Source organism: Achromobacter sp. HZ01, assembly GCF_003267925.1.
Lineage (GTDB): Bacteria > Pseudomonadota > Gammaproteobacteria > Burkholderiales > Burkholderiaceae_B > Achromobacter > Achromobacter pulmonis_A.
The window spans coordinates 330,977-438,605 of sequence record NZ_LWKV01000002.1 but is presented as its reverse complement, the minus strand read 5'-3'; the positions used below and the strand labels follow the sequence as shown (position 1 = coordinate 438,605).

The window sequence follows — 107,629 nt, the reverse complement described above, 5'->3', positions numbered from 1 at the left end:
ACCAGCCGTTGCGCGCCGGGCCACGTCAGGCGCAGGCGGCGGTGGACAGGATGCTGGAGGTGGTGCCCTGGTATAACGGCCTGCCGCCGGCCGAGCGCCAGGAGATCCGCGCCGCGCTGCGCGTGGTGTCGCTAAGGAAGGGCGAATACCTGTTTCGCGCGGGTTCGCGCTCGCCGGGCTGGTACGGCGTGGTGGACGGCCTGGTGAAGTGGTCGTCCAGCGGCGCGCAGGGAAAGACGCTGTCGCTGGCTGGCTTCAGCACCGGAAGCTGGTTCGGCGAGGCCACCATGATCCGCGGCGCGCGCTTCGAGTACGAAGTGATGGCCTTGCGGCCGAGCCGCGTGGTGGTGCTGCCGCGCGACCTGTGCGAACGGCTGTGGAAGCAGAACATCGCGTTCACCCAGGCGCTGATGCTGCATCTGGCGCAGCGCGTGGACTGGCTGATGGCCAGCTATTGCGGCAATGTGCTGCTGGACGTGGACACGATGGTGGCGCGCGCGGTGGCGGCGCAGCTCGCGGCGGAATCGCACTCGGACACCGGCGGGCGCCTGAAGATCTCGCAGGAAGAAATCGCCAGCCTGTGCGGCGTGTCGCGCCAGCGCTGCAACGCCGCCCTGACGCGCCTGGCGCGCGCCGGCGTGCTGCAGACGCGTTACGGCGGGCTGACCATCCTGGACCGCGACGCGCTGCATCATTACGCGCAGATCGGACGCGGAGACGGGCCGGAAAATCTGCCGTAACCTGTTCACATGACCGATTCAGATGCTACGCGGGCGGTTTCGCCGTCCAATCGCTACGACAAGATGGAGTGGGCGGGCGCCTTCGGCGACCTGGGCACCCTGATTCCGTTCATCGCGGCCTATATCGGTGTGCTGGGCATGGACCCGTTCGGCATTCTGTTCGCCTTCGGGGTGTCGATGCTGGCTTGCGGCCTGTATTACCGCACGCCCATTCCGGTGCAGCCCATGAAGGCCATCGGCGCCGCGGCCTCGATCCAGGCGGTGCAGACGGCGGTGGTCACGCCGGGCGCGGTGCAGGTGGCCGCGCTGGTGACCGGGCTGGTGTGGCTGGCGCTGGCGCTCAGCGGCGTCATGCGCCACGTGGCGCGCTGGGTGCCGGCCACGGTGGTCTACGCGATCCTGCTGGGGCTGGGCGTGGGCTTCATGCTGCAGGGCGTGAAGATGATGCACGGCGACCTGCTGGTGGCCCTGGCCGCGGGGGCGATGACGCTGGCGCTGCTGCGCAGCCGGCGCATGCCCGCCATGTTCTGTCTGCTGCTGTTCGGCGCGGTGCTGGGGCTGTGGCGCCAGCCCGAGCTGCTGGACCGCCTGCTGGCGACGCCGCCGGCCCTGCGCCTGCCGCAATGGACGCTGTCGGAGGTGGGCTGGGATCAGGTGTTCGTGGCCATCGTGCTGCTGGTCCTGCCGCAGATTCCGCTGACGCTGGGCAACGCCATCCTGGCCATCAGCCACGAGAACAACCGGCTTTTTCCCGAACGCCCGGTGTCCGAGGGCACGATGGCTTTTTCCACGGGGCTGATGAACCTGTTTTCCGGCCTGAGCGGCGGCGTGCCGATGTGCCACGGCGCCGGTGGCATGGCCGGCCACGTCGCGTTCGGCGCGCGCACCGGCGGCTCGGTGGTGATACTGGGCGGGCTGCTGCTGACGCTGGCGCTGTTTTTCAGCGGCGCGGTGGCGACGCTGTTCGAGCTGTTTCCGCCGGCGGTGCTGGGGGTGCTGCTGTTCATCACCGGCCTGCAGCTGGCGGTGGGCAACGGCGCGCTGCCCGAGGCGCGCGAGGAACGCGCCGTGGTGCTGGCCGGCGCCGCCGTCTGCATCTGGAACGTGGCCGCCGGCTTTGTGCTGGGCTGTGCGCTGCACTACGCGGTGCGGCGCGGCTGGCTGCGCCTGTAGACGGACGCCAGCCGCTATACTGGCGCCATGACCGCAAGGCCGCTCGCTCAGCGGCCGGAACTCGTGAGTACGATGATAAATAAAAGCCAAATCACTGGGTTGATCCTGGCCGGCGGACGAGGCAGCCGCATGGGAGGCGTGGACAAGGGCTTGCAGAATTTCCAGGGCATCCCCCTGGCCATGCACGCCTTGCTGCGCCTGGGGCCGCAGGTCGGCGAGATCATGATCAACGCGAACCGCAACCTGGCGGCCTACGAATCGCTGGGCGCGCCGGTATGGCCCGACGCCAGCGCCGATTTCGCCGGGCCGCTGGCGGGCTTCGCCGCCGGGCTGGAGCGCTGCGAAACCGAATACCTGGTCACCGTGCCCTGCGATTCGCCGCTGTTTCCGCCGGACATGGTGGAGCGGCTGGCGGCCGGGCTCGAGCACGCCGGGGCCGACATCGCCATGGTGGCCACGCGCGAGGGCGGAGCGGTCCGCGCGCAGCCGGTGTTCTGCCTGCTCAAGACCTCGCTGCTGGGCAGCCTGCTGGCGTTTCTCGATAGCGGCCAGCGCAAGATCGACGTCTGGACCGCCAGCCATGTCTGTGTCGAGGTGCTGTTCGAGGACGCGCATGCGTTCGCCGGCGCCAACACCCTAACCGAACTGCAGCAGCTTCAATCATGAGCACCGATCGTCCCGCGACCCTCGCGGCCATCGCTTCCTGTGTCGATGGCTATGACCCGAACGCCCTGCCCATCGGGCAGGCGCGCGAATTCATCGACCGGCTGGTGCCGCGCCTGAGCGCCACCGAGGTGCTGCCGCTGCGCGCCGCGCTGGGCCGCACGCTGGCCGCCGACATCATCTCCGACATCGACGTGCCGGCGCACGACAACTCCGCCATGGACGGCTACGCGCTGCGCGGCGCCGACCTGCGCGCCGACGGCGACACCGTGCTGCGCATCGCCGGCAGCGGACGCGCGGGCGAGAATTTCACGGGCCAGGCCGGGCCGGGCGAATGCGTGCGCATCATGACCGGCGCGGTGATGCCCGCCGGGCTGGACACCGTGGTGCCGCAGGAATTCGTGCAGGTGCAAGACGGCGCCATCGCCGTGCCCGCGGGCATGCTGCGCGCCGGCGACAACCGCCGCCTGGCCGGCGAGGACCTGGCGCGCGGCGAGCCGGCGCTGGCGGCAGGGCGCATATTGCGGCCCGCCGACATCGGCATGCTGGCCTCGCTGGGCCGCGGCGAGGTGGCCGTGCGCCGCCGCGTGCGCGTGGCGTTCTTTTCCACGGGCAGCGAACTGCGCTCCGTCGGCCAGCCGCTGGACGAAGGCTGCGTCTACGACAGCAACCGCTACACGCTGTGGTGCATGCTGCAGCGCCTGGGCGTGGAAGTGCTGGACATGGGCGTGGTGCGCGACGACGAGGCCTCGCTCGAAGCCGCCTTCGCCGCCGCGGCCGCCAACGCGGACGTGGTCATCACGTCCGGCGGCGTGAGCGTGGGCGAGGCCGACTACACCAAGAAAGTCATGGCGCGCCTGGGCGACGTGCTGTTCTGGCGCATCGCCATGCGGCCGGGGCGGCCGCTGGCCATCGGCCGCATCGGGCAGGCGATCCTGTTCGGCCTGCCGGGCAATCCGGTGGCCGTGATGGTCACTTTCTACGCCCTGGTGCGCGACGCGATCCTGGCCATGGGCGGGGCCGCGCCGCAGGCCCTGCCGCTGCTGCGCTGCGTGACGCCCAAGGCCATCCGCAAAAAGCCCGGCCGCACCGAATACCAGCGCGCCATCGTCACGCGCGCCGAGGACGGCGGCTGGCAGGCGCACATCACCGGTTCGCAGGGCTCGGGCATTCTGCGCAGCATGAGCCAGGCCAACGGTCTGCTGGTGCTGGGGCACGAGCAGGGCGACATCGCCGCGGGCGCCTACGTGGACGTGCTGCCTTTCGACGGCTTGATCTGAGGCGCCGCATGACCCGAGTGATAGGTTTCGCCGGATGGAGCGGCGCGGGCAAGACCCAGCTGCTCACGCGCCTGATTCCCGTGCTGAAGGCGCGCGGCCTGAGTGTGTCCACGCTCAAGCATGCCCATCACGCCTTCGATATCGACCACCCGGGCAAGGACTCCTACCAGCATCGCGAGGCGGGCGCCTGCGAGGTGCTGGTGGCGTCTTCGACGCGCTGGGCGCTGATGCACGAATTGCGCGGAGCGCCCGAGCCGGGGCTGGGCGAGCTTCTGGGCCATATGCGCGCGGTGGACCTGGTGCTGGTCGAGGGCTTCAAGCGCAGCCCGCACCTGAAGATCGAAGTGCACCGGGCCGCCAACGCCAAGCCCTGGCTGTATCCGGACGACCCCAGCATCGGCGCCATCGCCAGCGATGCGCCGCCGCCTGCCGAAACCGGCTTGCCCTGGGTCGGCCTGGACGACTACGAAGCCGTGGCCGACCTGGTCCAGGCGCATGCCTGGCCCCTGGAAAAGGTGCTGGCGGCCACCGCCGGCGCCTATTGATTTGCGTTGGGGAAGAACAGCTGCTGGCCGTTGATCTTGTAGCTGGCGATGGTGTCCTGGCCGGCCTTGGAGGTGACCCAGTCGGCGAACTTCTGGGCTGCCGCCGCCTTCACGTGCGCATGTCTGGCCGGGTTCACCACCATCACGCCGTACTGGTTGAAGAGCCGTTTGTCGCCCTCGACCAGCACCTTGAGGTCGCCGGGGTTCTTGAAGCTGAGCCAGGTGCCGCGGTCGGACAGCACATAGGCGTTCATCGACGAGGCCATGTTCAGGGCCGGGCCCATGCCGCAGCCGCATTCCTTGTAGCCGCCGCCCTTGTCGTCCAGGCCGGCCTGTTTCCAGTAGCGCAGCTCGGCCGCGTGCGTGCCGCTCTTGTCGCCGCGTGAGATAAAGGGCGCGTTGGCGGCCGCCAGCTTGCCGAGCGCGGCGACGATGTCCTTGCCCCTGGCGCCCGCCGGGTCCGGCGCGGGGCCGATCAGCACGAAGTCGTTGTACATCACCGGATAGCGCTTGGCCGCGTAGCCGTCGGCCACGAATTTCTCTTCGGCCGCCTGGTCGTGCACGAACACCACGTCGGCGTCGCCGCGGCGCGCGGTGTCCAGGGCCTGGCCGGTGCCTTGCGCCACCACCTTGACGTCGATGCCGCTGGCCGCCTTGAACGCCGGCAGCAGCTGCCCGAACAGGCCCGACTGTTCGGTCGAGGTGGTCGAGGCCATGGTGATGGTCTCGGCCCGCACGGGAAGCACGGCGAGCGCGGCCGCCAGGCCGGTGAGGGCGACGCCGCGGCGCAAGGGAGTAAGCGGATTCATAGGATGCGTTCTCCTTTGAGGAACAGGCTTGCGGTTTCGGGCAGGGGGCCGTTGAAGAAATCGTGCACGGGTAGGTCGACGAGCACCCGGCCGTGGTCCAGGTAGATGACGCGGTCGGCCAGGCGCTGCACCTGGCCCAGGTTGTGGCTGGCGAAGATCATGGTGGCTGCTTTTCCGGTAGCCGATTCGCCGGCGCTGAACCGCTGCATCAGGTTCTCGACCTCGCGCTTGGAGTGCGGGTCCAGGCTGGCGGTGGGTTCGTCCAGCAGCAGGGCTTCGGGGGCTTGCGCCCAGGCGCGCGCCAGCGCCAGGCGCTGTTTCTGCCCGCCGGACAGGCTGCGCGCGTTGCGCTCGGCCAGCTCGCTCATCTCGACCTGGCGCAGCGCCTGGGCGGCGCGCTCGCGCGCCTGGCCCCAGCGCGTGCCGCGCAGCCACAGCCCGAGCGCGACGTTGTTCAGGGCCGAGGCGCGCAGCATGTAGGGGTGCTGGAACAGCATGGCCTGGCGCGTCGTGGGCAGGCAGCGCGCGCTTCCGGCGCTGGGGCGGGCCAGGCCGTGCAGCACGCGCAGCAGCGTGCTCTTGCCGCTGCCGTTGGCTCCAACCAGCGCCACGCGTTCGCCGGCGGCGATGCTCAGGCGCACGCCGCGCAGGGCCTGCACGGCGCCGTAGCGCAGGTCCACGCCGTCCAGTTCGAACAGCGCGTTCATAGCGCCTCGCGCGCCAGCGCGGCGGCGACGCCGGCGTCGCGCTGCTCGTGCCAGCGCCGCGCCATGGCGCCCAGGACGTTGAGCGCGAGCACCACGGCCAGCAGCACCAGGCCCAGCGCCATCGCCATCGGCAGGTCGCCCTTGCTGGTTTCCAGCGCGATGGCGGTGGTCATGACGCGGGTATAGCCGTCGATATTGCCGCCCACCACCATGACCGCGCCGACCTCGGAGATCGCGCGCCCGAAGGCCGCGATCACGATGGTGACCAGGGCGAAGCGTTCGTCCCACAGCAGCAGCAGGCCGCGCAGCAGCGGCGGCGCGCCCAGCGAACGCAGCTGTTCGCCGTGGTCGGCTTCGGCGTCGCCCACGGTCTGGCGCACCAGCGCGGTGACGAAGGGCAGCACGAGTATGGTCTGGGCCAGCACCATGGCCTTGAAGGAAAACAGCCAGCCCAGGAAACCCAGCGGGCCGGAGTGCGACAGCAGCAGGTAGACGATCAGGCCGACCACCACCGAGGGCAGGGCCAGCGAGGTGTTGAGCAGGGTCAGCACGGCCGGCTTGGCGCGGAAGTTCACCACGCTCAGCCACGCGCCGGCGGCCATGCCCAGCGTACAGGCAAGGATACAGGCCGTCACGCTGACGGCGAGCGAGCGCCCGACGATGGCCAGCAGCGTAGCGTCGAGCGAAACGATGAGCCGCAGCGCAGTCTGCACGCTCTCCGTAAGAGTATTCATGCGTGTTGTCCCTGTCTCCCCGGACGAGGGTATCGCATGCCCAGGCGGCGAGCCATATGAAGGGAATTGCATAGCGCCGCACGCGGCTTTGCGCTACGCTTTCCTGCAACCCGTTCCCGGGTTTTCGAGGCAGTTTTAAGGCATACTACGCCGCCGTGCACAGCATAGAACTCACCTATCTGCTGGGCGCCCAAGGCGCGCAACCAGCCCAGATCCGCAACGCCCTCATGGACCTGTTGTTCGCGGTGCGCGAGCACGGGTCGATCTCGGCCGCGGCCAAGGCCCTGGGCCTGTCGTACCGTCATGTCTGGGGCGAACTGAAGCGCTGGGAGCAGACGCTGGGCCGCACCCTCATCGTCTGGGACAAGGGCCAGCCCGCGCGCCTGAACGAATTCGGCGAAAAGCTGCTGTGGGCCGAGCGCCAGGCGCAGGCCAGGCTGGCGCCGCAGATCAGCGCGCTGCGCGCCGAGCTGGAGCGCACCTTCGCGGTGGCTTTCGACAACGCCGCCCACGTGGTGCCGCTGTACGCCAGCCACGACGACGCGCTGGCGGCGCTGCAGGAATACGCGGTCGCCTCGGCCAAGCTGCACCTGGACGTGCGCTACGCCGGCAGCCTGGACGCGATCAGCGCGCTCAACGAAGGGCGCTGCGTGATGGCCGGCTTCCATGCCCGGCAGCAGCCGCCGCCCGGCTCGCGCAGCGAGCGGGCCTACAAGCCGCTGCTGCGGCCGGGGCTGCACAAGATCATCGGTTTCGCCCAGCGCGACCAGGGCCTGATCGTGGCGCGCGGCAATCCGCGCCGGCTGCACGGCGTCGCGGACCTGGCGCAGCCGGGCCTGCGCTACGTGAACCGGGCGCTGGGCACGGGCACCCGGGTGCTGTTCGACGAGCTGCTCGAAGAGGCCGGAATAGACCCCCGCGCCGTCGACGGCTACCAGCGCACCGAGCCTTCGCACAAGGCGGTGGCGCATGCGGTGGCCTCGGGCAGCGCCGACGCCGGCCTGGGCATCGCCTCGGCTGCCGTGCGCGAACGGCTGGATTTCGTGCCGCTGGTGCGGGAGAACTATTTCCTGGTGTGCCTGAAGTCCACGCTGGAGCAGCCGTCCACGCTGGCCTTGATGGCAATCCTGCGCAGCGCGCAGTGGCAGGCGCTGCTGGCGGGAATGCCGGGGTATACGCCTACGGATAGCGGGCAGGTGTTGTCGCTGCGGCGGAGCCTGCCTTGGTGGGATTTCGGGGGGAAGCCGAAGCGGCGGTGATTTGGTGGGGGGGTGTGATGGGTTTCGCGCGCTCGGCGGTTGATTTCCTATGTCGAGTATCTCGCGCTGCACCCATCCTACGAGTCGATGGCCGTAGGATGGGTGCAGCGCGAGATCTCTTGTGCAAGAACCCGAATCTCGAGCGCGCGAAACCCATCACACAACGCCGACCCGCTCCCCCGCCAATTCCGGCTGCAACCGCAGCCGCTCCGGCGCCGTATAGCAGATGAAGCGCTTGTTGATCGCCCGTCCGATCGCGCACAGCCCCAGCTGCTGGGCGATTTCATAACCCATCTGGGTGATGCCGCTGCGCGAGACCACGATGGGCACGCCCATCTGCGCGGACTTCATCACCATTTCGCTCGTCAGCCGCCCGGTGGTGTAGAACACCTTGTCGGCGCCGTCCTGGCCCTGCGCGCCCTGCAGCCACATCCAGCCGGCGATGGTGTCGATGGCGTTGTGGCGGCCGACGTCCTCGACGAACATCAGCATGTCGGCGCCGCGAAACAGCGCGCAGCCATGCACCGAGCCGGCCGATTTGTAGGTGGTCTCCTGCAGCCGGATGGCGTTGAGCAGGCCGTAGAGCTCGTCCTGGCCCAGGCGCGCCTCGGGCGCCAGGCGGATGCTGTCGATCTCTTCCATCAGGTCGCCGAACACGCTGCCCTGGCCGCAGCCGGTGGTGACCACGCGCTTTTTGGTGCGGGCCTCGATGTCGGCGATGCCGTTGCGGGTTTCGACGGCGGCCGCGTTGACCTCCCAGTCCACGGTCACGCTGACGACTTCGTCCAGCCCGCGCACCAGGCGCTGGTTGCGCAGGTAGCCCAGCACCAGCAGCTCGGGCAGGGCGCCCAGCGTCATCAGGGTGACGATTTCGCGGCGGTCCACGTAGACGGTCAGCGGCCGTTCGGCCGGGATCGACAGCGCCTCGCGCCGGCCGTGTTCGTCTATCACCCACACCTCGCGGGTCAGCGGGGCGCGGGCGGCGGTCATGCGGGGCAACGGCGCGGTCATCGGTACGGAATCAAGGCTTGGGCTTGCTGTCGGCGGCGGGCGTGGCGGTGCTGGGCGGCTGGGTGGCCGTGCCGGCGGGCGAATGCGCGCCGGAGGTCTCGCGCGGTTTTTCCTCGGGGCGCACGTAGGCGAAAGGCCCCGGGTCCTGGCAGCCGGCGGTGGCCACGGGCGGACGCGGAGTCTTGCCGGCGGCCTTGGCCTGCGCGTAATACGCGGCGGCCACACGGTCCTGCGCCTGGCAAAGCCGGTAGGCGTCCATCTTGGCCGACCAGGCGGCCTTGGCCGCGGTCTCGTCGGCGCGGGCCTTGGCCTCGGCGCTGGGCGGAGGCAGCTTGGCGTAGGCCGCCGGCACGGCGGCCAGCGCGATCAGTATTGCGGCGAGCTTTTTCATGCGGGCTCCTGGTGGCGGGCCGTCAGACGCCGGCCGGGCGGGTGGGGCGCGTCTTAGCGCCTTTGTCCGGCGTGCGCTGCGCGGGGATCTTGCCGGCCTCGATGTCGTCGTACCAGAGCTGATGGTGCTCGCGCGCCCAGGTTTCGTCGACGTAGCCGGTCTTCATGGCCTTGAACGCGCCCTGCATGCCTATGGTGCCGAGGTAGATATGGCCCATGATCATGCAGGTCATGAGGACGACGGACACCGCATGGACCATGTGGGCGATCTGCATGTTGCCGCGCGAATAGTCCAGGTCGGGCACCACCTTGTCCAGGAACAGGCCCGACACCACCGCGATCAGACCCAGGAACAGCATGCCGCCCCAGAACATGATCTTCTCGCCGGCGTTGAAGCGGTGCGAAGGCACGTGCGTGGCGCGCAGCAGGCCGCCGCCCTTCTTGAGCCAGATCAGGTCGTAGCGGCGCGGGATGTTGTCCTTGATGAAGGTCAGCAGCACCACCACCAGCGACACCGCGAACACCGGCCCGACGAAGTTGTGGACGGTCTTCAGCACCCAGGTCATCCAGCCGTACAGCGCGCTGCCCATGATGGGCAGCAGGAAGAACTTGCCGAAGGCCATCACGATGCCGGACAGCGCCAGTATCACGAAGGCGGTGGCGTTGACCCAGTGCGCGGCGCGCTCGAAATACGTGAAGCGTTCGATGCGCCGGCCGGTGGGGGCCTCGTGCACCTTGATGCTGCCCTTGGCCAGGTAGAACAGCACGATGGCGACCAGCATGATGAGCAGCAGGCCGCCGCCGTACGGAATGATCCAGTTGTTGCGCACCTGGCGCCAGGCCTCGCCGGCGGTGGTGTAGTCCGAACCGGGGTACTGCACGAAGCGCTGGATCAGCACGCCGGCCTCGGGCGCCTGGCTGCGCGGCAGGCTGGAATAGCCGGGTTCGCCGGAATTGACCTGGCGCCACATCGGCGCGTTGTTGCCCGGCTGCACCTTGGCGCGTTCGGCGTTGGTCTGCTCGGCATAGCCCGGCAACTCGTTGGCGTCGGGCTTGACCTCGAAGATGTTGGCGCTCTGGATGTTGCCCAGGCCGCCGCCGGCGGGCGCCGCATTCTGGGCGGCCGCCGGCGCCAGCGCCGCCAGGCCTATCACCAGTGCCGCGAGTAGTGACCGTATCATGGCAAGCTCCCGATCAATGCACGCGCGTGTATTCGTTCTGGCCACGCTGCGTGCGGGTCTTCAGCTCTTGCTGCCAACTGTTCTTGTCGCCGGGCTTCCAGCCGGAAGCCACGAAATTGCTGCCCGTGCCGTCGTAGTAGGGCTTGCCGGCATTATTGTTCTTGCCGGTCATCAGCGCCTGCGACGGTTCGCTGCAGGCCGCGAGCAGCGCGACGGCGGCCAGCAGGGATATGCGCGCAATCATCATGGCTTGGCCTTTGCAGGTTGCTGCTGCTGTTGCTGGGACGGCTGGCCGGCCTGCTGCGAGCCGTAGGCGGTGCCCCAGCCCCAGACTTCGGCGCCCTTGCCGCGCTGCACCACGCGGTTGCGGAAGATGTCGGCCACCACGTCGCCGTCGCCGGCCAGCAGCGCCTTGGTCGAGCACATTTCGGCGCAGGCCGGCAGCTTGCCTTCGGCCAGGCGGTTGCGCCCGTACTTCTCGAACTCGGCCGCGCTGCCGTGTTCTTCCGGGCCGCCGGCGCAGAAGGTGCACTTGTCCATCTTGCCGCGCACGCCGAAATTGCCCTCGGAAGGGAACTGCGGCGCGCCGAAAGGACAGGCGTAGGAGCAGTAGCCGCAGCCGATACAGGTGTCCTTGTTGTGCAGCACCACGCCTTCGTCGGTGCGGTAGAAGCAGTTCACCGGGCACACCGCCATACAGGGCGCGTCGCTGCAGTGCATGCAGGCCACCGAGATCGACTTCTCGCCGGGCACGCCGTCGTTGAGCGTGACCACGCGGCGCCGGTTGACCCCCCAGGGCACTTCATGCTCGTTCTTGCAGGCGGTGACGCAGCTGTTGCACTCGATACACCGTTCCGCATCACAGACGAATTTCATACGGGCCATGGCGCTCTCCTTAAGCCTTTTCTATGTTGCAGATGGTGGTCTTGGTTTCCTGCATCATCGTCACGGAGTCGTAGCCGTAGGTGGTGCCGGTATTGACCGCCTCGCCGCGCACGATGGGCGCGGCGCCTTCCGGGTAGTGGGCCAGCATGTCCTGGCCCTGCCAGCGGCCCGAGAAGTGGAACGGCATGAAGGCGGTGTCGGGGCCCACGCGCTCGGTGACCAGGGCCTGCACGTTCAGGCGCGCGCCGGTGGGCGTGTGGACCCAGCAGCGGTCGCCGTTGCGGATGCCGCGGTCGGCGGCCGCCTTGGGATTGAGCTCGACGAACATTTCCTGCTGCAGCTCGGCCAGCCATGGATTGGAACGCGTTTCCTCGCCGCCGCCCTCGTATTCGACCAGGCGGCCCGAGGTGAGGATGAGCGGGAATTTCTCGTACAGCTTCTCGGCCACGTTCTTCTGCTGCAGCGAGGTGTACAGCGTGGGCAGGCGCCAGAAGGTCTTGAGGTCAGCCTGGGCCGGGTATTTCTCGACCAGGTCGGGCCGCGTGCCGTAGATGGGCTCGCGGTGCTGCGGGATGGCGTCGGGGAAGTTCCAGACCACGGCGCGCGCCTTGGCGTTGCCGAACGGGTAGCAGCCGTGCACCTGCATGACCACGCGGATGATGCCGCCGGACGGGTCGGTCTTCCAGTTCTTGCCTTCGGCCGCGGTTTTTTCCTCGGCGGTGAGGTCGTCCCACCAGCCCAGCTTCTTGAGCAGCACGTGGTCGAATTCCGGATAGCCGGTGGTCAGCTCCGCGCCCTTGGAGTGCGAGCCGTCCTCGGCCAGCAGGTTCACGCCGTCGCGCTCCACGCCGAAGTTGGCGCGGAAGTTGCCGCCGCCGTTCATGACGTGCAGGCTGGTGTCGTACAGGTTGGCCGTGCCCGGGTGCTTCAGGCTGGGATTGCCCCAGCAGGGCCAGGGCAGGCCGAAGTAATCGCCGGTCAGGTCGTAGCCGGTCTCGGCGTCCTTGCCGCCCTTGGCGCGCAGCGTCTTCACGTCGAACATCTGCATGTTGCGCATGTGCGCCTTCAGGCGTTCGGGGCTCTGGCCGGTGTAGCCGATGGTCCAGCAGGTGGCGTTGATCTCGCGCAGGATGTCCTCGACTACCGGCTCGTCCATGTCCTTGACCTTCTGCATCTTGTAGTTCTTGCAGAGTTCCTTGGCGAACCCGAGTTTCTCGGCAAGCTGGTACATGATCATGTGGTCGGTGCGGCTTTCCCACAGCGGCTCGATGACTTTCTCGCGCCATTGCAGCGAGCGGTTCGAGGCGGTGCAGCTGCCGTTGGTCTCGAACTGGGTCGCCGCCGGCAGCAGGTACACGGCGCGGTTGGGATTGAGGTCTTCCGGCTTGCCGGGCATGGCGGCCATGGCGGCGGTGGCCGACGGATAGGGATCGACCACCACCAGCAGGTCCAGCTTGTCCATCGCGCGCTTCATTTCCAGCCCGCGGGTCTGCGAGTTGGGCGCGTGGCCCCAGTAGAACACCGCGCGCAGGTTGGTTTCCTGGTCGATCAGATCGGGGTTTTCGAGAACCCCGTCGATCCAGCGCGACACGGTGATGCCGGGCTTGGTCATCATGCCCGGCGAGGCGTAGCGGCTCTTGATCCAGTCGTAATCCACGCCCCAGGTATGGGCGAAGTGCTTCCAGGAGCCTTCGGCCAGGCCGTAGTAGCCCGGCAGCGAATCCGGGTTGGGGCCCACGTCGGTGGCGCCCTGCACGTTGTCGTGGCCGCGGAAGATGTTGGCGCCGCCGCCGGACTTGCCGACGTTGCCCAGCGCCAGCTGCACGATACAGGAGGCGCGCACCATGGCGTTGCCGATCGAGTGCTGGGTCTGGCCCATGCACCACACCAGCGTGCCGGGGCGGTTCTCGTGCATGGTCTTGGCCACCTTGTACATGGTCGCCTCGTCTACGCCGCAGGCGTCCTGGACCTTGTCGGGCGTCCATTTGGCCAGGACTTCGGCCTTGACCTTGTCCATGCCGTAGACGCGCGCATCGATGTAGGCCTGGTCTTCCCAGCCGTTCTTGAAGATGTGGTACAGCAGGCCGAACAGGAAGGGGATGTCGGTGCCCGAGCGGATGCGCACGTACTGGTCGGCCTTGGCCGCGGTCCGGGTGAAGCGCGGATCGACCACGATCATCTTGCAGCCGGTTTCCTTGGCGTGCAGCATGTGCAGCATCGACACCGGGTGGGCCTCGGCCGCGTTCGAGCCGATGTACAGCGCCACCTTGGCGTTCTGCATGTCGTTGTACGAATTGGTCATGGCGCCGTAGCCCCATGTATTCGCAACGCCGGCCACGGTGGTCGAGTGGCAGATGCGCGCCTGGTGGTCGCAGTTGTTGCTGCCCCAGAAGCTGACGAACTTGCGCAGCAGGTACGACTGCTCGTTGTTGTGCTTGGAAGAGCCGATCCAGTACACCGAATCCGGGCCGCTTTCCTTGCGCAGCTGCATCAGCTTGGCGGTGATTTCCTGGTAGGCGGTGTCCCAGCTGATGCGCTGGTACTTGCCGTTGACCAGCTTCATGGGATAGCGCAGGCGGTGCTCGCCGTGCCCGTGCTCGCGCACCGAGGCGCCCTTGGCGCAGTGCGCGCCCAGGTTGATGGGCGAATCGAACACCGGCTCCTGGCGCACCCAGACGCCGTTCTCGACCACGGCGTCGACCGCGCAGCCGACCGAACAGTGGGTACAGACGGTGCGGCGCACTTCGATCTTGGTGTTGCCGACGGCCACGCCGTTCTTGCCCTCGGCGGCCTGCGCGCGCGTGAGCAGCGTCAACTGGCCGGCGGCCAGGCCGGCGCCCACGCCCAGGCCGGAACGGCGCAGGAAGGCGCGCCGGTCCATGGTGGGCAGGGCCTGGGCCATGCCGCGGCGCAGGCTCTGGACGAATCTGGACTCGGAGCCGCCGGCGGCTCCGCTGGTTTTCTTGGTCAGCAACATGCCGGGCTCCCTATCAAACGAGGGTGGTCTTGTAGTAACGCTTGACGTGTTCGCTCAGCCTGTAGCCGCCGCCCTTCTCGGGCGCGGCCTGGGGCTGCGCGGCGGCGGGTTTGGCCTGTGCGCCGGGGAGAACGGCGACGCCGACTGCGGCGGCGCCTAGCGTCGCCGAACCCGCGAAGAATTTGCGGCGCGAACGATTGGTCGGGCTTTGCGACATGGCTCGTCTCCTGGCTTCTAGGTATGAAATTCTTTGCATAATGTACCCCGTGACCCCAGGCAGGACAACCGCCGTACGGCCCGGGCCCGATTGCGCCGCAGCATCGGCGCGTCCTATGTTGCGTGCGCGGCTAGCCCAGCATGTCGAAACCCTGGGCCTCGACGCTGGCGTAGGCCTGGCAAAAGGCGGCCGCCCGTGCATAGAAGCGCGCCGCCGGATGCGCGGCGATGGCGGCGCACATATCATCGATCCAGGGCTGCACGTGCGCGGCGAAGAACTCGCGCTGGCGGCTCAGGTTCGACACGCCGGCGTCCTCGCCGGCGATCAGGTAGCGCATGACCTCGAACAGCACGGCGATGTGGTCCTCGGTTTCGGACACCGCCGAGCCGCGCGCCAGGCCCAGCGCCTGCAGGTCGTTGCGCAGGCCGACCAGCGGCTTTTCGTTGAGAAAGCCGGTCAGGTAATGCGAGCCGAACAGATAGACCTCGGGTTTGCCCATGCCGCCGAACAAGGCGTCGTACTCGGCCGCGATGGCGTCGTCGCCCATCGCGCGGGCCTCGGCCACCAGTTCCTGCCAAGGCGCCTCCAGGAAACCGCCGGCGTCCGGCGCGTGCGTTTCGGCCTGGCGCAGCGCCTGCAGCAGTTCGGGCGGCGGGGGCGCGTAGAACAGCTGGGCCAGCAGGCCGTACAGTTCGGCGCGGGCGACTTCCTCGTCGAAATCCGACGGGGGCATGATGGCGGCGGATGCGGGACCGGTCATAGTTGGGTGATCTTGGTTTCGTTTTCGGACGAGTACAGCTCGATGACGCGGCAGTCGCCGCACATCTTCAGGCGTTCCAGCGCCGCGCCCTGGAACATGGCGTGGCCCGCCAGCCTGCCTATCATGGTCTCGACCCCCTTGAGCGTGCCGAAGGGCTTGTTGCAGCGCACGCAATGGAAGGGCTGGGTCTCATTGACCACCACGGCTTCCTTGCGCTGCGGGGTCAGCAGCAGGCGCGGCGTCAGCGTGATGGCCTGCTCGGGACAGGTGGTGACGCACAGCCCGCACTGCACGCAGTTCTTTTCCAGGAAGCGCAGCTGCGGCGCCTGCGGATTGTCCATCAGCGCGCTGGACGGACAGGCGCTGACGCAGCTCATGCACAGCGTGCAGCGTGCGCTGTCGACCTCCAGCCCGCCCAGCGGGGCGCCCGCGCCGGGCGCGCCGGCCGGCAGCGCGATGGCCTGTGGCAGCGGCGCGGGGGCGTGCGCGATCAGGTGGTCCAGCGCCAGGTCCAGGGTGCTGCGTTTTTCGGGCGCGAGCGCGTGGCGGGCGCGCGCGGCCGGCGCGGCGGGCTTGCCCGCGGCCAGGGCCTGCAGGCTGCGGTCCAGGTCGGCCGGTTCGGCGGCCTCGGACACGCGCAGCAGGTGCAGGTGCCGGCCTTCGTAGCCCAGGCCGTTGAGCAGGGCCTGGGCCGTTTCCATCTGCGCCTCCAGCCCGTCCAGGTATTGCGGCGCCTCTTCGCCGGTGGTCATCACGGCGATCTGGCTGGCGCCGTAGGCCACGGCCGATAGCCACAGGTCCAGCCCCAGGCTGGCGGTGTGCCACAGCGCCAGCGGAATCACGTTGGCCGGCACGCCGTGGGCCAGCCCCAGGCCGGCCGCGCGGCCCAGGCGCTCGATCATGGCCTGGCCGCGGTCCTGGCTGTGCAGCAGCACGATGGCGTCGCGTCCGCCGGCCTGCGCGTAGGTCGACAGCAGGGTGCGCAGGCGCGCGCCCTGGTCGGTGATGCGCGGATAGCTGTAGCTCATCGCGCCGGTGGGACAGACGGTGGTGCAGGCGCCGCAGCCCACGCAGAGGTTGGGATTGACCTTGACCTGCTGGTTGCGGATGTCGCTGGAGATGGCCTCGGCCGAGCAGATCTGCACGCAGGCGTCGCAGCCCACGGTGGCGTTGCGGCTATGGGCGCAGAGCTTCTGCTTGTAGTCGAAGAACTTGGGCTTTTCGAATTCGCCGACCATGTCGCGCAGCCGCAGCAGCACCGAGGGGTCGACGCCGTCCCAGGTGAAATAGCCCTGGGGCGGGGCATGGCGCGTGAACAGGGGCTGCGCGCCCAGGTTCAGCACCAGGTCGAAGGTCTCGGCGCCGGTCTGGGGCGGGCGGTCGAAGTCGATCGCGCCCGCCACCGTACAGGCCGCCACGCAATCGCGGTGCGAGCGGCACAGGCCGGCGTCGATCTGGTAGTCCAGCCCGATCGCGCCTTCCGGACAGGAGGCCAGGCAGGCGTTGCAGCGGGTGCAGAGATCCAGGTCGATGGGGTTGTGCTGCGTCCATTGCACTTCGAACGCGCCCAGCCAGCCGTTCACCGCGTCCAGCCGGCCCGACAGGACCGGAAAGCGCCGGCCCTGCGCGCCGCCGCGTTCGCCTTGACCCTGGGCGAAGAGGGTGACGTTCAGCACATCGTCGAGCAGGGCGCCGGCCTGTTCGGCCCGGTCCAGCGGCCCGACGATCAGCAGCCGGCCCGCGCTTTTGTAGGTGACGGTCGGCACCGGATCGGGATCGGGCAGGTGCGCGGCCGCCAGCAGCGCGGCCAGCTTGGGCATGGCCTGGGCGGCGTCGCGGCTCCAGCCGCCGGTCTCGCGGATGTTGACGAACTTCACTGGCGCGACGGCGCCTTCGGTGGCCGCGCCCAGTTCGCCGAACAGGCGCTGTTCCTGGGTACAGGCCACCACCACGTCGTCGCCGCCGCGGATGGCTTGCTGGAAGGCGCCGGCCTCGCGGCGGCACAGCGTGGAATGCAGGTGCAGGTTCTCGCCCAGCGCCTGGCCGAGCGCATCGGTGGCCAGCGGCATGGTGCGGTTGCAGTCGCAGATGAGTGTCGTCATGGCTTGGTTCCTGCGGCCGGCGCCGGCACGGCGGCCGGCGCTTCGGCGGTGGGATCGGCGGCGCCGGAATCGGCGGGCAGGGCGGGCGCGGCTTCGGGCGCGGGGCTTTCAGTGACGGCGTCGGTCAGGGCCGAGGCGGCGCAGCGCGCTTCTTCCTCGAAAAAGCCCAGCACCCGCGAGACCGCCATCTTGCGCAGCGCGGATTGCGGCAGCGGCGCCAGCTGCGAATAGTCGTCTATATACACGTCCAGCCCGTCCATCACGTTGTAGTGCGGATCGGCGAACAGCTTCTTCAGCGCCGCGTTCTTGATGTCGGGCGCCACGCCCTGCGTGACGAAGCGGCTGAAATCGGAATCGGCGGTGAGCTTCAGCACGTCGTCCATGGTGGGCAGTTCCGGCTCGGCCGGCGCGGCCTCGGAAAGTCCGGCCGGCGGCGTCGCGGCTTCCTGCGCCGGGACGGGCGCGGGCGCTTCAGCGGCGGGCGCGGGTTCCTCGGGGCCGCCTTCGCGAGCCTCGATCTTGCGGCGCGACCAGCGCTGCAGAAAGCCCTGATGACGCGTTTCGCTCATGACGGATCGCCGCCGAATTTCTTGACGGTGCTCACGGAGGCAGGATTGCCGAAGCGGTCCTGCAGGGACTGGAAACTGACGGGGCGGCGGCGGCGCTTGGGCTCCGGCACGTAATGGGCGGCCACGAAGGCCTGCAGCCAGGCCACGATGGCCGGCGGCGCCGGCACCTGCTCCACGGTTTCCTGCGCGTCCAGCCAGCGCCCGGCGTCGTGGTAGCTCAGGGTGACGATTTCGGGGCGCGCCAGCGGCTCCGCGGCCACGCTGGGGCTTTCCTCCATGCGCCACAGCACGAACCAGCACGGCGCGGGCGCCGACGCGTTGAGCAGATAGCCCTCGGCGTCGTCCTTGAACAGGCGCACGGTGAAGCCGGGATGCAGCCAGCGTTCCTGGGTTTCGTCGCGGTACAGCAGGCGCGGCGCCGCGCCGAAGCCCGGCTCGTTGGCGACCACATCTTCGAGCACCCAGCGCCAATCCTGCCAGCGGCTCATGGCGCCGGTGATGCGTTCCTTGCGCATCACCACGGCGGTCTCCAGCGTCAGGGGCAGGGAGTCGGTTTCCATGGCGCGCCCCGCCTCAGGCCCGCTTGATGGCGATGGACGAGAACCTGGAGGAATAGTCCTTGTCCATGTCGGCCACGGCGACGGCCACCTGCCGCGCCAGCGATTTGTACAGCCCGGCCACCTCGCCGTCGGGATCGAACACCACCGAGGGCCGCCCGCTGTCGGCCTGCAGCCGGATGTTGATGTCCAGCGGCAGCGCGCCCAGGTAGGCCAGATCGTAGTCGGCCGCCATTTTCTGGCCGCCGCCCGAGCCGAACACGTGCTCGACGTGGCCGCACTGGCTACAGACGTGCACCGCCATGTTCTCGACCACGCCCAGGATGGGCACGCCGACCTTCTCGAACATCTTCACGCCCTTGCGCGCGTCCAGCAGCGCGATGTCCTGCGGGGTGGTGACCACCACCGCGCCGGTGACCGGCACTTTCTGGCTCAGCGTGAGGTGGATGTCGCCGGTGCCGGGCGGCAGGTCGACGACCAGGTAATCGAGGTTCTTCCAGTTGGTCTTGCGTAGTAGCTGTTCCAGCGCCTGCACCGCCATGGGTCCGCGCCAGATCATGGCTTCGTCGGGGTCGACCAGAAAGCCGATCGACATGACCTGCACGCCATAGTTCTCCAGCGGCTCCATGGTGTCGCCGTCTTCGCTCTGGGGGCGGCCTTCGATGCCCATCATGAGGGACTGGCTGGGGCCGTAGATGTCGGCGTCCAGCAGGCCGACCCGCGCGCCCTCGGCGGCCAGCGCCAGCGCCAGGTTGACGGCCGTGGTGCTCTTGCCCACGCCGCCCTTGCCGGAGGCCACGGCGATCACGTTCTTCACGTTGGGCAGCAGCGCGACGCCGCGCTGCACCGCGTGCGCTTCGATCACGCTATGAACGTTGACCGAGACGTTCTGCACGCCGGGCACCGACTTGGCCGCGCCGATCAGTTCGCGGCGCAGCGCCGGGATCTGGCTCTTGGCCGGGTAGCCCAATTCCACGTCGAACGAGACATCGCCGTCGGCGCCGATCTCGAGGTTCTTGATCGCGCGCGACGAACCGAAGTCCTTGCGGGTATTGGAGTCCAGGCAGGCTTGCAGCGTATTGAGCAGGATATCTGAGGCAACCATCGGGCTTCTATATATATATAAAGGGTGACCTGGACGACCCATCTTAGCAGAGGGCGCAGTGTGCAGCGACGCGCCGCATCCCTGCATGATGCCGCTCAAGCCAGGCAAGTCCAAGCGCCGCGGCGCGACGCTTCCCTAGGGTTTTCCCTGCACCCGCGCGGCTTCGATCAGATGGCGCGTGGAATGGGCGACGAACGGCGCGCCCCGGCGCATGCGGCGGTCCATTTCGCGCAGCCGGTCGAGGTATTTGGCCACCGAAAAATCGGGCACCCACCACACGCATTTGCGCAGGATCCAGATGACCGCGCCCACGTCGTGGAACGCCATGCGGCAACGCGCGCTGCGCAGCTCGACGATGGACAGCCCGGCCTCCCGCGCGGCGGCCGCTTCGTCCGCCGGATCGCGCAGCGCGCGTTCGCGCGGCAGCGGCCCCAGGAAATATTCGATCAGCTCGAACGCCGAGGCCGGGCCCACGTGCTGCGCGAAATAGCGGCCGCCCGGCGCCAGCACGCGATGGATCTCGCGCCAGTCGGGACTTACCGGGTGCCGCGCGCTGACGAGGTCGAACGAGGCGTCGGCAAACGGCAGCGGCGCGCCCGCGGCCACCTGCACGACGTCGACGCCGCGCGGCGCGAGCCGCGCATGCGCCTGGCGCGCATTGGGAGGCCAGGCTTCGGTCGCGCACATGCGCAGCGGAAAGCGCGGCGCTTCGGCCAGGACTTCGCCGCCGCCCGTGTCCAGGTCGAGCGCGGAGCGCGCCTGGGCCAGGCGCTGCGCCAGCAGGCGCGCATAGCCCCAGGGCGGGCGTTCCTCGGTGGCGCGTCCGGCCAGCCAGTCGAATCCCCAGCCGGTGACGTCGGCGGCTTCGGCTTCGGCGACGAGTCGGTCAAACGGTTTCATGGCGTCGAGCTTAAACCACGGCCGGGCAGGCCGTCCGCCGTCGCGCGCCGCTTACTGCAACGCAGTCGGCGCGGCCGTCTGCGTTGCCTGGGCCGGCATGCGGCCCACGCTCAGCTTGCCCGGCTGTTCGGCCGAAGGGCGCACGACGGCGGCCGTGTTGGCGCTGTTGGCGCCCAGGTTGGGCAGGTCCGACGGACGCGCGGCCACGGCCGTGAATGCGCTGCCGCCGATGGCCGGCACGCCGTCCAGCGTCAGGTTGGCGGCCCACACGCCGTCGCGGCGCGACAGCACTTCGTAGCGCTGCGGGCCGCCGGCGGCGCGCGCGACCACATACAGCGTGCCGTCGATGATGTTGATGGCCGGCGGCGAGGCCGCCGCGGCGTCCAGGCGCGCGGGCTTGCCGTCTTCGACCAGCCATAGTTTTCCGCCGGCGCGTTCCAGGATGGCGAGCACCACCTTGCCCTGCGCGTCGGCGTGGACCGCCGGACGTCCGATGTAGGGCACGCCCAGGTCGTCCGGCGCGCTCCAGTCGATGTTCAGGTCGGTGGTGTCGCCGGTTTCCAGCAGGCGGGTCAGGTGGTTGTCGCCGCGCTGGCGGAAATAGAGTTCGATGCGGTCGTCGCGGTTGCGGATGGCGGCCAGGCCGCCGGCGGCGGTGGGCGCCGGCACAGGGCGCCAGCCCTGCCATTCGGGGCGATGGCCCTGGGCGGCCGGCAGCTGGCGCGTATAGAAAAGCTTGCCCGCCGAGGTGAGGGCGAACACCACGTAGCGCCCGTCGGCGCCGCGCGCGGCGGCGGGCGCGCCGGTGGCGTCTTCCAGCATGGGAAGTTCCTGCCAGGTGCTCCAGCCGCCGTCGATGCCGGTCGGCGCGATCCAGTGCAGCCGGCCGTCGTAGCCCAGCGCCACGGCGGCCGCTTCGCCGCGCGGCGCCACCGCCGGAATCTGCGTCACGCGCACGCCGCCCAGCGCCTGCCAGCCCTGCCAGGTGCCGTCGTGGCGCTGCTTGTTGGCCCATACGCCGCCCAGCGGATCGCGCGCCATCAGGCCGGCGGTGCCGTCCGCATGGGTGAAGGAAACCAGCGGGCCGCTGGTGCGTCCGCCCAGGCTCTGCCATTTGCGATGACCGGAGTCCCAGCGGTTGACGGCGGCGTTGGTTTCGCCGGCGGCGAACACCACCAGCCCGCCGCGCCCGTCGGGGTACAGCTGCGGCGCCATGTCCTGGCGCGACACGTAATAGGCGCGCTGCACCCAGGCCGCGGCGGGGCCGGCGGGCTCCTTGCAGCCGGTGGGGCCGGCGCAGTAGTGGTAGTCGTTCCAGGCGTAGTGCTGGAAGATCACCGACTTGCTGGCGATCTCGGCTTCGGTCAGGTTGCTGGCGCGCTCCTGGCTGGGATAGTCGATATAGCCGGTTTCGGCGTAATTGCCGGGCACGCGCACCATGGCCTCGCGCACCAGCCGCGCGCTGGCGATGTGGTCCGGGTGCCCGTGGCCGGCGCAGCGCCAGCACAGCTGCGTGTAGGGCACGGCGATGGTGTCGTCCAGGTGGCGCACGGTGGTCGGGGCGTACTGGCGGATCACGTCGGCCAGCGTGTCGATCAGCTGCTCGCGGGTGTAGACCTCGGCGTACTGGCCCAGCGTGTCCACGCTCTGGCCCGGCTCGGACTCGGTGCGGCTGAGCGGCGTCAGGCTGCCCCAGCCCTTGCCCAGCCACGGGTCCTTCAGCCGCATGTGCCAGAGCTGCACGCGCGGGTTGCCCTGCAGCGTGAAGCGCGCGAAATGGCGGCCGCCGGCGGTGCCGGCGTCTTCTTTCCACACGTCGGGCTGGTGCGCCATGTAGGCGTAGGCGGCGCGCACGCCGCGCTCGCGGCCGAGCATGTAGCCTTCGCCTTCGCCGGCGTCGCTGGCGGTCAGGTAGACCACGCGCACGCAGCCGCCGGCCTCGATGTTGGAGGCGATGTCCGGATTCATGAACAGCAGGTCGTCGTCCAGGTGGGCGACGAAGGCGAGATCCTTGATGCCGTGGCACTGCGCCAGCGTGGGCGGGGCGGCGTGGGCCTGGAGGGAGAAGAGCGCGGCGAACGCGAACAATAGCGCCTGGCCTAGGGGGCGCAACAAGGCCGTCGGAACGAACATAGCGGGGCGCGGCAGAAAAGGCGTCGCACGGCAGGGGTTGAAGAGTGCGAAAAGTATAGCGGCGAGCCGCCGCGCGTTGTCGGCAAGATATAGGGCCGGATTAGGCCGCGCTCGCCAGCAGCCACTCGCGCAGATGCGACAGCGCCTCGTCGGCGCGCCTGGCGTCCTTGCGCGTGCACAGGCAGAACGAGGCGCCGCTGGCGACGAAACCCAGCGGCGCGGCCAGGCGGGCGCGGTGCAGTTCGGCTTCGACCAGCACCGCGGGCGCGATGGCCACGCCCAGGCCGGCCGCCGCGGCTTCCAGCATGTGGCCCAGGTGGTCGAACTCGCGGCCGGGCAGGCGCGGGACCAGCGCAATGCCCTGGCGCGCCGCCCAGTCGCGCCACGCATCGGGCCTGGAACTGGTGTGCAGCAGCGGCGCGCCGGCCACGTCGGCCGGCGCGCGGATCTGCGCGGCATGGGCCGGGGCGCAGACCGGGCCGATGGTTTCGGCGAACAACGGGGTGACGTCCCAGTCCCGCGGCCAGTCGCGGCCGGCAAGAATCAGCGCGTCCACGCGCTGCGTGTCCAGCAGGGACGCGTCGGCGGCCGTCTGCAGCCGGATGCGGATATCCGGATGCAGGGCCTCGAAGCGTTCGAGCCGCGCGATGAGCCAGTTGGACAGAAAGCTGGCGGGCGCGCCCAGCGTCAGTTCCGCCGGCTGCGTGCTACGCCGCAATTCGTCGCAGCGGCGCTCCAGCGTGTCGAATGCCTCCTGGGCGGCGCGCTGCAGGTCCAGGCCCGCCGCGGTCAGGCGCACGCCGCCGGCGCGGCGTTCGAACAGCGCGCAGCCCAGCCAGTCTTCCAGCTGGCGCACCTGCTGGCTGACGGCGCTGTGCGTCACGCACAGCTCCCTGGCCGCCAGGCTGAAACTGGCGTGGCGGGCGGCGCTGTCGAAAAAGCGCAGCGCATTGAGAGAGGGGAGTCGTCGCATGGCTTGATGTTAGCTGTACTTACATTAGTGCTAAACAAATCATTGATTCAAATAAGTTTTTATCGAAGATAGCATAAGCAAAACATCCCGATACACTGCAATACGGAAACCGCCAGCCATGCCATCCGCCATCCATCCGGCCACGCCCGACAGCCTGGGCCAGTTCGGCCCATACGGCGGGCGCTACATGCCCGAAACACTCATCCCCGCGCTGGACGAGCTGGAGCGCGCCTTCAGGGCGCTGCTGTCGGATAAGGGCTTCTGGCAGGACTTCCGCGGCCTGCTGGCCGACTACGTCGGCCGCCCCAGCCCGCTGTTCCTGGCGCGCGGCATCACCGAGGAACTGGGCGGCGCGCAGATCTACCTCAAGCGCGAAGACCTCAACCACACCGGCGCGCACAAGATCAACAACTGCCTGGGCCAGGCGCTGCTGGCCCGGCGCATGGGCAAGCGCCGCGTGATCGCCGAGACCGGCGCCGGGCAGCACGGCGTGGCCACCGCCACGGTCTGCGCGCAGCAGGGCCTGGACTGCGTGGTCTACATGGGGGCGCAGGACATGGCGCGCCAGTCGGTCAACGTGCGCCGCATGCGCATGCTGGGGGCCGAGGTGCGCGCCGTGACGGACGGAACCGGCACGCTGAAGGACGCGATGAACCAGGCCTTGCGCGACTGGATCGCGCATCCGGCCGACACCTATTACCTGCTGGGCACCTGCGCCGGTCCGCATCCCTATCCCTGGCTGGTGCGCGAGTTCCAGAAGGTGATAGGCATGGAGACGCGCCAGCAGATCGCCGCCAAGGCCGGACGCATGCCGGACGCGATGGTCGCCTGCGTCGGCGGCGGCTCCAACGCGATGGGGTTCTTCCACCCGTTCCTGGACCAGCCCGGCGTGCGCCTCTATGGCGTGGAGGCCGGCGGGCGCGGACTGGCCAGCGGCGCGCACGCCGCCAGCCTCGGCGCGGGCCGCGCCGGCGTGCTGCATGGCTGCCGCAGCTACTACCTGCAGGACGGCGACGGGCAGATCCTGGACGCGCACTCCATCTCGGCCGGGCTCGACTATCCCGGCGTGGGACCGGAGCATGCGTTGCTGCACGACAGCGGGCGGGTGGCCTATGTGTCCGTGACGGACGCGCAGGCGGTGTCCGCCTTTCATTGGTTGACGCGGGCCGAAGGCATCCTGCCGGCGCTGGAAAGCGCGCACGCGCTGGCCTGGGCGCGCGAACTCGCGCCGCGCATGGGGCGCGGCGAGATCCTCGTCGTGTGCCTGAGCGGACGCGGCGACAAGGACATGGACACGGTGACGCAATTCGACGAGGCGACGACATGACACGGCTGCAACACACTTTCGCGGCGCTGCGCCGGTCGGGCCGCTGCGGCCTGGCGACCTACTTCGCGGCGGGCGACCCCGACCCCGGCGCATGCCTGGAACTGCTGCGCGGCCTGCCGGCCGCGGGCGCCGACGTGATCGAACTGGGCATGCCGTTCAGCGACCCGGTCGCCGACGGCCCCGTGCTGCAGCAGGCCAACCGCCGCGCGCTGGCGGCCGGCCAGACGCTGGCGGGCACGCTGGCGTTGCTGCGGGAATTCCGATCCGGCCACGAGGCCACGCCGGTGGTGCTGATGGGCTACCTGAATCCCATACTCCGCTACGGCGCGGCGGCCTTCGCGGCGGATGCCGCGGCCGCGGGCGTGGACGGGCTGATCGTGGTCGACCTGCCGCCGCAACACGCCGGCGAGCTGGAGCGGCACGCGCGCGCGCACGGCATCGACCTGATCCGCATGTCCGCGCCCACCACCGACGAGGAGCGGCTGGCGCGGTCGCTGCGCGAGGCCAGCGGCTTCGTGTATCACGTCATGCTGGCCGGCACCACGGGCGCGTCGCTGCCCGACGAGCGCCGCATCGCGCAGGACCTGGCGCGGGTGCGCGCGCATACGCGGCTGCCGGTGGCCGCCGGCTTCGGCGTGCGCTCCCCGGAAGACGCGCGGCGCATCGGCCGCCACGCGGACCTGGTGGCGGTGGGCTCGCGGCTGGCCGAGGTGCTGGCGCAAGGCGGCGTGAAGGCCGCGCTGGAAGAAGTGCGCGGGCTGGCGGCCGCGCTGCGCCGGCCCGCGGCTCAGGCGTAGCGTTCGAGCCGGAAGGGGCGGATGTCCACCGGCGTGGGCGCGCCCCGGATGAGGGCGGCCACGGTTTCGCCCACGGCCGGGCCAATGCCGAAGCCGTGGCCGGAGAATCCCGAGGCCAGGTAGAGGCCGGGCGCCTGCGCCACCGGCGCGATGACGGGCATCGCGTCCGGCGTCACGTCGATATAGCCGCCCCAGGATTGCGCGATGCGGGCCTGGCGGAAGGCCGGGAATGCGTGCAGCAGGCGCGTCCAGGCCTGGTCTATGCCGCGCGCGTAGGGCGCGGGGTCGAGCACGCGGCAGCGTTCGTACGGCGTCGGGCGGTCGGCCGGGAAGCGGCGCGGCGTGGCCAGTTCCTCGAAAAAGCGTTTGCCGAAGCGCACGCGCACCAGCGCGTTGTTCTCGATCCAGGCGCGCATGAACTTGCCCATCAGGCGGAAGCTGTCGGGCACGATCTCGGCCAGCGAGGCGGAGAACTGCGACACGGTATAGCCGCCGTCGGCGCGCTTGCGGCAGGTGAAGTCCTTGCCATTGACGGCCAGCGCCATGCCGGCGTCGAAGGGCTCGGTGCGCAGCACCGAGCCGCGCACCTTGAGCTGCGGGAATTCCACGCCCAGGTTGCCGCAGAACAGCCGCGACCAGCCGCCGGCGGCCACCAGCACGGCCTGCGCGCGCAGCGTGCCGCGCTCGGTGACGACGGTGTCGACGCGGCCGGCGCTGGTCTCCAGGCCGCGCACGGCGCAGTGCTCGAAGATCTGCGCGCCGGCCTGGCGCGCCAGCGACGCGACGCCGAGGGTCGCAAGCTGCGGTTCGGCCACGCCGTCGGCCGCGCTGTACAGCGCCCCGGTCCAGGGGCGTTCGGTGCGCGGCAGCAGGCGCAGCGCCGCCTCGCGTCCCAGCATCTCGGCGCGCACGCCGTGGGCGCGGGCCTCGCGCAGCCAGGTCTCGTGGCCGGCGGCGTCGGCCTCGTTTTCCTGCAGGTAGACCAGGCCGTTGCGGCGGTAGCCGACGTCGACCTGGGCCTGGATCTCGCTCCACAGCTGGTTGGCGCGCAGCGCCAGCGGCACTTCGGGCTGGTCGCGGCCCAGGGTGCGCACCCAGCCCCAGTTGCGCGAGGACTGTTCGCAGCCCAGCGTGCCTTTTTCGAACAGGGCGGTGCGCACGCCGGCGCGCGCCAGCGCGAGCGCGGTGCTCGCGCCGATGATGCCGCCGCCGATGATCGCCACGTCCACGGTGGCGGGAAACTGCGTTTGAGTGTTCATGACGATAAGTGCGTGTCGGCCGGACGGCGGTGTTCAGGCGGGAAAGCCCAGCGCGTCGCGCAGGCGATACCAGTTGATGGCCAGCGTAGCGCCGAACTGCCGGGCCGGATAGCCGGGCATGCGGGAAATCGGCGTGACCGGGAAATCGAGCCTTTCCGCCGGCACGCCGCGGATCGCATCGCGCAGCACGCGCCCCAGGGCCGTGCCCATGGCCACGCCGCGCCCGCAATAGCCGTAGGCGGTCCAGACGCCAGGCGCCAATCGATGCAGGCGCGGCAGGTCGTCCAGCGTCATGCCTACCCGGCAGGCCCAGCCGTAACGCCAGGCGGCGTCGGCCAGTTCGGGAAAGCGCGCCACCGCCGCGCGCCGCAACTGCTCGCGCGTGGACGGATCGAGCTGTTCGCTGGAATGTCCGCGCCCGCCGATCACGAAGCGGCCTTCGGGGTCGATGCGGCAGTAGTAGGTGATCTTGCGGGTTTCGGAAATGCCGGCGCGCAGCGGCATCAGGCGCGCCTGCAGCGCGGGGGGCAGGGGCTCGGTGGCGATCTGGGCGCTGGCCACGTTGACGTAGGACTGCGCCACCGCGGGCCACAGCCGGTCGGTGTAGGCGTCGGTGGCCAGCACCACGTGGCGCGCCTGCACGGCATGGCCGTTGACGCTGAGCGTGGCGCCGCCGCCGTCGCGCGGGACGATGGCGGCCACCGGCGAGCGCTCGTACAGCGTGGCGCCGGCCTGCGCGGCCGCGCGCGCCAGGCCGCGCGCCAGGGCCAGCGGCTGCACCGCGCCGGCGCGTTTCTCGCGCAGCCCGGCGGGCCAGAACGACGAACCGGTGGCGGCCCGCATGGCCTCGGCGTCCAGGTATTCCACGTCGCCGCCGTGCGCGTTCAGTTCCTGCGCGCGCCGTCGCAGATAATCGGCGGACGCGGCCGAGAAGGCGCCCTGTATCCAGCCGTTGCGGGTGGGGGCGCAATCGATGCGCAGGCGTTCCACCAGCTCGAACAGGTAGTCCGCGTTGCCGTAGGCGAAGCGCGTCATGCGCGCGGCCGTCTCGGCGCCGAAGCGGCGCGCAAGCGCGGCGGGGCCGGGCTTGAAGCCGGGCACCACCTGGCCGCCGTTGCGGCCGGAGGCGCGGTGGGCGACTTCATGGGTCTCGAACAGCGCCACGCGCAGGCCGGCCTCGGCCAGGTGCAGCGCGGCCGACAGGCCGGTGAAACCGCCGCCGACCACGGCGGCGTCGATCTCCAGCGGCGCGGCAAGCGCCGGCGCGGCCGCGCGCGCAGGCGCGGTCGCGGCCCACAGCGTGGCTGCGGGCGTAAGCACAGGGTTGTTCATGGCGGGGCGTTATTGGGCGTGGGTGACGCGCTTGAGGAAATCGCGCATGCGTTCGTTGCGGGGAGAGGTAAGCACTTCGCGCGACGGCCCCTGTTCGGCGATGCGGCCGCCTTCCAGGAACAGCACGCGGTCGGACACGTTGCGGGCGAAGTCCATTTCGTGCGTGACGATCACCATCGTCATGCCTTTCTCGGCCAGCGTGCGCATCACCGACAGCACCTCGCCCACCAGTTCGGGATCGAGCGCGGAGGTGGGCTCGTCGAACAGGATGGCCTCGGGCTCCATGGCCAGCGCGCGGGCGATGGCCACGCGCTGCTGCTGCCCGCCGGAAAGCTGCTGCGGATAGTGGTTCATTTTCTCGGCCAGGCCCACCGAGGCCAGGATCTCGCGGGCGCGCTCGGTGGCCGACGCCACGCTTTCGCCCTTGACGTGCACCGGGCCTTCGATGACGTTTTCCAGCGCGCTGCGGTGCGGGAACAGATTGAAGCGCTGGAACACCATGGCCACGCGCTGGCGGATCGCCTGGATCTCCCTGCTGCTCGCGTCCACGGTCACGCCGTCCACCGTGATGCGTCCGCCGTCGTAGCGTTCGAGCCCGTTGATGCAGCGCAGCAGCGTGGACTTGCCCGAGCCGGACGGCCCGATCAGGCAGACCACTTCGCCCGGCCGCACTTCGGCGTCTATGCCATCGAGCACGCGGTGCGCGCCGAACGACTTGCTGAGGTTTTCGATCTTGATCATTGGCGGCGTCCCAGGCGGCGTTCAAGTTTGCCGATGCAATACATCATGGGCAGGCTCATGGCCAGGTACATCAGGGCGACCAGCGTGTAGATGGTGGCGCTCTTGAAGGTGGACGAGGCGATCAGCTTGCTCTGCATGGACAGTTCGACCACGGTGATCACCGCGGTCTGCGACGAGTCCTTGAGCATCATGACCACGTTGTTGCCGTAGGGCGGTAGGGCCACCTTGAAGGCCTGCGGCAGCACCACGCGGCGCATCAGCTTTGCGCGCGACATGCCCAGCGACTGGGCGGCCTCGAACTGGCCGGGATCGACCGCGTCGATGCCCGAGCGGAACACCTCCGACATATACGAGGAATACGCTACGCCCAGTCCCAGCGCGCCGGCCTGGAAGGCCGTCAGGCCGACGCCGATCTCGGGCAGCACGAAGTACATGTAGAACAGCACGACGATGATGGGCACGCCGCGGATGATGTTGGTCAGGATGCGGCTGGCGTGCGAGAGCGGCGCGATGCCGCTGACCCGCAGCAGCGCCCAGAACAGCCCGAGCACGGTGGCGATCACCAGGGCCGCGGCGGTGATGGAGACGGTGGTCAGCACCCCCTGCATCAGCACAGGGAAGAACTCCGAGGCGTCACTGAAAAAAGACTGGAACATCTTGCTTATCCGTTAGGGCGCGCCGGCGCGCGGCGCGCGGATCCATGGCGCTCAGCGCGAAACGCCCCATTTCTTCATGATGGCGGCGATGGTGCCGTCCTGGCGCAGCGCGTCGATGGCGGCGTCGAGCTGGCGGGCGCGTTCGGCGTCGCCCTTGCGCACGGCCAGCGCGATGTTGGTCGGCATGGACGGCTGGTAGCTTTCGACGTAGCGCACGTTGCGCACGCCCTGGGTGCGCACCTGGTACGAAATCACCGGGCCGTCGCCGAAGGCGGCGTCCAGCCGTCCCAGCGCCACGTCGCGCACCAGGTCGGACATGGTTTCGTACATCTTCACTTCCTTCAGGCCGGGCGCGGACTTCAGCGGCTCCACGTACAGCGTGCCGATCTGGACCCCGACGGTCTTGCCCTTGAGGTCGGCGATGCTCTTGTAGTCGGTCTGGTCCTTGGCGGGCACGATCAGCGCCTCGCCGTACTCCACCACCAGCTGGGTGAAGCCCACCACCTCGGCGCGCTGCGGCGTCTTGGCGAAGGCCGAGGCGATGATGTCGATCTTGCCGGTCTGCAGCGCCGGCACCAGCGAGGCGAACGGAATCGGCGTGACTTCGACCGCGAAGCCTGCCTGCTTGCCCACGGCGTTGGCGATGTCGATCATCACGCCCTGCAGGGTGTTGGTCTTCGGGTCCAGGAAGTTGAACGGCACCGCGGTCGGCGTGGAGCCGACCTTCACGGTCTGGGCGTGCGCGCCCGACAGCGCGGCGGCGCACAGCGCCGCAGCCAACAACGATTTCACGGTTTTATGCAGCATCGGAATCCCCTGGGAGGCCAGAATCGCGCGCCTGGATGGCTGGCGGACGTGCAATTTCGTCCCGCTCTGGCGTGCATTATCGTATCGAATAGCGATACGCTTATATCGCAGGTAGATTTTATAATCTGGCCCAGGAAAACCTGTCAACAAGCAGGCTTGTCTCCTAAGTGCTTTTTTAATTAGGGGTTTTCCCGAAATGCATGTTTGCGATTACGCAGGCATATCCCGAAGAATCACGTACTTTTTCTTGCATTCATTTCCATTGGAATGCAATCTGTGCGTATCGAATAAGAATGCGGGGCGGCCAGCCCCGCCCGACCGACCATGAACCCGGAATCCTCCACCCTGTACGTCCAGTCGCTTGCGACCGGCATCGCCGTGCTCGACGCCTTCACCGCCGAGCGCGCCTCCATGAGCCTGCCGGAGATCGCCGCGGCCGCCGGCATCACGCGCAGCGCCGCCCAGCGTTTCGCCTTCACGCTTGAGGCGCTGGGCCTGCTCAACAAGGACCCGGTCAGCAAGCGCTACTCGCTGTCCTCGCGCACGCTGGACAGCGGCTGCCGCTACCTGGAGTCGCACGCGCTGCTGGACCGCGCCAATCCCTTCCTGCTCGAACTCAACCGCAACGCCGGCGAAACCGTCAACCTGGCCGAGCCGGCGGGGCAGGACATGATCTACATCGGCCGTTTTCCCAGCCCCTTGCGGCTGCTGGTGCACATGCCGGTGGGCCGGCGCATTCCCATGTACTGCTCGTCCACCGGGCGCGTCTACCTGGCCGGCCTGAGCGACGACGAGGCCTACGAGGCGCTGGCGGCCAGCGACCGCGTGAAGTACACCGCCAACACGCTGACCGACGTGGATGCGCTGATGGCGCAGGTGCGCGAAGCGCGCGAGCAGGGCTACGCCTATTGCAAGGAGGAGTACTACCGCGGCGACCTGGCGCTGGCCGTGCCGGTCCACGACCTGAACGGGCGCGTGGTGGCCGGCCTGCAGCTTTCGGTGTCCGCGGCCAAGTGGACGGTCAAGCGCGCGCTGTCGCGCTTCATTCCGATGATGCAGGAAACCGCCCGCCAGATTTCCACCTCGCCGCCCACGCCGCGCCCGCTGGCGCCGTACGGCGGCGGCGCGGCCCGCGATCTGCACGCCCAGCCCCCCGGCCGCACGCGCGATTGAATCGCCAGGGCAGCTGGCGTATAAAGCGTAGCGACGCCCATCCGACACCCGTCCGGCCGGCGCATCCCTTAAGGAGCTCGACATGATGGAAGGCTTGTTCGGATGGTGGCGTCTTCGTTCCCGGCCGTTGGCCCTGGCGATCGGCGCCAGCCTGGCGCTGGCCGGCGCGGCGCAGGCGCAGGACCCTGGCGCATCGGCGCCGCAGGCGGCGCATGCCGACGCGGCGCGCGCGCTGCAATGGCCGCGCAGTTTCGATGCGCCCGACGGCTCGCGCATCGAGCTTTACCAGCCGCAGATCGACACCTGGACGGCGGACCGCCTGGGCGGGCGCATGGCGGTGGCGGTCGGCCCCGCCAAGGGCAACCCGACCTACGGCACGGTGGATTTCTCGGCGCGCGCCGAGGTCAACAAGCCGGCGGGGCTGGTGCATCTGTCGGACATCCGGATCGAAAAAGTGCAGGTGCCGACCGCGCCGCAAGAGGCCGACAGGCTGCGCGCCGCGCTGCAGGCGCGGCTGCCGGCCGAGGGCGTGGTCACGCCGCTTGACGCGCTGCAGCTCAGCTACACGCTGTCGCGCGACAACCCGGCCGCCAGGCCGGTGGCCGTGGACAACGCGCCGCCGCGCATCGTCTACCGCACCGTGCCGACCGTGCTGGTGCTGGTCGACGGCGCGCCGGCATGGGCCGACGTGCCTGAAGCCTCGGGCTGGCGCCGCGTGGTCAACACGCGCGCGCTGATCCTGCGCGACGGCGCCGGCCGCCATTTCCTGCAGGCCGCGGGGCACTGGTACGAGGCCGGCGGCATCGACGGCCCCTGGACCGCGGTCGAGCATCCCGCCGCCGCGCTGCAGGCCGCCGCCGACGCGGCGCGGCGCAAGGCCGCGCCCGACCCGCTGCTGCCGCATGACGGCAAGGCGCCGTACCGCGCGCCGGCCGTCGTGGTGTCCACCGTCCCGGCCGAGCTGCTGGTGACCGTGGGCCAGCCCGAACTGCGGCCGGTGCCGGGCACCTCGCTGCTGTCGGTGGCCAACGCCGACCACGCCCTGTTCATGAACCCCGGCGACAACCGCTATTACCTGCTGGTGTCGGGACGCTGGTTCCGCGGGGCGGGGCTGGAAGGGCCCTGGACCTACGTGCCGGGCAAGAGCCTGCCGCGCGATTTCGCGCGCATTCCGGCGCGGGACCCGCAATCCGGCGTGCTGGCCTCGGTGCCGGGCACGCCGCAGGCCAAGGAGGCGGTCATCGCTTCCACCATTCCCCAGACCGCGACCGTATCGCGCGGCGCGACCCTGAAGGTCGAGTACGGCGGCGGCTCGCCGACCCTGCGCCCCATCGCCGGCACCGCGCTGTACTACGCCGCCAATTCGCAGGTGCCGGTGATCCAGGCCGAAGGGCGCTACTACGCGCTGTCGCACGCGGTCTGGTTCGTGTCCGACTCGGCCTTCGGCCCGTGGCGCGTGGCCGACCGCGTGCCGGCGGCCATCTACGCCATTCCCGCCAATTCGCCGCTGCATTACGTGACCTACGTGCAGGTCTACGGCTCCACGGCGCAAAACGTGGTGTTCGGCTACACGCCCGGCTACATGGGCGTGGTGGTCGCGCCCGACGGCACGGTGGTCTACGGCACCGGCTACGCATATCCGCCCGTGATCGTGCAGGACACCTGGGTCGGCTATCCGCCCAGCTACGGCTACGACGCGGCCTTCGACACCGCGGCCGGCTTCGCCTTCGGATTCGCCGCGGCCGAAGCCTGGGGCGGCGCCGCGCCGTACTGGGGACCCTATTGCTGCGCGCCGTACTGGCGCGGCGTGGACGTCAACCGGGTCGACGTCTATGGCGCCTGGGGCGGGTCCGGCGTGGTCACGCACGCGGCCGGCTGGAACGGCTGGACCGGCACGCAATGGCAGGGCGCGCACGCCGAGGGCTACAACCCGCAGACCGGCGCCGCGTTCGAGGGCACGCGCGGCGCGGCCTATAACCAATACACCGGCAATGCCGCCGCCGGCCGGCGCGGCGCCTACACCAATCCGGTCACCGGCGCGTCCGGCGCGGGGCGCGCCGGCGTGGTCGAGAACGACGACGGCCAATGGGCCGCAGGCCGCCAGGACGCCCGCACCAACGCCCGCACCGGCCGCACGACGGTGTCCTCGGCCACCGCCTCCGGCACGGCCGGGCAGGGCGTGGACAACGTGGACCGGCGCGGCGCGACCTACAACCGCAACACCAACAGCGGCATGGCCTGGAACAACGGCAACGTCTACGCCGACCACAACGGCAACGTCTACGAGCACAACGACAACGGCTGGCAGCAGCACACCTCGTCGGGCTGGCAGCCGGTGCAAGGCGGCGACTCCAGCTACCTGAACGGCCAGCGCCAGGCGCGGGACTATTCCAGCCAGCGCAGCGATTTCCAGGGCGGCGGCTGGCAGGACCGCATGGGCGGCGGCGATTCCGGCGGCGGCTGGCGCGACCGGGGCATGGAAGGCGGCGGCGGCTGGCGCGACCGCATGGGCGGACGCGGCGGCTGGGGCGGCGGCTTCGGCGGATTCCGCGGCGGGTTCCGCCGCTGAGACACGCTCCTGCGCGCGGGGGCGGCCGTTTGCGCCGCGCCCGCGCCGGGCGCTAGACTGCCTGCTTCCCCATTTCTTTCCTGCCTTACGCCATGGCCCTGCATAGCTGGCTCATCTATCTGGTTGCGGTCATCGGCCTGTCGGTGACGCCCGGGCCCAACACGCTGCTCGCGCTCACCCACGGCGCGCTGCACGGCCACCGCAAGGCGCTGTGCACCATCGCCGGCGGCGCGGTCGGCTTCGTGGCGCTGATCGCGCTGTCGATGCTGGGCATCAGCGCCCTGCTCAAGGCCTGGGGCCCGGCGCTCACCGTGCTGAAGTGGGGCGGCGGGGCCTACCTGATCTGGCTCGGCATCCAGCTGTGGCGCTCGCCCGGCGTGCAATTGCAGCCGCCGCCCGACATGCCGAAGGCCCGCGGCGCGCGCATGTTCGGCCAGGGCTTCCTGTCGGCCATCTCCAATCCCAAGGCGCTGCTGTTCTACGGCGCCTTCCTGCCGCAGTTCATCGACCCGGCCCGCAGCCTGCTGACGCAGTTCGCCATCATGGCGGCCACCTTCGCGCTGGTGGAGTTCCTGGTCGAATACGTGCTGGCGCGCCTGGCGCACCGTGTGCGCCCCTGGCTGGAACGCGCCGGCCGGCGCTTCAACAAGGTCTGCGGCGGCCTGTTCGCCGCCATGGGCGCGGCGCTGCCCGGCTCCTGATCCTCCTTCTCGTCTCCCCGTCCTCCTCGCTTGCCGCGCCCGGGCCGAGCCCCGCGCGCGGCGGCGCGCGTCCGCCCGCCTGCTGTCCGATCGCAAATAAAATATTTTCTTTTTAAAAATATATATATTTGCTATGCTGCCGCTGCAATGATCGCGCAGACGATCCCTGATGGCGACCGGCCGTCGCCCGTACATCGAGGAGATGAATGTGAAATGCCTTTCCATCATGGCCATGGCCGCGTCGCTGGCAGTCGCGCCGTTCGCCCAGGCCGCCCCGCAGCGCCCGCCCAACGTGCTCGTCATCCTGGCCGACGACCTGGGCTACAACGACATCCAGCCCTTCGGGCAGGACATCATCCAGACCCCGGCGCTGAACCAGCTGGCCGCCGAGGGCATGCGCTTCACCAACTACCACGTCAATCCCACCTGCTCGCCGACCCGCGCCCAGCTGCTGACCGGCGTGGACAACCACCTGGCCGGCATGGGCTCGATGGGCGAGTACTACGCACCCGAGATGGACAAGTACCCGGGCAACTACATCGGTTCCCTCAATGACCGGGTCAAGACCATCGCCGAAGTGCTCAAGGACCGGGGTTATGCGACCTTCATGGCCGGCAAGTGGCATCTGGGCGGCAAGCCCGAACAACTGCCGGCGGCGCGCGGTTTCGAGAATTCGTTCGCGCTGATCAACCCGGGCGGCAGCCATTGGGACAACAAGGGCCTGCTCGCGGTCCAGCCGCGCACGCGCTTCGTCGAGAACGAGAAGACGGTGCCGCGCGACACGGGGGAGTTTTCCTCCAATCTCTATACCGACAAATTCCTGGGCTACATGAAGTCGGCCGAGGATGCGGGCAAGCCTTTCTTCGGCTATCTGGCGTTCCAGGCCGTGCACGATCCGCTGCACGCGCCGGCGGCCGACGTGGCCAAGTACCGCGGCAAGTTCGCCCGCGGCTATGACGAGCACCGCGAGACCATGTACAAGAACATGCTGCGCGCGGGCGTGGTGCCCGCGGGCACCAAGATGTCCGAGACCACGCCGCTCTTCAAGCCCTGGGACCAGCTGACGGCGCAGGAGCGGGCGCACCAGGAGCGCCTGATGGAGATCTACGCGGGCATGGTGAGCAACCTGGACAGCAACATCGGCCGCGTGATCGACCAGTTAAAGCGCAGCGGCCAGTACGACAATACCGTGATCATCTTCTTCTCCGACAACGGGCCTTCCGGCGCCTACATGGATTTCTATCCGGGCAACAAGGACGGCAGCTGGATCGCGAAGGAGTTCGACACCTCGTTCGACAACATGGGCGCGCCGGGTTCGTTCGCCGGCCTCGGACCGGGATGGGCCTATGCGAGTTCGGCGCCGTTCCGGCTGTTCAAGCTGTTCATGAGCGAAGGCGGGACGATTTCCCCGCTGATCGTGAAGGGCTCGATGGTGGCCAAGCGCGGTTCGATCAACGACGGCTACCTGGCGGTCGAGGACATCTTCCCCACCATCACGGCCATCACCGGCGCGGCGCGCGGACAGGAGCGCGACGGGGTGCCGCTGGCGCCGCTCAAGGGGGTGTCGTTCCTGGATGTGCTCGAAGGCACGGCCACGTCGGCCCGGCCTGCGGATTTCGAACGCGGCGGCGAGCTGTTCGGCAACAAGGAATACCGCCAGGGCAAGTGGAAGCTGAGCTGGATACCCAAGCCGTTCGGCGCCGGCCAGTGGCAGCTTTTCGATACCGAGGCCGATCGCGGCGAAACCACGGACCTTGCCTCGCGGCAGCCGCAGCGCGTCAAGGAAATGGCCGCCAAGTACGAGGCCTGGGCCCAGGCCAACAGGGTGATCCGCTGGGATACCGATTACCTGGACAGGGAGCTGTTCGGCTACTTCGACTGGCGCAAGAACATGCCCCGGCAGGTCGTCATTCCCGCCGAGCGCTAGACGGAGCCACGCGATGAAGATGTCCATGCGCCTGGCGGCGGCCGGCGCGATCGGCGCGGCGGCGGTGGCGGCGGGCTGGCTGGCCATTGCGGCCGGCCCCCAGCCCGGGCAGCCCGGCGACGGGCGCAACGCCCCGCCCGACATGGTGTGGGTGCCGCCGGGCGAATTCCTGATGGGTTCGGACAGCAGCCGCGCGCAGGCCAACGAGCGGCCGGCCCACAAGGTGCGGCTGCCGGGATACTGGATCGACCGCCACCACGTCACCAACCGCGACTTCGCCCGCTTCGTGGCGGCCACCGGCTACGTCACCACCGCGGAGCGGGCGCCCGACTGGGAGACGCTACGCGCCCAGCTGCCGCCCGGCACGCCGCGTCCGCCGGCTTCGGCGCTGGTGCCGGGCGCGCTGGTGTTCGTCGGCGCCGACAAACCGGTGGATCTGCGCGAATATGCGCGCTGGTGGCGTTACGCGCCGGGCGCGAGCTGGCGCCATCCGCAAGGCCCCGCGTCCGATCTCACGGGCAAGGAAGACCACCCGGTGGTGCAGGTTTCGTACGAGGACGCCCAGGCCTACGCGGCCTGGGCCGGCAAGCGCCTGCCGACCGAAGCGGAATGGGAATATGCGGCGCGCGGCGGGCTGGACCAGGCCAGCTACGCCTGGGGCGGGGTGCTGCAGCCCGAGGGCAAAAGCATGGCCCGCACCTGGGATTCGGCCCAGCCTTTCCCAATGCAATCGCCGAAGATCATGCCGGGCACCGAGCGGGTGGGCGCGTATCCGCCCAACGGCTACAACATCCAGGACATGGCCGGCAACGCCTGGCAGTGGGTGGCCGACTGGTACCGCCCCGATGCGTTCGCGCGCCAGGCGGCCAAGGGCGGGGCGATTTTCGACCCTGCCGGTCCGCAGGCCTCGTTCGACGCCACCCTGGTCCGGCCGGACGCGCCGCAGCGCGTCATCCGTGGGGGATCGTTCCTGTGCAGCGAAACCTATTGCGAAGGCTACCGCGTCAGCGCGCGGCAGGGGCAGGACCCGTACAGCAGCGCCGCCAACGTCGGCTTCCGGCTGGCGCTGAGCGCGGGCCAGTGGCGGGGCGGCCGGTAGGCCGCGGATCAGGCCGCGCCGCGGCCGAACCGGCTGTGTTCCAGCACCAGCGCGGTGGTGATGCGCAGGTGCTCGGCCAGGAGCGCGCAGGCCAGGTCGGCGTTCTTGGCCAGCGCCGCCTTGGCGATGGCCTCGTGCTCGGCATGCACGTCGCGCGCGCCGGCTTCGTTCTGTCCCATCACGGACAGGTTGCGGTAGCGCGAGGTCTGGTCGCGCAGGATGAGCGAGAACCGCAGGCTCCATTTGGACGGGCAGGCCGACAGCAGCGCCTCGTGGAAGGCGTCGTGCTCGGCTTCCCATTGCGGGTCCAGTCCCACGCCGCTGGCCGCCATCATGGACTGGCGCTTGAGGCGGTGCAGCGCCGCCATGACGCGGCCTTCCCATTCGATGTCGCCGTGCGCGATGGAGGCCCGCAGCGCATCGCATTCGATGCGCTGGCGCGTCTGCGTGATGTCCAGCAGTTCCTCGCGCGAGGTCTTGGCCACGCTGAAGCCGCGCTGGTCTTCGGCGTTGACGAAGCCGCTGGTCGCCAGGCGCGACAGCGCCTCGCGCAGCGGATTGACGCCGGTGTCGTAGCGTTCGGCGAGCTCTTTGAGCTTGAGCTTGGCGCCGGGCAGCAGGCGCCCGGCGATGATGTCGTCGAGGACGGTATCGGTCAGCAGCGAGGCCTGCGTACGCTGCTGGGTTGCGGCACGGGCGGGCTCGCCGCCTGTCGGGTGGCTCATTGGTTAGGGGTATCCGGATTGGGTTAGGGGGATTCTACGCTCGGCCATGAAAGTAGACAAACCAAAAAATATATATTTTTCTTGCTTTGTAGATAAAACTGCCTATACTGGCCTGCAAGGATGGAGCCCGACGCTGCGTAGCCCATCCCGTGCGGCGCCGCCCTGCCGCGGCGCTTTTTGCGCGGCGCTCTTGCGGTCATCAAGGACATCATGAAACTCATACGCTTTACCCACAACAACGAGCGTCACCTCGGCATTCTGCGGGGCGACGAAGTGGTCAGCCTGGGCCGGCACGAGGTGCTGGACCTGCTGCGCCAGGGCGTGGACCTGGCCGCCTTCGCCAAGGAACGCGCCGCGGGCGGGCGTCCGATCCCGCTGGCCGAAATCGGCTACCTGCCGCCGCTGGACAACGCCGGCAAGATCATCTGCATCGGCCTGAATTACCGCGACCACACGGCCGAAAGCAAGTTCGAGCAGCCCGACTATCCGACCGTGTTCAACCGCTTCAACAGCAGCCTGATCGCGCACGGCGACCCCATGATCCGGCCCAAGGCCTCGGACTCGCTGGACTACGAAGGCGAGATGGCGGTGGTGCTGAACGGCGGCGGCCGCTACATTTCCAAGGCCGAGGCGCTGAAGTACGTGGCCGGCTACTCGGTCTTCAACGACGGCTCGGTGCGCGAATACCAGTTCAAGTCGCCGCAATGGACCGTGGGCAAGAACTTCGACGGCACCGGCGGCTTCGGCCCCGTGCTGGTCACGCCCGACGAACTGCCCGCCGGCGGCAGCGGCCTGGCGCTGGAGACCCGCCTCAACGGCAAGGTGGTGCAGTCGGCCAACACCCGCGACATGGTGTTCGACGTGGCCACGCTGATCTCGGTCCTGAGCGAATCGTTCTCGCTGGAAGCCGGCGACGTGATCGTCTCGGGCACGCCCTCGGGCGTGGGCTGGGCGCGCCAACCGCGCCTGCTGATGCAGGACGGCGATGTGTGCGAGGTGTCCATCGAAGGCATCGGCACGCTGACCAATCCGGTTCGGCTGGAGCGCTGAGCCGCGCGCGGGCCCGGCGCGCCGGGCCGACGAAAAAAGGACGGAGACATTCCAATGAAAGAACTCAGAACCCCCGTGCTGGTCGTGGGCGCAGGTCCGGCGGGCCTGAGCGTGACGGCGCTGCTGGCCAAGTACGGCATTGAAACGCTGACGGTCACGCGCTATCCCGGCACCGCCAATTCGCCGCGCGCGCACATCACCAACCAGCGCACCATCGAAGTGATGCGCGACCTCGGCATCGAGGACCGCGTGCGCGCCCAGGCCACGCCCAACTTCCAGATGTCGAACAACGTCTGGGCCACCAGTTTCGCCGGCAAGGAACTGGCCCGCCTGCAGACCTGGGGCACGGGCGGGGAGCGCAAGGCGGACTACGAAAAAGCGAGCCCCTGCGAGATGTGCAACATCCCGCAGCACATCCTGGAGCCCATCATCCTGGGCGCGGCGCGCGAGCATGGCGCGCATTTCCTGTTCAACACCGAACTGACCTCGATCGCGCAGCAGGGCGACGAAGTCGTGGCGCACCTGGTCGACAAGCTCAGCGGCGAGGAAATCCGCGTGATCGCGCAATACGCGGTGGGCGCCGACGGCGGCAACAGCATCGTGGCCCGGCAGCTGGGCTTCGAGTTCGACGGCCAGATGGGCCTGGGCGCGGCAGTCAGCTGCTGGCTGGAGGTGGACCTCACGCCCTACGTGCAGCACCGCCCCGGCGTGCTGTACTGGATGACCGAACCCGGCAACACCTACTGGTTCGGCAGCGGCACCTTCGTCTGCGTCAAGCCGTGGAACGAATGGATCATGCTCTACATGTACGACAAGGAAAAGGGCGAGCCGGACCTGAGCGAAGCGGCCATCATCGCCCATGCCCGCAGCGTGATCGGCGTGCCCGACATCCAGGTCAGGGTCAAGTCGGCCAACAAGTGGCAGATCAACCATATCGCCGCGCGCCAGATGAGCAAGGGCCGGGTGTTCCTGGCCGGCGACGCGGCGCATCGCCATCCGCCGGCCAACGGGCTGGGCACCAATACCTCGATCCAGGATGGCTTCAACCTGGCCTGGAAACTGGCGATGGTGCTCAAGGGCCAGGCCGGCCCGCAACTGCTGGAAACCTATTCCCAGGAACGCCAGCCGGTGGCGCGCGGCGTGGTCGACCGCGCCATGAAATCGGTGCAGGACATGAAGGCTATCGCCGACGCGCTGGGCTTCATTCCCGGCCAGAGCGCGCAAGAGGGCTGGGCCAATATCGACGAACTGTTCGGCGACACGCCGCGCGGGCGCGAACGCCGCGCCCAGCTGGATGCGGCGGTGGAATTGCAGAACTATCAGTTCAATTGCCACGGCGTCGAACTGGGCCAGGTCTACGCCTCGTCCGCGGTGGTGGCCGACGGCAGCAAGCGCAAGCCCTTCGAGCGCGACGCCGAGCTGTACCACCAGCCCACCACCTTCCCCGGCGCCTCGTTGCCGCATGCCTGGGTCGAGCTGGACCGGCGCCGCGTCTCCACCCTGGACCTGGTCGGCCACGGCCGCTTTACCCTGCTGCTGGGCCGTTCCGACGCCGTGTGGCGCGAAGCCGCCGAGGCGGTCCGGCAAACCCTGGGGCTGGACCTCGCGGTCCACACCATCGGCGCCGGCTGCGAAGTGGCCGACGTCTACGGCGCCTGGGCGCGCCTGCGCGAAGTCTCCGAGTCGGGTTGCGTGCTGGTCCGCCCGGACCGCCACGTCGCCTGGCGCGCCGATTCCGCGCCCACGGCCGAAGCCGCCCGCGCGCAATTGCTGGAGGTGTTCGCGCGCGTCGTGGACCGGGCTTCCGTCCCGCAGCCGGCGCTCGCATAATCGAAACCAGTCGGTCCCGAGGAGACAAGAATGTCGTTCAACAAGCCTGACTCAGCCCGCTACGGCGTGCACTCGATCGATCATTTCGCGCTCCAGGTCCCCGACCTGGAGCAGGCCGAACGCTTCCTGCGCGCCTTCGGCCTGGAGGTCGCGCACGCCGGCGGCGCGCTGGAGCTGCGCTGCGCGGGCGACGACCATTGCTGGTCGCGCATCGTCGGCGGCGGCCCCAAGCAGCTGGCCTATCTGAGCCTGAACTGCTATGAGGACGAGTTCGACGCCATCCGCGAGCAGGCGCTGGCCGCCGGCGCGCGTCCCGCCGCGCCCGGCGCGCATGGCGAGTCCGGGGGATTCTGGTTCCTGGACCCGGACGGCAACCTGCTGCAGCTCAAGCCCGGCCCCAAGACCAGCCCGGACACCAAGAGCCGCAATGCCAGCGTGCAGGTGGCGCCGGGCCAGCGCGGCTCGGCCGGGCGCGGCAAGCGGCCGCGCGCGCGGCCGGCGCGCCTGTCGCACGTGCTGATGTTCACCACCGACATGGAGCGCTCGCTGCGCTTCTACAGCGACGCGCTGGGGCTGTACCTGTCCGACCGCTCGCGCGACATCGTGGCCTTCATGCACGCGCGCCACGGCTCGGACCATCACCTGGTCGCCTTCGTCAAGGACGCGGCCCGCGGCTGGCACCACAGCGCCTGGGACGTGCCCGGCCTGGAGGACGTGGGCTGCGGCGCCGAGCAGATGCGCGACGCGGGCTACAAGGAAGGCTGGGGCGTGGCCCGTCATACGCTGGGCTCGAACTACTTCTATTACGTGCGCGATCCCTGGGGCTCGTTCTGGGAGTACTCGGCCCACATCGACTACGTGCCGGCAGGTTTCGACTGGCCCGCGGGCGATTACCCGCCGGAAGACGCGCTCTACATGTGGGGGCCGGAAATGCCGGCCTACTTCGTGCAGAACACGGAAAGGCAGTAAGCGTTCAGGCCGGGGCGCGCCAGCGCCCCGATGCCGGGTCGACTTCCACGCGCGCGCCGCCCCGGCGCACCTGTTCCTCGTCCTGCGGCGCATCGACGTCGAAAACAATGCCCAGCGCCTGCGCGACGCCGGGCGCCTCGACCGGCAGCTCCCAGGTCAGGAACAGCTGCGACAGGTCCGCGCCGCCGGCGAAGTCCGACTCGCGGAACCGGTCGCGGCCGCGCGGCACCACGGCGTGCGGCTGCGCGGTGTCGAAAATCATGGCCGTGCCGCGCGCCAGCGCGATCCGCTGGCCGCTGCCCGGAAAGACCACGTCCAGCCCCTTGTCCTCGCTCAGGAACAGATTGCAGAAGACCGCGTCGCCGTACTGCCCGGCGTCGTGATGAAAGCGCGCGCCGCGGCACGCCATCAGCGCCATGTCGGCCTCGTCCAGCGCCGCCGCCAGTCCCAGCGCGGCGGTCCAGCCGCGCATCGCATCCAGGCACAGCCCGAAGCCGGGCCAGCGCGCCCGCGTGCGGGCCAGCGGCATCTGCTCGACGTCGCCGGGCTCCAGGCACAGCCGCGTCGCGATCTCGCGCTCCCAGTCCGCCGCCGCCCGCGCCGGCGCGGGCGGCACGTCCAGCGTGGCCGTCAGCGCCGCGGCGGCCACGCCGCGGCTGCGCATGGCTGCGCCGCTCAGGTAATGGACGGCGAGGGAGTCGGGGGCGCGGTTCATGGGGAGCGATGGGGAGGTGGCAGCGGCCAACCATAGCATTGCCTGGCCGCGGCGGCGGCGATGACCGGCCGGCGGACGCCGGACGCGCCGTTTGCGCGCAAACCGAATACAGTGCTGGGCAGGCCCGGGCGCGGTTGCCGCGGGCGGCATTTCACAGCACAGATCAGGAGACGGCATGGATACGGTAGGCAAGACAAACAGCGTGCGCGAGCGCGTCGGCGAGGCGGAATGGCAGGTGCGCAAGGATCTGGCGGCGCTGTACCGGCTGGTGGCGCTGTTCGGCTGGGACGACCTGATCTTCACGCACATCACCGCCAAGGTGCCCGGCACCGAGCACTTTCTCATCAATCCCTACGGCATGATGTTCGACGAGATCACGGCGTCCAGCCTGGTCAAGATCGACCTGCACGGCCGCAAGGTGATGGAGTCGGAGTACGACATCAATCCCGCCGGCTTCACCATCCACAGCTGTATCCACGCGGCCCGCAAGGACGCGATGTGCGTGCTGCACACGCACTCGATCAACGGCGTGGCGGTCTCGGCGCAGAAAGAAGGGCTGCTGCCGCTGTCGCAGTTCGCCTTCATCGTGCTGCGCTCGCTCAGCTATCACGATTACGAGGGCCTGGCGCTCAACCCCGACGAGCAGCCGCGCCTGGTGCGCGACCTGGGCAGCAACAACTACCTCATCCTGCGCAACCACGGCCTGCTGACCGTGGGGCAGAGCATGGCGGAGGCGTTCCAGGCCATGCACCGCCTGGAGGCGGCCTGCATGGTGCAGGTGCGGGCCCAGGCCGGCGGCGGCGAACTGACCCACATCCCGCCCGAGGTGCTGGCGCGCGCCGCGGTCGAATCGCCGGCCGACCGCGCCCACAAGGCGGCGCTGGCCTGGCCCGGGCTGCTGCGCCGGCTGGACCGCCGCAACCCCGGCTACGCGGAGTAGGGCGGCGGGACGTCATTACGACATCACGACATCATGATGTCTTGATGTTATGATGCCGGCATGCCCAATGAAACCGACTACGCCCCGCTCTACGCCCGGGTCGAGAACGCGCTGGCCGCGGAAATCGCGGCCGGCGGCCTGCCGCCCGGCAGCCAGCTTCCACCCGAAGACGGCCTGATCGCCCGCTTCGGCGTCAGCCGCACCACGGTGCGCAAGGCGATCGAACACCTGGTGGCCCGCGGGCTGGTCGAGATCCGGCGGGGCAGGGGCACGTTCGTGGCCGAACCCAAGCTGACCCAGCCGCTGACGGGGCTGAGCGGCTTCGTGGAGGACATGGCGGCGCTGGGCCGCCACGCCACCGCGCGCCTGCTGGACAAGCGGCCGGTGCCGGCCTCCGAGGCCGTCGCCCGCCAGCTCGGCGTGGCGCAGGGCACGCAGGTCTACCGCATCGAGCGCGTGCGCCTGGCCGACGGCGTGGCCATGTCGTTCGACGAAACCTATCTGCCGCTGGAGATCGGCGAGCAGGTGGCCAGCAACGACCTGGAAGCCGAGCCGATTTTCGACCTGCTGGAGCTGCGCTACGCGCTGCCGCTGATCGAGGCGCAGTACCAGCTCGAAGCCGTCACCGCCGACGCGCACGTGGCGCAGGCGCTGGGCGTGCCGCCCGGCAGCCCGATCTTCCTGATCGAGCGCACGTCCTACACCGAGGGCCAGCGGCCCGTCGACTACGAAAAACTCTATTACCGCGGCGACCTGATCCGGTTCTCCACCCGCCTGGCGCGCGCGCCCCGCCGGCCATGACGGACAGCGCGCAGATCCTCTGGCTGTTCGCCGCGGCCTTCGGCGCCAGCGCGCTGGGCGGCGTGCTGGGCATGGCCAGCGGCATTTTCATCGTGCCCATCCTGACGCTGCTGTTCGGCGTGGACATCCACGTGGCCATCGGCGCCAGCATCGTCTCGGTGATCGCCTGTTCCTGCGGCAGCGCCGCGCCGTTTCTGAAGGGAAGGCTGACCAACGTGCGGCTGGCCATCGTGCTCGAAACCGCGACCACGCTGGGCGCGCTGACCGGCGTGTTCCTGATCGGCATCGTGCCCACGGCGTTCCTGTACGGCCTGTTCGCCGTCATCCTGGCGCTGTCGGCGCAGCAGATGCTGGCGCGCCGCCGCGAGGTCGCCGCGGTCGCCGCGCCCGGGGCCGCGAGCTGGGCCACCGCGCTGCGCCTGCATTCCAGCTTCCCCGACAGGGCGCTGGGCCGCGAGGTGCATTACCAGGTCGGCCGCGTGCCGCTGGGGCTGTCGCTGATGTACGCGGCCGGGCTGGTCTCGGCGCTGCTGGGCATCGGCTCGGGCGTGCTCAAGATTCCGGCGATGGACGCCGCGCTGCGGCTGCCCATCAAGGTGTCCTCGGCCACGTCGAACTTCATGATAGGGGTGACCGCCGCGGCCAGCGCGGGCGCGTATTTCGTGCGCGGCGACATCGACATCGGCATCGCCGGCCCGGTGGCGCTGGGCTCGGTGGCCGGCGCGCTGGCGGGCGCGCGCGTGCTGCTCGGGCTGCCGGCGGACAAGCTGCGCCTGTTCTTCGTCATCGTGCTGGCGCTGCTGGCGGTGCAGATGCTGCTGAGCGCGCTGGGCGTGTCTTTTCCGGGAGGCGCGGCATGAGCGCTGCGACGGACCTTCAGGCGCGGCGCGACCGCCGCATCGCGGCGCTGCTCTGGTACGGCACCTGGGCGGCCTCGGCCTGCATCGCCATCGGCATGGCGCTGGACCTGCTGCTGCCGGCCGGCGGCTACCGGCTGGTGCAGGCCGGCGTGGCGCTCTTCATCCTGCTGCCGGTGGCGCGGGTGGCGCTGATGCTGGCGATCTTCCTGCGCGAGCGCGATTACGCCTACAGCGCGATCTCCGCGCTGGTGCTGCTCATCATCGCGGCCGGCGTGCTGTTCGGCCTGCGCTGAAGGCCGGCGCGGCCGGTTTTCCTATAATCCCCGGGCGCCTTTTTCCTTCCAGGACGGATACATGCATTCCATCACCCCTCAGGATGTCTACGTGCCCACCAGCCAGGGCCGCCTGTTTGCGCGGCGCTGGGACCCGGCCGGCGCGCAGGACGCCGGCGCGCCCATCGTGCTGATGCACGACTCGCTGGGCTGCGTGGAGCTGTGGCGCGACTTTCCCGAACAGCTGGCACAGGAGACCGGGCGCAGCGTCATCGCCTACGACCGGCTCGGCTTCGGCCGCTCGGACCCGAACGACGCCGTCTTCGACCCCGGCTTCGTCGAGGCCGAGGCGCGCGACGGTTTCCGCCTGCTGCGCGAGGCGCTGGGCATCGGGCCGTTCGTGGCCTTCGGCCACAGCGTGGGCGGCGGCATGGCGATCTGCAGCGCGGGCGAGTACGCCGCCGATTGCCGGGCCCTGATCACCGAGTCGGCGCAGACCTTCGCCGAAGACCTCACGCTGTCCGGCATCAGCGCCGCCAGCCGCAACTTCGCCGAACCCGGCCAGCTGGACCGCCTGAAGAAGTACCACGGCGAAAAGGCCGCCTGGGTGCTGCGCGCCTGGGTCGATACCTGGCTGTCGCCGGCGTTCGCCGACTGGAATCTCGACGCGCGCCTGCGCCAGGTCCGCTGCCCGGTGCTGGCGCTGCATGGCGAGCTGGACGAATACGGCTCGCGCCGGCATCCCGAGCGCATCGCGGAACTGACCGGCGGGCGCAGCGTGCTGCTGGAGAACTGCGGCCACGTGCCGCACCGCGAACAGAGCCGCATCGTGCTGGACCTGGTCGGCCAGTGGCTGAAGGCCTAGGCCGGCCGCGCGTCCCAGGTCCGGTCGTCGATCAGGCCGCGCACCACCTGCCGCAGCGTGCCGGCCACGCTGCGCGCGGCGGCGTCGCCCAGCACGCTGCGGCGCTGCGCCAGGCAGATTGAGCGGGTGAAGGTGGGCGACAGCCGGCGCGTGGCCAGCGCGCCTTCGCGCACCTCGCGGGCCACGGCGCAGGGCGCCAGCAGGCTGAACCAGGCGCCGGTCCTGAGCAGCTGGATCAGGTAGGCGCCGGCGTCGATTTCTATGCCCACGTTGAGCGCGGTTCCGTGGCGCAGCGCGTAGTCGTCGAGCGCGGCGCGGATGCCGTGGCGGCGCGACGAGATGGCCAGCGGATAGTCCGCCAGCGCCGCCACGGACACGGTCTTGCCGGCCTTCAGGCGCTGCGGCACGCCCACCAGGTGCATGTCCTCGTGCGCGATGGGCTCGCTGTGCACGCCGGACGTGGAAGGCCGGTCGAACACCAGCGCCAGGTCCAGCTCGCCGGCCAGCAGCCAGCTCCAGAGATAGCCCGAGAACCCGTCCACCACCCGCAGCCGGATGCGCGGATAGTCCTGCGACAGCCGCGCGATCAGCGGCAGGGCCAGCACCGCCGCCGCGGAAGCCGGCAGCCCGATGGAGACTTCGCCCTGCGGTTCCTGGGCGCTGCCGCGGATGTCCTCGAACGCGGCCTGCGTGCGGCCCACGATGTCGTAGGCGCGCGCCAGCAGCTCGACGCCGGCCGGCGTGGGCGCGACCCCGCGTATGTCGCGTTCCAGCAGTTGCGCGTCCAGCGCCGCCTCCAGCTTCGCCATGGTCACGGTCAGGGCCGGCTGCGCGATGTGCAGCCGGCGCGAGGCGGCCGAGATGCTGCCTTCTTCGCAGACCGCGATAAAGGCGATCAGGCGGGGGATGTCGAGCTGGCGGGCGTTGTGCATGGGGCGGCAGGGTGGAGGATGGCCATAATTCAGCAATATGGCGGTATAGGGTAAAGATATTTTACGGATAGGGGACGCGGCGGCAAACTGCGGTCCGATACGTTGTCGCCCGGAAGAAATCCCCATGTCCCAAGCAAGCCTGGCCCCGCAGTCCGGGGCCGAACTGCCGCCGCTCAAGTCGATACGCGGCTTCCATGTCGGCGGGTCGATCGTCGAACTGAGCGACGCGCCCGCGAGGACGCTGCAATCCGTGCCCGGCCTGGAGGCGCGCGCCTCCGACCCCAACGGCCGCCACGCGGTCGGCCAGCTGTACGTGCAGCATTTCGCGCTGGCGCGGCCGGCCCATCCCTATCCGGTGTTCCTCTGGCACGGCGGCGGCATGACCGGCTGCACCTGGGAGCAGACGCCGGACGGCCGCCCCGGCTGGCACGACTACTTCATGCGCGCGGGCTACGACACCTACGTCAGCGACGCGGTCGAGCGCGGGCGCGCTTCCTGGCCGGCGCCGGAGCTCGTGGCCGGCGGGCAGGCCGAGCACCGCAGCATCGAGCAGGCCTGGGATCTGTTCCGCATCGGCGAACCCGGCGCGGCGCAGGGCTATCCGGGCCAGCAGTTTCCGGCCGATTGCATGCCGCAGCTGGCGCGCCAGTTCGTCGGCCGCTGGGTGAGCAACCGCGAGCGCGCCATCGCCGCGTATGCCGAGCTGCTGGGCCGCGCCGGGCCGGGCGTGGTGATCGCTCACAGCGAGGGCGGGCGGCTCGCGCAAAGCGTGCTGCAGGCCGTGCCGGACCGCATCAAGGCGCTGGTGCTGGTGGAACCGGCCGGCGGCGTGCAGGCCGACGCCGCGGCGTTCGCGCGCATGGCGGCGGTGCCGGTATGCGTGCTGTGGGGCGACTACTTCGACCGCAGCCCGCTGTGGCGGCGCTACCGCGAGCAGACCGACGCCTGGCTCGACGGCCTGGCGCGGGCCGGCGGCAGCGTCACCCGGATGGACCTGCCGGCCCTGGGCATCGCCGGCAATTCGCACCTGCCGATGATGGACCGCAACAACGCCGAACTCGCCGCCATGCTGGACGCGTGGATCCAGGACACCCACAACGATTCCATATGAACAGGAGACCCACCATGAAAATTTCCGCAATCGCCAGGCTGATGGCCGCGGCCGCCCTGCTGGCCGGCGCCGCCGCCGCGCACGCCGAAGCCGCCTATCCCGACCGTCCGATCCGCATGATCATCCCTTACGCGCCGGGTGGCTCGCTCGATCCGATCGGGCGCGTGCTGGGCGAGGAACTGTCGCGCCGCCTGCAGCAGCCGGTGGTGGTGGAGAACGTGGCCGGGGCGAGCGGCATGCTGGGCGCCAACCGCGTGGCCAAGGCCAATCCCGACGGCTATACGCTGCTGATCGGCATCACCTCCAACGTGTCGCTGGCGCCGCTGGTCACGCCGCAGGCGCAATACCAGGCCGCGGATTTCGACGCGATCTCCATGGTCGGCACCAGCGGCCTGGTGCTGGTGGCCCGGCCCGACCTGCCGGTCTCGGACCTGGCGGGCGCGCTGGCGCTGGCCAGGCAGAAGCCCGGCAGCCTGTCCTACGGCATTCCGGGCACGGGCTCGCTCTACCACCTGGCGATGGAGGCGCTCAAGTCCGACACGGGAACCGATATCGTGGCTGTGCCTTACAAGGGCGCGGGGCAGGCCAGCATCGATCTGATGGGCGGGCAGATCGACCTGGCCCTGCTGGGGCTGCCGGCCATGCTGCCGCACATCGCCAACCACAAGATGAAGGCGCTGGCCGTGATGAGCAGGAACCGGGACGTGGGCGACAAGAACATTCCGTCGGCCTCGGAAACCGCGGGCCTGGAAGGCATCGACTACGACATCTGGACCGGCGTGTTCGCGCCCAAGGGCACGCCGGAGCCGGTGCGCCAGCGCCTGCACCAGGAGATCCAGGCCATCCTGCAATCGCCGGAAGTGATCGAGGGCTACCGCAAGATGGGCGTGGAGGTCGCGCCGCCCCAGACCCTGGCGCAGTTCTCCGCCTTCATCGCCGGCCAGACCGACAAGCTCAAGAGCGATATCGGCCGCACCCGCTTCAATCCGGGCTCGTAAAGGGCGGCGGCGCGGTTCACAGCGCCGCGATCCGTGCTTAGAATCGGACTGGCCCGGCGTTTCCGGGCCATGTCCGTTTACCAGGTGCCCGATCCCATGCCCGAAATTCCGCCTCTTCCCCAAGCCGTCCACGACCCGGCCACCCGCCACGCGATCTTCCTGGTCGCCACCCTGAACGAGGGCGCCGGCTCCGCCGAAACGCTGCGGGGCTGGTGCGAAGACGTCGCCGCCCGCGTGCGCACCGTGGCGACCCGCGCGCCGCAGCAAAACCTCTCCTGTGTCTGTGCGTTCGGCTCCGCCGTCTGGGACCGCGTCTTCGGCGCGCCGCGCCCGGCGGCCCTGCATCCGTTCCGCGAATTCGGGCCGCCCGGACGCGTCGCCGTCGCGACCCCCGGCGACCTGCTGCTGCACATCCGCGCCGATTCCATGGACCTGTGCTTCGAGCTCGCGACCCTGCTGCTCAACGACCTGGGCGATGCCGTGACGGTCGTCGACGAAGTCCACGGTTTCCGCTATTTCGACCGGCGCGCCATCATCGGCTTCGTCGACGGCACCGAGAATCCGCAAGGACGCGAGGCCGTGGACTTCACGGTGATCGGCGACGAGGACCCGGAGTTCGCCGGCGGCAGCTATGTGCTGGTGCAGAAATACCTGCACGACATGGACGGCTGGAACGCCCTGACGGTGGAAAACCAGGAAGGCATCATCGGCCGCCACAAGCTGTCCAACGTGGAGCTGGACGACGACATCAAGCCGTCTTCGTCGCACAGTTCCCTGACCACCCTCGAAGAGAACGGCCAGGAAGTGAAGATCCTGCGCGACAACATGCCTTTCGGCCGGGCCGGCTCGGGCGAGTTCGGCACCTACTTCATCGGCTACGCGCGCTCGCCGGCGCCCATCGAGCAGATGCTTGAGAACATGTTCGTCGGACGGCCCGTCGGCAACTACGACCGCCTGCTGGATTTCAGCCACGCGGTCACGGGCGGGTTGTTCTTCGTGCCGTCGGCCGACCTGCTGGAAGCGCTGGCCGAGCGCGCCCCGGCCGCGAGCGAGGCCGCCGCTCCTAGCGCTCCTGCTCCAGCGTCGCCTTGATCCGCAGCATGCTGTCCTGGTTGACCTGAATGAGACCGGAGGCCGGCTGATCTATGTCCAGGATGAAGGTCAGGACCAGCGATATCAAGGTGGCGAACAGGCCGGTCGAGATGAGCCGCCTGCGTTTCTGCAGGCCGGTTCCATAGGCGATGAACGCCATCGCGCCGGTGGTCACGATGAAGAGCAGGTAGAACACCGGCTCGGGCACGTGGTTCTCCAGCGCGACGCGGCGTTTTTCGTTGACCTGCGCCATGTCGTTGATGGCCTGGATGAACAGGACCGAAGCCATGGACGGCGGCGATTCCAGCACGCCGGCCGCGGTGGAGCGGATCTGGCGTTCGATGCGCCGCGAGGCGGCGCCGGCCAGCGCCAGCCGTGCGCTGTCGTTGTCGGCGTCGTGGAACTCCAGCGCGGTGTCGGCGTATTCCCGCAGCAGCGCCGCGATCGGCTCGCGCGCCGCGGGCGGCAGCAGCTGCGAGCGCCAGTAGGCGTTGCCGATGGCGTTGGCCTCTTCGGGCACCAGGTTCTTGCGCGTCTCGAAGCGGGTGACCGACATTGCGAAGGTAAAGCCCAGCAGCAGCGCCAGCAGGCCCAGCAGGGCGGTCTGCAGCGCGCCGATATGGGCCTTGGCCGACTCGTCGGAAGCGCGGCGCAGCTTGCGCCCCAGGCGATATCCCAGCTCGATGACCGTCAGGAAGACGGCCACGCAAATGAAAAAGATGTAGACCTCATCGATTTGCTGGAGCACGTCGTTGTTCTTGGCTGTCGGTGGGGCATCAAGCGTATGCCGATTCGGACGCCGCGGGCAAGAGCGATTTACCCGCGGGCCGCCCGGGAGTAAGGTTCGTCTTTCCTGTAAGCGACCCCGAACGGAGCAGAATTTGAAATACCGCAAACTCGGCCGCACCGGCCTGGACGTCAGCCCGATCGGCCTGGGCACCATGACCTGGGGCGAGCAGAACACCGAAGCCCAGGCCCACGAGCAGCTGGACTACGCCCTGGAGCGCGGCGTCAACCTGGTCGACACCGCCGAGATGTACCCGGTGCCGCCCAAGCCGGAAACGCAGGGCCTGACCGAGACCTATATCGGCACCTGGCTGGCGCGCAGCAAGCGCCGCCACGAGATCGTGCTGGCCAGCAAGGTGGCCGGCCCCGTGCGCGACGCCAAGCGCCCGGGCCACATCCGCGACGGCAAGACCTTCCTGGACCGCAAGAACCTGACCGAAGCGCTGGACGCCAGCCTCAAGCGCCTGCAGACCGACTACCTGGACCTGTACCAGCTGCATTGGCCGGACCGCAGCACGGCCACCTTCGGCAAGCTGGCCTATCCCTGGGTGCAGGACGAGCACACCGTGCCCATCGAAGAAACGCTGGAAGTGCTGCAGGACTTCGTGCGCGCCGGCAAGGTGCGCCACGTCGGCGTCTCCAACGAGACCCCGTGGGGCGTGGCGCAGTTCCTGCGCCATGCCGAGAGCCGGGACCTGCCGCGCATCGCCTCCATCCAGAACCCGTACAGCCTGCTGAACCGGGTCTTCGAGAGCGGGCTGTCCGAATTCGCCCACCGCGAAGACGTGGGGCTGCTGGCCTATTCGCCGCTGGCGATGGGCATGCTGTGCGGCAAGTATCTGGACGGCGCGCGCCCGGCCGGCGCCCGCCTGACGCTCTATACGCGCTTCACCCGCTACAGCAACCCGCAGGCCGAGGCCGCCACCCGGGCGTATGTGGAGCTGGCGCGCGCGCACGGCATCCCGCCGACCCACCTGGCCCTGGCCTGGGTCAACCAGCGTCCCTTCGTCACCAGCAACCTGATCGGGGCCACCACGCTGGAACAGCTGAAGGAAAACATCGACAGCGTGGACGTGGCGCTGCCGGCCGAGGTGCTGGAGGAAATCGAGCGCATCCACGCGCGCCAGCCCAACCCGGCGCCCTGAGCGCCGTTCGCCGATACATTTTGTTTGAAGGCCATTGTCGATCCGGCGCCCTGTCGTTCGTCGTCCTGTTGGAGCGAGAATGTTCCGACAAACACTCAAGGAGACGGATATGCGATTCATGGTGCTAGTGAAGGCGACGGCCGACAGCGAGGCGGGGCTCATGCCCAGCGAGCAGCTGCTGGCGGACATGGGCCGGTACAACGAGGAACTGGTGAAGGCGGGGGTGATGCTGGCCGGCGAAGGCCTGCATCCCAGCTCGAAGGGCGTGCGCGTGGCGTTTTCGGGCAGTGGCCGGCGCGTGATCGACGGGCCGTTCGCCGAGACCAAGGAGCTGGTCGCGGGTTTCTGGATCTGGCAGTGCGCGTCCCTGGACGAGGCGATTGCCTGGGTCAAGCGCTGCCCCAACCCGATGCCGGGCGACTCCGAGATAGAAATCCGCCAGATTTTCGAGGCGGACGATTTCGGTGCAGCGTTCACCCCCGAACTGCGCGAGCAGGAGGAGCGGCTGCGCGAACAGATGGCGGGCAAGCCCGCGCCCTGATGCGGCGCAGCATGAGCGCGGCGCCGGCGCGGATTGTCAGCCGGCGGGCGCGCCCAGGTCCCACACGCGCGCCGGCTCGAAACCCTGCTGTTCGCCCTTGCGCGCGTAGCCCAGCGGGTTGGCGATCACGCGGCAGCCGTCCTTGACGTAGTCCTGCGGACAGTGCAGGTGGCCGTGCAGCCAGTAGTCGGCCAGCGGCAGCAGGCGGTCGAGCGCGTTGCAGAACCCCGCGGTGCCGGGGGTGATGCCGTAGCGCGGATCGGCGCTGGCCAGGGTGGGCGCGAAATGGGTGATGGCCACCGTCGGGCCGTCGAACGGTACGCGCAGCGCGGCTTCCAGCCACTGCTGGCAGAGCAGCCCCTGCTCGCGCATCTGCTCGGCCAGGAAGGGCTCGCCGTGGCGGCGCATGGCCGCCTTTTCCAGGTAGAAGTCGGCGGCCCGGAATGCCTTGGCGCGCTTTTTCAGCGCCGCGCCCAGGGTGTCGGCGTCGCTGGCCAGCGCGTCGAAATCGCTCCAGAGCGTGGTGCCGACCAGGCGCATGCCGCCGATCACCAGCGTCTCGCGCTCCAGCCAGTGGATGTCCAGTTCCCGGCACAGGCCGCGCAGGCGTTCGTGGGTCTCGTCGAAATCCAGGTTGTCGTATTCGTGGTTGCCCGGCACGTACACCACCGGCGTGGGCCAGCCGTTGCGCGGCGAATAACTGCCCAGCCCGAAGTCGTCGCGCTCCAGCCGGGAGCCGCGCTGGTACGAGCCGATGTCCCCGGCCAGCACCAGCAGTTCGGCGCCGGGCGCGGGCCGTTCCACGAAGTCGGGGTCGGTTTCCAGGTGCAGGTCGGACAGCAGTTGGATTTTCATACCCGTAATCTTAGGCGAGTGCGGCGGGGCCTGTCGTTCCATGAGACACTTTCTCCTATGAGCCGGGACGCGCGCACGCGCGCCCCGACCGCATAGAACCAACAGGAGAAACCCCATGCGTATCGCGATCACGGCGGCGGCCATTCTGGCGCTGGCGGCCGGCGCCCATGCGCAGCCGCAGCCGCAGTCGCGCCCGCTCGACTGCAGCAAGGCGGCCACGCAAACCGACATGAGCATGTGCGCCGACCAGGCCTACCGCAAGTCCGATGCGGACCTGAACGCCGCCTACAAGGAAATCAACGCGCGCCTGAAGGACGACAAGACCGCCGCCACCCAGTTCCATGCCGCGCAGCGCGCCTGGCTGTCTTTCCGCGACGCCGAATGCGCGTTCGCGGCGGGCGGCACCTCGGGCAGCAGCGCCTACCCGATGGCGCAGAGCGCCTGCCTGGACAAGCTGACCCAGGCCCGCACCAAGGAACTGCGCGCCTACCTCGAATGCGAAGAGGGCGACCTGACCTGCCCGGTGCCGGGCAGACCATGACGGCGGCCGGGGCATGGACGACAAGGCATCGGGCCTGATCACGGATGCCGCCGGCGTGGCGCGCTGCTTCTGGCAGCCGTCCATGCCGGACTACCACGACCGCGAATGGGGCCGCCCGGTGGCCGACGACCGCCGGCTGTACGAGAAAATCTGCCTGGAAGGCTTCCAGGCCGGCATGGCCTGGATCACCATCCTGCGCAAGCGCGAGGCGTTCCGCGAAGCGTTCGACGACTTCGATTTCGAGCGCGTGGCGCGCTATACCGAACGCGACGTGGAGCGGCTTATGGGCAATCCGGGCATCGTGCGCAACCGCAGCAAGATCGTGTCGGCCATCAACAATGCGCGCCGCGCGCGCGACCTGGCCGACGAAACCGGCACGCTGGCGGGCTGGCTGTGGCGCCACGAACCGCCGCCGCGCGAGCGCCCGGCCACGGTGGACCTGGACTACTGGAACAACAATCCCAGCTCGGCCGCGTCCAAGGCCTTGTCGCGCGCGCTGAAGCAGCGCGGCTGGACCTTCGTCGGGCCGACCACCATGTACGCCTTCATGCAGGCGGTGGGCATGGTCAACGACCATCTGCACGGCTGCGCGTGCCGCGGCGAGGTCGAGCGCGCCCGGGCCGGGTTCAGGCGGCCGGGGTGATGGCGGTTGCGGCTCGTAGGATGGGTGCAGCGCGAGAGACTCGATAAAAGAAATCGACCGCTCGACGCGCGCAACCCATCAGACAGCAAGCAACAACTACCACCCCCAGCAGCTTCCCGCCGCCGGCCGGCCGCAACTGCGGTAATTGACAGCGAACCACAGCTTGCCCGCTCCGCGCGGGCTGCCGTCCTTCTTCACGTCGTCGCGCGTCAGCTCTTCCAGCGTGTCGCGCGCCTTCTTGGTGGGCGAGTCGCCGGCCGCGTCGGGCACCAGCGCGATGCGGCCCAGGCTGGCGGCGTCGCGGTCGCCGTACACGATGTCGGTGTCGGCCAGCGCGCTCATCTTCAGCGCGGCGTCGCGCACCGCGGCGGCGTAGCTGTCGTCGGCGCCGGCCGGCGCCAGGTCCTTGCCCGGGGTGCTGGGCGCAAGAATCTGCGTCGTAGCCGCGGGCGGGGCCATGCGGTAGGCGTCCAGACCCGGAAGACGGCCGCCGGCGGCCTCGCGGCGCAGCCAGTCGCCCCACAGGAATTTTGCGAATTCAGGCAGGCCGCCGTTCTGGTAGGCGATGTCGCGGGTGAAGTACACCAGCGAGCGGTAGCGGTCTTCCTGCATGCCGCCGGCTTCGTCGGCGCTGGCCAGTCCCAGGCGCGTGGGCAGCTGGTCGACGGTGATGGGCTGGTTGGCGCCGTCGCGCAGCCAGGTGCGCCGCTCGTCGATCATGCGCTGCCAGAAGGCCGCGGCGTTGGGCACGTCGCTGTAGTTGGCGTCCACCTTGACCCACACCGGCAGCTTGGGGCCGCCGTCGGCGATCTCGCGCAGCGAGGAGAAGGTATGGTGGCCGTCGGTCAGGTAGAGGTTGCCGTCCCAGCCCACCACCACGGTCTTGAGGTTGGCGGTATGCGTGCCGGGGGCGTCCTTGCAGGCGTAGGTGTCGGGCTGGTCGAGGCGGGCGGCGCGCGCCTCGGCGATGCTCTGGAAATCCCGGGCGCGTTCGGCGCCGCCCATGTCCTCGCAGTAGTCGTCGAACTTCTTGCCGACGGTGCGGTTCAGGTAGTCGAGCTGGCGCGTGGGATCGGCCGCCCAGGTGGGACGGTCGAAGTCGCCCTGCCAGCGGCCCAGCTTGTAGTAGATCTGGTCGTAGCCGACGGCGGCCTGGGTCGGGCGCAATTCTTCGATGCGCACCTGGATCACCTGGCCGGGCCTGGTGTCGAGGTAGGCGCTGTTGCGCGCAGGCGTTTCGGGTTCGGGCGTCTCCGGTTCGGTGGGAAGCGGCGCGATCGCCGCGGGAGGCTCGCCGCCGCCTGCGTCGCCATCATCGTCGTCGCCGCCGTTGCAGGCGGCCAGGGCCAGCGGCAGCAGGGCCGCGGCCAGCAGGCGCAGCAGAGTGGGGGACGGCGAAGTCGGGAAGGTCGAGTGCATGGTGGCGGTTACGGGTCCGTGCGTTCAAAGGTAGCCGATGATGGCCGACGCTTGTTGCGCGCAGATTGCACCGCCCATGCGCCGCGTCCCGGCCGCGACCGGTCGGGACGCGGAGACGCTTAGAACGTATGCCGCACGCCCACCCCGGCGGCCGTGCTCTTCAGGCCGTCGATGAAGGCATAGTCCTTGCCGTAGGAGGCATAGGCGTACAGGTTGGTGCGCTTGGACAGGTCGTAGGTGTAGCCCACGCTCCAGACGTTCATGTTGGCGTCGCCGCCGGTCAGGCTGTCGTTGTTGGGCGAGACGTGCTGCCACGAGGCGAACAGGCTGCCGGTGGCGCCGACGGGCACGGTGGCGCCCAGCATGTAGGCGTTGGCCTTGAAGCCGTCGACGTAGCGGTAGGTGCCGAACTCGTCGCTGAACGGGGTGCCCGCGGGCAGGTCCTGGCCCACGAACCAGCCGTCGGTGGTGCGGCCGTAGGCGGCCGCCAGCTTGACGATCTGCAGGTCGTAGGACACGCCCAGCGCGTACTGGCGCGGGGTGGCGTCGTGGTCGATGGCGGCGCGGTTCGAGCCGTTGAGCTGGTCGTAGGTCAGCGCGACGTTCAGCGGGCCCTGCACGTAGCGCAGGCCGGCGGTGATGCCGCGCGCGTTGTCGGCGGTGCGAAAGCCGCTCTGGCCGGCGTCGGTGTCGTCGACGTTGAAGGAATAGCCCACGCCCAGCTCGAAGCCGTTCACCGAGGGCGTGCGGTACATGACCATGTTGTCCCAGCGCATGGTGTTGGCGGCGCTGAAGCCCAGGCCCAGGTTGGATTGGGTGTAGCTGGTGTAGAAGGGGTCGATGTCGGCGAGGTAGTTCGAGCCGACCGTGGCTTGGCGGCCGAATTCCAGCTTGCCCCAGGCGTCGTTGGCCAGCCCGATGGTGGCCTGGCGGCCGAACAGGCGGCCGGACTGCCCGCGCTGCCCGTTGGCGGAATCGAAGCCGCTTTCAAGCGTGAACACGGCGCGCAGCCCGTCGCCCAGGTCGTCGGAGCCGCGCAGGCCCCAGCGCGAGCCGGCCTGGATGCCGTTGATCATGCCGAGCTTGCTGCCGTCGTATCCATCGCCCTTGATCTTGTTGTAGCCGATGCCGGTGTCGATGACACCATAGAGAGTTACCGACGTTTCTGCCTGAGCGAGGCCTGCAAAAGTAGTGAGCATTGCGGCTGCGAGCAGCGTCTTTTTCATCCTTGGGGACTCCTTTTTGGGGGTTGGAAAAAACAAAGGGAACACCACGCGGCGCAGGCGCCCGACGGTGTTCCCGGTGGTGATCGCGGTGCGGCGCGGGGTTCAGCCCTTGCGGCGCGCGCGCTTTTCTTCGCGCACGAAGATGAACACCCCGACCAGCACCATGGCCGCCAGCGCGTACCAGGTGATGGCGTACATGAGGTGGTTGTTGGGGAAGGACAGCACCGTCAGGCCGCCCACCGGCGCCTTGCGGGCATCGGCCGCGCCGCCCGCGGCGTCGGCGTCGATGAAATACGGCGCCACGTCGGTCAGGCCGCGCGCGGCGGCGATGGCGGGCAGGTCGCGCGAATACCAGAGATTGGCCGCGGGATCGTTGTTGCGCAGAAAGCCGCTGCCCGGTTCGCCCATGCGCAGCAAGCCGCTGACCCTGGCCTGCGCCGGCGGCTGCGCCGCGCCCGCCTGGGCCTTGCGCCATTCGGGCAGCACGAAGCCGCGGTTGACCAGCACGGTGCCGCCGCCGTCCAGCTGCAGCGGCGTCATGACCCAGTAGCCGCTGCCCAGCTCGGTGGCGGCCTGCACCAGCGTCTGGCGGTCGTACTGGAACGTGCCGGAAGCAAAGACGCGGCGGTATTCGGCGTTGTCGGAAGTCAGCGCGGGCCATTCGGCGCGGCCCGGGGCGGGCGCGGCGGGCGCGTGGGCGCGCGATTCGACCTGGGAGATCAGGGCGCGTTTCCAGGCCAGGCGGTGCACCTGCCAGGTGCCCAGCGCGCACAGGCCCGCGAAAATGGCGGCGGCAACCAGCCCCAGGATGACCAGGGTGGTTGCGCTGCGCGGATTACGGGGGGTGTCGCCGGAAGAAGAGTCTGTTACTGCGGGCATCAGGGCATTTTGCGCATGTCGTGCGTCGACATGGGCATCATATTGGAGTTCAGGTGATACATGATCCAGATGGATCCGCTGAGCGTGATGACGACCAGCACCAGCGTGAATATTAACGCCAACATGTTCCAGCCGCTTTCGGACTTGGTGTCCATGTGCAGGAAGTACACGATGTGCACCACGATCTGCACCACGGCGAAGCCCAGGATGATGAGCGCGGTGGTGCGCGAATCTTCGAACACCCGGTCCATGACCAGCCAGAACGGAATGGCGGTCAGGATGGCGGCCAGCACGAAGCCGGTGGCGTAACTTTTTAGCGTGCCGTGGGCGGCGCCGTCGTCGTCGTCATGGTGCCCGTGGTCGCCGCCCGGATGGGCCAGGTGGTCCGTATGCGCGGTCATGGCAGCACTCCCATGAGATAGACAAAGGTGAAGACGCCCACCCAGATCAGGTCCAGGAAGTGCCAGAACATGGACAGGCACATCAGGCGCCGGCGGTTTTCGGGGATCAGGCCGTGCATCTGCACCTGGATCATCATGGTCACCAGCCACACGATGCCGAAGGTCACGTGCAGGCCGTGGGTGCCGACCAGGGTGAAGAAGGACGACAGGAAGGCGCTGCGCTGCGGTCCCGCGCCCTGGTGGATCAGGTGCGCGAATTCGTAGAGTTCCAGCGACAGGAAGCCCAGGCCGAGAATGCCGGTGACGGCCAGCCACAGCTGCGTGCCGCCGATGCGGTTGCGCCGCATCTCCAGCATGGCGAAGCCGTAGGTGATGGACGACAGCAGCAGCAGCGAGGTGTTGACCGCCACCAGCGGCAGGTCGAACAGGTCCGCGCCCGAGGGGCCCGCCGCATAGCTTCGGCCGAGCACGCCGTAGGTGGCGAACAGGCAGGCGAAGATGAGGCAGTCGCTCATCAGGTAGACCCAGAAGCCCAGCAGCGTGCCGTTCTTGGGATGGTGTTCGACCGGAACGTAGAACACGGGCTGCGCGGGCGGCGCGGCGCCGCCGGGCAGGGAGGTAGCGACGGTATCAGACATGGTTTTTCGCCAGCAATTGCGTGCGCGCATCCTCCGTGCGCACGACCTCGTCGGCCGGCACGTAGTAGTCGCGCTTGTAGTTGAAGGTGTGAACGATGGATACCAGGATCAGCGCCGCGAACGACAGCACCGTCAGCGGCCACATGTGCCAGATCAGCGCAAAGCCCATCACCACGCTGATGCCGGCCAGCACGATGCCGGCCCAGGTGTTCTTCGGCATGTGGATGGGAATGAAGCCCTGGCGCGGCCGCTCGTAGCCGTGCTGCTTCATCTGCCACCACGCGTCCTGGTCATGCACGCGCGGGGTGAAGGCGAAGTTGTAGTTGGGCGGCGGGGACGAGGTGGACCATTCCAGCGTGCGCCCGTCCCAGGGGTCGCCGGTGTCGTCGCGCAGCGATTCGCGGCGCCGGTAGCTCACCACCAGCTGGATCAGGAAGCTGGCGATGCCGCAGGCGATCAGCAGCGCGCCGAAGGCCGCCACCTGGAACCAGATCTGCAGCGACATGTCCTCGAAGTGGTTGACCCGGCGGGTCACGCCCATCAGGCCCAGCACGTACAGCGGCATGAAGGCGACGTAAAAGCCCACCAGCCAGAACCAGAACGAGCACTTGCCCCAGAACGGATCGAGCTTGTAGCCGAAGGCCTTGGGGAACCAGTAGGTGATGCCGGCCATCAGGCCGAACAGCACGCCGCCGATGATCACGTTGTGGAAGTGCGCGATCAGGAAGAGGCTGTTGTGCAGCGCGAAATCGGCCGGCGGCACGGCCAGCAGCACGCCGGTCATGCCGCCTATCACGAAGGTGACCATGAAGCCCACCGTCCACAGCATCGGGACCTCGAAGCGGATGCGGCCGCGGTACATGGTGAACAGCCAGTTGAAGATCTTGGCGCCGGTCGGGATCGAGATGATCATGGTCGTGATCCCGAAGAACGAGTTCACGCTGGCTCCCGATCCCATGGTGAAGAAGTGGTGCAGCCACACCAGGTAGGACAGCACCGTGATCACGACGGTGGCGTACACCATCGAGGCGTAGCCGAACAGGCGCTTGCGGCAGAACGTGGCGACCACTTCGGAAAAGATGCCGAAGGCCGGCAGGATCAGGATGTAGACCTCGGGGTGGCCCCAGATCCAGATCAGGTTCACGTACATCATGGCGTTGCCGCCGAAGTCCGCGGTGAAGAAGTTGGTGCCCACGTAGCGGTCCATCGACAACAGGGCCAGCACCGCGGTCAGCACCGGAAAGGCCGCCACGATCAGCACGTTGGTGCACAGCGCGGTCCAGGTGAAGATGGGCATGCGCATCATGCTCATGCCGGGGGCGCGCATCTTGACGATGGTGACCAGCAGGTTGACGCCTGAAAGCAGCGTTCCCACCCCCGCTATCTGCAAGGCCCATATGTAGTAGTCGACCCCCACGTCCGGACTGTGCGCGATGCCTGAAAGCGGTGGATAGGCCAGCCAGCCGGTGCGCGCGAATTCGCCCACGAACAGCGACATCATCACCAGGATCACGCCGCCGGTGGTCATCCAGAAGCTGAAGTTGTTCAGAAACGGGAAAGCCACGTCGCGCGCGCCGATCTGCAGCGGCACGATGTAGTTCATCAGGCCCGTGACCAGCGGCATGGCCACGAAGAAGATCATGATCACGCCGTGCGCGGTGAAGATCTGGTCGTAGTGGTGGGGCGGCAGGTAGCCGGCGGAGTCGCCGAAGGCCACCGCCTGCTGCAGGCGCATCATGATGGCGTCGGCGAAGCCGCGCAGCAGCATCACGATGCCCAGGATCACGTACATGATGCCGATCTTCTTGTGGTCGATGCTGGTGAACCACTCGCGCCACAGATAGCCCCACTTGCCGTAGTACGTGATTGCGCCCAGCAGCGCGATGCCGATGATGGCCACCACGACGAAGGTGGCCAGCAGGATCGGCTCGTGGTACGGAATGGCTTCCCAGGTCAGTCGACCGAAGATCAGTTTGGTGAGCTCAGCTTGATCGGGCATCTCGATTCCACCATAAAGACCGGAGTTGATGAATTCCGCGCCGCGGCGCTACAGCACCAGCCCCTGCGTGGCCGTGCACATCGCGCCCACGTACTTGCGCGGCGGCGTGCCGGTCAGCCCCAGGCGCTCCCGCGTCTGCGGGTCCAGGGTCGTGACGTTGAGCGCGCCCGGTATGCCCATGCCGCCCTGCGCGTCGATGGCCATCGCGTCGCGCATGCACATGCGGTTGGGCTCCACGCAGCGGTTGACGATGGCCTCGAACAGGCCGGGCGCGACCGAGGCGTAGCGCTGCACCGGATTGCGTTCGCTGGGCTGCTCCAGCTGCAGATAGGTCTCGCGGCTGAGCGTGGCGCCGGCGGCGCGCGCCTCGGCAATCCACTTGTCGAAGCCCTGCTGGTCCACGCCGTGGAACTTGAAGCGCATGCCGGAGAATCCCGAGCCGCTGTAGTTGGCCGACAGGCCTTCGTATTCGCCGGGGTGGTTGATGACGGCGTGCAGCGTCGTCTGCATGCCCGGCATGGCGTAGATCTGCCCGGCCAGCGCCGGGATGAAGAAGGAGTTCATCACCGTCGACGAGGTGATCCTGAACTGGATCGGGCGGTCCACCGGCGCGGCCATTTCGTTGACCGCCGCCACCCCCTGCTCGGGATAGACGAACAGCCATTTCCAGTCCAGCGCCACGACCTCGACCACCAGCGGCTTGGTGTCAGGCGGCACTTCGCGGCCTTCGGACAGGCGCGCCAGCGGACGGTAGGGGTCGAGCTGGTGCGTGCTCACCCAGGTCAGCGCGCCCAGCGCGATGATGATGAGCAGCGGCGCGGCCCAGATCAGAAGCTCCAGCACCGTGGAGTGGTTCCATTCCGGGTCGTAGCGGGCGGTCTTGTTGCTGGCGCGGTAGCGCCACGCGAACAGCAGTGTGAGGATGATGACCGGGACGATGATGAGCAGCATCAAGCCCGTCGAGATCAGGATCAGGTTCCGCTGCTGCAAGGCCACGTCGCCCGATGGCGACAGCAGCACTGCATTGCATCCGGCGAGCAATAGCAGGGCAGGAACCAGGATCAATCCGCGCAGCCTTTGGAAGAACGGCATGACCACACCCCGAAACGTAACCGTGGGAAGTAAACGCAACACTACGCTGGAAGGCGCGAAAAATCTAGGGTAAAAAGAACAAAAGTATGCGGAAAGCGCATGCGGGAAAGGGCTGCATTCTGGTATGGAAGCAGCGCTGAACGCGGCGCGCAAGCCGCATCCGGGTGTGATGCAGGATCGTAGACAAGGCGTATTCCAAACCTCCTTTCAGCGAGCAGTCACATGGCGAGCACCACGCAATATCCGGGCCACGCATCCCCGTTTCCGCAGCCGGCCGCGCCCGCCGGCGCAGGCAGCCACGCCAAGGTGGCGCCAGGCGAAATCGCGGTGGGCGTGGTGGTGGGACGCGCCTCCGAGTACTTCGATTTCTTCGTCTTCGGCATCGCCTGCGTGCTGGTGTTTCCGCAGGTTTTCTTCCCGTTCGAAGCGCCGCTCGAAGGCATGCTGTGGTCCTTCGTCATCTTCTCCTTCGCGTTCATCATGCGGCCCATCGGCACCGCGCTGTCGATGGCCGCGCAGCGGCGTTGGGGCCGCGCAACGAAACTGACCATCGCGCTGTTCCTGCTGGGCACGGCCACGGTGGGCATGGCGTTTCTGCCGGGCTATAACGCCATCGGCGGGCATGCCATCGTGCTGCTGGCGGTGTTCCGATGCCTGCAGGGCCTGGCGCTGGGCGGTTCGTGGGACGGGCTGCCGTCGCTGTTGGCGCTGAACGCGCCGCCGCACCGGCGCGGCTGGTATTCGATGCTGGGCCAGCTCGGCGCGCCGGTCGGCTTCATGGTGGCCAGCGCGCTGTTCCTGTTCCTGCTGGTCACGCTGACCCAGGCCGACTTCCTCGAATGGGGCTGGCGCTATCCGTTCTTCGTGGCCTTCGCCATCAACGTGGTGGCGCTGTTCGCGCGGCTGCGCCTGGTGGTCACCGAGGAATACACCCAGCTGCTCGAAGAGGGCGAGCTCGAACCCATCAGCACCGCCCAGATGGTGCGCGAGCAGGGCTACAACCTGTTCATCGGCGCGTTCGCCGCGCTGACCAGCTATGCCTTGTTCCACCTGGTCACGGTGTTTCCGCTGTCATGGATCGCGGTCAGCGCCACGCAGCAGATTCCCGACGTGCTGGTGGTGCAGATCGCCGGCGCGGCGCTCGCGATCCTGGGCACCATCGCCTCCGGCTGGCTGGCCGACCGCATCGGCCGGCGCACCACGCTGGGCCTGCTGGCCGCGCTGATCGCGGTGTTCGCGCTGTTCACGCCGTGGCTGCTGGGCGGCGGGCCGAAGGCGCAGGACGCCTTCATCCTGGTGGGTTTCGCGCTGCTGGGACTGTCGTATGGCCAGGCCTCGGGCACGGTCACGGCCAACTTCGCGCGGCGCTTCCGCTATACCGGCGCGGCGCTGACCTCCGACATGGCCTGGCTGATCGGCGCGGCCTTTGCGCCGCTGGTGGCCCTGGGGCTGTCGGCGCGCTTCGGGCTGGTGGCGGTCAGCATCTATCTGCTGTCGGGGGCGGCCTGCACGCTGCTGGCGCTGCGCATCAACCGGGTGCTGGAAACGCGGGATTGAAATGTGGCGGCCGGGGCCGCCCGATGGGTTTCGCGCGCTTTACCGCTGATTTTCCGCGTCGAATGTCTCGCGCTGCACCCATCGGCCGCGCGCCATCACCGCACCGGCCACCCATACATCAACCCGCCGTCGCGCCACTGCGCGTTCAGGCCGCGCGGCAGTTTCATCGGGCTGCTCATCCCCAGGTTGCGCTCGTAGCTCTCGCCGTAATTGCCCACCTGCTTGATGATGTTGTAGGCCCAGCGGTCGTCCACGCCCATGTTGCGGCCCATGCCGGGCGTCACGCCCAGGATGCGCTGCACGTTGGGGTTGACGGCCTTGAGCTGCGCTTCCACGTTGGCCGACGAAATGCCGAACTCCTCGGCTTCCAGCATGGCGTAGAACGACCAGCGCACCACGTTGACCCAGTTGTCGTCGCCCTGGCGCACCATCGGGCCCAGCGGGCTTTTCGAGATGTTCTCCTGCAGGATCTCGTAGCCGTCGGGGTTCTCCAGCGTCATGCGGGTGGCGGCCAGCTGCGACTTGTCGGAGGTGAAGGCGTCGCAGCGCCCGGCCGCGAACGCGCGCACGATTTCATCGTACTTTTCGATCACCACGGGCCTGAAGCTCAGCGAGCGCGAACGGAACCAGTCGGCCAGGTCCAGTTCGGTCACGGTGCCCGGCTGCACGCAGATGGTGGCGCCTTCCAGTTCCGTCAGCTTCTTGACGCCCAGCTTGCGCGACACCATCACGCCCTGGCTGTCGTAGAAATTGACGGCCACGCTCAACAGGCCCAGCGTGTTGTCGCGCGCCATGGTGGGCGTGACGTTGCGGGTCAGCACGTCCACCTCGCCGGACTGCAGCGCGGTGAAGCGGGCCTGGGTGGTGAGCGGCGTCAGGCGGAACTTGGACGCATCGTTGAACACGGTGGCCGCGATGGCGCGGCACATGTCCACGTCCAGCCCATGCCAGACGCCCTTGCTGTCCGGGGCGGAAAAGCCCTGGATGCCGGTCGATACCCCGCATTGCAGGTATCCCCGTTTCTTGACGGCGTCGAGCGTGGGGCCGGCGAGGGCCTGGCCGGACACGGCGGCCAGCGCCAGGGCGCAGGCGGCGAGTTTGCGTTGCGACATGTCGTTCTCCTGCCGGGACCGGCCCGGCGCCGGGGGGTTGGAAAAGCGCGCCTCAGGCGGCGCGGGCCGCGGGCCGGGACACTTTTTTCAGGCTCTCGGTCAGCGCCTGGTCCAGGATGGCGATGGCGCGGTCGATTTCCGCGTTGCTCACCGTCAGGGGCGGGGCGATGCGCCAGACCGAGCCGCGTTCGGGGCGGCGCCGGATGTTCATGGACAGGCCCAGCTCGAAACAGCGCTGGGTGGTCAGCGCGCCCAGTTCGTGGAAGGGCTGGCGCGTGCCGCGGTCCTGCACCAGCTCCACGCCCAGCAGCAGGCCCAGGCCGCGCACGTCGCCGATGGCCTCGTGGCGCTGTTGCAGTTCCAGCAGGCCGCGGCGCAGGTAGTCGCCCTGCGTGCGGGCGCGTTCGATCAGGTTTTCGCGCTGGATGACCTCCAGCACCGCCAGGCCCACGGTGGCAGGCAGCGGGTCCGATACGTGGCTGGTGTAGAAGGTGAAACCCTTTTCGTGCACGTCCTGCTCGATGGCGGGCGTGGTGATGGTGGCCGCCAGCGGCAGGCCTCCGCCCAGCGTCTTGGACACGCTCATGATGTCCGGCGTGACGCCGAAGTATTCCGCGCCGCTGCGGTAGCCGATGCGTCCGAACGCGGTCTGCGCCTCGTCGAAGATCAGCAGCATGCCGCGCGCGTCGGCGGCCTGGCGCAGCGCCTGCATGTAGGACTTGGGCGGAACCAGCACGCCGCCGGCGCTGATGACCGGCTCGACGATGATGGCCGCGGGCCTGCCGGCCGAAGCCATGTCGAACATTTTCAGGCCGATCTCCAGGCAGGCCAGCGCCGACTGCTCCGGGTCCAGGCCCGCGATGTACGGACGGTAGGCGTTGGGCTCGGGCATGACGAACACGCCGGCCGGCGGCACGCCGTAGCCCTTGCGGTCGCTGGCGTACGACACCGAGCCCGCGCCGCTGGTCACGCCGTGCCATGACCCGCCGATGGCCAGGATCTCGAAGCCGTTCTTGTGCATCTTGGCCATGCGCAAGGCGATTTCATTGCTCTCCGAACCGGTGTTGACGAAGATGGACTTGGTCAGCCCGGCGGGCATCCAGTCGCGCGCCACCGTGGCGGCCAGCCGGGCCACGGTTTCCGGAATCATGCCGCTGAAGAAATGGAAGGCGGTTTCGCCCGCGCGGTGCACGGCGGCGACGATGTCGGGGTGGTTGTGGCCGATGGTGGCGCACATCTGGCCCGATGTGAAATCCAGGATCTCGCGCCCGGTATCGTCGCGCACCACAGTGCCCTTGGCCGAGGTGAACAGGTTGGGGAAGGTGTCGCCGCCGTACCGGACCAGGTACTCGCGGGCGGCGTCGCGCAGGGTTTTATCCATGTTTACACTCCGTGGCGGGTGGGCTCCAATGCGGAACCGACGGAGGCAGTGTCCGGCAGGACGCCCAGACCGTCCAATGCGAAGTAAGCATGCGCGGCGATGCGTCGCGCGCATGGCCCATGTGCGATATGCAAGGAGCCTCATGGACACCCGATGGCTGCAGGACTTCATCACGCTTTCCGAGGTGCGCAATTTCACGCGCGCCGCGGAGGCGCGCAATCTTTCGCAGGCCGCGTTCAGCCGCCGCATCCAGAGCCTGGAGAACTGGGTGGGCGCGCGCCTGATCGACCGCTCCGCCTTCCCGACCCAGCTCACCGAGGCCGGCGAGCGCTTTCGCGACGCGGCGATAGAGCTGGTCAACCAGCTGGCCGAGGCCCGCGCCGGCATCGCCGGCGTGCCGGCCCAGAACCAGCTGCGGCTGGCGACTTCCTACGCGCTGGCCACCACCCACCTGCCGAAATGGTGGCGTGCCTGGAGCGACGGCCGCGTGCTCAGCTGCAGCCTGCAGACCGGCAACGTGCACGACACCGTCTCCGCCTTCACCTCGGGCGCGGCGGACTTCCTCATCTGCTTTCACCAGGTGGCCCAGCCGCTGCCGCTGGACCCGGCGCGCTACGACTGCCTGACGCTGGGCCGCGAGCTGATCCGGCCGTACGCCGCCCGCGCGCTGGTCGAGCGCACCGGGCTGGACTTGCCCGGCGCCGCGGCCAGTCCGGTGCCGCTGCTGATGTATTCGGCCAATGTGTATTTCGCGCGCCTGATCGATGCCGCCATCGAGGCGGCCGCGCAGCCGCTGCACGGCGTGCGGGTGTTCGAGGCCGAGATGTCGGACGTGCTGGGCGACATGGCCGCCCAGGAGCTGGGCGTGGCCTGGCTGGCCGACAGCGCGCTGCAGCGCCTGGCCGGCGCCGACCTCGTGCCCCTGCCCAACCGCGGCTGGGACATCGAGGTGTCCATCCTGGCCTACAAGGACCGCGCCGACACGCGCGCGGCGGCGCAGCAGTTATGGGACCGCATGCGGGCCTCGGCTCAGCCGGCGTAGCCCTGCAGCACGTTGGCCACGTTCACGCCCACTTCGGCCACGGCGTAGCCGCCTTCCAGCGTGAATACGGCCGGCAGGCCCAGGCCGGCCAGCAGGCGGCCGACTTCCAGGTAGTCCTCGCTGCGCAGCTTGAAGCGCGAGATCGGGTCGCCTTCATAGGTGTCCACGCCCAGGGCCACCACCAGGGCGTCCGCCCCGAAGGCGCGGACCGCGTCCAGGCCCTGTTGCAGCGCCTGCGTCCAGCCGGCGAAGCCGGTGCCGGCGGGCAGCGGCAGGTTCAGGTTGCATTGCGCGCCCGCGCCCTGGCCGCGCTCGTCGGCGTAGCCCAGGTAGAACGGATATTCCGTGGTCGGATCGCCATGCACCGACACGGTCAGCACGTCGCCGCGTTCGTAGAAAATGGTCTGGGTGCCGTTGCCGTGGTGGTAGTCCACGTCCACCACGGCGACGCGCGCGGCGCCGGCCTCGCGCAGCGCCTGCGCGGCCAGCGCCGCGTTGTTCAGGAAGCAGTAGCCGCCGAAGAAATCCGGGCCGGCGTGGTGGCCGGGCGGCCGCGTGAGCGCCATGGCCGCGCGCGGCCCGCCGGCGGCCGTCACCGCGCGCGCGGCGTCGATGGCGCAGGCGGCGCCGGCCAGCGCGGCCTCCCAGGTGCCGGCGGTCAGCGGACAGCCGCTGTCGAACGAAAACAGGCCGACCCGGGCCGCGAAGTTGGTGGGCGACACATCGTGGCGGAAACCCCGCACCGGCCAGATCGACGGCAGCACGTCGAATTCGGCGTTGGCCGGGTCCAGCGCAATCCATTCCTGCCAGGCGCCGGCCAGGAAATCCAGGTAGCGCGGGGCGTGCACGCGCCCGATCAGGTCCATGTCCGGCGCCGACGGCGCGCGCAGCTCGCCGATGCCCCGCTGGCGCAGCGCCTGCAGCACGTACTCCTGGCGCGCCGGGGTTTCATGGCAGGGCACCAGCCTGCCGCGGAACATTTCGTGGCGGCCTGCATGTTTGTGGTGGACGGGGTTATGGAAAATCAGCACGGCGAGGCGGTCCTGTTCGATGGCGATGCGCCACTATAGCGGGCGCCGGGCCTGGGCGGCAGCGGCAGGGGCGTTTCGTCCTCGCCGCTGCGCCGCGACCACGAGGTCGCGCGCGCCGTGCCGTCGGAGCACACCGTGTATTCCTCGAAACCGAAATTGTCCGCGGCGTAGCGGCAGGCCACGGCGAAGGCGGGGCGGGCCGGGTCGAAAACCGGATTGACGAAGCCGCGGCAGGGGCTGGCGGCGCTGCCGGGATGCCGCAGCTCGCGGAATCCTCCCTCGCCGGGCCGGTACAGGAAGATGCGGGCGTGGACCTGGCCGCTGCCGCCGCTCTGGCCGACGACGAAATCGCGGTAGCCGTCGTGGTCCACGTCCACGTCCTGGAACTGGTCGACTTCCTCGTCGCCGCCGAAGTCCGCCAGCGCCTGCCGCGGGCCCTTGCCGGCGCGCACGCTCAGTTGCTGCCGCGGCAGGTCGGCGATGCTCACCACCGCGGGCAGGCCGGGGGCGATCTCGTACGGGTAGTCGCGGGCGCAGGCGTTCTGGGCGATCGCGGCCAGCACGGCTCCCAGCAATATGGTTTTCATGTGGCTATCCTCGGCGCCGGCAGGCGTGCCGGGCATTATGCCGCAGGCGGCCGAGGGTTTACGAGCCGCGCGCGATCGTGGGTAGAATTCCGGAAAGGCCAGACACGGAGCGCGCCCGCGCCATGAATTTTCCGTTTCCCATCCGCCAAGAATGCCCGCCGGGCGCCTGTGTGTGCGACCGCGAGCGGCTGCTGGCCGATCCGGTCGCGGACATCCGCGTGCTGCGCCTGACCCGGGAAGAGGAAAAGCGCCTGGTGGCGCGGCTGGAAAACCTGGCCAGCCTGGAGGACCTGCGGGCCATGCAGGGACGCATGCAGGCGCAGCTGGGCATCGTGGTCACGATCATCCCCAGCGACAACGAAGTGCGCACCTCGCGCGGCATCGCCATCCAGCTCGACGACCAGCCGGGCCTGTGCCGCAAGACGCGCGCCGCCATCCCGGCGGCCATCCGCCGCAGCTTCGACACCCGTCCTGAAATCGTTTATGCGTTGTTGAACGAGCGGGATCTGTTGCACGGCGCTTGAGAGGTGGCCAGGGCCGCCATCTTCCCCGCTACCGGCACACCTCCAGCGGCACCACCTCCGCCGGCGCGCGGCCGGCTTCGGGCTGCAAGGGATCGGGCTTCTTGCCCGGCCGCGCGGGATAGACCAGCAGGACGGCGCTGCCCGCCTCCAGCGCGGGGCCGGACTTGGCGCCATAGGCCACGGTCCAGCCGCGCACGGCCAGCGGCGCCAGCGTATAGGGCAGGGCGGAGCCGGGGGAAACGTGCGCCACCTTGCCCGCGTACAGGGTTTCGCGGCGCGTTTCGGCGCCCTGTTCGGAAACATAGGTCGAGATGCTGGCCAGCGCGACGGAATCCCCGCGGCGGCCCAGCACGGCGGTCTTGTATTTGCCGGCCGGGATGTCATCGAGCGTGGCGCCGATGGTGTCGCCGGCCTGTCCGCTGGCGTTCAGGCGCACGCCGGCGACGTCGGCGCGCGGCAGCGCGGCGCTGCCCGTGTTGCGCACCCGCACGCTGTATTCCCCGGCGACGCCGGCCACCGTGCACACCGCCACGCCGTAGGCCGGCGCGGCCCGGGCGGCGCCGGCCGCGGCGACGGCGCACAGCGCCGCCAGAAACGGGAACAGGGTGGGGGTGCGGACTGCGAACACGGCGGGCTCCTTTGCGGGGCAGCGCGCCGGGGCGGCCGCGTTGCCTGCCCTATTACACCACTTGACGGCCGGCGGGCGCGGCCTGTTCGCGCTTGCCCGCCAGCCAATGCAGGATCAGCGCCACCACCAGCAGGCCGGCCATGATGAAGCCCCAGAAGATCCAGCCCAGGACCGAGATCAGCGTGCCCAGGCTGCCGGCCATGGGCAGCACCTGGTTCAGGCCCTGCGCGGCCCAGACCAGGGTGGATTGCAGGCCTTGCAGCCAGGCCGGGTCGACCCAGGCGGCCGCCCACGCGGGCGCGACCCATTGCGAGGTGTCGAGCGCGGCGCCCGGCACCTGCGCCGAGGCCACCGAGGCCAGCACCCAGTCGGTCAGCTGCAGGGTCAGCGCCACCAGCCCGGTCCAGAGTGCGGCGAGCACGGCAAAGGCGAGCCAGATGATTTTTTTCATTGAAGTGGTACTCCGATATTTCAAGGGAAAGCCACGATAAAGCCGATTCTATTTCTAAAAAACCAGCGTCTATGTGACAAACGTTAAGAAAAAACCGAAGTTCGGGCATGCGTCAGCACGGCCTGCACCAGCGGATGGTGCTGGCCCCGGCGGTTGCGGATGGCGTGGATTTCCTCGTGCACGTCGTCGCAGCGGGCCAGCGGCCGCAGGCCGCGCAGCAGTCCGATATCGCCGCCGCCCAGCCGGCTGAGCGGAAACACCCCCAGGCCGCGGGCGGCGAATACCGACATGAGCGCGCTGTCCTCGAACTCCCCGACCACGTTGGGGTGGACGCCCTGTTCGCCGAACCAGCGGTCCAGCGTCTGGCGCAGCACCGAATGCCCGGTCGGCAGCAGCACCGGCAGGCGCTCCAGGCAGCGCGGGAAATCGCGCGCATCGGCCTTGCGCACCCATTTGGCCGGCCCATACCAGTCCACCGGCGAGGACACCAGCCGGTCGCTGGTCAGGCGCAGGTTGGGGTTGGCCGGCGCACCCTGGCCCGCCAGCACCAGGTCCAGGTGGTGCTGGGCCAGTTCTCCCAGCAATTCCTGGACCTCGCCCTCGTGGCAGGTCAGGCGCAGGTCCGGCGTGTGCAGCACCGGTCCCAGCAGCGCGTGTGCGGCCAGCTTGGAAATGCCGTCCGACAGGCCGACCGCCAGCCGCATCACCGGCTTGGTGGCGGCGGCGCGCACTTCCTGCGGCAGGGCGTGGCCGATCTGGAAGATCTCTTCGGCGCGCGCGAAGGCGGCCTGGCCGGCGTCGGTCAGCGCCACGCCGCGCCCGGCCGGCTTGAGCAGCTGGTGGCCCAGGCTTTTCTCCAGTTCCCGGACCTGCGCGCTGATGGTCTGTATGGCCATGTCCAGCCTTTCGGCCGCGCGCGAAAAGCCGCCTTCCTTGGCGACCATCCAGAAGTAATAAAGGTGGCGGTAGTTCAGCATGAGGTCGGGCTCGCTTCGGTTTTTTCGAACCATAACTCAATTTCAGGCTGATTTTTACGGAAGCGCACGATCCGGATCATGAGGGCCTTCGAACACGAGCGGGACATTATGGAAACCCTACTGACCTTTCTGGCCGCCGATTTCCTCGGCACCCCCACCTGGAGCTGGCTGCTCTTCATCGGCATCGTGGTGTCGCTCCTGGCCTTCGACCTCGGCGTGCTGCACAAGGAAGACCGCGAGATCGGCGTGCGCGAGAGCCTGCTGCTGTCGGCCGGCTACATCAGCGCGGCGCTGCTTTTCGGCGCCTGGGTCTGGTGGCAGATGGGCGCGGCCAGCGGCATGGCCTACTACACCGGCTTCATGATCGAGAAGTCGCTGTCCATGGACAACGTCTTCGTCATCGCGCTGATCTTCAGCTTTTTCGCGATCCCGCGCCAGTACCAGCATCGCGTGCTGTTCTGGGGCATCCTGGGCGTGATCGTGCTGCGCGCCACCATGATCGGCCTGGGCGCCGCGCTGGTCAGCAACTTCGGCTGGCTGCTGTACCTGTTCGGCGCTTTCCTGGTGTTCACCGGCATCAAGATGTGGATGATCGCCGACCAGACGCCGGACATCGCGTCCAACCCCATCCTCAAGTTCCTCAAGCGCCACATGCGCGTGACCGACGGCCTGCGCGGCAACGCGTTCTGGGTGCGCGAAGTGGACCCGGCGACTTCCAGGCCGGTGCGCTGGGCCACGCCGCTCCTGCTGGCGCTGGTGCTGATCGAGTTCGTGGACCTGCTGTTCGCGGTGGACTCGGTGCCGGCGATCTTCGCGATCACGACCGATCCGTTCATCGTGTACACCAGCAACATCTTCGCCATCCTGGGCCTGCGCGCGCTGTACTTCGCGCTGGCGGCGATGATCCACCGCTTTCACTACCTGAAGTACGCGCTGGCCCTGGTGCTGGTGTTCATCGGGACCAAGATCTTCCTGGTCGGCTTCATCGGCAAGGTGCCGGCCGTGGTGTCCCTGTCGGTGACCTTCGGCCTGATCGCGGGCGGCGTGCTGTTCTCGCTGTGGAAGACGCGCGGCGAACGCGGCAAGGCCGAACTGGCGGCCGAGTAAACCCGGGCGCGGCGAGGCCGCCATATCCGCCGGATATGGCGGCCTCGCCCATCCGGGATTTGTCGGCGGCAGGCGGCAGGCGTAGAGTGGCCAGGAGTCTTTCCACCGTCGGGAACCGCCATGAACACCTGGTCAGCAAAGCAATACTCCGCCTTCGAGAACGAGCGCACCCGTCCGGTGCGCGACCTGGTCGCCGCCTTGCCCAACCTGCAGGCGCAGCGGGCGGTGGACCTGGGCTGCGGCCCGGGCAACTCCACCGAGGTGCTGGCCGCGCGCTACCCCGACGCCGAGCTGAGCGGCATGGACAATTCCGAGGACATGCTGCAGGCCGCCCGCAAGCGCCTGCCCGCGCTGCAGTTCGAACTGGCCGACATCGCCACCTGGGACCCGCCGCAGGCCTACGACGTGATCCTGGCCAACGCTTCGCTGCAGTGGGTGCCGGACCACGCCACACTGTATCCGCGCCTGCTCGCCAAGCTGGCCCCGGGCGGCAGCCTGGCGGTGCAGACGCCGGACAACATGGAAGAGCCGGCCCATCGCCTGGCGCGCCAGGTCGCCGGCGAAGCTCCGTGGGCGGCCAGCATCGGAGGCTTCAAGCATCCCCCGCGGCATAGCGCGGCCTGGTACTACGAACTGCTCAAGCCGCATTGCGGCCGGCTGGACGTGTGGCGCACCACCTACCACCACCCGCTGGCGGGCGCGGCGGCCGTGGTGGAGTGGTTCAAGGGCACGGCGCTGCGCCCCTACCTGGACAGGCTGGACGACGCCGGGCAGGCCGGCTTTCTGGCCCGCTATCAATCGCTGATCGAAGAGGCCTACCCGGCGCTGGCCGATGGCACGGTGCTGCTGCCGTTCCCGCGGCTGTTCATCGTGGCGACGGCGCGCGAAGGCTGAGCGCGGGCCAGCCCTTCATTCCTGGCGCGCCTTGTCCTTCCACAGCCGCACCAGCGTGTCGGGCGCCTCGCTTTCCGGCACGTCGAAGCTGACGTCCGCGACCTCGGCGCCGCGGTAAAGCACTTCCACATGGAAATAGCGCTGGTCGCCGCCACCGCCGGCGTCGCGCGCGACGGCCACGGGCGCGGCGCGTTCCAGCGCGTCGCAGGCTTCCTGGCGCACGTCGGGCGGGCAGGTGGCGAGGTCTATGGTGCGCGGCCGCGCCAGGCCCGGCAGATATGCCAGGCCGCCCTGGCGCGTGAGGCGCACCAGGTGGGCCAGGTCCAGCGGCGGCAGTTCGATCATGTCCGGACTCCCACGGCCTGCCAGGCCTGAGCGACGGCATTGCGCACCGCGGCGTCGTGGTTCTGCGCGACCTGCAGCGTCAGCGCGGCGAACTGCTTGAAGTCGGCGTCGTGGCGCAGCCGCTCGTCGCGCAGCGCGTCGTACCAGACGCGGCCCGCGCCGGCCCAGGCGGGGCCGTCCAGGGCCGTGGCGGCGAGGTAAAAGGCGCGGTTCGGGATGCCGGAATTGATGTGCACGCCGCCGTTGTCGTCGGGCGTGTCCACGTAGTTGTCCATGTGGGCGGGCTGCGGGTCCTTGCCCAGCGCCGGATCGTCGTAGGCGCTGCCGGGCTCGGCCATGGAGCGCAGCGCTTTTGCGCGCACCTTGTCGGTGAAGAGGCCGGCGCCGATCAGCCAGTCGGCCTGGCGCGCGTCCTGGCCCAGGGCGTATTGCTTGACCAGCGAACCGAAGACGTCGCACAGCGATTCGTTCAGCGCGCCCGACTGGCCCTGGTAGAGCAGGGCGGCCTCGGCGTCGATCACGCCATGGGTGAGTTCGTGGCCGATGATGTCGGGCGCCAGCGTGAAGCGGTTGAACACTTCGCCGTCGCCGTCGCCGAACACCATCTGCGCGCCGTTCCAGAAGGCGTTGTCGTAGTCCTCGCCGTAATGCACGGTGCCGATCAGCGGCAGCCCCTGGCCGTCGATGGAATGGCGCTGGTAGACCTCCCAGAAGAATTTGTAGGTCGCGCCCAGGTACTCGTAGGCTTCGTCCACCGCCGCGTCGCCGGTGGCGGGGCGGCCCTCGGCGCGCACCAGCTTGCCGGGCAGGGTGGTGCTGTTGCCGGCGTCGTGCACGGACCGCTGCGGCTTGCCGGCGGGGCCCGCGCGCGCGCCCGGCGCCGGCTTGGCGCGGGGCGGCTGCACCGCCATTTCGCGCAGGCTGCGCTGTTGCTGGTCGATGATCAGCGTCTTCACGGCGGGCATGCTGACCCGGGCGTCGGCGTGCTGCGCCAGGCGGTCCAGCATGAAGGGGGGAATCACACCGATCAGGGGCGCGGACTGGGAAGGTCGTGGCATGCGCGGTCTCCGTCTTGAGCGCCGGACCGGGGCCGCGGCGCGTAGGTCAGGGTCTAAGCCAGACAACGGTAGCAGATGGGCCGGCCGCAGGGACGTAACAGGTTGCGGCCTGATGCTAGGAACTTTACCGGGCGTAGAAGGGGCGCGGCGCAACAATCGTCACAATTCGGCGCGGCGCGGACTTCCGCTAGAATCCGGTGCTTCTTTTCCGGGGGGGACGCTCGATGAGGTATTTCCTGATCTTGGTGGGAGCGGCTGTCGTCGCTTACTTGCTGGCGCGGGGCATAGCCGCCGTGCTCTCGGACCGTAAACGTTCAAAAACAGAAAGGGATTCGAAGTGAAGCCGACAGACATGCAAGTGGTCAAATCGATAGGCGCGGTCAAGCCGCGCAGCCTCAAGGTGGCGGCGATCGCGGCGGTGCTGTTCCTGCTGATCCTGTTCCTGGCCTTCGATTCGTGGTTCCAGGTGGACCAGGGCGAGCGCGGCGTGGTGCTGCGCAACGGCAAGCTGGTGCGCGTTTCCGAACCCGGCCTGGATTTCAAGACGCCGTTCATCGACAACGTGATGATGGTGTCGGTGCGCGACCACACGTTCGTGTTCGAAAAGCTGGAGGCCTACAGCTATGACCAGCAGCCGGCGACGCTGCGGGTGTCGGTGACCTATCGCGTGCCGCCCGAGCACGTGGCCGAGCTGTATTCGGAGTACGGCACCATCAGCAATCTGCAGATGCGGGTGCTGGAACGCAAGACGCCGGACTCGGTGAAGAACGTGTTCGGCCAGTACACGGCCGTGCGCGCCATCCAGGAACGCCAGAAGCTGGGCCTGGACGTGAACGAGTCCGTGCGCAAGACCATGGAAGGCGCGCCGGTGCAGGTAGTGGGCGTGCAGATCGAGGAAGTGGGCTTTTCGCAGGCCTATGAACATTCCATCGAGCAGCGCATGCTGGCCCAGGTGCAGATCGAGACGACCCGCCAGCAAAAGGAAACGGCGACCATCAACGCCGAGATCCAGGTGGTCAAGGCCAAGGCCGAGGCCGACGCGCGCCGCCAGCAGTTCACCGCGGAGGCCGACGGCATCCGCATGCGCGGCGAGGCCGAGGCCGCCGCGATCCGCGCCAAGGCCGAGGCGCTGGCCGCCAACACCAATCTGGTGAGCCTGAACGCCGTGGAAAAGTGGGACGGCGTGCTGCCGGCCACGCAGGTTCCGGGCGCGGCCCTGCCGTTCATCGGCATCAAGTAAGCATCGGCGTCGGGCGTTTCCGTCCGATTTTCGCCACACCGGCCGCGGGGTTCTCCCGCGGCCGTCCCCAAGCTAGGGGATATCCCTCTGTCAAGAATGGCAAAGCCGGCGCATCGTGGTGTCACGAGCCGCCGTGGGCGGCGATACGATAGCCACGATCCCGCGGGGTCGATAAGCTTCAGCAACAAGGAGACGGGGATGTCTCAAATGGAATGGACGCCCGGCGATACGCTGCCGGACCGTCACGGCTATTACGAAACGCGGTTCGACACCGGATACACCGCGATCACGCTGTACAGCGTGCTGGGCTGGATGCCGGCCAAGGCCAGCGGCACCATGATCAGCTGGCGCGCGCTGCCGCCGGAGGCCGAGCGGCAGGAGGCCGAAAGGCACATCGAGGCGTTGCGGGCCGCGCAATGCCACGTGCCGATGGACTACTAGGGCCGGCCGCGCGCCGCGGCTGAAGTATGCTTACGCGCTTGTTCCGCTTATTTCCGGCTGGCCCCGATGACTGATTTTCCCTTTGACGCCGTGCTGTTCGACTGCGACGGCGTCCTGGTCGATTCCGAACCCATTACCTGCCGCGTGCTGACCCAGATGCTCAACGAGCTGGGCTGGGACATCGCGCACGACGAAACCATGCGCATCTTCACCGGCAAGGCCGTGAAGGACGAACTGCCGCTGATCCAGGCGCGCACCGGCGCCGCGCTCGGCCCGGAATGGTTCGCCGAATTCCGCCAGCGGCGCAACGACGCGCTGGACCTGGAATTGCTGGAAATCCCCGGCGCGCCGGACGCCGTGCGCGCCCTGCACGGGGCGCTGGGCGGACGCATCGCGGTCGCCTCGGGCGCCGACCGCCGCAAGGTGGAGCTGCAGCTGGCCAAGGTGGGCATCGCCGACTGCTTCGACGGACGCGTGTTCAGCGGCCACGAAATGCCGCGCAGCAAGCCGCATCCGGACGTGTACCTGGCCGCCGCCGAGGCGCTCGGCGTGGACCCGCGGCGCTGCGCGGTCGTGGAAGACACGGTGACCGGCGCGACCGCCGGGGTGGCCGCCGGCGCCACGGTGTTCGGCTACAGCCCGAGCGCCAACGGCCATAGCGGCGCCGAGGCGCTGCGCGGCGTGGGCGTGGCGCAGGTGTTCACCGACATGGCGCAGCTGCCGGCGCTGCTGGCCGACTGGGGCCGGCGCGCGGCCTGAGCGCTCAGCGCGCCTGGTTGGCGTACTGCCCGCCGCCGTCCAGGTCGATCACCGTGCCGCTTAGGTAGCCGGCGCGGGGCGAGGCCCCGAAGACGATCATGTCGGCCACTTCCGCGGGCTCCATCAGACGGCCGAAGGGCAGGTCCGTCAGCGTTTCCTGCCAGCGGCTTTCATCGCCCCAGCGGGCCTGCGCGCGCTGCTGCGCCAGCGTCAGCACGCGGTCGGTGCGGGTGCGCGAGGGATTCACGCCGAAGACCCGCACGCCGTGGCGCGGCGCCTCGCCGCCCAGCGCACGGGTGAAGGCGATCAGCGAGGCATTGGCCGCCGCGCCGCAGATGTAGTCGGCGCGCGGCGCCGAGCCGGCCATGCCGATGATGTTGGCGATGACGCCCGCGCCGGCCGCGCGCATGCGCGGATAGTAGTGGCGCGCCAGGTCGATGTAGCCGTGCACTTTCAGGTCCCAGCCGGCGCGCCAGCGCTCGTCCTGCACCTGTTCCAGCGCGCCGCCCGGCACCGCGCCGGCGTTGTTCACCAGGATGTCGACGTCTCCGGCCATCTCGGTCAGGCGCTGCGCCGCGCCCGTCTGCGCCAGGTCCAGCGTGTGCGCCTGCACCGGCTTGCCGGTGTGCTCGCCGATGGCCTCGGAGGCGGCGCGCAGCGCGGCGTCGTCGCGCGCCACCAGTATGGGTTGCGCGCCTTCGCGCGCGAACGCGATGGCGCAGGCCAGCCCGATGCCCTTGGAAGCGCCCGTGATGAGCACGCGTTTACCGCCCAGCTGCAGATCCATGTAGTCCTCCGCCTGATACGCGCCCGCGTCATTGCGGGACACCTGTCGGTTGTAAACCAGTTGGGCCGGGCATGCCAGCGCGCGCGCCGCCTGCTATGCTGCCTGCATCGAGGCCCACGAGGAGGCGGCGATGTCTGAAGTCTGGCTGGAAATCTGGTCCGCGGCGCGCAGCGAATTCTCCGACATCCCGGATGTGACCGAGGCCACGCGCATCGTGCTGCGGCTGGGCATGGCGGTGCTGCTGGGCGGCCTGCTGGGCTACGAGCGCGAGCGCAGCGGCAAGGCGGCGGGCCTGCGCACCCACATGCTGGTGGCGCTGGGCGCCGCCATTTTCGTGCTGGTGCCGCTGCAGGGCGGCATGGCGGTGGGCGACCTCAGCCGCGTGCTGCAAGGCGTGATCGCCGGCATCGGCTTTCTGGGCGCGGGCGCCATCATCAAGCTCGGCTCGGAGCGCGAAATCCACGGCCTGACCACGTCGGCCGGCATCTGGATGACGGCCGCCATCGGCGTGGCCGCGGGCATGGGGCGCGAGGCCACCGCCGTGCTCAGCACGCTGCTGGCCCTGTTCGTGCTGGCGGTGCTGCGCCGGGTCGAAGCGCGCATCTCGTCCAGGCACGAGAAGCGCGTGATCTCCTCGGGCTCCGGATAGGCGCGCCTCAGTTGCCGCCGGACACTTCGATGAACGAGCCGCTGGTGTAGCCGGCTTCCTCGGAGAACAGCCACATCACCGCGCCGGCGACTTCCTCCACCGTGCCGCCGCGGCGCAGCGGGATCACGCTCTTGAGCCGGTCGACCCGGGCCGGCTCGCCGCCGCTGGCGTGCATGTCGGTGTAGATGGTGCCGGGGCGCACGCCGTTGACGCGTATGCCCTCGGGCGCGACTTCCTTGGACAGGCCTATCGTCATGGTGTCCAGCGCGCCCTTGGACGCGGCGTAGTCCACGTATTCGTTGGGCGAGCCCAGGCGCGCGGCGGCCGAGGACACGTTGACGATGGCGCCGCCCGGGCCGCCGTGGCGCGTGGACATGCGGCGCACGGCCTCGCGCGCGCACAGGAAGGCGCCGATCACGTTGGTGGCCAGCACGCGCTGCAGGCGCTCGGCGCTCATGGCCTCCACGCGCATCTGCTGCTCCAGGATGCCGGCGTTGTTCACCAGCGCGTCGATGCGGCCGAGTTCGTCGTCCAGCGCCTGGAACATGCGCAGCACCTGCGCCTCCTGCGAGACGTCGGCCTGCAGCGCGACGGCGCGTCCGCCCTCGGCGCGGATGGCGTCCACCACCGCCTGGGCCGCGCCGGCCTGGGCATGGTAGTTGACGCCCACCGCGTAGCCGCGGCGCGCGGCCAGTCTGGCGATGGCGGCGCCGATACCGCGGCTGCCGCCGGTGACGAGCATGACTTTGGACATGGCTTTCTCCTGGTCGTATCCGTTGCTGCGGCTATGCTAACCGCAAGTTCAGTCGGCCTCGCGCAGCAGCCGCACGCCGACCAGCGGGTAGCGGGTTTGCTGCGTATTCCAGTTGCGGAACGAGGCGCGCGTGTACAGCGCCCAGGTGTGCCACGAGCCGCCGCGCCGCACGCGCACGTTGCCGCTGTCCGGGCCTTGCGGATCGTCCGCCGGGGATAGCGCGTAGTAGTCCTCGCCATACCAGTCCGCCACCCATTCCCAGGCGTTGCCGTGCATGTCGTACAGGCCGAAGGCGTTGGGCGCGTAGCTGGCCGCCGGCGCGGTGAAGGCGTGGCCGTCGCCGCGGACCGAGGCGAACGCGGCCCATTGCGGCCAGCGCGGCGCGGCCTGCGCGTCGAAGCCGTTGCCGATTTCGGGCATGGCGGCGGGATCGTCGCCGTTCTGGTAGCGCGTGCGCGCGCCGGCGCGGCAGGCGTATTCCCATTCGGCCTCGGTGGGCAGGCGGTAGGTCCGGCCTTCCTGCTGGGTGAGCCAGCGGGCCAGCGCCACGGCGTCGTTCCAGCTGATGTTCACGACCGGATGGTCGTCGCCCTGCGCGAAGCCAGGATTGCGCCAGGAATAGCGGCGGTCGCGGCCTTCGAAGGCGTCGCCGCTTTCCGAGCGGGCGGGATCGTATTGCGGGTTGTAGCCGTAGCCGCCGGTGCCGTCGGCCTCGGATTCCGCCACGTAGCCCGAGGCCTCGATGAAGCGGCGGAACTGCCCCACCGTGACCTCGGTGCGCTGCAGGTAGAACGGGCGCGTGATGCGCACGGTGTGCACCGGCGCCTCGTCGGACAGCTGGGCGTAGCGGTCGGGCGGGTACTGCGGATAGGCGCGCGCCAGCGCCTCGGGCGTTTCGTCGCTGCCCATCTGGAAGCTGCCTGCCGGGATGCGCACGAACGTCATGCCCAGCGAGTTCTCGACCTGCGCCGCGGGCGGGGCGGCGGCCCAGGCGCAGGCGGGGATCAGGGTGCAAAGCAGGGCCAACAGGGATCGCATGGGCGTGGGGCTCGGCGGGGAGGTGCGCAATGGTAGAGCGGCCGCGGCGCGCCGGCCAGCCGCGGACAACCCTCATGCCGCGCCGGCGGGCTCAGCCCGCCTTGCGGATGGTGAAGTTGATGCGCAGGCTGCCCAGCCGCGGGTGCGGCAGGTCCTGCATGGGCATGACGCCGTGGTAGCGCAGCCGGTCGACGCCGCCCCAGACCACCACGTCGCCGTGGAACAGCGTGGTGCGCGAGGTTTTGTCGCCGCGCGCCAGGCCGCCGAACAGGAACACGGCCGGCATGCCCAGCGATACCGACACGATGGGCGCGCCGTAGTCGCGCTCGTTGCGGTCCTGGTGCAGCGACAGGCGCGAGCCGGGTTCGTAGCGGTTCACCAGGCAGGCGTCCGGCGCGAAACCGGGAAAACCGGCTTCGGCGGCCGCGTCGCGGGCCAGTTCGGCGAAGGCCGCGGGCATGTCGGGCCAGGGCCGGCCCGACAGCGGATCGCGGCGGGTGTAGCGGTAGCCGTGGGCGTCGCTGGTCCAGCCCAGGCTGCCGCAGTTGGTCAGCGCCACCGACATGGTGTAGCCGCCCGGCGTCTGCATCTGCCGGAACGGCGCCTCGCCCGTCACGGCGTCGACGCCGGCGAGCAGGGCCTCGGCCCGCGCCAGCGCATAGCCGCGCAGCACCACCGACTGCGGGCCCAGCACGACGCGGCCGCCCTGCGCGGGCGCGTCGTCGGCGAAGAGGTCCAGGTTCGGGGCCATGCGCGCGCCTACAGCAGCGGCTCCAGCGGCAGCAGCGACACGAACCACACCGACACGCGCTGCCACAGCGTGGTGCCCGGTTCGGTATCGTGCCGCACGGTCTGGCCGTCGCGCTGTTCCAGCCAGTACAGGCCGCCCCGGTCGTCCAGGCAGACCCGGTAGGCCACCTTGGCCATGTCGCGATCGAAGGATTCGGCGATGCGCCGCGCCAGCGTGGGGCTGTCGATGACGAAGCCCAGCTCGGTGTTCAGTTTGGCCGAGCGCGGGTCGAAGTTGAACGAGCCCACGAAGATACGGCGGCCGTCGACGGCGAAGGTCTTGGCGTGCAGGCTGGAGCCGGAACTGCCGAACGGCCCCACGCCCTTGCTGCGCTCCACGTCGCCGGCCATGCGCTTCATTTCGAACAGTTCCACGCCGCTGGCCAGCAGGTCCTTGCGGCGCTTGGCGTAGCCGGAATGCACCACCGCCACGTCGGTGGCTTCGAGCGCGTTGGTCAGCACCCTGACCTTGACGCCGCCCTGCGCCATCTGCGCGAACGCCTCCGTGCCGCTGGCCGTGGGCACGAAATAGGGCGACACCAGTTCCATGTCGGTGGCCGGCGCGCCGAGGATCTCGTGCAGCTGATGCGGCAGCATGGCTTCGGGGGGCGCGGTTCCCAGGGTCTTGCGGGGATCGTCGCTGACCATGCGCGTGTCGGCCCATTCCAGTTCCAGCCGGCCTTGCAGCAGATCCTGGATGAAGGGCAGCTCGCGCATGGCCTGGGCGTAGGCGGCGGCCTGGGGCGAGCGTTCGACGCTTGCGGCGGCCTGCGCCAGTTCCTCCAGCCTGCCGGGCTCCGGCCGCTTGAGCAGGCGGTCCACCGGATAGGCCGATTCGCTGGCCCAGTAGCGGTCGAAATCCGTGGAGACGTCGTTGACCGCCGCGCCGATGGCCAGCACGTCCAGGTCGGTGAACAGCACGTCGCTGGTCGCGCCGAAGTATTCGTCGCCGACGTTGCGCCCGCCGACGAGGGTGGCCTGGTTGTCGGCGGTGAAGGACTTGTTGTGCATGCGGCGGTTCAGGCGGCGGAATTCCGTCACGTAGCCCAGCGGCTTGGGCCAGCGCAGCACGAAGGGGTTGTACAGCCGCACCTCGATGTTGGGGTGGGCGTCCAGCGCGGCCAGCTCCTCGTCCAGCCGCGAGGTGCCGTTGTCGTCGAGCAGCAGCCGCACCCGCACGCCGCGGCCGGCGGCCTCGTGCAGGGCCTGCAGCAGCATGGTGCCCGTCATGTCCTTGTGCCAGATGTAGTACTGCACGTCCAGGCTGCGCTGGGCCGCGCGCGCCAGCATCATGCGCGCGGCGAAGGCGTCGTGCGCGTCGGCCAGCGGATGGATGCCGGACTTGCCGGGATGGGCGGCGGCCAGCGGCGCGATGCCGCGGCCCAGCGCGGTGTCTTGCGACGCCTCGGGCGTCAGGGCGCGGGATTCGCTGCGTTTGTCCAGGGAGGGCAGGCCGCAGCCGCTCAGAAAGCTCAGGCAGAGGGCGGTCATGATCAGAGGTTTGGCCAGGTGCATGCCCCGTATTGTGCCGAAATCGCGCGGCGGGCCCGCTCCGGTTCTTGACGGAATTCCTGATTTGAGAGAAATTCCCGAATATGGAAAATTCACCGATTGCCGACGCCGGGCTGGACCGGCGCATCGCCGCCCGGCTCAAGACGCTGCGCCAGGAGCGCGGCTGGTCGCTGGACGAACTCGCTGGCCGCGCCGGCGTCAGCCGCGCCACGCTGTCGCGGCTGGAGAACGCCGAGGTCAGCGCCACCGCCAGCGTGCTGGGCAAGCTGTGCGCGGCCTACGGCCTGACCATGTCGCGGCTGATGCTGATGGTCGAGGACGATTTCGCGCCGCTGGTGCCGCAGCAGGCGCAGGCCGTGTGGACGGACGAGAGAGCCGGTTTTCGCCGGCGCTCGGTGTCGCCGCCCGCGCAGCAGCTGGCCGGCGAAGTGCTGGCCTGCGAGCTGCAGGCCGGCGCGCGCATCGCCTACGAGCGCTCGCCGCGCCCGGGCCTGGAGCACCATCTGCTGATGCTGGAGGGCCGGCTGGACCTGACCGTGGACGGCCAGGCTTACCGCCTGGCTCCCGGCGACTGCCTGCGCTACCAGCTGTTCGGCGCCAGCGAATTCTCCACCCCGCCGGACGCCGGCGCCCGCTATCTGCTTTTCATTGTCTGAGGCCGCCATGCCCGAATCGACATATGACTTGACGCTGCTGCCGGCCGACGCCGCCGAGACCCTGCTGGCCGATCTGGCCGAGCTGCTACGCGCCTGCGTGCAGGACGGCGCCAGCGTCGGCTTCGTGCTGCCCTACGCGCCGGCCGATGCGCAGGCTTATTGGCGCGCCAAGGTGCTGCCGGGCGTCGCCGCCGGCACGCTGGCGCTGTGGGTGGCGCGCCTGGACGGGCGGGTCGCCGGATCGGTGCAGCTCGATTGCGACATGCCGCCCAACCAGCCCCACCGCGCCGAACTGCGCAAGCTGCTGGTGCATCCGGATTTCCGCCGCCGCGGCCTGGCGCGCGCGCTGCTGCGCGAGGCCGAGGCCATGGCGGCGCGGCGCGGCCGCAGCCTGATCACGCTGGATACGCGCACCGGCGACAAGGCGGAGCCGCTGTACGCTTCCGCGGGCTACCGGACGGCGGGCAGGATTCCGGGATTCAGCCGCGATCCGCGCGACCCGTCCAGGCTGGACGCCACCACGGTCATGTACAAGCAGCTGTGACGCTCAGGCCAGGGGCTTGATGCCCACGCTGTAGGGCGGCGCGTTGCCGCGCGCGGCGGCCTTGATCTTCAGCATCGAGCCGCCGGGCGTGAATTCGAATTCCTGGTAGGGCACTTCGAACCATTGGTGGAAGCTGGTGCGCGAGAACTCGGGCACCCAGACCTTGGGCCGCTTGGGATCGCAGTGGAACTCCACCAGCGTGCGGTCTATGCCCAGCGGCCGCGTATTGCCGATGCGGTAGCTGGCCTTCAGCTCGGCGCGCTCGGTCGCGCCCGGACGCCATTGCAGGCCGATGGATTCCATGAAATGTTCGATCGCCTCGATGCCGCGATACATGGCGTTGCTCCAAAATCTGGTTTCAGTCCGAATTATCCGCCATTCCGCGCGCTTGCCCTGCGCCAATCGCCGCCATTGAACAAACCAAATGGACGCGTCGCGCCGTGGCGCGCACCATGACACCTCGAAACCCTGGACAAGGAGCTGTCATGTCTAATCTGATCCTGGCGCTGGTGAGCGCGGAACTGACTCTTTTCGGCGTCGCCGCGCCCGTCGTCGACGAACCCGCCGCCGCGCCCGAGGCGCAGGGGCCGGGCACGGCGCCCAGCTTCGATCGCGAGCATTACCGCAGCGCGCTGGGCTGATGGAACCTGCGCCGCAACGGCGCAGGAATAGGCAGATTTCAAGCAAGAACGAGCCTGTACGCCCCGGCTCGCGATTTTTACCATCCCTGTACGGAATCGGGACTCCCGGTCCGTCAGCCCCGCGGCATGTGGCCGGCGGGGCCCGCAAACGCAGGGGGTTGCATGAATACCGAGAAAATCTGGTTGGTGACGGGCGCGTCGAAGGGGCTGGGCCTGAGCCTGGTCCGGCTGTTGCTGGAGCAGGGACACAAAGTGGCGGCGACCTCGCGCGACGGCGACGCGTTGCTGGACGCGGTGGGCGCAAAGCTGGAAGGCCGCTTTCTGCCGCTGACGGTGGACCTGGCCGACGAGCGCGGCGTGCGGCGGGCGGTGCAAGCCACGGCGGTCGCCTTCGGCGGCCTGGACGTCGTCGTCAATAACGCCGGCTGCGGCCTGCAGGGCGCGCTGGACGGCCTGTCGGACCGGGAGCTGCGCGGCAGTTTCGACGTCAACGTGTTCGGCATGCTGAACGTGCTCAGGGCGGCCCTGCCGCGCCTGCGCGCGCGGCGCGGCGGACATGTGTTCAATATTTCGTCGATCCTGGGCTTCGACGGCGGCCATCCGGACTGGGGCGCCTACAGCGCGGCCAAGTTCGCGGTCAGCGGCCTGACCGAGGCGCTGGCGGCGCAGGCCGCGCCCGACGGCTTGCGCGTGACGCTGGTGTATCCGGGCGCGATGCGCGCGGCCGATGCGCCCCATGGGCAGGGCAGCGATCCGGCCAAGATGGCGCAGGTGCTGATCGACGCGGCCCAGGCGCAGTACGCGCCGCTGCATCTGTTCCTGGGGCGCGACGCCTTCGACCAGGCGCGCGCCAAGATCCACGCGGTGCAGCAGGAACTGGCGCGCTGGCGCGAGATGTCGGTGTCCATCGGCCTGGCCGACGAAAGGCGGATCGCCGCCTGAAACGGGATGGGACAGGACGCTAGCCCGCCAGCCCGCGCGCGGCCTGGTACGCGCCCAGCAGCGCCAGGCTGATCATGAAGACCAGCTTGAAGGCGCGCGCCGAGAGCCGGGCGCGCAGCCACTGGCCCAACGCCATGCCGGCCAGCGCGGGCGCGAGCATCAGCACCGACGCGCCGGCCGCCTCGGGCGTGTAGCCGCCGTTGAGCGCCAGCCCCGCGGCCAGCGCCACGGTCGAGACCGTGAACGAAATCCCCATGGCCTGGATCAGGCCGTCCTTGCCCAGGTTCAGCGCCTGCAGGTAGGGCACGGCCGGAATCACGAACACGCCGGTGGCCGCGGTGATCACGCCGGTGACGGCGCCGACCGCCGCGCCCAGCCAGCCCTGGCGCCGCGCCGGCACGCTGGGCGGCGATCCGAACAGGCCCCAGGCGGCATAGGCCACCAGCGCCAGCCCCAGGCAGACGCCGGCCCAGCGGCCGGAAGGCGCGCCCAGCCAAAGCGCCGCGCCTATCGTGCCGACGCAGATGCCCGCCTGCATGCCGGCGACGCGGCGCAGCACGGCCGGCAGCGACGGCCACGGCCGGGCCTGCCACAGGTTGGTGATGAGCGAAGGCACGATGAGCAGGGCGGCGGCCTGGGCCGGCGCCATCAGCAGCGCCAGCAGCGCCATGGAAATCGTGGGCAGTCCCAGTCCCACCACGCCCTTGACCACGCCGGCCAGGATGAAGATGGACAGGGTGGCGGCGAACAGGGCGGGCGTGGCGCCGGGCAGCAGATCGTAGGTCGTCATGAGGCTATGCCCGTGCCTGAGGCGATGGGCGTCGGGCGGGGCCATTCGAGTGGCAGGGACTTCATTGTCCGTCGGAGATCGCCGGGCCGGAATCGGGATCTCGCGTAGCAAGCCTATGGGTTGGCCTGAGGCTGGCGTGCTACGCTTTTTGCATGCGATTCGACCTGACCGACCTGCGGCTTTTCCTCAACGTACAGGAGACCGGCTCCATCACGGCCGGCGCGCGGCGCACGCACATGACGCTGGCCTCGGCCAGCGAGCGCATCCGCGGCATGGAGGACACGCTGGGCGTGCCCCTACTGCTGCGCGGCCCGCGCGGCGTCGAGCCGACGCCGGCCGGGCGCACGCTGGCGCACCATGCGCGGGTGGTGCTGGCGCAGATGGACCGCATGCGCGGCGAACTCGACCACTACGGCCAGGGCCTCAAGGGCCACGTCCGGATGCTGTGCAACACCAGCGCGATGAGCGAGTACCTGCCGCCGGTGCTGGGCGCTTTCCTCAAAGACCATCCGCGCGTGTCGGTCGACCTGGAAGAGCGCCTGAGCCACGAGATCGCCGACGCGCTGCGCGCCGGCGCCTGCGATATCGGCGTGCTGGCGGACTCGGCCGACCTGCATGGCCTGCGCACGGTCACCTTCCGCCACGATCCGCTGGCCCTCATCGTGCCTGCCGGCCATCCGCTGGCCGCGCGCGCCTCGCTCACGCTGGCGGAGGTGGCGGATCAGGAGTTCGTGGGCCTGGTGGAAGGCAGCGCGCTGCAGGAGCATATCGCGCATCACGCGCGGCGCGGCGGCAAGGCCTTGTCCTACCGCGTGCGGCTGCGCAGCTTCGACGCCGTGTGCCGGATGGTGGGGCAGGGCGTGGGCATAGGCATCGTCCCGCGCGTGGCGGCGGCGCGCTACGGGCGCGCGGCCGGCGTGCGGCGCGTGGCGCTGGCCGACGGCTGGGCCGCGCGCGATCTGGTGCTGTGCACGCGCGACGCGCTGCCGGCCTATGCCGCCGAGCTGGTGGAATACGCGCTGCGCGACGCGCCTGGCGCGCGGGCCGGCTGAATGCCGCCCGGCTGGACGCGGACGCCAGCCGGCGTTAGCGTTAAGGCCTTGCCGGCCTCCGCGGCCGGCTTCCGCTCCCCGGTTTTCTTTCGCGCCCGCCATGCCCGACGATCCGTCCCCCGCCGCCGTCCCGTTCCATGCGCCCGATCCGCAGCTCTGCAACGGCGCCGCGCTGCGCAAGGCGACGCGGCGCGTATCGCAGCTGTACGACTCGGTGCTGGCGCCCTGCGGGCTGAAGGTGTCGCAGCATTCGATCCTGCTGCACATCGCGCGGGCGGGCACGCCCTCGCTGACCGATCTGGCGCGGGCCATGGTGCTGGACCGCTCCGCGCTGGCCCACAACCTCAAGCCGCTGGAGCGCGACGGCTACGTGCAGACCTCGCGCGATCCGCTGGACGGCCGCAGCCGCCGCGTGGCGCTGACCGAGTCCGGGCGCGCCAAGCTGGCGCAGGCCCGGCGCCTGTGGCGCGAGGCGCAGCGCCGCTTCGAGGCCGCCTATGGCGCCGAGCGCGCGGCCGCCCTGCGGCGCGCGCTGGCAGAGATCTTCTCCGAGGAGTTCGCGCTGGCCTTCAGCCGCGGCTAGGGCCTGTGCGTGGCTCCAGTCAGGGTGAACCGGCCCTGGTCCGCCTTGCTCCGATGCCCAGCATCGCGACGGCGCCCAGCACGCAGGCCATGCCGGCCAGTTGCTGCCCGGCCAGCGTCTCGCCCAGCAGGCCGGCGGCCAGCGCCACCGCGGCCACCGGGGCCAGCGCCGTGAAGAGCGCGGCCTCGGCGCCCTTCACGCGGGCCGCTCCCGCATACCAGAGCAGAAAGCCGCCCACCGTGGGCACCAGGGCGTAATAGGCTGTGGCCGCCAGCGCCGGGCCGGACAGGGACAGGGTCCACGGCGCCTCGGCCAGGCTGGCCAGCGCCGAGAAGGCAAGGCCGCAGGCCGCCATGATGGTCGACAGCGCCAATGGCGCCACCGGCACGCGCAGCCGCTTGTTGAGCAGGATGAACAGGCCTTCGCACAGCACCGCGCCCAGGATCAGCGCGTTGCCCGCGAGCGAGGAGCCGCCGCCGTCATCGGCGGCGTGGCGCGTCATCAGCCACACGCCGAAAGCGGCGGCGGCGATGGCCGCCAGCGTGGCCTTGCCCGGGCGCTCGCCCAGCAGCACGACGGCGATGGCGGCCGACACCAGCGGCAGCGTGCCCAGGATGATGCCGCCGTCCACGGCCGAGGTCCGTTGCAGCCCGGCGATCAGCAGCGCGGTGTAGCCCACGCTGCCGGCGATGGCCTGCGCCGCCAGCAGCAGCCAGTCGCGGCGGTCCAGCCGCGGCAGCCGCGCGCCGGACAGCGCCATCAGCAGGGCGAAACAGGGCAGGGCCAGGGCGAACCGCAGCGCGGTGGCGGTAAAGGGCGGCAGGCCCGTGGCGATGATCTTGCTGGCCACCACGGTGCTGCCCACCAGCGCCATGGCGGCCGCCAGGCAGCAATAGCCTTGCATCCGGCTGTTCATGTCTCGATACGCCTGCAATCGGGAAAACCGCAGCGTAGGCGCGGCGGCCGCGCGAGGTCTTGAACGAAATTGCAGCCCGGCCCGCGCTCAGCCGGCGGCCCGGGCGTAGCGCGCCGGCGAGACGCCGTAGGCGCGCACGAACAGCCGGGTCATGTGGCTCTGGTCGGCGAAACCGCCGGCCGCCGCGGCCTCGGCCAGCGCCGTGCCCTGGCGGATCAGGCTGCGCGCCAGCAGCAGCCGGCGCTGCATCTGGTAGGCATGCGGCGTCAGGCCGGTGGCCTGGGAGAAGGCCCGCAGCACCTGATAGCGGCTCAGGCCGCTGGCCGCGGCCAGGTCGGCCAGCGACAGCGCGGCGGCCGGATCGTCGTCGATCAGGCTGCGCGCGTGGCGGATCGCGTCGGGCGCGCCGCGCGGCCGGTCGCGGACGCGCGCCGGCGCCGCGCCCGCCCGCGCCAGGATGCGCAGCAGCAGCACGTCGCAAGCCAGCGGCGCGGCGCCGGCCGTCGCCTGCGCGTACAGCGCCAGCACGTCGCGGGCCAGTTCGGGGCGGTCCTGCGCGGGGTGTTCGAATTCGTAGCCGCGCAGGGCGGCGGGCAGTCCGGCGGCGGCTTCGGCCACCACCTGCGGGTCCAGGTACAGCATCTGCCAGGCGCGCAGGCCGTCGCCTAGCGGCGCGCCGTCGTGCACTTCGCCCGGATTGACGGTGATGACGTGGCCCGGGCCGGCCTCGACCTGGCCGCGGCCGCTATGGGAAACCTGGGCGCCCAGGCGCATGACGCCGATGCCGTACTGCTCGTGCGTATGGCGCGCGAACCGGTGCCGGCTGTGCGCGGCCACGGCCTGCACGCCGGCGAGCGCGCTGCGCTGCATGAGGAACTGGCCTGGGTTCATGGGAGCGGTCGGCCTCCGTAGTCGGACCGCAGGCAGTATCGCCCGCCCGGGCCGGCGCGATCAAGCTATTGCAGGCCGTTCCAGCGGGCCACGGCGGGTTCGGCCGCGGCCCATTTCCATTGGCCGCCGGGCTGGCGGCAGATCAGGCTGGTGTAGGCGGGCGCCGGCGCCTGGTCCTGCTCGACCGTGAACAGCACTTCGCGGCAGCGCGTCAGCGGGGTGTCGATGTCGCGCACCACCTGGATGGCGCCGCGCTCATTGCCCACCGGCAGCGCATGGCGGATCTGCCACTGCCGCACGTGCCCGATGGCGAGTTCGCCGGCGGCGTTGGCCATGACGTTCTGCTGGTCGTTCTTCCATTCGCGCAGCACGTATTTCACGCTGGCGTCGACCGCGGCCTGCACGGTCACGCCGATGGCGTAGCCCGCCACCGGGTTGGCGGTGGCCGCGCCGCTGACCGTGCCGACCACGGCGCCGGCCGCGCCGCCGATGGACGAGCTCTGGCAGCCGGCCAGTCCCAGGCTGGCGGCCGCCAGCAGGCTTGCGGCGCGCATCACTGCAGCGAGCCCCAGCGCGCGGTGGCCGGCTCGGCGCTGGCCCAGCGCCAGCGCGCGCCGTCGCGGCACACGGTGGTGACGTAGAACTCGCGCGCGGGCGGTGCGCCGCGCTGTTCGGCCGGGGTGTCGATGGAGAACACCACTTCCTTGCATTCCAGATCCACGCCGCCGATCAGCCGGCTGACGGTGACCTGGCCCTGCGCGTCGCTTTCGATGGGAAGCTGGTGCCTGACCTGCCAGCTGGCCACCTTGCCCACGGCCAGCGGGCCGGCGGCGGCGGCGATCGCGTCCTGCTCCTCGCCGCGGGTCTTGCGCTGCGCATAGGCCAGGGCGGCCTGCGCGCCGGCCTGCACGCCCAGGCCGATGCCGGTGGCCACCGTGGGGTTGTCCGTGACCTTGTTGGCGATGGCGGTGCCGGCGATGCCGGCGGCCGCGCCGGTGCCCTCGCTCAGCAGCGAACTGCAGCCCGACAGCGCCATGAGCCCGGCGAGGACGAGCGCGCCGCGGACCGCGGCGCCGGGCGAAAAAATGTACGACAAACTACCTGCCCTCCTGCGTGATGCCTGGCGCGGCAAGTATAGGAGCGCGCGCCCGCGCGCCGGTAGCGGATTTGCATTTGTTGGCAATTTTGCGGGCGTATCTACGGGACAGCACACTAGACGCGCGCGCCCTTGGTGTAGACCTCGCGCAACGCGGCGGCGAACAGCGCGTCGACGTTGCGGCGCAGGCCGTCGGAGCGCGTGAAGAGCGAGATCGGCGGCAGGGTCCAGTCGAACGAATACGGCACGATGGCCGCGCCGGCGATGCGCACCAGTTCGTCGGCAATGTCGGCCGGCAGGATGGTGACCGCGCGGTCGCTGGCGACCACCATTTCCCCGATCAGCTTGGAGGAATCGCTCTGCACCGAGGGCGGCGGGGGCGCGAGCCCGGCGCGCAGGAAGATGTCGGCCACCTGTTCGCGGATCGGGCTGCCGGGCGTGCCGAGTATCCAGTCCAGGTCGGCCAGCCGGTTCCATTCCAGCCGCGACCGGGCGAGCCGCGCGGCCAGCCGGCGGCTGGCGATCAGGCGCGGCTGCTGGCGGTAAAGCACCTCGAAGGCGATGTTGGTCATGTCCACCGACGGGGTGGCCCAGCCCACCACCAGGTCCAGGCTGTGGTCGCGCAGCTGGCGCAGCAGGGCCGGACCCTGGCCTTCGTGGATGGTGGCGGTGATGTGGCGGCCCTGCGGGAGGGTGCGGCCGATGGCCGCCGACAGCATCTGGCCCGACACGAAGGGGATGACGCCGATATGCAGATGGGCCGCGTGGCCGGCGGCCACCGCCTCCATTTCCTGGACCAGATGGCCCAGGTCGTGGACCAGGGCGCGGGCCCGGGCCAGCACTACGGCGCCCAGGGCGGTGGGCGTCATGCCGCGCACGGAGCGGTCGAACAGCGGCACGCCGAACATGTTTTCCAGCTCGGCCAGGGCGTTGGTGACCGCCGGCTGGCTGGTGGCCATGTGCTCGGCCACCCGGGTCAGCGAGCCGTGCTGCTCGATCTGCAACAGCAGCATCAGGTGGCGCATCTTCAGCCGCGAGGTCAGTTTCCGGACCACCAGGTCCGGATCGAAGGCGGTCATAGGGAATGCATAAGGTAAACGTAATGGGACGATATTAAATCCGAATGATCTACTTATGTCTTGGAGCCTAGAATTTTTCTATCTCAACCAGGAGGCACAGCTCCATGAATGACCAGTCGGACCGCCAGGCGGCATTGGACTATCACGAATATCCCACCCCGGGGAAAGTCTCGGTCGTGGCTTCCAAGCCGCTGGTCAACCAGCGCGACCTGGCGCTGGCCTATTCGCCCGGCGTGGCGGCGGCCTGCGAGGAAATCGTGGCCGACCCGGCCAACGTGTTCCGCTACACCGGCCGCGGCAACCTGGTGGGCGTGATCACCAACGGCACCGCCGTGCTGGGGCTGGGCAATATCGGCGCGCTGGCGTCCAAGCCGGTGATGGAAGGCAAGGCGGTGCTGTTCAAGAAGTTCGCCGGCCTGGACGTGTTCGACATCGAGATCAACGAGACCGACCCGGACAAGCTGGTCGAGATCATCGCCGGCCTGGAAGCCACTTTCGGCGGCATCAACCTCGAAGACATCAAGGCCCCGGAATGCTTCATCGTCGAGCGCAAGCTGCGCGACCGCATGAAGATCCCGGTTTTCCATGACGACCAGCACGGCACCGCCATTACCGTGTCGGCGGCCTTCATCAACGGCCTGAAGGTGGTGGGCAAGGACATCAAGCAGGTCAAGGTGGTGACCTCGGGCGCCGGCGCGGCCGCGCTGGCCTGCCTGGACCTGATGGTGGACCTGGGTCTGCCGCTGGAGAACGTCTGGGTCACCGACATCGAAGGCGTGGTCTACGAAGGCCGTACGGCGCTGATGGACCCGGACAAGGCGCGCTTCGCGCAAAAGACCGACGCGCGCAAGCTGGCCGAGGTGATCCAGGGCGCCGACGTGTTCCTGGGCCTGTCGGCCGGCGGCGTGCTCAAGCCGGAGATGGTGGCGGCGATGGGTCCGCGTCCGCTGATCCTGGCGCTGGCCAACCCGACGCCGGAGATCCTGCCGGAAGTGGCGCACGGCGTGCGCGACGACGTGGTGATGGCCACGGGCCGTTCGGACTACCCGAACCAGGTCAACAACGTGCTGTGCTTTCCGTACATTTTCCGCGGCGCGCTGGACGTGGGCGCCACGACCATCACGCGCGAGATGGAAAAGGCGGCGGTGTACGCCATCGCCGAGCTGGCCGAGGAAGAGCAGAACGAAGTGGTGGCGGCCGCCTACGGCACCTATGACATTTCGTTCGGCCCGGACTACCTGATTCCCAAGCCGTTCGATCCGCGCCTGATCGTGCGCATCGCGCCGGCGGTGGCCAAGGCGGCGATGGAAGACGGCGTGGCCACGCGCCCGCTGGCCGACCTGGAGGCCTACGAGGCGCAGCTGCAGCAGTTCGTGTACCACTCGGGCGCGTTCATGAAGCCGCTGTTCGCGGCGGCCAAAAACATCGTGCGCGAGGGCGGCAAGGCTCGCATCGTGTTCACCGAAGGCGAGGACGAGCGCGTGCTGCGCGCGGTGCAGGTGGTGGTCGACGAAGGCCTGGCCCGCCCCATCCTGGTGGGCCGCCCGTCGGTGCTGCTGGCCCGCATCGAGAAATTCGGCCTGCGCCTGCGCCTGGGCGAGGACGTGGAAGTCACCAACCCGGAATACGACGAGCGCTTCCATCAGTACTGGACCACGTACTGGGAGCTGATGTGCCGCCGCGGCATCACCAAGGAAATGGCGCGGGTCGAGATGCGCCGCCGCCTGACGCTGATCGGCGCGATGATGGTGCGCCTGGGCGACGCCGACGGCATGGTCTGCGGCACGGTCGGCGCCTACCACGACCACCTGCGTTTCGTGGACGAGGTGATCGGCCGGCGTCCGGGCCACAATGTGTACGCGGCCATGAACATCCTGCTACTCAACGAGCGCACGGTGGTGCTGGTCGACACCCACGTCAACGACGAGCCCACGGCCGAACAGATCGCCGAGTTCACGGTGATGGCGGCGCAGGAAATGGCGCGCATGAACCTGGCGCCCAAGGTGGCGCTGCTGTCGCGCTCGAACTTCGGCACCGGCAGCTCGGCCTCGGGCGCGAAGATGCGCCGCGCGCTGGAGCTGGTGCGGGAGATCGATCCGGAACTGGAGATCGACGGCGAGATGCACGGCGACTGCGCGCTGGACGAGGCGCTGCGCATGCGCATCCTGCCTTCGTCCTCGCTCAAGGGCGAGGCCAACCTGCTGGTGTGCCCGAACGTGGACGCCGGCAACATCGCCTACAACCTGCTCAAGACCACCGCGGGCAGCAACGTGGCGGTGGGTCCGTTCCTGCTGGGCGCGAACGCGCCGGTGCACATCCTGACCTCCAGCTCGACCGTGCGCCGCATCATCAACATGGCGGCGATGACGGTGCTGGACGCCAACCGGATCGAGCCCCAGGCCTGATCGCCCGCGTAGCCTGCAAAAAAAGCGCGCTGCCCCATCGCAGGATGGGCGCAGCGCGCTTTTTTCTGGCGAGCCGGCGCGCTTAGTGGCTGCTGGCCTTCCAGGTGCCGTCGGGCTGCTTGCAGAACCAGAACTGCCATTTTTCCGTGGTGGCGGCGCGGGCGAAATCGCCCACCAGGAAGCGACAGGTCTGGTCGTTCTTGACCGTCGTGGTCTGCGTGGGCGTGAGCTGCACCGTGATCGGCGGCGCTTTCTTGGACTGGTGCGTGCTGGTCCATTCGGTGCGCTGGCCGTCGGCCGAATTGTTCAGCGCCTGCCCGACGGCCTCGTGGAACGAGCTGCGGTCGGCCTTGGGGATCTGGGTGATGATGGCATTGTTCAGCATGACCGGCGGCGCAGCGGTCGCCGTGGCCGAGACGCCGCATGCCACGAGCAAAGAGGCAAGAACGCGGGTGGTTTTCAAGATGTGGCTCCCTGATTCGTAAAGTCGTTATGTGATGCCGGATCTCGGGGCGATAGTACCGCAGCGCGCCTCGATGAACGCAAAAAAGGCCGCCCGAACTGCCGGCGGCCAAGGTACAACAAGGGGAAGGGTGGATTCGTGCGGGCTTTATTCGCCGTAGACGCCGGCGAACGGCATGTCGTTGGGTTCGACGCCGCTGACCAGGCCGGCAGCCTTGGCGGCGGCCAGTTCGGCGCGCACTTCGGCGCGGGTCTTGCCCGATTGGGGGGCGCCGTAGACGCCGGCGAAGGGCATGTCGTTGGGTTCGACGTCGCTGACCTGGCCGGCGGCCTTGGCGGCAGCCAGTTCGGCTTGCACCTGGGCGCGGGTCGGGCCTTCGTACGGGGTGCCGTAGACGCCCTGGAACGGGACGTTGTTGGGTTCGATGTTGGGCGAGGCGGCATAGGCGCCGGCGCTCAGCGCGGCCAGGGACATCACCAGGGCGGTAGCAAGGGTCTTCGTGGTCTTCATGATAAATCTCCGATTTCAAGAGCTTGGGAGCGAATTCGGCGGCCTATCCGTCGTGCTTCGTTGCTGTTTCCCGATGGCTCAATATTGCGCGGAATCGGAGTAGGGATAAACCCTGGTATCGGTAAAAGATAATTCCATAGATGGAAAGAACGGCCTATTTTAAGGCTATAGTTTCCATTAATGGGATCGATTGGCGGGCGTCTCAGTAGTGCGGCGGCAGCTCGTCGCGCAGGCTGCGAAAGGGCGCGGCGCCCTCGGGCGCCTGCTGGCGCAGCTCGGCGACTTCGCGCATCAGGCGGTCTATCTGCTGTTGCTGGCGGACGATGATCTGGTTGAGCTGGTCCAGCAGGTCGTCGGCGAAGCTGGCCTTGACTTCCAGCTCCATCAGGCGGCGTTCGATGTCTTGCATGTTATCCATGGGCGCCATTAGAACCGATTCCCGGAATCGAGGAGGCGGATTTGGCAGGATGGTTGGACCGCGGCGCGCGGCGCCGGGTGCTGCAGGGATTGCTGGCCTCGACGCCGGCGGCCGCGGCCTGGGCGCAGCCGGCCGCGCCCGGCCCCGGCTCCGCCGAACTCCCGGCCGTCGTGGTCACCGGCACCCGTCTGGGCAGTCCGGTGATGCAGACGCCGGCCTCGGTGGACGTGATCGAGGGCGCGCAGATGCGCCGCGGCCAGCCCGGGATCAACCTGTCCGAAGGGCTGGCCGGCGTGCCCGGGCTGCAGATCCAGAACCGCCAGAACTACGCCCAGGATCTGCAGATTTCCAGCCGCGGCTTCGGCGCGCGCGCCAGCTTCGGCGTGCGCGGCGTGCGCCTGTACGTGGACGGCATACCGGCCACCATGCCGGACGGGCAGGGCCAGACCTCGAACATCGACATCGGCTCGATCGGCCAGGTCGAGGTGCTGCGCGGCCCGTTCTCCGCGCTGTACGGAAATTCATCCGGCGGCGTGATCCTGGTGAACACCGAAGACGGGGTCGAGCCGCCCTCGCTGTCCGCCAGCGGCTGGGGCGGCAGCTACGCCACCTGGCGCTACGGCCTGCGCGCCAACGGGGCCTCCGGCGGGCTGGACTACGTGCTGGACCTGACCCGGTTCACCACCGACGGCTACCGCGACCACAGCGCCGCGCGCAAGAACCTGGGCAACGCCAAGCTGGGCCTGCAGCTGGACGACGCCAGCCGGCTGACGCTGGTGGCCAACAGCGTGGACCTGAAGGCGCAGGACCCATTGGGCCTGACATATCGCCAGTTCCAGGACGATCCCAGGGCCGCGCCGCTGGCCGAGCTGTACGACACGCGCAAAAGCGTCAGGCAGACCCAGGGCGGCGCGGTCTACGAGCGCGCCATCGACGGGCGCAACAGCCTGCGCCTGATGGTCTATTACGGCCAGCGTGACACCACGCAGTACCAGTCCATCCCGCCGGCCGCGCAGATGGCGCCGTCGCAGGCCGGCGGCGTCATCGACCTGAAGCGCCGCTACGGCGGGGCCGACCTGCGCTGGACCTCGGATGTCTCGCTGGCGGGCCGGCCGCTGACGCTGATCGGCGGCTTTTCCTACGACACGCTGAGCGAGGACCGCAAGGGTTACCAGAACCACACCGGCGACGGGGCGAATCGCCAGCTGGGCGTGCGCGGCGCGCTGCGGCGCGACGAAACCAATACCGTCTACAACGCCGATCCCTACGTGCAGGCGTCCTGGCAGTTCGCCGAGCGCTGGACGCTGGACGCGGGCCTGCGCTACAGCACGGTCAAGTTCGATTCCGACGACCGCTACGTCGCGCTCGGCAACGCCGACGACAGCGGCGCGGCGCGCTACCGCAAGGCGCTGCCGGTAGCGGCGCTGCGCTATGCGCCCGATCCGGCGCTCAGCCTCTACGCCTCGTATGGGCGCGGCTTCGAGACGCCGACGCTGAACGAGCTTTCGTACCGGCCCGGCGGCGCGCCCGGCCTGAATTTCGGGCTGGCGCCGGCCGTCAGCGACAATCTGGAAGCAGGGGTGAAGGCGCAGCTCGCCGGCGGCCTGCTGACCGCGGCGGTGTTCCATACCGGCACCGACGACGAGATCGTCGCGGCCGGCAGCGCGGGCGGCCGCACCAGTTACCAGAACGCCGGGCGCACGCGGCGCGACGGCGTGGAGCTGGGCTGGTCCGGCGAGTTCGCGCGCCACGGCCGCACCCGGTTTGCCTATACCTGGCTGGACGCGCGCTACGTCGACGACGGGCCCGGCGCGATCCGCGCCGGCAACCGGATACCGGGCATCGCGCGCCAGGCGGCCTATGCGTCGCTGGCCTGGGCGCCGCCCGAGGGATGGCAGGCCTCGGTGGAGGCGCGCCTGTTGAGCCAGGTCTACGTCGACGACGCCAACGACGGCGACGCGCCCGGCTATTTCGTGGCGGCGCTGAGCCTGGGCTACGTGAAGAAACTCGGTCCGTGGGAGCTGAACGCCTATGCGCGCGTGGACAATCTGTTCGACCGCCGCTACGCCGGCTCGGTGATCGTCAACGAGGTCAACGGCCGCTATTACGAACCGGCCGCGGGCCGCAGCCTGGGCGCCGGCGTCGGCGCCACCTACCGCTACTGAAGCGGCTGCGGATAACAGACGCCGTAGTCCTCGCAGGCCGGGCAGCCCGGCGCCTGCGCCGGCGCGAGGCCCGCCCGTTCGTAGGCCGCATAGGCCAGGAACTGCTTCCAGCGCAGGTTGCCCACGTTGCGCGCCACCAGGCCGGGATAGTGGCGCGCCAGCAGCGCGGTCACGTCTTCGCGGCCGGACAGGCCCAGGTCGCGCCACAAGTGGTCGGGGCGCAGGCAGGCATGGGCCAGCACGCCGGTGACCCAGGCCGTGATGTCGGCCGCCGGCACGCTCCAGGCCTGCAGCAACCCGCGCAGCATCCGCTTGAACGCCGCCTGCTCCGCGTCCAGGACCGGCGCGGCGAGGGCGGCGCGCTGTGCGCGCAGTTCGGCCGGCGCGGCGCCCGGGAACAGCCGCGCCAGCAGGCCGTCCAGTTCCTGCGGCGTCAGGCCGCAGCCGCCCAGGTCGCCGAGCGCCAGGCGCTTGCCCAGCACCGCCGCGAAGAAGCCGGCGTCGGGATGGCACGGCGGCGCGTGGCGCAGCAGCGTCTGGGCGAGCCGTTCGGCCCGGTCGGTGTCGGCAAGTGCGGGAGTTTGCATGGCGGATGCGCGGTTTCGTTATGTATGTGAATATATAACGAAACCGCGCAGGCGAAAAAAAACAGGCGCCGGAGCGCCTGTTTTTCTGCTTCAACGGCTGGCCGCCATTACATGGGGTGGCCCATGTTGACGTTCATGTTGTACAGCACCCATGCCGAACCGCCGACGATGATGGCGATGATCAGCACGGTGAAGACGAACGTGGCCAGGTTGTCGCGGGCCGACTTCGATGCGCCCATGTGCAGGAAGTACACCAGCTGCACCAGCAGCTGGAGCACGCACAGCGCCACCACGCCGATGATCGTGGCGGTATGGGACAGCGCGCCGTTCATCACCAGGCCGAAGGAGCCGAAGGTGAGAAGCAGCGAAAGCACGAAACCGATGATGTAGGACTTCACGGTGCCGTGGTCGGCGGCGTGATCGTCGTGGCCGTGTGCGGCCGCAGCGGAGTGCGACATCAGATGGCTCCCATGAGATAGACGAAGGTGAAGACGCAGATCCAGACGATGTCCAGGAAGTGCCAGAACAGGCTCAGGCACGCCAGACGACGCTTGTTGATCGAGTCCAGGCCGTGGCGGCGGATCATGTCGAGCATGACGATGATCCAGATCAGGCCGAACGTGACGTGCAGGCCGTGCGTGCCGATCAGCGTGAAGAACGCCGACAGGTACGCGCTGCGGCCCGGGCCGGCGCCGATCGAGATCAGGTGATGGAATTCATAGACTTCCATCGCGATGAAGCCCGCGCCGAACAGGAACGTCACCATGAGCCAGCCCATGGCTCGGCTCTTGTTGCCGGCGTGCACGTTCAGGTTGGCCATGCCGAAGGTGAAGCTGGAGAACAGCAGCAACAGCGTTTCGACCAGCACGAACTTCAGGTCGAACAGTTCCTTGCCCGTGGGGCCGCCCGCGGTGGCGTTGAACAGCACCGCGAACGTGGCGAACAGGACCGAGAAGATCAGCAGGTCGCTCATCAGATAGACCCAGAAACCGAATACGGTCTTGGATCCATCGTCATGATGCGCGTGATCGTCGTGACCCGCGTGGGGGAGAGTGGCTACGGCTTGAATCATGGCTCAGGCGGCCTTCTGCATTTTGTCAAAGTGAGCGTTTTCGATGCGTTCGACTTCCTTGGCCGGGACCCAGTAGTCGACGTCGCGGTCATAGGCGCGGACGATGAACGAACCGATCATGCCGACGAAACCGACGATGGACAGCCACCAGATGTGCCAGATCAGGGCGAAGCACATGACCAGGCCGAACGCGCCGATGAAGACGCCGGCGGCGGTGTTCTTCGGCATGTGGATGTCCTCGTACTTGGCGGGGCGCTTGTACGCCTTGCCGTTCTGCTTGTCTTCCCAGAACTGGTCCAGTTCATCGACGTGAGGAACGTGGGCGAAGTTGTAGAAAGGAGCCGGCGAGGCGATCGACCATTCCAGCGTGCGGCCATCCCAGGGATCGCCGGTGAGGTCCTGGTTCTGCTTGCGCTGGTAGATCGAGACGAACACTTGCTGCAGCAGGAACCAGATGCCCAGCATGATCAGCGCGGCGCCGACCAGGGCGACCAGCAGGTACGGTTGCCATTCGGGGTTGTCGTAGTGGTTCAGGCGGCGCGTCATGCCCTTGAAGCCCAGGATGTACAGGGGCATGAAGGCCAGGAAGAAGCCGACGAACCAGCAGTAGAACGAATAGCGGCCCAGGCGCTCGTTCAGCTTGAAGCCGAACGCCTTGGGGAACCAGTAGGTCATGCCCGCGATGCAGCCGAAGACCACGCCGCCGATGATGGTGTTGTGGAAGTGCGCGATCAGGAACAGGCTGTTGTGCAGCACGAACGACACGCCCGGGATGGCCAGCATCACGCCGGTCATGCCGCCGATGACGAACACGATCATGAAGCCCAGCGTCCACAGCACCGGCGTGGTGATGCGCAGGCGGCCGCGGTAGATGGTGAACAGCCAGTTGAAGATCTTCGCGCCCGTCGGGATCGAGATGATCATTGTCGCTATGCCGAAGAAGGCATTGACGTTGGCCCCCGCACCCATGGTGAAGAAGTGGTGCAGCCAGACCAGGAACGACAGCACGCCGATGGCGGCCGTGGCGTAGACCATGGACTTGTAGCCGAACAGGGTCTTGCGGGCGAAGGTGGCGACGATCTCCGAGTACACGCCGAAAGCGGGCAGCACCAGGATGTAGACCTCGGGGTGGCCCCAGATCCAGATCAGGTTCACGTACATCATGACGTTGCCGCCCATGTCGTTCGTGAAGAAGTGCGTGCCCAGGTAGCGGTCCATGGTCAGCAGCGCGAGCGTGGCGGCCAGCACGGGGAAGGCGGCGACGATCAGGACGTTGGTGACCAGCGAGGTCCACGTGAAGATCGGCATCTTCATCAGGCTCATGCCCGGCGCGCGCATGCGCAGGATGGTCACGATGAAGTTGATGCCGGAAAGCGTGGTCCCGAGCCCGGATATCTGCAGCGCCCAGATGTAGTAGTCCACCCCGACGCTCGGGCTGTAGTCGAGCCCCGAGAGCGGCGGATAGGCCAGCCAGCCGGTCGCGGCGAATTCACCGACGAACAGCGAGATCATCATGAGCGCGACGCCGGCGCCGAACAGCCAGAAGCTCAGCGAGTTCAGGAACGGGTAGGCCACGTCGCGGGCGCCGATCTGCAGCGGCACCACCAGGTTCATCAGCCCGGTGATGAAGGGCATCGCCATGAAGAAAATCATGATGACGCCGTGGGCGGTGAAGATCTGGTCGTAGTGGTGCGGCGGCAGGAAGCCGGCCGAGTCGGCGGAGGCGACCGCCAGCTGGGTGCGCATCATGATGGCGTCGGCGAAGCCGCGCAGCAGCATGATCAGCGCGACGATGATGTACATCACGCCGATGCGCTTGTGGTCGACGGAGGTCAGCCATTCCGTCCAGAGGTACTTCCACTTGCGGAAGTAGGTGATGGCGCCCAGGAGCGCTACGCCTCCCAGGCACACGGCGGCCAGCGTAACCATGACGATGGGTTCATGGAACGGAATGGCCTCGAGGGTAAGTTTCCCGAGCATTGTTAGTTGATTCCTGCGATCAGATTATTCGACGTGGGAGTGCACGTGGCGGAGTCCACGCCGGCCATCTTGGTCATCGTGCTGCCCAGGATGTACTCGAACATGGAGGGCGGCACCGACGAATACTTGACTACCGGATTGTGTTCGCTGCGCTTGGTCAGCTCGGCGTAGACCTCGGGGGTCAGCGCGCCGGGAGCGGCCTTGGCTTCCTTGATCCAGTTGTCGAACCCTTCTTGCGACATGGCGTGCGCCTTGAAGCGCATGCCCGAGAAACCGCCGCCGCTGTAGTTGGCCGAAATGCCGGCGTAGGTGCCGATTTCGCGCGCGTTCAGGTGCAGCTTGGTCTCCATGCCGGCCATCGAGTAGATCTGGCTGCCCAGCTGCGGGATGAAGAACGAGTTCATGACCGTGGCCGAGGTGATCCGGAAATTGACCGGAACGTCCACCGGGAAGGCGATCTCGTTGACCGTGGCGATGTCGTACTCGGGGTAGATGAACAGCCACTTCCAATCCAGCGAAACCACCTCGATGGTCACCGGCTTGTGCTCGGAGACGAGCGGCTTGTAGGGGTCCAGCGCATGCGTGGAGCGCCAGGTGATCACGGCGAGGATCGCCACGATGATGCAGGGCACGCTCCAGACCACGACTTCGATCGCGGTGGAGTGGGCCCACTTGGGCTGGTAATCGGCTTTGGTATTGGATGCGCGGTATTTCCAGGCGAATGCCAGGATCATGACGATGACCGGAATCACGACGATGAGCATGAGCCCGGTCGTCGTGAACAGCAGCGTCCTTTCCTGCATGCCGATGTCTCCCTTGGGGGAGAGGATTTCCATGTTGCAGCCGCCAAGCAGCATGACCGCGCCGACGCCAAGAATGCGCGTAAGGGTCGCAAGGAGGGGGTGTTTCACGTACAGCCTTGGATGGATGATGGGAAATGCTGCGTAGCAGCAGACTGGAATGCTGCTAGGCAGCAACGTCCATCCTATCGGTTTGATCTGGGTCAAGCCTGCGACGAATGGTCGCATTGCCTGGCGCCGCGCCGGCCCCATTGTCCGGGCTTAGGGGTTTTCCCTGGCGGGAGAAGGGTTTAGCGCCGGGGGCGGGGTGCGACGATATGTCGCACCTGCACAAAGCCGGGGTGCGACTTTATGTCGCACCTGCACAAATCAGTCGACCAGCACTTCGCGTTCCGGCCCCGGTTTTTTCGCCAGCTTGCGCTGCAGGGAGCGGCGGTGCATGCCGAGCAGGCGGGCGGCGGCCGAGACGTTGCCGCCGGTTTCGTGCAGGGCCTGGTGGATGTGTTCCCATTCCAGGCGGTGCAGCGGGGTCATGGTGGTTTCGATGGCCACGGACTCGGGCTTCACCAGCCCCAGCGTGCGCAGGATCATGGGCGCGGTGGCCGGCTTGGGCAGGTAATCGTCGGCGCCGCGCTTGATGGCCTCCACGGCGGTGGCCACGCTGGCGTAGCCGGTGACCAGCAGGATGCGCATGTCCGCGCGCAGCGCGCGCAGCGGGCGGATCAGGGTCAGGCCGGAGTCCTCGCCCAGGCGCAGGTCCACCAGGGCGAAGGCGGGGCGGATCTCTTCGGCCACGCGCAGCGCTTCCGCGATGCCGGTGGCGGTGCGGGTTTCCAGGCCGCGCCGCGACAGGCTGCGCTGCAGCGTCCGGACGTAAAGCTCGTCGTCGTCGATCAACAGGCCAAGATCGGTTGGATTCATCACATTCAAGTCCCTGGACTGCCCTGGGTCTGGCCCAGCGGCAGGTAAAAGCGGATGCGCGTGCCTCCCCCTTCGGCGGCGGTCATGGTCATTTCTCCTCCGAGCTGCTCGACCGTGGCGTGCGACAGCGCCAGGCCCACGCCCAACCCTCCCGGCTTGCCGCTGTTGAACAGGCTGGTGGCCGGCAGCACGGTGTGGTCGGGGTCGAAACCCTGGCCGTAATCCCGCACTTCGCCGCGCAAGGCGCCATAGCCGTACTCCAGATGCAGGTCCACGCGCGGCACGTTGACGGCTTCGCCGGCGTCGGCCGCGTTGTTCAGGAGCGCCTGCAGCAGATGGGCGATGGCCGGATCGACCCGCAGGCTGCCGGGCAGGGTGCCCGAACGCTGCAGATCGATGGTCGGCCGGATCAGGCGCCATTGTCCCACCACGCGCACCAGGTCCACGGCGGTTGGGACCGCCAGATTGCGGATACGTTCCCGGCACAGGGCCAGAAGCTGGCTGAGCGTGGACACGTCGGCGCGCAGATCTTCGTCCTTGACCTCGGCGGCGATCTCGTCGGCCAGCAGCGTCATGGTCGCCAGCGGCGTGTTCAGCTCGTGCGCCATGGCCGCGGCGTGGGTGGCCAGCGCCACGATGCCCTCGTTGCGGGTGAAGCGCTCGCGCAGCCGGGCCAGTTCGCGCTCGCGGGCGCGCAGGTCCGAGGCCAGGCGGGTGGAGAACACCAGCACCACCACCACCGAGATCAGGAAGTTGGCGCCGATGCCCCACAGCAGCAGGTTGTGCGAATCCACCTCGCCGCGCAGCGGCTGGCCGAAGATGGCGGCCGCCGCGTAGCCGGAGATCCCCGCCACCGCCGCGGCCAGCGCCCAGTTGCGCGGCAGCGCCAGGGCCGCCAGCGCGGTCAGGATCAGGAACATCATGCCGAACGGATTGTTGATGCCGCCGCTCCAGCCCACCATCCAGGCCAGCACGGCCATGTCCACCAGCAGATGGCCGAACGCGGTCGCGTGCGACAGGTCGCGGCGCTGGCGCAGCCGCAGGCTGGCGTAGACGTTGAACCCGATCAGCGCGCCCACGCCCAGCCATAGCGGCTCCAGCGGCAGGGCCAGGCCCAGCACGCCGCTGGCCAGCAGGATGGTCGCGGCCTGGCCCGCGATGGCGAGCCAGCGCAGACTGCAGAGGGTACGCAGGAAGGAAAAGGCGGAACTACCGGGCATATCCAGACACAGAGGGCCGGCCAGCGGGCCGGCGGGGCCAGCGTCCGGCTGCGCGCGACGCTGGCATCCGGGGCGCGGCGGGGGCGCCGGCGCGGATGTGCAGGCATTGTATGGCGAATCGGCGGCGGACTCCGGCGCCAGGGGGATTTATTGTGTCCCCAATTATTCGGGCGCCGGCGTCCCGCTTCAATGCGCGTGGCCGGCCGCGGGCTTGGCCGCCGCGCCCAGCGGCCGCGCCTCGGCGTCCACCGTGATGCGGCGCTGCTGGCGCTGGGCGTCCTCGATCACCAGCGTCAGCGGCACGTGCTGGCCCGCGTTGATCTGGCTGACCAGGTCGATCAGCATGACGTGGTAGCCGCCGGGCTTGAGCTCGACCGCCTGACCGGCGGGCAGGTCGATGCCGGCCACCTGCCGCATTTTCATGACGTTGTCCTGCATCGCCATTTCGTGGATCTCCACGTTCCGGGCGGCCGGCGACTCCACCGCGACCAGGCGCGCCGGCGCGGTGGAGGTCAGGCGCATGAAGGCGCCGGTGGCGTGCTGGTTGGGCACGCTGGCGCGGACCCAGGGTTCCTGCACCGAGAGCGAGGCGTCCTGGGCGTAGGCGGTCGGGGCGGCGGCCAGGGCGCACAGGGCGAAGGCGGCGGCCAGGGATTTGAATGCGGTTGCTTGCATGGCTTGTTCCTATCTCTATTAGTAGCGGGCGGGTCAGAGCACGGTGCGCAGGTCTTCGACGCATTCCTGCGCGCTTTGCTGGTGGCGCAGGGCCAGGCGCAGCTTGCCCTGGGCGTCGATGACGTAGGTCAGGGCGGTGTGGTCCATGGTGTAGGACGAGCCCGTGGCGACCTTCTGGTAATAGACCTTGAACGACTGGGCGGCGGCGCGGGTCTGCTCGGCGTCGCCGCGCAGGCCGATGAAGCCCGGATCGAAGGCCTGGGTATAGGCGCGCAGGATCTCGGGCGTGTCGCGCTCGGGGTCCACGGTGATGAAGAGCACGCGCAGCCGTTCTGCGTCCGCGCCCAGCAAGTTCTTGATTTCCACGGCGCGCGTGAGCGCGGTGGGGCAGATGTCCGGGCATTGGGTGAAGCCGAAGAACAGCATGACCGGATGGCCGCGGTAGTCGGCCAGCGTGCGGGGCTTGCCGTCGGTGTCCTGCAGCTGGAAATCGCCGGCCGGCATTTCGGAGAGATCCATGCCGTGCAGTTTCGGGGCATCGGGGCCGCAGCCGCTCAGGGCCAGCAGCGCGAGCGAGGACAGCAGCACGCGGCGCCGCGGATCGGGCGCGTGCGAGGGCGCGCCGGCGGGGGCGCGCAGGAAGCGGGAAAACATGTTTACCTCGTCGGTTGACGTTCGGGCAGGGCGCGCGGCGCGGCCGCGCGGTTATGCGGCGTCAGGCGAGGAAAGGCGGAGCACGCGAGCCCAGCGGCGGGCCCTGGGCGCCTTGCGTGGGCAGGGCGCGGGCGGCGGGCCGCGACGGCGCATGCCGCGCGGCGGCGGGAACGAGGACGGCGGGCGCGGCGGCTGGCGCGGGCGTGAGATGCGCAAGCAGGCCGAAGGGGCACTGCGCGCCGGAGCCGGCGTTATCGTGGCCGGCGTTCTTGCCCGACCGGGACTTGGCGGCCAGCTGCAGGGCCAGCGCCGGCGGGGCGCCGGCGGCCGAGCAGAAGGTGACTTCGAGCCGGCCGTCGTGCAGCGCGCCCACGTCGGGCATATAGCCGGCCGGCACCAGCGCGCGTAGCGCCAGCGCCATCAGCGCCAGCCACAGCAGGGCCGTGGCGCGCGCGGCGCGTGCGGCGGGCTGGCGACGGAGCTGGCGGGACGTGGCTGGCATGACGGCCATTCTACCCGCGCC

The 107,629-nt window shown here is 69.2% G+C and carries 114 protein-coding genes (1 of these 114 only partly in view); 45 read left to right on the top strand and 69 right to left on the bottom strand.

The features are described from left to right. The 5 genes from A6B37_RS11215 to mobB form a co-directional block, all read left to right on the top strand. Positions 1-740: the 3' portion of a Crp/Fnr family transcriptional regulator gene (locus A6B37_RS11215; protein WP_246842451.1), read on the top strand. It extends 22 nt beyond the left edge of the window; 740 of the gene's 762 nt are visible here — the last part of the coding sequence; its start codon lies off the left edge, out of view; its stop codon occupies positions 738-740. 9 nt (positions 741-749) lie between these two features. Next, positions 750-1,913, top strand: coding sequence for a putative sulfate/molybdate transporter (locus tag A6B37_RS11210; RefSeq protein WP_246842450.1), 1,164 nt, complete (start codon positions 750-752; stop codon positions 1,911-1,913). Between the two features lie 72 nt (positions 1,914-1,985). Continuing rightward, positions 1,986-2,579 carry a molybdenum cofactor guanylyltransferase MobA gene (gene mobA, locus A6B37_RS11205; protein ID WP_111825774.1) on the top strand — a complete coding sequence of 198 codons (594 nt, stop codon included), beginning with the start codon at positions 1,986-1,988 and terminating at the stop codon, positions 2,577-2,579. Then, positions 2,576-3,856: a gephyrin-like molybdotransferase Glp gene (glp, locus tag A6B37_RS11200; protein WP_102773887.1), complete on the top strand. Its 1,281-nt coding sequence runs from the start codon at positions 2,576-2,578 to the stop codon at positions 3,854-3,856. Before mobA ends, glp begins: the two co-directional genes overlap by 4 nt. Before the next feature lie 8 nt (positions 3,857-3,864). Beyond that, the gene (gene mobB / locus A6B37_RS11195; RefSeq protein WP_102773886.1) at positions 3,865-4,401 is read left to right on the top strand and encodes a molybdopterin-guanine dinucleotide biosynthesis protein B; all 537 of its coding nucleotides are present in this window, start codon (positions 3,865-3,867) and stop codon (positions 4,399-4,401) included. Here mobB and A6B37_RS11190 read toward each other — a convergent pair. The 3 genes from A6B37_RS11190 to A6B37_RS11180 are packed head-to-tail and all read right to left on the bottom strand — an operon-like array spanning position 4,395 to position 6,651. Beyond that, entirely contained in the window at positions 4,395-5,210 is an 816-nt protein-coding gene (locus A6B37_RS11190) for a substrate-binding domain-containing protein (protein ID WP_111825773.1), read from the bottom strand. The two genes, mobB and A6B37_RS11190, sit on opposite strands and share 7 nt — an antisense overlap. Beyond that, entirely contained in the window at positions 5,207-5,917 is a 711-nt protein-coding gene (locus A6B37_RS11185) for a phosphate ABC transporter ATP-binding protein (RefSeq protein WP_111825772.1), read from the bottom strand. The genes A6B37_RS11190 and A6B37_RS11185 overlap by 4 nt, the downstream gene beginning before the upstream one ends. Next, on the bottom strand, positions 5,914-6,651 hold the full coding sequence (locus A6B37_RS11180) for an ABC transporter permease (protein WP_111825771.1): 738 nt from the start codon (positions 6,649-6,651) through the stop codon (positions 5,914-5,916). Before A6B37_RS11180 ends, A6B37_RS11185 begins: the two co-directional genes overlap by 4 nt. Positions 6,652-6,806: 155 nt before the next feature. On the opposite strand from A6B37_RS11180, the gene A6B37_RS11175 reads away from it, so the two are divergent. Beyond that, the gene (locus tag A6B37_RS11175; protein WP_111825770.1) at positions 6,807-7,910 is read left to right on the top strand and encodes a substrate-binding domain-containing protein; all 1,104 of its coding nucleotides are present in this window, start codon (positions 6,807-6,809) and stop codon (positions 7,908-7,910) included. Between the two features lie 156 nt (positions 7,911-8,066). On the opposite strand, the gene A6B37_RS11170 is transcribed toward A6B37_RS11175, so the two are convergent. From A6B37_RS11170 to A6B37_RS11100, 15 genes are all read right to left on the bottom strand, one after another. Continuing rightward, on the bottom strand, positions 8,067-8,900 hold the full coding sequence (locus A6B37_RS11170) for a formate dehydrogenase accessory sulfurtransferase FdhD (RefSeq protein WP_246842449.1): 834 nt from the start codon (positions 8,898-8,900) through the stop codon (positions 8,067-8,069). 31 nt (positions 8,901-8,931) lie between these two features. Continuing rightward, positions 8,932-9,312: a hypothetical protein gene (locus A6B37_RS11165; protein WP_111825768.1), complete on the bottom strand. Its 381-nt coding sequence runs from the start codon at positions 9,310-9,312 to the stop codon at positions 8,932-8,934. Between the two features lie 22 nt (positions 9,313-9,334). Then, positions 9,335-10,492 (bottom strand): formate dehydrogenase subunit gamma, encoded by a 1,158-nt coding sequence (locus A6B37_RS11160; RefSeq protein WP_102773879.1) that lies wholly within the window; start codon positions 10,490-10,492, stop codon positions 9,335-9,337. Positions 10,493-10,505: 13 nt separating this feature from the next. Beyond that, complete coding sequence (locus tag A6B37_RS11155; RefSeq protein WP_102774160.1) at positions 10,506-10,736, bottom strand: hypothetical protein; 231 nt, start codon at positions 10,734-10,736, stop codon at positions 10,506-10,508. Beyond that, on the bottom strand, positions 10,736-11,377 hold the full coding sequence (fdh3B, locus tag A6B37_RS11150) for a formate dehydrogenase FDH3 subunit beta (RefSeq protein WP_102773878.1): 642 nt from the start codon (positions 11,375-11,377) through the stop codon (positions 10,736-10,738). The genes A6B37_RS11155 and fdh3B overlap by 1 nt, the downstream gene beginning before the upstream one ends. A gap of 10 nt (positions 11,378-11,387) precedes the next feature. Then, the gene (locus tag A6B37_RS11145; RefSeq protein WP_111825767.1) at positions 11,388-14,354 is read right to left on the bottom strand and encodes a formate dehydrogenase subunit alpha; all 2,967 of its coding nucleotides are present in this window, start codon (positions 14,352-14,354) and stop codon (positions 11,388-11,390) included. Between the two features lie 13 nt (positions 14,355-14,367). After that, positions 14,368-14,571, bottom strand: coding sequence for a formate dehydrogenase (locus A6B37_RS11140; RefSeq protein ID WP_102773876.1), 204 nt, complete (start codon positions 14,569-14,571; stop codon positions 14,368-14,370). 130 nt (positions 14,572-14,701) lie between these two features. Next, positions 14,702-15,331 carry a molecular chaperone TorD family protein gene (locus A6B37_RS11135; protein WP_102773875.1) on the bottom strand — a complete coding sequence of 210 codons (630 nt, stop codon included), beginning with the start codon at positions 15,329-15,331 and terminating at the stop codon, positions 14,702-14,704. Continuing rightward, positions 15,328-17,433: a 4Fe-4S binding protein gene (locus A6B37_RS11130; protein WP_111825766.1), complete on the bottom strand. Its 2,106-nt coding sequence runs from the start codon at positions 17,431-17,433 to the stop codon at positions 15,328-15,330. The genes A6B37_RS11135 and A6B37_RS11130 overlap by 4 nt, the downstream gene beginning before the upstream one ends. Next, the gene (locus A6B37_RS11125; protein ID WP_246842448.1) at positions 17,430-18,002 is read right to left on the bottom strand and encodes a DUF3306 domain-containing protein; all 573 of its coding nucleotides are present in this window, start codon (positions 18,000-18,002) and stop codon (positions 17,430-17,432) included. The genes A6B37_RS11130 and A6B37_RS11125 overlap by 4 nt, the downstream gene beginning before the upstream one ends. Further along, the gene (locus tag A6B37_RS11120; protein ID WP_111825765.1) at positions 17,999-18,562 is read right to left on the bottom strand and encodes a DUF3305 domain-containing protein; all 564 of its coding nucleotides are present in this window, start codon (positions 18,560-18,562) and stop codon (positions 17,999-18,001) included. Before A6B37_RS11120 ends, A6B37_RS11125 begins: the two co-directional genes overlap by 4 nt. Before the next feature lie 13 nt (positions 18,563-18,575). Continuing rightward, positions 18,576-19,664, bottom strand: coding sequence for an iron-sulfur cluster carrier protein ApbC (apbC, locus tag A6B37_RS11115; protein WP_111825764.1), 1,089 nt, complete (start codon positions 19,662-19,664; stop codon positions 18,576-18,578). Between the two features lie 135 nt (positions 19,665-19,799). Beyond that, complete coding sequence (locus A6B37_RS11110; protein ID WP_111825763.1) at positions 19,800-20,564, bottom strand: class I SAM-dependent methyltransferase; 765 nt, start codon at positions 20,562-20,564, stop codon at positions 19,800-19,802. Between the two features lie 51 nt (positions 20,565-20,615). Continuing rightward, positions 20,616-22,697 (bottom strand): PIG-L family deacetylase, encoded by a 2,082-nt coding sequence (locus A6B37_RS11105; protein WP_111825762.1) that lies wholly within the window; start codon positions 22,695-22,697, stop codon positions 20,616-20,618. Between the two features lie 100 nt (positions 22,698-22,797). Continuing rightward, entirely contained in the window at positions 22,798-23,670 is an 873-nt protein-coding gene (locus A6B37_RS11100) for a LysR substrate-binding domain-containing protein (RefSeq protein ID WP_111825761.1), read from the bottom strand. Positions 23,671-23,788: 118 nt separating this feature from the next. Here A6B37_RS11100 and trpB point away from each other — a divergent pair, with 118 nt between their 5' ends. Next, positions 23,789-24,997 (top strand): tryptophan synthase subunit beta, encoded by a 1,209-nt coding sequence (gene trpB, locus A6B37_RS11095; protein ID WP_111825760.1) that lies wholly within the window; start codon positions 23,789-23,791, stop codon positions 24,995-24,997. Then, the gene (trpA, locus tag A6B37_RS11090; protein WP_111825759.1) at positions 24,994-25,794 is read left to right on the top strand and encodes a tryptophan synthase subunit alpha; all 801 of its coding nucleotides are present in this window, start codon (positions 24,994-24,996) and stop codon (positions 25,792-25,794) included. The genes trpB and trpA overlap by 4 nt, the downstream gene beginning before the upstream one ends. Here trpA and A6B37_RS11085 read toward each other — a convergent pair. The 5 genes from A6B37_RS11085 to A6B37_RS11065 are packed head-to-tail and all read right to left on the bottom strand — an operon-like array spanning position 25,785 to position 30,589. Next, positions 25,785-27,053, bottom strand: a complete 1,269-nt coding sequence (locus tag A6B37_RS11085) for an FAD-binding oxidoreductase (protein WP_111825758.1) — start codon at positions 27,051-27,053, stop codon at positions 25,785-25,787. The two genes, trpA and A6B37_RS11085, sit on opposite strands and share 10 nt — an antisense overlap. A 33-nt stretch (positions 27,054-27,086) precedes the next feature. After that, entirely contained in the window at positions 27,087-28,373 is a 1,287-nt protein-coding gene (locus A6B37_RS11080; RefSeq protein WP_168202175.1) for an FAD-binding oxidoreductase, read from the bottom strand. A gap of 21 nt (positions 28,374-28,394) precedes the next feature. Continuing rightward, the gene (locus tag A6B37_RS11075) at positions 28,395-29,126 is read right to left on the bottom strand and encodes an amino acid ABC transporter ATP-binding protein (RefSeq protein WP_102773863.1); all 732 of its coding nucleotides are present in this window, start codon (positions 29,124-29,126) and stop codon (positions 28,395-28,397) included. Further along, positions 29,123-29,782 carry an amino acid ABC transporter permease gene (locus A6B37_RS11070; protein WP_102773862.1) on the bottom strand — a complete coding sequence of 220 codons (660 nt, stop codon included), beginning with the start codon at positions 29,780-29,782 and terminating at the stop codon, positions 29,123-29,125. The genes A6B37_RS11075 and A6B37_RS11070 overlap by 4 nt, the downstream gene beginning before the upstream one ends. 51 nt (positions 29,783-29,833) lie before the next feature. Further along, complete coding sequence (locus A6B37_RS11065; RefSeq protein ID WP_111825756.1) at positions 29,834-30,589, bottom strand: transporter substrate-binding domain-containing protein; 756 nt, start codon at positions 30,587-30,589, stop codon at positions 29,834-29,836. A gap of 324 nt (positions 30,590-30,913) precedes the next feature. Between A6B37_RS11065 and A6B37_RS11060 the strand changes: the two genes are divergently transcribed. From A6B37_RS11060 to A6B37_RS11040, 5 genes are all read left to right on the top strand, one after another. After that, positions 30,914-31,762, top strand: a complete 849-nt coding sequence (locus A6B37_RS11060) for an IclR family transcriptional regulator C-terminal domain-containing protein (protein ID WP_111825755.1) — start codon at positions 30,914-30,916, stop codon at positions 31,760-31,762. 82 nt (positions 31,763-31,844) lie between these two features. After that, complete coding sequence (locus A6B37_RS11055; protein ID WP_246842447.1) at positions 31,845-34,331, top strand: carbohydrate-binding family V/XII; 2,487 nt, start codon at positions 31,845-31,847, stop codon at positions 34,329-34,331. A gap of 92 nt (positions 34,332-34,423) precedes the next feature. Further along, positions 34,424-35,032, top strand: coding sequence for a LysE family translocator (locus A6B37_RS11050; protein ID WP_102773859.1), 609 nt, complete (start codon positions 34,424-34,426; stop codon positions 35,030-35,032). A gap of 208 nt (positions 35,033-35,240) precedes the next feature. Next, positions 35,241-36,959: an arylsulfatase gene (locus A6B37_RS11045; protein ID WP_246842446.1), complete on the top strand. Its 1,719-nt coding sequence runs from the start codon at positions 35,241-35,243 to the stop codon at positions 36,957-36,959. A gap of 13 nt (positions 36,960-36,972) precedes the next feature. Then, entirely contained in the window at positions 36,973-38,058 is a 1,086-nt protein-coding gene (locus A6B37_RS11040) for a formylglycine-generating enzyme family protein (protein WP_111825753.1), read from the top strand. Between the two features lie 8 nt (positions 38,059-38,066). Here the strand turns inward: A6B37_RS11040 and A6B37_RS11035 are convergent, their stop codons facing one another. Next, positions 38,067-38,783 (bottom strand): GntR family transcriptional regulator, encoded by a 717-nt coding sequence (locus tag A6B37_RS11035; protein WP_102773856.1) that lies wholly within the window; start codon positions 38,781-38,783, stop codon positions 38,067-38,069. A 210-nt stretch (positions 38,784-38,993) separates the two neighbouring features. Between A6B37_RS11035 and A6B37_RS11030 the strand changes: the two genes are divergently transcribed. The 3 genes from A6B37_RS11030 to A6B37_RS11020 are packed head-to-tail and all read left to right on the top strand — an operon-like array spanning position 38,994 to position 42,632. Continuing rightward, the gene (locus A6B37_RS11030; RefSeq protein ID WP_102774158.1) at positions 38,994-39,833 is read left to right on the top strand and encodes a fumarylacetoacetate hydrolase family protein; all 840 of its coding nucleotides are present in this window, start codon (positions 38,994-38,996) and stop codon (positions 39,831-39,833) included. Between the two features lie 54 nt (positions 39,834-39,887). Then, complete coding sequence (locus tag A6B37_RS11025) at positions 39,888-41,663, top strand: FAD-dependent monooxygenase (RefSeq protein WP_102773855.1); 1,776 nt, start codon at positions 39,888-39,890, stop codon at positions 41,661-41,663. Between the two features lie 30 nt (positions 41,664-41,693). After that, positions 41,694-42,632: a VOC family protein gene (locus A6B37_RS11020; RefSeq protein ID WP_102773854.1), complete on the top strand. Its 939-nt coding sequence runs from the start codon at positions 41,694-41,696 to the stop codon at positions 42,630-42,632. A 4-nt stretch (positions 42,633-42,636) separates the two neighbouring features. Here the strand turns inward: A6B37_RS11020 and A6B37_RS11015 are convergent, their stop codons facing one another. Further along, the gene (locus A6B37_RS11015; RefSeq protein WP_111825752.1) at positions 42,637-43,347 is read right to left on the bottom strand and encodes a hypothetical protein; all 711 of its coding nucleotides are present in this window, start codon (positions 43,345-43,347) and stop codon (positions 42,637-42,639) included. A 175-nt stretch (positions 43,348-43,522) separates the two neighbouring features. Between A6B37_RS11015 and A6B37_RS11010 the strand changes: the two genes are divergently transcribed. The 5 genes from A6B37_RS11010 (at position 43,523) to A6B37_RS10990 (ending at position 47,085) form a co-directional block, all read left to right on the top strand. Next, the gene (locus A6B37_RS11010; RefSeq protein ID WP_102773852.1) at positions 43,523-44,287 is read left to right on the top strand and encodes a class II aldolase/adducin family protein; all 765 of its coding nucleotides are present in this window, start codon (positions 43,523-43,525) and stop codon (positions 44,285-44,287) included. A 60-nt stretch (positions 44,288-44,347) separates the two neighbouring features. After that, on the top strand, positions 44,348-45,088 hold the full coding sequence (locus A6B37_RS11005) for a GntR family transcriptional regulator (RefSeq protein WP_102773851.1): 741 nt from the start codon (positions 44,348-44,350) through the stop codon (positions 45,086-45,088). Next, positions 45,085-45,948 carry a sulfite exporter TauE/SafE family protein gene (locus A6B37_RS11000; RefSeq protein ID WP_111825751.1) on the top strand — a complete coding sequence of 288 codons (864 nt, stop codon included), beginning with the start codon at positions 45,085-45,087 and terminating at the stop codon, positions 45,946-45,948. Before A6B37_RS11005 ends, A6B37_RS11000 begins: the two co-directional genes overlap by 4 nt. Beyond that, positions 45,945-46,241: a DUF1634 domain-containing protein gene (locus A6B37_RS10995; protein ID WP_102774157.1), complete on the top strand. Its 297-nt coding sequence runs from the start codon at positions 45,945-45,947 to the stop codon at positions 46,239-46,241. The genes A6B37_RS11000 and A6B37_RS10995 overlap by 4 nt, the downstream gene beginning before the upstream one ends. A gap of 61 nt (positions 46,242-46,302) precedes the next feature. Further along, on the top strand, positions 46,303-47,085 hold the full coding sequence (locus A6B37_RS10990) for an alpha/beta hydrolase (RefSeq protein WP_102773850.1): 783 nt from the start codon (positions 46,303-46,305) through the stop codon (positions 47,083-47,085). Here A6B37_RS10990 and A6B37_RS10985 read toward each other — a convergent pair. Further along, positions 47,082-48,017, bottom strand: a complete 936-nt coding sequence (locus tag A6B37_RS10985; protein WP_168202174.1) for a LysR substrate-binding domain-containing protein — start codon at positions 48,015-48,017, stop codon at positions 47,082-47,084. The genes A6B37_RS10990 and A6B37_RS10985 overlap by 4 nt on opposite strands. A gap of 124 nt (positions 48,018-48,141) precedes the next feature. On the opposite strand from A6B37_RS10985, the gene A6B37_RS26070 reads away from it, so the two are divergent. The 3 genes from A6B37_RS26070 to A6B37_RS10975 all read left to right on the top strand — a co-directional run bounded on the left by A6B37_RS26070 (position 48,142) and on the right by A6B37_RS10975 (position 51,218). Next, positions 48,142-49,128 carry an esterase gene (locus tag A6B37_RS26070; protein WP_168202173.1) on the top strand — a complete coding sequence of 329 codons (987 nt, stop codon included), beginning with the start codon at positions 48,142-48,144 and terminating at the stop codon, positions 49,126-49,128. A 14-nt stretch (positions 49,129-49,142) separates the two neighbouring features. Further along, entirely contained in the window at positions 49,143-50,126 is a 984-nt protein-coding gene (locus tag A6B37_RS10980) for a tripartite tricarboxylate transporter substrate binding protein (protein WP_168202172.1), read from the top strand. Between the two features lie 96 nt (positions 50,127-50,222). Then, a complete protein-coding gene (locus tag A6B37_RS10975) occupies positions 50,223-51,218 on the top strand; it encodes a Dyp-type peroxidase (protein WP_102774156.1) in 996 nt (331 codons plus the stop codon). Here A6B37_RS10975 and A6B37_RS10970 read toward each other — a convergent pair. After that, complete coding sequence (locus A6B37_RS10970; RefSeq protein ID WP_102773847.1) at positions 51,190-51,966, bottom strand: hypothetical protein; 777 nt, start codon at positions 51,964-51,966, stop codon at positions 51,190-51,192. The genes A6B37_RS10975 and A6B37_RS10970 overlap by 29 nt on opposite strands. Positions 51,967-52,099: 133 nt before the next feature. Here A6B37_RS10970 and A6B37_RS10965 point away from each other — a divergent pair, with 133 nt between their 5' ends. After that, positions 52,100-53,149 (top strand): NADP(H)-dependent aldo-keto reductase, encoded by a 1,050-nt coding sequence (locus A6B37_RS10965; protein ID WP_111825748.1) that lies wholly within the window; start codon positions 52,100-52,102, stop codon positions 53,147-53,149. A 109-nt stretch (positions 53,150-53,258) separates the two neighbouring features. Then, complete coding sequence (locus A6B37_RS10960) at positions 53,259-53,690, top strand: YciI family protein (protein ID WP_102773845.1); 432 nt, start codon at positions 53,259-53,261, stop codon at positions 53,688-53,690. A 36-nt stretch (positions 53,691-53,726) separates the two neighbouring features. Here the strand turns inward: A6B37_RS10960 and A6B37_RS10955 are convergent, their stop codons facing one another. Beyond that, complete coding sequence (locus A6B37_RS10955) at positions 53,727-54,545, bottom strand: metallophosphoesterase (protein WP_102773844.1); 819 nt, start codon at positions 54,543-54,545, stop codon at positions 53,727-53,729. Positions 54,546-54,660: 115 nt separating this feature from the next. Here A6B37_RS10955 and A6B37_RS10950 point away from each other — a divergent pair, with 115 nt between their 5' ends. Both A6B37_RS10950 and A6B37_RS10945 read left to right on the top strand, forming a co-directional pair. After that, positions 54,661-55,086: a lysozyme inhibitor LprI family protein gene (locus A6B37_RS10950; protein ID WP_102773843.1), complete on the top strand. Its 426-nt coding sequence runs from the start codon at positions 54,661-54,663 to the stop codon at positions 55,084-55,086. Positions 55,087-55,099: 13 nt separating this feature from the next. After that, the gene (locus tag A6B37_RS10945) at positions 55,100-55,729 is read left to right on the top strand and encodes a DNA-3-methyladenine glycosylase I (RefSeq protein ID WP_111825747.1); all 630 of its coding nucleotides are present in this window, start codon (positions 55,100-55,102) and stop codon (positions 55,727-55,729) included. Between the two features lie 96 nt (positions 55,730-55,825). On the opposite strand, the gene A6B37_RS10940 is transcribed toward A6B37_RS10945, so the two are convergent. From A6B37_RS10940 to cyoA (A6B37_RS10910), 7 genes are all read right to left on the bottom strand, one after another. Next, positions 55,826-57,148 (bottom strand): ParB/Srx family N-terminal domain-containing protein, encoded by a 1,323-nt coding sequence (locus tag A6B37_RS10940; protein ID WP_111825746.1) that lies wholly within the window; start codon positions 57,146-57,148, stop codon positions 55,826-55,828. Positions 57,149-57,267: 119 nt separating this feature from the next. Next, complete coding sequence (locus A6B37_RS10935) at positions 57,268-58,374, bottom strand: porin (protein WP_102773840.1); 1,107 nt, start codon at positions 58,372-58,374, stop codon at positions 57,268-57,270. Positions 58,375-58,476: 102 nt separating this feature from the next. Next, positions 58,477-59,253, bottom strand: a complete 777-nt coding sequence (locus A6B37_RS10930; protein ID WP_102773839.1) for an SURF1 family protein — start codon at positions 59,251-59,253, stop codon at positions 58,477-58,479. Beyond that, a complete protein-coding gene (cyoD, locus tag A6B37_RS10925; RefSeq protein ID WP_102773838.1) occupies positions 59,253-59,654 on the bottom strand; it encodes a cytochrome o ubiquinol oxidase subunit IV in 402 nt (133 codons plus the stop codon). The genes A6B37_RS10930 and cyoD (A6B37_RS10925) overlap by 1 nt, the downstream gene beginning before the upstream one ends. Beyond that, positions 59,651-60,292 carry a cytochrome o ubiquinol oxidase subunit III gene (cyoC, locus tag A6B37_RS10920; protein WP_102773837.1) on the bottom strand — a complete coding sequence of 214 codons (642 nt, stop codon included), beginning with the start codon at positions 60,290-60,292 and terminating at the stop codon, positions 59,651-59,653. The genes cyoD (A6B37_RS10925) and cyoC (A6B37_RS10920) overlap by 4 nt, the downstream gene beginning before the upstream one ends. Next, a complete protein-coding gene (gene cyoB, locus A6B37_RS10915; RefSeq protein WP_102773836.1) occupies positions 60,285-62,291 on the bottom strand; it encodes a cytochrome o ubiquinol oxidase subunit I in 2,007 nt (668 codons plus the stop codon). Before cyoB (A6B37_RS10915) ends, cyoC (A6B37_RS10920) begins: the two co-directional genes overlap by 8 nt. Positions 62,292-62,339: 48 nt before the next feature. After that, positions 62,340-63,383 carry a ubiquinol oxidase subunit II gene (cyoA, locus tag A6B37_RS10910; protein ID WP_102773835.1) on the bottom strand — a complete coding sequence of 348 codons (1,044 nt, stop codon included), beginning with the start codon at positions 63,381-63,383 and terminating at the stop codon, positions 62,340-62,342. Positions 63,384-63,605: 222 nt separating this feature from the next. On the opposite strand from cyoA (A6B37_RS10910), the gene A6B37_RS10905 reads away from it, so the two are divergent. Further along, the gene (locus A6B37_RS10905; RefSeq protein WP_111825745.1) at positions 63,606-64,940 is read left to right on the top strand and encodes an MFS transporter; all 1,335 of its coding nucleotides are present in this window, start codon (positions 63,606-63,608) and stop codon (positions 64,938-64,940) included. A gap of 95 nt (positions 64,941-65,035) precedes the next feature. On the opposite strand, the gene A6B37_RS10900 is transcribed toward A6B37_RS10905, so the two are convergent. Both A6B37_RS10900 and A6B37_RS10895 read right to left on the bottom strand, forming a co-directional pair. Next, positions 65,036-66,052 carry an amino acid ABC transporter substrate-binding protein gene (locus A6B37_RS10900; protein ID WP_111825744.1) on the bottom strand — a complete coding sequence of 339 codons (1,017 nt, stop codon included), beginning with the start codon at positions 66,050-66,052 and terminating at the stop codon, positions 65,036-65,038. Positions 66,053-66,104: 52 nt separating this feature from the next. Next, positions 66,105-67,433, bottom strand: coding sequence for an aspartate aminotransferase family protein (locus tag A6B37_RS10895; RefSeq protein ID WP_111825743.1), 1,329 nt, complete (start codon positions 67,431-67,433; stop codon positions 66,105-66,107). Positions 67,434-67,575: 142 nt separating this feature from the next. Here A6B37_RS10895 and A6B37_RS10890 point away from each other — a divergent pair, with 142 nt between their 5' ends. Beyond that, the gene (locus A6B37_RS10890; protein WP_111825742.1) at positions 67,576-68,475 is read left to right on the top strand and encodes a LysR family transcriptional regulator; all 900 of its coding nucleotides are present in this window, start codon (positions 67,576-67,578) and stop codon (positions 68,473-68,475) included. Here the strand turns inward: A6B37_RS10890 and A6B37_RS10885 are convergent. Continuing rightward, positions 68,463-69,506, bottom strand: a complete 1,044-nt coding sequence (locus A6B37_RS10885; protein ID WP_102773831.1) for a histone deacetylase family protein — start codon at positions 69,504-69,506, stop codon at positions 68,463-68,465. The two genes, A6B37_RS10890 and A6B37_RS10885, sit on opposite strands and share 13 nt — an antisense overlap. Beyond that, the gene (locus tag A6B37_RS10880) at positions 69,500-70,093 is read right to left on the bottom strand and encodes a hypothetical protein (RefSeq protein WP_111825741.1); all 594 of its coding nucleotides are present in this window, start codon (positions 70,091-70,093) and stop codon (positions 69,500-69,502) included. Before A6B37_RS10880 ends, A6B37_RS10885 begins: the two co-directional genes overlap by 7 nt. Before the next feature lie 122 nt (positions 70,094-70,215). Between A6B37_RS10880 and A6B37_RS10875 the strand changes: the two genes are divergently transcribed. After that, complete coding sequence (locus A6B37_RS10875; RefSeq protein WP_111825740.1) at positions 70,216-70,617, top strand: hypothetical protein; 402 nt, start codon at positions 70,216-70,218, stop codon at positions 70,615-70,617. A gap of 28 nt (positions 70,618-70,645) precedes the next feature. Here A6B37_RS10875 and A6B37_RS10870 read toward each other — a convergent pair whose 3' ends face one another. The 3 genes from A6B37_RS10870 to A6B37_RS10860 all read right to left on the bottom strand — a co-directional run bounded on the left by A6B37_RS10870 (position 70,646) and on the right by A6B37_RS10860 (position 72,673). Continuing rightward, entirely contained in the window at positions 70,646-71,245 is a 600-nt protein-coding gene (locus tag A6B37_RS10870) for a hypothetical protein (protein ID WP_246842445.1), read from the bottom strand. 52 nt (positions 71,246-71,297) lie between these two features. Further along, on the bottom strand, positions 71,298-71,696 hold the full coding sequence (locus tag A6B37_RS10865) for a hypothetical protein (RefSeq protein WP_111825739.1): 399 nt from the start codon (positions 71,694-71,696) through the stop codon (positions 71,298-71,300). An 83-nt stretch (positions 71,697-71,779) separates the two neighbouring features. Then, a complete protein-coding gene (locus tag A6B37_RS10860; RefSeq protein WP_102773827.1) occupies positions 71,780-72,673 on the bottom strand; it encodes a LysR family transcriptional regulator in 894 nt (297 codons plus the stop codon). A 108-nt stretch (positions 72,674-72,781) separates the two neighbouring features. Between A6B37_RS10860 and A6B37_RS10855 the strand changes: the two genes are divergently transcribed. Together A6B37_RS10855 and tam are read left to right on the top strand one after the other, a co-directional pair. Then, positions 72,782-73,780, top strand: coding sequence for a TerC family protein (locus A6B37_RS10855; RefSeq protein ID WP_102773826.1), 999 nt, complete (start codon positions 72,782-72,784; stop codon positions 73,778-73,780). 120 nt (positions 73,781-73,900) lie between these two features. Further along, positions 73,901-74,674: a trans-aconitate 2-methyltransferase gene (gene tam / locus A6B37_RS10850; protein ID WP_111825738.1), complete on the top strand. Its 774-nt coding sequence runs from the start codon at positions 73,901-73,903 to the stop codon at positions 74,672-74,674. 15 nt (positions 74,675-74,689) lie between these two features. On the opposite strand, the gene A6B37_RS10845 is transcribed toward tam, so the two are convergent. Continuing rightward, on the bottom strand, positions 74,690-75,019 hold the full coding sequence (locus tag A6B37_RS10845; RefSeq protein WP_111825737.1) for a protealysin inhibitor emfourin: 330 nt from the start codon (positions 75,017-75,019) through the stop codon (positions 74,690-74,692). Continuing rightward, positions 75,016-76,077: a M4 family metallopeptidase gene (locus tag A6B37_RS10840; RefSeq protein ID WP_111825736.1), complete on the bottom strand. Its 1,062-nt coding sequence runs from the start codon at positions 76,075-76,077 to the stop codon at positions 75,016-75,018. Before A6B37_RS10840 ends, A6B37_RS10845 begins: the two co-directional genes overlap by 4 nt. Positions 76,078-76,429: 352 nt before the next feature. Between A6B37_RS10840 and A6B37_RS10835 the strand changes: the two genes are divergently transcribed. The 3 genes from A6B37_RS10835 (at position 76,430) to A6B37_RS10825 (ending at position 78,517) form a co-directional block, all read left to right on the top strand. Next, a complete protein-coding gene (locus A6B37_RS10835) occupies positions 76,430-77,317 on the top strand; it encodes a prohibitin family protein (RefSeq protein ID WP_102773822.1) in 888 nt (295 codons plus the stop codon). Positions 77,318-77,515: 198 nt separating this feature from the next. Then, positions 77,516-77,758, top strand: coding sequence for a hypothetical protein (locus A6B37_RS10830; protein ID WP_102773821.1), 243 nt, complete (start codon positions 77,516-77,518; stop codon positions 77,756-77,758). 66 nt (positions 77,759-77,824) lie between these two features. Next, a complete protein-coding gene (locus A6B37_RS10825) occupies positions 77,825-78,517 on the top strand; it encodes an HAD family phosphatase (protein WP_102773820.1) in 693 nt (230 codons plus the stop codon). Between the two features lie 4 nt (positions 78,518-78,521). Here the strand turns inward: A6B37_RS10825 and A6B37_RS10820 are convergent, their stop codons facing one another. Next, positions 78,522-79,304, bottom strand: coding sequence for an SDR family oxidoreductase (locus A6B37_RS10820; RefSeq protein WP_111826313.1), 783 nt, complete (start codon positions 79,302-79,304; stop codon positions 78,522-78,524). A 130-nt stretch (positions 79,305-79,434) separates the two neighbouring features. Between A6B37_RS10820 and A6B37_RS10815 the strand changes: the two genes are divergently transcribed. Further along, entirely contained in the window at positions 79,435-79,953 is a 519-nt protein-coding gene (locus A6B37_RS10815) for an MgtC/SapB family protein (protein ID WP_102773818.1), read from the top strand. Between the two features lie 7 nt (positions 79,954-79,960). Here A6B37_RS10815 and A6B37_RS10810 read toward each other — a convergent pair whose 3' ends face one another. From A6B37_RS10810 to A6B37_RS10795, 4 genes are all read right to left on the bottom strand, one after another. Next, complete coding sequence (locus A6B37_RS10810) at positions 79,961-80,707, bottom strand: SDR family oxidoreductase (RefSeq protein ID WP_111825735.1); 747 nt, start codon at positions 80,705-80,707, stop codon at positions 79,961-79,963. 48 nt (positions 80,708-80,755) lie between these two features. Next, positions 80,756-81,745: a formylglycine-generating enzyme family protein gene (locus A6B37_RS10805; RefSeq protein ID WP_111825734.1), complete on the bottom strand. Its 990-nt coding sequence runs from the start codon at positions 81,743-81,745 to the stop codon at positions 80,756-80,758. A gap of 91 nt (positions 81,746-81,836) precedes the next feature. Continuing rightward, positions 81,837-82,496, bottom strand: coding sequence for a DNA oxidative demethylase AlkB (gene alkB, locus A6B37_RS10800; RefSeq protein ID WP_111825733.1), 660 nt, complete (start codon positions 82,494-82,496; stop codon positions 81,837-81,839). An 8-nt stretch (positions 82,497-82,504) separates the two neighbouring features. Then, positions 82,505-84,049 (bottom strand): phospholipase D family protein, encoded by a 1,545-nt coding sequence (locus tag A6B37_RS10795; protein ID WP_111825732.1) that lies wholly within the window; start codon positions 84,047-84,049, stop codon positions 82,505-82,507. Positions 84,050-84,129: 80 nt separating this feature from the next. Between A6B37_RS10795 and A6B37_RS10790 the strand changes: the two genes are divergently transcribed. Further along, positions 84,130-84,702, top strand: coding sequence for an XRE family transcriptional regulator (locus A6B37_RS10790; RefSeq protein WP_111825731.1), 573 nt, complete (start codon positions 84,130-84,132; stop codon positions 84,700-84,702). 7 nt (positions 84,703-84,709) lie between these two features. Continuing rightward, positions 84,710-85,246, top strand: a complete 537-nt coding sequence (locus A6B37_RS10785; protein WP_102773812.1) for a GNAT family N-acetyltransferase — start codon at positions 84,710-84,712, stop codon at positions 85,244-85,246. A 3-nt stretch (positions 85,247-85,249) separates the two neighbouring features. On the opposite strand, the gene A6B37_RS10780 is transcribed toward A6B37_RS10785, so the two are convergent. Beyond that, the gene (locus A6B37_RS10780; RefSeq protein ID WP_102773811.1) at positions 85,250-85,582 is read right to left on the bottom strand and encodes a hypothetical protein; all 333 of its coding nucleotides are present in this window, start codon (positions 85,580-85,582) and stop codon (positions 85,250-85,252) included. Between the two features lie 149 nt (positions 85,583-85,731). Between A6B37_RS10780 and A6B37_RS26065 the strand changes: the two genes are divergently transcribed. Next, positions 85,732-85,887 carry a hypothetical protein gene (locus A6B37_RS26065; protein ID WP_168202170.1) on the top strand — a complete coding sequence of 52 codons (156 nt, stop codon included), beginning with the start codon at positions 85,732-85,734 and terminating at the stop codon, positions 85,885-85,887. A gap of 162 nt (positions 85,888-86,049) precedes the next feature. Beyond that, on the top strand, positions 86,050-86,829 hold the full coding sequence (locus tag A6B37_RS10775) for an SDR family NAD(P)-dependent oxidoreductase (protein WP_111825730.1): 780 nt from the start codon (positions 86,050-86,052) through the stop codon (positions 86,827-86,829). Positions 86,830-86,848: 19 nt separating this feature from the next. On the opposite strand, the gene A6B37_RS10770 is transcribed toward A6B37_RS10775, so the two are convergent. Next, positions 86,849-87,619, bottom strand: a complete 771-nt coding sequence (locus A6B37_RS10770; protein WP_111825729.1) for a sulfite exporter TauE/SafE family protein — start codon at positions 87,617-87,619, stop codon at positions 86,849-86,851. Positions 87,620-87,771: 152 nt separating this feature from the next. Here A6B37_RS10770 and A6B37_RS10765 point away from each other — a divergent pair, with 152 nt between their 5' ends. Both A6B37_RS10765 and A6B37_RS10760 read left to right on the top strand, forming a co-directional pair. Further along, the gene (locus A6B37_RS10765; protein ID WP_111825728.1) at positions 87,772-88,671 is read left to right on the top strand and encodes a LysR substrate-binding domain-containing protein; all 900 of its coding nucleotides are present in this window, start codon (positions 87,772-87,774) and stop codon (positions 88,669-88,671) included. Between the two features lie 100 nt (positions 88,672-88,771). Further along, positions 88,772-89,254: a MarR family winged helix-turn-helix transcriptional regulator gene (locus A6B37_RS10760; protein ID WP_102773807.1), complete on the top strand. Its 483-nt coding sequence runs from the start codon at positions 88,772-88,774 to the stop codon at positions 89,252-89,254. A gap of 19 nt (positions 89,255-89,273) precedes the next feature. Here A6B37_RS10760 and A6B37_RS10755 read toward each other — a convergent pair whose 3' ends face one another. The 5 genes from A6B37_RS10755 to A6B37_RS10735 all read right to left on the bottom strand — a co-directional run bounded on the left by A6B37_RS10755 (position 89,274) and on the right by A6B37_RS10735 (position 93,236). Beyond that, complete coding sequence (locus A6B37_RS10755) at positions 89,274-90,170, bottom strand: DMT family transporter (RefSeq protein ID WP_111825727.1); 897 nt, start codon at positions 90,168-90,170, stop codon at positions 89,274-89,276. Positions 90,171-90,257: 87 nt separating this feature from the next. Next, complete coding sequence (locus A6B37_RS10750; RefSeq protein ID WP_111825726.1) at positions 90,258-91,061, bottom strand: AraC family transcriptional regulator; 804 nt, start codon at positions 91,059-91,061, stop codon at positions 90,258-90,260. A gap of 65 nt (positions 91,062-91,126) precedes the next feature. Further along, a complete protein-coding gene (locus tag A6B37_RS10745) occupies positions 91,127-91,615 on the bottom strand; it encodes a hypothetical protein (protein ID WP_102776401.1) in 489 nt (162 codons plus the stop codon). After that, positions 91,615-92,097 carry a hypothetical protein gene (locus A6B37_RS10740; RefSeq protein WP_111826312.1) on the bottom strand — a complete coding sequence of 161 codons (483 nt, stop codon included), beginning with the start codon at positions 92,095-92,097 and terminating at the stop codon, positions 91,615-91,617. Before A6B37_RS10740 ends, A6B37_RS10745 begins: the two co-directional genes overlap by 1 nt. A gap of 176 nt (positions 92,098-92,273) precedes the next feature. Continuing rightward, entirely contained in the window at positions 92,274-93,236 is a 963-nt protein-coding gene (locus A6B37_RS10735) for a LysR substrate-binding domain-containing protein (protein ID WP_102776399.1), read from the bottom strand. A gap of 104 nt (positions 93,237-93,340) precedes the next feature. Here A6B37_RS10735 and A6B37_RS10730 point away from each other — a divergent pair, with 104 nt between their 5' ends. Further along, positions 93,341-95,641 carry an NADP-dependent malic enzyme gene (locus A6B37_RS10730; RefSeq protein ID WP_111825725.1) on the top strand — a complete coding sequence of 767 codons (2,301 nt, stop codon included), beginning with the start codon at positions 93,341-93,343 and terminating at the stop codon, positions 95,639-95,641. 82 nt (positions 95,642-95,723) lie between these two features. Here the strand turns inward: A6B37_RS10730 and A6B37_RS10725 are convergent, their stop codons facing one another. The 3 genes from A6B37_RS10725 to A6B37_RS10715 form a co-directional block, all read right to left on the bottom strand. Next, the gene (locus A6B37_RS10725; protein WP_246842444.1) at positions 95,724-96,026 is read right to left on the bottom strand and encodes a hypothetical protein; all 303 of its coding nucleotides are present in this window, start codon (positions 96,024-96,026) and stop codon (positions 95,724-95,726) included. A gap of 225 nt (positions 96,027-96,251) precedes the next feature. Beyond that, a complete protein-coding gene (locus A6B37_RS10720) occupies positions 96,252-96,614 on the bottom strand; it encodes a DUF4148 domain-containing protein (RefSeq protein WP_102773803.1) in 363 nt (120 codons plus the stop codon). Between the two features lie 202 nt (positions 96,615-96,816). Next, complete coding sequence (locus A6B37_RS10715; protein WP_111826311.1) at positions 96,817-97,032, bottom strand: SlyX family protein; 216 nt, start codon at positions 97,030-97,032, stop codon at positions 96,817-96,819. An 89-nt stretch (positions 97,033-97,121) separates the two neighbouring features. On the opposite strand from A6B37_RS10715, the gene A6B37_RS10710 reads away from it, so the two are divergent. Beyond that, a complete protein-coding gene (locus tag A6B37_RS10710) occupies positions 97,122-99,197 on the top strand; it encodes a TonB-dependent receptor (RefSeq protein WP_348639091.1) in 2,076 nt (691 codons plus the stop codon). Here A6B37_RS10710 and A6B37_RS10705 read toward each other — a convergent pair. The 10 genes from A6B37_RS10705 to A6B37_RS10660 all read right to left on the bottom strand — a co-directional run bounded on the left by A6B37_RS10705 (position 99,191) and on the right by A6B37_RS10660 (position 107,608). Continuing rightward, the gene (locus A6B37_RS10705; RefSeq protein WP_111825722.1) at positions 99,191-99,784 is read right to left on the bottom strand and encodes a nitrogen fixation protein NifQ; all 594 of its coding nucleotides are present in this window, start codon (positions 99,782-99,784) and stop codon (positions 99,191-99,193) included. The genes A6B37_RS10710 and A6B37_RS10705 overlap by 7 nt on opposite strands. Before the next feature lie 107 nt (positions 99,785-99,891). Next, on the bottom strand, positions 99,892-100,242 hold the full coding sequence (cyoD, locus tag A6B37_RS10700; protein WP_102773801.1) for a cytochrome o ubiquinol oxidase subunit IV: 351 nt from the start codon (positions 100,240-100,242) through the stop codon (positions 99,892-99,894). After that, a complete protein-coding gene (gene cyoC / locus A6B37_RS10695; protein WP_102773800.1) occupies positions 100,242-100,856 on the bottom strand; it encodes a cytochrome o ubiquinol oxidase subunit III in 615 nt (204 codons plus the stop codon). The genes cyoD (A6B37_RS10700) and cyoC (A6B37_RS10695) overlap by 1 nt, the downstream gene beginning before the upstream one ends. 3 nt (positions 100,857-100,859) lie before the next feature. Next, entirely contained in the window at positions 100,860-102,836 is a 1,977-nt protein-coding gene (cyoB, locus tag A6B37_RS10690; RefSeq protein ID WP_102773799.1) for a cytochrome o ubiquinol oxidase subunit I, read from the bottom strand. Between the two features lie 2 nt (positions 102,837-102,838). Further along, complete coding sequence (gene cyoA, locus A6B37_RS10685) at positions 102,839-103,747, bottom strand: ubiquinol oxidase subunit II (RefSeq protein WP_111825721.1); 909 nt, start codon at positions 103,745-103,747, stop codon at positions 102,839-102,841. 258 nt (positions 103,748-104,005) lie between these two features. Next, entirely contained in the window at positions 104,006-104,557 is a 552-nt protein-coding gene (locus A6B37_RS10680) for a response regulator transcription factor (RefSeq protein WP_102773797.1), read from the bottom strand. A 5-nt stretch (positions 104,558-104,562) separates the two neighbouring features. Continuing rightward, a complete protein-coding gene (locus A6B37_RS10675; RefSeq protein WP_102773796.1) occupies positions 104,563-105,777 on the bottom strand; it encodes an ATP-binding protein in 1,215 nt (404 codons plus the stop codon). Positions 105,778-105,963: 186 nt separating this feature from the next. After that, on the bottom strand, positions 105,964-106,452 hold the full coding sequence (locus A6B37_RS10670) for a copper chaperone PCu(A)C (protein ID WP_102773795.1): 489 nt from the start codon (positions 106,450-106,452) through the stop codon (positions 105,964-105,966). A 33-nt stretch (positions 106,453-106,485) separates the two neighbouring features. Next, complete coding sequence (locus A6B37_RS10665) at positions 106,486-107,106, bottom strand: SCO family protein (RefSeq protein ID WP_102773794.1); 621 nt, start codon at positions 107,104-107,106, stop codon at positions 106,486-106,488. Between the two features lie 61 nt (positions 107,107-107,167). Next, a complete protein-coding gene (locus A6B37_RS10660) occupies positions 107,168-107,608 on the bottom strand; it encodes a DUF2946 family protein (RefSeq protein ID WP_111826310.1) in 441 nt (146 codons plus the stop codon). Positions 107,609-107,629 lie beyond the last annotated feature (21 nt).

Excerpts from the sequence above, each read along its gene's own strand:
- A6B37_RS11210 (WP_246842450.1), top strand. The coding sequence starts at position 750 with ATGACCGATTCAGATGCTACGCGGGCGGTTTCGCCGTCCAATCGCTAC.
- mobA (WP_111825774.1), top strand. The coding sequence starts at position 1,986 with ATGATAAATAAAAGCCAAATCACTGGGTTGATCCTGGCCGGCGGACGA.
- glp (WP_102773887.1), top strand. The coding sequence starts at position 2,576 with ATGAGCACCGATCGTCCCGCGACCCTCGCGGCCATCGCTTCCTGTGTC.
- mobB (WP_102773886.1), top strand. The coding sequence starts at position 3,865 with ATGACCCGAGTGATAGGTTTCGCCGGATGGAGCGGCGCGGGCAAGACC.
- A6B37_RS11190 (WP_111825773.1), bottom strand. The coding sequence starts at position 5,210 with ATGAATCCGCTTACTCCCTTGCGCCGCGGCGTCGCCCTCACCGGCCTG.
- A6B37_RS11185 (WP_111825772.1), bottom strand. The coding sequence starts at position 5,917 with ATGAACGCGCTGTTCGAACTGGACGGCGTGGACCTGCGCTACGGCGCC.
- A6B37_RS11180 (WP_111825771.1), bottom strand. The coding sequence starts at position 6,651 with ATGAATACTCTTACGGAGAGCGTGCAGACTGCGCTGCGGCTCATCGTT.
- A6B37_RS11170 (WP_246842449.1), bottom strand. The coding sequence starts at position 8,900 with ATGACCGCCGCCCGCGCCCCGCTGACCCGCGAGGTGTGGGTGATAGAC.
- A6B37_RS11165 (WP_111825768.1), bottom strand. The coding sequence starts at position 9,312 with ATGAAAAAGCTCGCCGCAATACTGATCGCGCTGGCCGCCGTGCCGGCG.
- A6B37_RS11160 (WP_102773879.1), bottom strand. The coding sequence starts at position 10,492 with ATGATACGGTCACTACTCGCGGCACTGGTGATAGGCCTGGCGGCGCTG.
- A6B37_RS11155 (WP_102774160.1), bottom strand. The coding sequence starts at position 10,736 with ATGATTGCGCGCATATCCCTGCTGGCCGCCGTCGCGCTGCTCGCGGCC.
- fdh3B (WP_102773878.1), bottom strand. The coding sequence starts at position 11,377 with ATGGCCCGTATGAAATTCGTCTGTGATGCGGAACGGTGTATCGAGTGC.
- A6B37_RS11145 (WP_111825767.1), bottom strand. The coding sequence starts at position 14,354 with ATGTTGCTGACCAAGAAAACCAGCGGAGCCGCCGGCGGCTCCGAGTCC.
- A6B37_RS11140 (WP_102773876.1), bottom strand. The coding sequence starts at position 14,571 with ATGTCGCAAAGCCCGACCAATCGTTCGCGCCGCAAATTCTTCGCGGGT.
- A6B37_RS11135 (WP_102773875.1), bottom strand. The coding sequence starts at position 15,331 with ATGACCGGTCCCGCATCCGCCGCCATCATGCCCCCGTCGGATTTCGAC.
- A6B37_RS11130 (WP_111825766.1), bottom strand. The coding sequence starts at position 17,433 with ATGACGACACTCATCTGCGACTGCAACCGCACCATGCCGCTGGCCACC.
- A6B37_RS11125 (WP_246842448.1), bottom strand. The coding sequence starts at position 18,002 with ATGAGCGAAACGCGTCATCAGGGCTTTCTGCAGCGCTGGTCGCGCCGC.
- A6B37_RS11120 (WP_111825765.1), bottom strand. The coding sequence starts at position 18,562 with ATGGAAACCGACTCCCTGCCCCTGACGCTGGAGACCGCCGTGGTGATG.
- apbC (WP_111825764.1), bottom strand. The coding sequence starts at position 19,664 with ATGGTTGCCTCAGATATCCTGCTCAATACGCTGCAAGCCTGCCTGGAC.
- A6B37_RS11110 (WP_111825763.1), bottom strand. The coding sequence starts at position 20,564 with ATGAAACCGTTTGACCGACTCGTCGCCGAAGCCGAAGCCGCCGACGTC.
- A6B37_RS11105 (WP_111825762.1), bottom strand. The coding sequence starts at position 22,697 with ATGTTCGTTCCGACGGCCTTGTTGCGCCCCCTAGGCCAGGCGCTATTG.
- A6B37_RS11100 (WP_111825761.1), bottom strand. The coding sequence starts at position 23,670 with ATGCGACGACTCCCCTCTCTCAATGCGCTGCGCTTTTTCGACAGCGCC.
- trpB (WP_111825760.1), top strand. The coding sequence starts at position 23,789 with ATGCCATCCGCCATCCATCCGGCCACGCCCGACAGCCTGGGCCAGTTC.
- trpA (WP_111825759.1), top strand. The coding sequence starts at position 24,994 with ATGACACGGCTGCAACACACTTTCGCGGCGCTGCGCCGGTCGGGCCGC.
- A6B37_RS11085 (WP_111825758.1), bottom strand. The coding sequence starts at position 27,053 with ATGAACACTCAAACGCAGTTTCCCGCCACCGTGGACGTGGCGATCATC.
- A6B37_RS11075 (WP_102773863.1), bottom strand. The coding sequence starts at position 29,126 with ATGATCAAGATCGAAAACCTCAGCAAGTCGTTCGGCGCGCACCGCGTG.
- A6B37_RS11070 (WP_102773862.1), bottom strand. The coding sequence starts at position 29,782 with ATGTTCCAGTCTTTTTTCAGTGACGCCTCGGAGTTCTTCCCTGTGCTG.
- A6B37_RS11065 (WP_111825756.1), bottom strand. The coding sequence starts at position 30,589 with ATGCTGCATAAAACCGTGAAATCGTTGTTGGCTGCGGCGCTGTGCGCC.
- A6B37_RS11060 (WP_111825755.1), top strand. The coding sequence starts at position 30,914 with ATGAACCCGGAATCCTCCACCCTGTACGTCCAGTCGCTTGCGACCGGC.
- A6B37_RS11055 (WP_246842447.1), top strand. The coding sequence starts at position 31,845 with ATGATGGAAGGCTTGTTCGGATGGTGGCGTCTTCGTTCCCGGCCGTTG.
- A6B37_RS11050 (WP_102773859.1), top strand. The coding sequence starts at position 34,424 with ATGGCCCTGCATAGCTGGCTCATCTATCTGGTTGCGGTCATCGGCCTG.
- A6B37_RS11040 (WP_111825753.1), top strand. The coding sequence starts at position 36,973 with ATGAAGATGTCCATGCGCCTGGCGGCGGCCGGCGCGATCGGCGCGGCG.
- A6B37_RS11035 (WP_102773856.1), bottom strand. The coding sequence starts at position 38,783 with ATGAGCCACCCGACAGGCGGCGAGCCCGCCCGTGCCGCAACCCAGCAG.
- A6B37_RS11030 (WP_102774158.1), top strand. The coding sequence starts at position 38,994 with ATGAAACTCATACGCTTTACCCACAACAACGAGCGTCACCTCGGCATT.
- A6B37_RS11025 (WP_102773855.1), top strand. The coding sequence starts at position 39,888 with ATGAAAGAACTCAGAACCCCCGTGCTGGTCGTGGGCGCAGGTCCGGCG.
- A6B37_RS11020 (WP_102773854.1), top strand. The coding sequence starts at position 41,694 with ATGTCGTTCAACAAGCCTGACTCAGCCCGCTACGGCGTGCACTCGATC.
- A6B37_RS11015 (WP_111825752.1), bottom strand. The coding sequence starts at position 43,347 with ATGAACCGCGCCCCCGACTCCCTCGCCGTCCATTACCTGAGCGGCGCA.
- A6B37_RS11010 (WP_102773852.1), top strand. The coding sequence starts at position 43,523 with ATGGATACGGTAGGCAAGACAAACAGCGTGCGCGAGCGCGTCGGCGAG.
- A6B37_RS11005 (WP_102773851.1), top strand. The coding sequence starts at position 44,348 with ATGCCCAATGAAACCGACTACGCCCCGCTCTACGCCCGGGTCGAGAAC.
- A6B37_RS11000 (WP_111825751.1), top strand. The coding sequence starts at position 45,085 with ATGACGGACAGCGCGCAGATCCTCTGGCTGTTCGCCGCGGCCTTCGGC.
- A6B37_RS10995 (WP_102774157.1), top strand. The coding sequence starts at position 45,945 with ATGAGCGCTGCGACGGACCTTCAGGCGCGGCGCGACCGCCGCATCGCG.
- A6B37_RS10990 (WP_102773850.1), top strand. The coding sequence starts at position 46,303 with ATGCATTCCATCACCCCTCAGGATGTCTACGTGCCCACCAGCCAGGGC.
- A6B37_RS10985 (WP_168202174.1), bottom strand. The coding sequence starts at position 48,017 with ATGCACAACGCCCGCCAGCTCGACATCCCCCGCCTGATCGCCTTTATC.
- A6B37_RS26070 (WP_168202173.1), top strand. The coding sequence starts at position 48,142 with ATGTCCCAAGCAAGCCTGGCCCCGCAGTCCGGGGCCGAACTGCCGCCG.
- A6B37_RS10980 (WP_168202172.1), top strand. The coding sequence starts at position 49,143 with ATGAAAATTTCCGCAATCGCCAGGCTGATGGCCGCGGCCGCCCTGCTG.
- A6B37_RS10975 (WP_102774156.1), top strand. The coding sequence starts at position 50,223 with ATGCCCGAAATTCCGCCTCTTCCCCAAGCCGTCCACGACCCGGCCACC.
- A6B37_RS10960 (WP_102773845.1), top strand. The coding sequence starts at position 53,259 with ATGCGATTCATGGTGCTAGTGAAGGCGACGGCCGACAGCGAGGCGGGG.
- A6B37_RS10955 (WP_102773844.1), bottom strand. The coding sequence starts at position 54,545 with ATGAAAATCCAACTGCTGTCCGACCTGCACCTGGAAACCGACCCCGAC.
- A6B37_RS10950 (WP_102773843.1), top strand. The coding sequence starts at position 54,661 with ATGCGTATCGCGATCACGGCGGCGGCCATTCTGGCGCTGGCGGCCGGC.
- A6B37_RS10945 (WP_111825747.1), top strand. The coding sequence starts at position 55,100 with ATGGACGACAAGGCATCGGGCCTGATCACGGATGCCGCCGGCGTGGCG.
- A6B37_RS10940 (WP_111825746.1), bottom strand. The coding sequence starts at position 57,148 with ATGCACTCGACCTTCCCGACTTCGCCGTCCCCCACTCTGCTGCGCCTG.
- A6B37_RS10935 (WP_102773840.1), bottom strand. The coding sequence starts at position 58,374 with ATGAAAAAGACGCTGCTCGCAGCCGCAATGCTCACTACTTTTGCAGGC.
- A6B37_RS10930 (WP_102773839.1), bottom strand. The coding sequence starts at position 59,253 with ATGCCCGCAGTAACAGACTCTTCTTCCGGCGACACCCCCCGTAATCCG.
- cyoD (WP_102773838.1), bottom strand. The coding sequence starts at position 59,654 with ATGACCGCGCATACGGACCACCTGGCCCATCCGGGCGGCGACCACGGG.
- cyoC (WP_102773837.1), bottom strand. The coding sequence starts at position 60,292 with ATGTCTGATACCGTCGCTACCTCCCTGCCCGGCGGCGCCGCGCCGCCC.
- cyoB (WP_102773836.1), bottom strand. The coding sequence starts at position 62,291 with ATGCCCGATCAAGCTGAGCTCACCAAACTGATCTTCGGTCGACTGACC.
- cyoA (WP_102773835.1), bottom strand. The coding sequence starts at position 63,383 with ATGCCGTTCTTCCAAAGGCTGCGCGGATTGATCCTGGTTCCTGCCCTG.
- A6B37_RS10905 (WP_111825745.1), top strand. The coding sequence starts at position 63,606 with ATGGCGAGCACCACGCAATATCCGGGCCACGCATCCCCGTTTCCGCAG.
- A6B37_RS10900 (WP_111825744.1), bottom strand. The coding sequence starts at position 66,052 with ATGTCGCAACGCAAACTCGCCGCCTGCGCCCTGGCGCTGGCCGCCGTG.
- A6B37_RS10895 (WP_111825743.1), bottom strand. The coding sequence starts at position 67,433 with ATGGATAAAACCCTGCGCGACGCCGCCCGCGAGTACCTGGTCCGGTAC.
- A6B37_RS10890 (WP_111825742.1), top strand. The coding sequence starts at position 67,576 with ATGGACACCCGATGGCTGCAGGACTTCATCACGCTTTCCGAGGTGCGC.
- A6B37_RS10880 (WP_111825741.1), bottom strand. The coding sequence starts at position 70,093 with ATGAAAACCATATTGCTGGGAGCCGTGCTGGCCGCGATCGCCCAGAAC.
- A6B37_RS10875 (WP_111825740.1), top strand. The coding sequence starts at position 70,216 with ATGAATTTTCCGTTTCCCATCCGCCAAGAATGCCCGCCGGGCGCCTGT.
- A6B37_RS10865 (WP_111825739.1), bottom strand. The coding sequence starts at position 71,696 with ATGAAAAAAATCATCTGGCTCGCCTTTGCCGTGCTCGCCGCACTCTGG.
- A6B37_RS10860 (WP_102773827.1), bottom strand. The coding sequence starts at position 72,673 with ATGCTGAACTACCGCCACCTTTATTACTTCTGGATGGTCGCCAAGGAA.
- A6B37_RS10855 (WP_102773826.1), top strand. The coding sequence starts at position 72,782 with ATGGAAACCCTACTGACCTTTCTGGCCGCCGATTTCCTCGGCACCCCC.
- tam (WP_111825738.1), top strand. The coding sequence starts at position 73,901 with ATGAACACCTGGTCAGCAAAGCAATACTCCGCCTTCGAGAACGAGCGC.
- A6B37_RS10845 (WP_111825737.1), bottom strand. The coding sequence starts at position 75,019 with ATGATCGAACTGCCGCCGCTGGACCTGGCCCACCTGGTGCGCCTCACG.
- A6B37_RS10840 (WP_111825736.1), bottom strand. The coding sequence starts at position 76,077 with ATGCCACGACCTTCCCAGTCCGCGCCCCTGATCGGTGTGATTCCCCCC.
- A6B37_RS10835 (WP_102773822.1), top strand. The coding sequence starts at position 76,430 with ATGCAAGTGGTCAAATCGATAGGCGCGGTCAAGCCGCGCAGCCTCAAG.
- A6B37_RS10830 (WP_102773821.1), top strand. The coding sequence starts at position 77,516 with ATGTCTCAAATGGAATGGACGCCCGGCGATACGCTGCCGGACCGTCAC.
- A6B37_RS10825 (WP_102773820.1), top strand. The coding sequence starts at position 77,825 with ATGACTGATTTTCCCTTTGACGCCGTGCTGTTCGACTGCGACGGCGTC.
- A6B37_RS10820 (WP_111826313.1), bottom strand. The coding sequence starts at position 79,304 with ATGGATCTGCAGCTGGGCGGTAAACGCGTGCTCATCACGGGCGCTTCC.
- A6B37_RS10815 (WP_102773818.1), top strand. The coding sequence starts at position 79,435 with ATGTCTGAAGTCTGGCTGGAAATCTGGTCCGCGGCGCGCAGCGAATTC.
- A6B37_RS10810 (WP_111825735.1), bottom strand. The coding sequence starts at position 80,707 with ATGTCCAAAGTCATGCTCGTCACCGGCGGCAGCCGCGGTATCGGCGCC.
- A6B37_RS10805 (WP_111825734.1), bottom strand. The coding sequence starts at position 81,745 with ATGCGATCCCTGTTGGCCCTGCTTTGCACCCTGATCCCCGCCTGCGCC.
- alkB (WP_111825733.1), bottom strand. The coding sequence starts at position 82,496 with ATGGCCCCGAACCTGGACCTCTTCGCCGACGACGCGCCCGCGCAGGGC.
- A6B37_RS10795 (WP_111825732.1), bottom strand. The coding sequence starts at position 84,049 with ATGCACCTGGCCAAACCTCTGATCATGACCGCCCTCTGCCTGAGCTTT.
- A6B37_RS10790 (WP_111825731.1), top strand. The coding sequence starts at position 84,130 with ATGGAAAATTCACCGATTGCCGACGCCGGGCTGGACCGGCGCATCGCC.
- A6B37_RS10785 (WP_102773812.1), top strand. The coding sequence starts at position 84,710 with ATGCCCGAATCGACATATGACTTGACGCTGCTGCCGGCCGACGCCGCC.
- A6B37_RS10780 (WP_102773811.1), bottom strand. The coding sequence starts at position 85,582 with ATGTATCGCGGCATCGAGGCGATCGAACATTTCATGGAATCCATCGGC.
- A6B37_RS26065 (WP_168202170.1), top strand. The coding sequence starts at position 85,732 with ATGTCTAATCTGATCCTGGCGCTGGTGAGCGCGGAACTGACTCTTTTC.
- A6B37_RS10775 (WP_111825730.1), top strand. The coding sequence starts at position 86,050 with ATGAATACCGAGAAAATCTGGTTGGTGACGGGCGCGTCGAAGGGGCTG.
- A6B37_RS10770 (WP_111825729.1), bottom strand. The coding sequence starts at position 87,619 with ATGACGACCTACGATCTGCTGCCCGGCGCCACGCCCGCCCTGTTCGCC.
- A6B37_RS10765 (WP_111825728.1), top strand. The coding sequence starts at position 87,772 with ATGCGATTCGACCTGACCGACCTGCGGCTTTTCCTCAACGTACAGGAG.
- A6B37_RS10760 (WP_102773807.1), top strand. The coding sequence starts at position 88,772 with ATGCCCGACGATCCGTCCCCCGCCGCCGTCCCGTTCCATGCGCCCGAT.
- A6B37_RS10755 (WP_111825727.1), bottom strand. The coding sequence starts at position 90,170 with ATGAACAGCCGGATGCAAGGCTATTGCTGCCTGGCGGCCGCCATGGCG.
- A6B37_RS10750 (WP_111825726.1), bottom strand. The coding sequence starts at position 91,061 with ATGAACCCAGGCCAGTTCCTCATGCAGCGCAGCGCGCTCGCCGGCGTG.
- A6B37_RS10745 (WP_102776401.1), bottom strand. The coding sequence starts at position 91,615 with ATGCGCGCCGCAAGCCTGCTGGCGGCCGCCAGCCTGGGACTGGCCGGC.
- A6B37_RS10740 (WP_111826312.1), bottom strand. The coding sequence starts at position 92,097 with ATGGCGCTGTCGGGCTGCAGTTCGCTGCTGAGCGAGGGCACCGGCGCG.
- A6B37_RS10735 (WP_102776399.1), bottom strand. The coding sequence starts at position 93,236 with ATGACCGCCTTCGATCCGGACCTGGTGGTCCGGAAACTGACCTCGCGG.
- A6B37_RS10730 (WP_111825725.1), top strand. The coding sequence starts at position 93,341 with ATGAATGACCAGTCGGACCGCCAGGCGGCATTGGACTATCACGAATAT.
- A6B37_RS10725 (WP_246842444.1), bottom strand. The coding sequence starts at position 96,026 with ATGCTGAACAATGCCATCATCACCCAGATCCCCAAGGCCGACCGCAGC.
- A6B37_RS10720 (WP_102773803.1), bottom strand. The coding sequence starts at position 96,614 with ATGAAGACCACGAAGACCCTTGCTACCGCCCTGGTGATGTCCCTGGCC.
- A6B37_RS10715 (WP_111826311.1), bottom strand. The coding sequence starts at position 97,032 with ATGGATAACATGCAAGACATCGAACGCCGCCTGATGGAGCTGGAAGTC.
- A6B37_RS10705 (WP_111825722.1), bottom strand. The coding sequence starts at position 99,784 with ATGCAAACTCCCGCACTTGCCGACACCGACCGGGCCGAACGGCTCGCC.
- cyoD (WP_102773801.1), bottom strand. The coding sequence starts at position 100,242 with ATGTCGCACTCCGCTGCGGCCGCACACGGCCACGACGATCACGCCGCC.
- cyoC (WP_102773800.1), bottom strand. The coding sequence starts at position 100,856 with ATGATTCAAGCCGTAGCCACTCTCCCCCACGCGGGTCACGACGATCAC.
- cyoB (WP_102773799.1), bottom strand. The coding sequence starts at position 102,836 with ATGCTCGGGAAACTTACCCTCGAGGCCATTCCGTTCCATGAACCCATC.
- A6B37_RS10680 (WP_102773797.1), bottom strand. The coding sequence starts at position 104,557 with ATGAATCCAACCGATCTTGGCCTGTTGATCGACGACGACGAGCTTTAC.
- A6B37_RS10675 (WP_102773796.1), bottom strand. The coding sequence starts at position 105,777 with ATGCCCGGTAGTTCCGCCTTTTCCTTCCTGCGTACCCTCTGCAGTCTG.
- A6B37_RS10670 (WP_102773795.1), bottom strand. The coding sequence starts at position 106,452 with ATGCAAGCAACCGCATTCAAATCCCTGGCCGCCGCCTTCGCCCTGTGC.
- A6B37_RS10665 (WP_102773794.1), bottom strand. The coding sequence starts at position 107,106 with ATGTTTTCCCGCTTCCTGCGCGCCCCCGCCGGCGCGCCCTCGCACGCG.
- A6B37_RS10660 (WP_111826310.1), bottom strand. The coding sequence starts at position 107,608 with ATGCCAGCCACGTCCCGCCAGCTCCGTCGCCAGCCCGCCGCACGCGCC.